The organism is Geodermatophilus sp. SYSU D00708 (assembly GCF_054050115.1).
The window spans coordinates 1-111,884 of sequence record NZ_JBJGYS010000005.1; the positions used below are offsets into that span (position 1 = coordinate 1).

Below are 111,884 nucleotides of genomic sequence, written 5' to 3' on the forward strand. Positions count from 1 at the left end.
GGAACCGGGACCGGCCGCTGCCGTGTGGCCCTCCTGCAGGGTCCCGCCGCGAGCCTGCGAGTGGCGGGACCCTGCAGGAGGGTCCTTCTTCAGTCGGAGAAGTCCGCCGAGCGGCTGGGCCGCCGGCCCTGCCCGCGGTAGCCGCTGGGACGACGGTCCCCGCCGCCGGAGCGCTCGCCGTACGGGCGCTCGCCGTGGGACCGCTCACCCGCCGGGCGCTCGCCGTCCCGGCGCGGCCGGTCCCCGTAGGGACGACGCGGCCGGTCGCCGTCGCGACGCGGGCGCTCGCCGTCCCGCCGCGGACGCCGGCCGCCGGGACCGCCGGAGGGACGCCGGGACTCGCGCACCGGGCGCTCGACCGGCTCGACGTGCACGCCGCTGGCGACCAGCTCGGCGATCGGGGTGTCACCCGGGCGGACCCGGCTGACCGTCGGCTCCACCTTGGCCTGGCGGAACCGGCGCTTGGCCTGGCCCACCTGGTCGGGCAGCAGCAGCGAGACGACCACACCGGCGGCACCGGCGCGGGCGGTGCGGCCCGAGCGGTGCAGGTAGGTCTTGTGGTCGGTCGGCGGGTCGTAGTGCAGGACCAGCGAGACGTCGTCGACGTGGATGCCGCGCGCGGCGACGTCGGTGGCGACGAGCACCGGGCTGCGGGCGTCGGTGAACGCCTCCAGCGCGCGGCGGCGGGCCGACTGCGGCAGCCCGCCGTGGATCGCCTCGGCCTTGATGCCCACGGCCTTGAGGTTCTCGGTGAGCCGGTCGACGCCGAGCTGGGTGCGGGCGAAGACGATGGTGCGGCCCGGACGCGCGGCCAGCTCCTGGGTCACCGGGACCTTGTCCCGGAACGCGACGCTGTAGGCCAGGTGCTCGGCCGGCGGGGCGTCGTCACCGGGGCGCTTGACCTCGTGCCGGGCCGGGTCCTTGAGGTAGCGGCGGACCAGGGTGTCGACCTCGCCGTCCAGCGTGGCCGAGAACAGCAGCCGCTGGGCGTCGGGACGGGTCTGGTCGAGCAGCTCCTGCACGACCGGCAGGAAGCCGAGGTCGGACATGAAGTCGGCCTCGTCGATGACGGTGACGGCGACCTCGTCGAGGGTGCACTCACCCTGGCCGATGAGGTCCTGCAGCCGGCCCGGGGTGGCGATGACGACGTCGACGCCGCGGCGCAGCTGCTGGATCTGGCGGTACATGGAGGCACCGCCGTAGACGGTGGCCAGCTGCACGCCGGTGGCCTGGCCCAGCGGGGCCAGGTTGTCGTGCACCTGCTGGGCGAGCTCACGCGTCGGCACGAGGATGAGCCCGCGCGGCGCGCGGCGGCCGCGCAGGACGTCCTCACCGAGCCGGGCGAGCAGGGGCAGGCCGAAGGCCAGCGTCTTGCCCGAGCCGGTGGCGGCCTTGCCGAGCACGTCGCGCCCGGCGAGGGCGTCGGGCAGGGCGGAGGCCTGGATGGCGAAGGGGTGCCGGATGCCGCGCCGCTCGAGCGCGGTGACCAGCGGCTGGGCCAGGCCCAGCTGGGCGAAGGTCGGGCCGACCGGTGCGGCGGCCTCGACCTCGGGGGTCTCAGGGGTGGTCTGGACGTCGACAGTGTCGAACGTGGTCATGCGGGTGTGGGACTCCGATACGACTCGGGCGCGTCCCGTGGTGGTGCGCGGACACCGGCCGACCGGCGTCCTCACTGGCGATCACGACGTCAGGAGACGCTGCTGATCTGCACGGATGCGCTCATGCCCGGACGGACCGTCCGGGAGGATGACCGGCGAGTGCCGGTCCACTCACGGTAGCAGCGCAGCGCGACCAGGGATTCCCGAGCGCGGGGTGGCCCCCGCCACCCTCAGCCGCGCAGGGCGGCGTACCCGGGGCGGACCACGTCGGCCAGCAGCCGGTCCCGCTCCCCGTCGGCGAGGAACGCGCCGGCCAGCGCCCGCTCGGTGACCGTCCGGACGTCGTCCCAGTCCCAGCCGAAGGTCGCGACGACGTCGGCGAACTCGCTGGTCACCGAGACGCCGCTCATCAGGCGGTTGTCGGTGTTGAGCGTGACCGCGAACCCGAGCCGGTGCAGCCGGTCGACCGGGTGCTCGGCCAGCGACGGGTAGGCGCCGGTCTGCACGTTGGACGACGGCGCCACCTCCAGCGTCACGCCGTGCGCGCGCACCCGCTCCGCCACCGGGCCCAGCGTCCCGTCGGGCCCCACCTCGTCGGCGATGCGCACCCCGTGGCCCAGCCGCTCGGCGCGGGCGCCGTCCAGGGCGGCGACGATGCTGCCCACGCCGGCGGCCTCGCCGGCGTGGATGGTGCGGTGCGCGCCGGCCCGGTCGAGCAGGGCGATCGCCGAGGGGTGGCGGTCCGGCGGGAAGCCGATCTCGGGGCCGGCCAGGTCGAACCCGACCACCCCGGCGTCCCGGTGGCGGACGACGAGGCCGGCCACCTCGTCCCACCGGTCGTTCTGCCGCATGGCGCACAGCAGCGTGCCGACGGTGATCGGCGTGCCCGCCGCGGCCGCCTCCGCGCTGCCCTTGGCGAACCCGTCGAGGATCGCCTCCACCGCCTCCTCGATCGGCGTGCCCTCCGCCGTGAGCAGCTCCGGCGCCATGCGCACCTCGGCGTACACGACGCCGTCCGCGGCCAGGTCGAGCGCGCACTCGCGGGCCACCCGCTGCACGGCCTCGGGGCGCTGCATCACCCCGACGGTGTGCGCGAACGTCTCCAGGTACTGCACCAGCGAGCCGGAGTCGGCGGCCTGCCGGAACCAGCGACCCAGCTCGTCGGCGTCGTCCGCGGGCAGCGCCCGGTACCCGGCGGCGTCGGCCAGCTCCAGCACCGTCTGCGGCCGCAGCCCGCCGTCCAGGTGGTCGTGCAGGAGGACCTTCGGGGCGCGGCGGAGGTTCTCGGCAGTCAGCGGTGCACTCACGGTGACATTGTCGTTCGGTCGCCGCGCGGACTTCAGCCGGGGACGGGACGGGGACGCCTTCCTCAGTCGGTCCCGCGGTCCTGCCAGCGGAAGGTCAGGGCGCACAGGACCAGGCCGGCGACGCACCAGAGGCCGAGCACCAGCGCGACCGTGCCGAGCTCCCACGACCCCGCCGGTTCGCGGGCGGCCAGCGCGTCCGGGAGGAAGACCGAGCGCAGCCCCTGCGCCAGCCACTTCACCGGGAAGACCGCGGCGACGTCCTGCAGCCAGCCCGGCACCTGGTCGAAGGGCATGAACACGCCGGAGACGAACTCGAGCACCAGCGCGATGGGGGTGACCGTCGCCGACGCCGAGCGGCCGTTGCGGGCCAGCGTCGACACGACGATGCCCAGCAGGGTGCACGCCGCGGCGCCGAGGACCGACACCCACGCGAAGGTCAGCCAGTCGGTGCCCGAGGGCAGGTCGATACCGAACACGAGGACGCCGACGAGCAGGAGCAGCGCGATCGTCGCGACCGCCACCGCGAGCACCTGCACGACCTTGCCGGCGAAGTACGCGCTGGCGGGCATCGGGGTCCCGGCGAGGCCCTTGAGCGTGCCGTCCGAGCGCTCCGCAGCGATGTGGATCGCCATGTTCTGCAGGCTGGCGCCGACGATGCCGGCGGTGATGACCCCGGCCATGAAGTACTGCGGGAAGTCGACGCCGGCACCGAGGTCGTAGTCGAGCACCGCGCCCAGGCCCAGCAACAGGATCACCGGGAAGGCGAGGGTGAAGACCACCGACTCGCGCTGGCGGAAGAACTCCTTGAGCTCGACGCCGGCGCGGGTCAGGTAGACCCGGCCGAACGAGGGCAGCGCGGCCCGCTCGGGCGCGGAGACGGTCACGAGTGGTCCCCGATCATCTTCAGGTAGACGTCCTCGAGCGTGGGCCGGTTGACCGACAGGTCGGGCACCTCGCCGGGGAAGCGGGCGGCCAGCTCGCGCACGAACGCGGTGGGCGTCGTGGTCTCGGCGGTGCGCCGGACGCCGTCCTCGGTCCAGCTGACCACGGCGGGTGCGGTGCCACGCCCGCCCAGCGCCGTCGGGACGGCGACCTCCGCGAGCTGGCCGCGGGCGAGGACGCCGACCCGGTCGGCCAGCGTCTCGGCCTCGTCGAGGTAGTGGGTGGTGAGCAGCATCGTGGTGCCCAGGTCGCGCAGCGAGCGGATCAGCGCCCAGAACTGCCGCCGCGCCTCGGGATCGAAGCCGGTGGTCGGCTCGTCGAGGAAGAGCAGGCGCGGGCGGCCGACGATGCCCAGCGCGACGTCCAGCCGCCGGCGCTGGCCCCCGGAGAGGGCGCGGCCGCGGGCCCCCGCCTTGTCGGTGAGGCCGACGAGCTCCAGCACCTCGTCGGGGTCGCGGGGCTCGGCGTAGTACGACGCCCGCGCCGTGACCAACTCGCGGACCGAGAGCTGGCTTTCCCCCGCGCCCGACTGCAGCACGATGCCCAGCTGGGCCTTCCACCGGCGTCCGCCCTTGGCCGGGTCGACGCCGAGCACGCGAACGTCGCCGCCGTCCCGCTTCCGGTAGCCCTCGAGCACCTCGACCGTGCTGGTCTTCCCGGCGCCGTTGGGCCCGAGCAGCGCGAAGATCTCGCCCCGCCGGATGTCGAGGTCCAGGCCGTCGACGGCGGTGCGGTCCCCGTAGCGCTTCACCAGGCCGCGGATGGAGATGGCGGCGTCCGGGTCGAGCGGGTCGCCGGGCCGCGGCCTGCTGTCGGCCACCACGGGCGCGGACGTACTCGTCACGAGGAGACAGTCTCCCCCCTGGGGCGCGGGAGCCGAGGCACCCCCTCGACCGATCGCCGGCGGCGCGATCCCCGCGATCATGAAGTTCCGGAAGCGACGCACCGGGATCCGACGGCGCGTGGCTTCCCGGACTTCATGATCGCGGAGGTGACGGGGTCAGGACGCGGTGATGCGGTCCAGGACCAGGGGCAGCGGCTGGTCGTCGGTGCCGATCCCGATCGCGCCGTCCAGCGCCTCCAGCGCCCGCTCGATGCGCGCGGGGTCATCGGTGTGCAGCTCGAGCAGCGGCTGCCCCTCGGTGACCGGCTCCCCCACCCCGGCGGTCCAGGTGACCCCGGCCGCGGCCGACACCGGGTCCTCCTTGCGGGCCCGCCCGGCGCCCAGCCGCCAGGCGGCGACCCCGAGCGCGTAGGCGTCCAGACGGGTCAGCGTGCCGGTCGCCGGCGCGGGCACCACGTGCTTCTCCGCAGGCTGCGGCAGGGGCGCGTCGGGGTCCCCGCCCTGGGCGGTGATCATCCGCCGCCACACGTCCATCGCCCGGCCGTCCCGCAGCGCGTCCGCGGGGTCGACGTCGGACCGCCCGACGCCGGCCAGCATCTCCCGGGCCAGCGCCAGGGTCAGCTCGACGACGTCGGCGGGCCCACCCCCGGCGAGCACCTCCACCGACTCGGCGACCTCGACGGCGTTGCCCGCGGCGCGGCCCAGCGGCCGGTCCATGGCGGTCACCAGCGCCACGGTGCGCACCCCGGCCGCCTGGCCGAGGCCGACCATCGTGCGGGCCAGCTCGCGGGAGGAGTCCGGGTCCTTCATGAACGCCCCGGACCCGGTCTTGACGTCGAGCACCAGCGCGTCGGCGCCCTCGGCGATCTTCTTGCTCATGATCGAGCTGGCGATCAGCGGGATCGACTCGACGGTGCCGGTGACGTCGCGCAGCGCGTAGAGCTTCTTGTCCGCCGGGGCGAGGTCGTTGCCGGCCGCGCAGATGACCGCGCCGACCTCCCGCAGCTGGCGGAGGTAGGCCTCCTCGTGGACGTCGGCCCGCCAACCCGGGATCGACTCCAGCTTGTCCAGCGTGCCGCCGGTGTGGCCCAGCCCCCGGCCGGACAGCTGCGGCACCGCCACCCCGCAGGCGGCGACCAGCGGCGCCAGCGGCAGCGTGGTCTTGTCGCCGACCCCGCCGGTGGAGTGCTTGTCGGCGGTCGGCCGGCCCAGCGGCGAGAGGTCCTTGCGCTCGCCGGAGTCGATCATCGCCTGGGTCCAGACGGCGAGCTCGTCGGCCGACATCCCGCGGAAGAACACCGCCATGAGCAGCGCGCTCACCTGCTCGTCGGGGATCGTCCCGTCGGTGTAGGACCGGATCACCCAGCGGATCTGCTCCGGGGTCAGCCGGGCGCCGTCCCGCTTGGCCCGGATGACGTCGATCGCGTCGAAGGCGCTCACGCCCGCCCATCCCTCTCCGCGGCCGCGACCAGGTCGTCCGGCCCGAACGCGTCCGGCAGCACCTCGCGCATCGGGACGATCCCCAGCGACACGGTCTCGATGAGCATGTCGGCGCCGCCGTGCTCCCACAGCAGCTGCCGGCAGCGGCCGCACGGCATGAGTGGCTGCCCGTCCCCGCCGACGCAGGCGACGGCCACGAGCCGGCCACCGCCGGTGCGGACCAGGTCGCTGACCAGGCCGCACTCGGCGCACAGGCCCAGCCCGTAGGAGGCGTTCTCCACGTTGCAGCCGGTCACCACCCGGCCGTCGTCCACCAGCCCCGCGACGCCCACCGGGAACCGCGAGTAGGGGGCGTAGGCGTGGGTCATGGCCTCCCGGGCCGCCGTCCGCAGGGCGTCCCAGTCGATCTGTGGCACGTCAGTGCTCTCCTCTTCGGTACACGAGGCCGTCGGCCGCGGGCATCCGCAGGCGCTGGGACGCCAGCGACAGCACCAGCAGCGTGGTCAGGTGGGGGGTGAACGAGACCAGGCCGGGGGCCAGCTCGTCGATGGTCAGGAAGGCGACCAGCGAGCCGGCGGCGACCACCGCGGCCACCACCGCCCGCACCGCGCGCCGGTGCACCGCCTGCCAGACGGCCACACCGGCGAGCAGCACGGCCAGCAGCAGGAACAGCGCCACCACCGCCGAGCGGCTGCGCAGCTGCAGCGCGTCGGCGAAGCCGAACAGGCCGGCGCCGGCCGCCAGGCCGCCGGGGCGCCAGTTGCCGAAGATCAGCGCGGCGAGGCCGATGAACCCGCGGCCGTTGGTCTGCCCCTCGCGGTAGATGCCGGCGATGAAGACCAGGAACACGCCGCCCATCCCGGCCAGCGCGCCGGAGATGACCACCGCGACGTACTTCAGCCGGTAGACCGGCACGCCGAGGGAGTCGGCGGCCGCGGGGTTCTCCCCGCACGAGCGCAGCCGCAGCCCGAAGGCGGTGCGCCACAGCAGCAGGTAGGACGCCGGGACCAGCAGCACCGCGAGCAGGGTCAGCAGACCGACGCCGCTGGTGAGGCCGCGCAGGATGCCGGCGACGTCGCTGACCAGGAACCACTGCTGGCGCTCGAGGTCGCCGAGCAGGTCGGGGCCCGAGGAGAGCACCGGCACCGAGAACTCCGGCGGGTCGCTGGACAGCGCCGGCGACTGGGTGACCCCGCCGCCCGCCGGGTTGTCGGTGTAGAGCAGCTCGGAGAGGAAGCGGACGACGCCCGCGGCGAGGATGTTGATCGCCACACCGGAGACCACGTGGTCGACCCCGAAGGTGACGGTGGCGACGGCGTGCAGCAGCCCGCCCAGCGCACCGAAGACGATGCCGCCGACCAGCGCGGCCGCCCAGCCCCACTGGTAGCCGGCGAACCCGGCTCCCCAGGTGCCCAGTGTCATCATCCCGTCGAGGCCGATGTTGACCACGCCGGCCCGCTCGGAGAACAGCCCACCCAGGGCGGCCAGCCCGATCGGCACGGCCAGCAGCAGCGCCGCGGAGATCGTCGAGGACGAGGTGAGCGCCTGCTCGCCGCTGATCACCCGCACGGCCGAGACCAGCACGAGCGCGCCGACCAGCAGCCAGGTGACCCGGCGGGCCCGCCCGCCGCCGAGCAAGAGCTCGCCGACCGGGCCGCGGGCGGGGCCGGTCCCGGAGGTCCGGGTCGTGGTCGTGGCGCTCATGCCCCGGTCTCCTGCCGCTCGTCGGTCTGCTGGCCCGCGCCGGTCCCGCGGCTGACGCCCGCGCCGGTGCCCGCGTCCACGCCGTCGGCGGTGCGTGCGAGACCGGCGCTGCCGTCCCCGGTGGCCGCGGCGGGCCCGGCCTGGGCCGCGCCCCGCTCCGCGGCGCGCAGGGCGACCCGCCGGGCCACCTCGTTGGAGATGACCACGGCGAGCACGATCACGCCCTGGATGATCGTGACGACCGAGGCCGGGTAGTCCGCGATCTGCAGCGGCACCAGGGCCCGGTCGAGGAAGGCGAACAGCAGCGCGGCGAACGCGATGCCGACCGGGTTGTTGCGCCCCAGCAGGGCCACCGCGATGCCCAGGAAGCCCAGGCCCGAGGTGAAGTCGGTCGTGTAGCCGTGCGTCGTCCCGAGCAGGTCGGGCATGCCGACCAGCCCGGCCACCGCCCCCGACAGCAGCATCGTCTTGACGACCATCGCGCGGGCGTCCACGCCGCTGGCCCGCGCCGCCGACGGCGACAGCCCGGTGGCCCGCAGGTCGTAGCCGAACCGGGTGCGGTTGAGCAGGACGGCGACCACGACGCCGAGCAGCGCGGCCACCACGAGGAACCCGTAGAGCTGCCGGGGCGGGTTGGCCAGGCCGAACAGGTCGAACAGCCCGTTGAGGCTGGGCATCCACCCGGACTCGGGGATCTCCTTGGTGCTGATGATCGACGCGCCCTCGGGGCTGCCCCGGAACGGCCCGGTGAGCAGGAACGACGCGATGCCCAGCGCGATGAAGTTGAGCATGATCGAGCTGATGACCTCGCTGACGCCGCGGGTCACCTTGAGGACGGCGACGATGCCCGCCCAGATCGCGGCGACCGCCATGGCGACCACCACGATCAGCAGCACGTGCAGCGGGCCCGGCAGGACGACGGCGGCGCCGACCGCGGCGGCCATGACCGTGGCCAGCCGGTACTGGCCCTCGACACCGATGTTGAACAGCCCCATCCGGAACGCGATCGCGACCGCCAGCCCGGAGATGAACAGCGGGATGGCCCGGTTGAGGATCACGACGATCGCGGTGACCTGCTGGGTGGGGGTGTCACCGAAGTTGACCATCACGGCGAACACCTGGAAGGGGTTGACCCCCAGGACGGCCATGACCAGGCCGGAGATGACGATCGCCGCGACGATGGCCAGCAGCGGCGCGACCAGGGCCGCGCCGAGACGGCGCAGCGCGCTCATGCCGCACCCGCCGTCGTCCGGGCGCCGGTCATGTGGCCACCGAGCTCCTCCGGGGTGACGTGCGCCGGGTCCAGGTTCGCGACCAGCCGGCCGCGGAGCATGACGTGCAGCGTGTCGGACAGGCCGATCAGCTCGTCGAGGTCGGCGGAGACCAGCAGGATCCCCAGACCGTTGGCGCGGGCGTCCTTGAGCAGCTCCCAGATGACCGCCTGGGCGCCGACGTCGACACCGCGGGTCGGGTGCGCGGCCAGCAGCAGGCGGGGCTGTGCGCTCATCTCCCGGCCGACGATGAGCTTCTGCTGGTTGCCGCCGGACAGGGCGACGGCCAGCGTGTCCGGCCCCGGGGCGCGGACGTCGTACTCGCGCATGATCCGCTCGGTGTCGGCGCGGGCGCCCCGGCGGTCGATGAACGGGCCCTTCACCGCCGGCGGGCGGGTCTGGTGGCCGAGGATGCGGTTCTCCCACAGCGTCGCGTCCAGCAGCATCCCCTGCCGGTGCCGGTCCTCGGGGATGAAGCCCAGCCCGGCCTCCCGGCGGGTGCGGGTGCTCCAGGAGGTGATGTCCTCCCCGCCCAGCGCCACGGTCCCGGCCGCGACCGCGCGCAGCCCCATGACGGCGTCCACGAGCTCGGCCTGCCCGTTGCCCTCGACGCCGGCGATGCCGACGACCTCCCCCTCGCGGACCACCAGGTCGACGTCGTCGACGAGCGGCCGGCCCGCGAGGCTGGCGACCGTGACGCCGCGCAGCTCGAGCACCGGTGTGGGCCGGACCGTGGAGGTGCGGGTCTCCGGGGAGGGCAGCTCGGAGCCGACCATCATCTCGGCCAGCTGGCGGCTGGTCGTCGTCCTCGGGTCGGCGGTGCCGACGGTGGTGCCGCGGCGGATGACGGTGATCGAGTCGGCGACCTTGCGGACCTCGTCGAGCTTGTGCGAGATGAAGATGACGGTGAGGCCCTCCCGCTTGAGCTCGGCGAGGTTGCCGAACAGCTCGTCGACCTCCTGCGGCACGAGGACGGCGGTGGGCTCGTCGAGGATCAGCGTGCGCGCGTCGCGGTAGAGCACCTTCGCGATCTCGACCCGCTGCCGGTCCCCGACGCCGAGGTCCTCGACCAGCGCGTCGGGGTCCAGCCCCAGGGAGTAGGCGTCGGAGATCTCCCGGATCCGGCGGCGAGCCGCGGCCCGGTCCAGCCGGCCGCCGCGGGTGGGCTCGCTGCCCAGGACGATGTTCTCCAGGACGGTGAAGTTGTCGGCCAGCATGAAGTGCTGGTGGACCATGCCGATGCCGGCGGCGATCGCGTCGGCGGGGCTGCGGAAGTGCACCTGCCGGCCGTCGACGAGGATCTGGCCCTCGTCCGGGCGGTGCTCGCCGTAGAGCGTCTTCATCAGCGTCGACTTGCCGGCGCCGTTCTCCCCCACGATGGCGTGCACCTCGCCGCGGCGGACCCGCAGCTCGATGTCCTTGTTCGCCACGACGCCGGGGAAGCGCTTGGTGATGCCGCGCAGCTCGACGGCCAGCGGCGCGGCGTCGCCGTCCCCCGCCGGCGTCCCCGTGGGGACACCTGCGGCCCCGTGTTCTGGAGGCATGGTGGGCCCTTCCCCTCGCTGCGCCCCTGCGGGTGTGCGGGGCACGTCCACTCTGCTGCATCGGTGACGCGGGATCGACCGCGGCCACCGCTCCCCCGGCCCGGGTTCCCCGGCCCGCCGCATGATCGCCCACGGCCGGCTGGGGGAGGGACGCAGGGGTCCTGCTCGCGACAGCGGGCCCGGGGGCGCGTCCTGCTCCCCCGGGCCCGCTGCCGGTCGTGCGTGTCAGCCGATCGTCGTCACGGGGTGGTCGGGACCGTGATCGTGCCGTCGATGATCTGCTGGCGGTAGGTGTCCAGGTCGCCCTGGATGTCGTCGATGAAGCCACCGGTGGTGGCCAGGCCGACGCCGTCGGACTCCAGGTCGTACCGCTCGTCGGTGCCCCCGGCGACGTTGCCGTCGACGAACTCGCCGATGAACGTGTCGACCGCGACGTCGACGCGCTTGAGCATCGAGGTCATGATCACCGCCTGGAGGGCCGGGTCGTCGACCGTCTGGTACTGGTCGGAGTCGACGCCGATCGCCCGGCCACCGGAGGCGGCGGCCGCCTGGAACACGCCGATGCCGGAGCCGCCCGCCGCCTGGTAGACGATGTCGGCGCCGCCGTCGTACATGCCCTGGGCGATGATCTGCGCGCGGGCCGGGTCGTTGAACCCGCTGAAGTCACCGGCCGGCGAGATGTACTGGCTGTTGATGGCGATGTCCGGCTTGACCGCCCGTGCCCCGGCCTCGTAGCCGGCCTGGAACTTCTGGATCAGCGGGGTCTCCACGCCGCCGACGAAGCCGATGCTGTTGGTCTCGGTCTTCAGCGCCGCCGCGACGCCGGCCAGGAAGGAGCCCTGCTCCTCGGAGAACAGCAGACCGGTCAGGTTCTCGGGGTTGCCGGCGTCGGCGACCGAGCCGTCCACCTGCGCGAAGGTCACGTCGGGGTACTGCGCGGCGACCTCGCCGATGACGTCGCTGTAGGCGAAGCCGACGGCGACGATCGGGTTGAAGCCCTGGTCGGCCAGCTGGGTCAGCAGGTCGGCGCGGTTGGACGCGTCGGCGTTCGGGCTGAGCTTGGTGACCTCGCCGCCGTGCTCCTCGATGGCCTGCTCGACGCCGGCCACGGCCGCATCGTTGAACGAGCGGTCGCCCTCGCCGCCGGTGTCGAACGCCAGGCCGATCTGCAGGTCGCCGGCGGCCTCGCCGCCACCCCCGCCGGTGCTGCCGCCGCCGGCCTCGTCGCTGGCACAGGCCGCCAGGGCCATGCTGCCGGCCAGCAGCAACGCCGCGGCCTTCATCCTCCGCGCTCGGCGCAAGACGCTCTCCTCTCTGGGGGAACGAGCCGCACTCGTGCACCGGCCCGTCCCGGTGGGATCCGGGTCGCGCGCCGCCGGACCGGCGCTGCCGGGGCGGTAGAACGCGCGACCTGGGCACGCTAACCGCGGCCGACGGCCGCGCCGCAGCCCGCGGAGGAGACCGAGATGCGATCGTTGCGAAGGCGACCCGGGCGCGTGGCATGCGCCACCAGGACGGTCCGGGGGGACGCCGGCAGCCGCCGGGTCTAGCGTGCCCTCGTGCGACGGCGGACGGCGGCAGCCCGGCTCGCGGCCGCCGTCCTGGCCGCCGGGATCGCCCTCGCACCCGGCGCCGCGCTCGCCGAGGACCCGCGGCCCACGGCCGACCCGCTGGCCCCCACCCCCACCGCGCCGCTGCCGGGCGGACCGCCCCAGGGCAGCGGCCCGGCCGGGGTCACCGTCGGCGGGGAGGGGCTGGACACCCGCGGCACGGTCGCCGTCGACGGCGCTCCCCCGCTGCCCGACGGCGTCGTCGCCCCCGGCTGGCTGGTGGCCGACGCCGACACCGGCGCGGTGCTGGCCGCCCGCGACCCGCACGGCCGCTACTACCCGGCGAGCACGCTCAAGACGCTGACGCTGCTCACCCTCGTCCCGCTGCTCGACCCCGACGAGGTCGTGGTGGGGACCGAGGAGGACGAGGCGATGGAGGGCAGCCGGGTCGGGCTGGTGGCCGGGGGGCGCTACCCGGTCTCGCTGCTGTTCCAGGCCCTGGTCATGCAGTCGGGCAACGACGCCGCCAACGCGCTGGCCCGGGCCGCCGGAGGGGTCGAGGTCACCGTCGAGGCGATGAACCAGACGGCGGTGGCGATCGGCGCGTACGACACGGTCGCAGGGTCGCCGTCCGGGCTGGACGTGGCCGGGCAGACCTCCTCCCCCTACGACCTGGCCCTGGTGTTCCGCCGGCTGGTCGACGACCCGCGCACCGAGGCGATCCTGACCACGCAGCTGGCCGCGATGCCCGCCGTGGAGGGCAGGTCCGAGGGCTACCAGATCCAGAACCAGAACCCGCTGCTCACCCGCTACCCCGGCAACCTCGGCGGCAAGACGGGGTTCACCGACGCCGCCCGGCACACCTTCGTCACCGCCGCCGAGCGGGACGGGCGCCGGCTCGTGGTCAGCGTCATGGGCACCGAGAACACCCCGCTGCGCGCCGCCGACCAGGCCGCCCTGCTGCTCGACTGGGGCTTCGGCGTCCCCGCGGGCGGCAACGGGGTCGGCGTGCTGGTGGAGTCCGGTGCCGACGTCGTGGCCACGCCCTCGGCCACTCGGCTCCCGGCCCCGGCCGCCGTCGCCGCCCCGGGCACCCCCGCGGCGCGCGGGACGACCGGCGACTCCCCGCTGCTCCCCGCGGCCCTGGGCGCCGCGGCGGTCGGGGTCGTCGTCGCGACGGTGGTCGGCGTGCGCCGCGCGGTGCACGTGGTCCCGCCGCGGGTCAGCGGTCGGCCGGCGGCACCACCGGATCCGCGCGCTCGCGGACCACGTGGACCGCGCCCTGGACCCGGCGCAGGGTCGCGGTCCACGCCGCGGTGAAGAAGGCGAAGCGGCAGACGAGGTTGATCCACACCAGGATGCCGACGGCGCCACCGAAGGCCGACGCGGTCACGCTGCCGGAGATCAGCGAGAGGTAGAGGCTGCCGAGCAGTTTCATCACCTCGAAGCCGGCCGCGCCGAACAGGGCCCCCGGCAGCAGCCGGCGCAGCGGGTGGGTTGTCGACGGCACCACCTTGAGCAGCCACAGGAAGACCAGGACGTCGGTGGTGACCGCCAGGGCCAGGCCGAGGACGAACGTGAGCACGCCCAGGCCGGGGGCGTCGTCCAGGCCCAGGAGGCCGAGCAGCCAGCCGGTGGCCTGCGTGACCACGCCGGTGAAGCCCAGGCTGAGCAGGCCGGTGGCGCCGAGCAGGACCAGGGCGAGCAGGTCCTGGAGGTTGTCGCGGAGGAACTCCGGCTCGTCGGCCCGTCCCCGCCAGATCCGTTCCATGCCGATCCGCAGCTTGTCCATGGCCCGCAGCCCGGCGTAGACGAAGCCGGCCAGCCCGATGACCCCGACGACGCCGGCCGACCCCACCGCCGCGCGCAGCTCCCGGACGATCTGGTCGCCGGTGGAGCCGGGGAAGGTGTCGCGGATGGCGGCGTAGAGCTCGTCCTGCAGCAGCTCGTCGCCCGCCAGCACCAGGCCGATGGCGGAGGCTGCCAGCAGCAGGACCGGGACCAGCCCGAGGAACACGAAGTAGGTGACGCCGGCGGCCATCAGGTCGCCCTGCGTGCGCCGGTAGCGCCCGCCGGCGCGGGCCAGGTGGTCGAACCAGGGCTGGCTGCGCCGCAGCCGGGCGACGAGCGCGTCCCAGCCCGCGGCCAGGCCGGCGATGCGGCTCCGGAGCGTCGGGCGGTGGTCGCCGGGTGGCGCGGACGGCTCGGCCCGGGGCGCAGTCATCGCGGCCCAGTCTGCGGCCCGGGCACACGGTGGGCGACCCGGTCACCCCCCACCCGACGTCGGCGGCCGCTCGACGGCCCTGCAGGAGGGTCCGCCTTCAGCGGGGCGGGCCGGTGAGGGGGTACTCGCGGGCGACCGCCCAGGCGCCGTCGGGGGTCTGCTCGAACTCGGTGAAGGAGGTGACGCGGAACTGCGCCGAGAGGTCGGCCAGTCCGCAGTAGGCGAGGTCCAGCATGTCCGGGGGGACGTCGTGGGCCACGGTCACGTGCGGGTGGTACGGGTAGGACAGGCCCCGGGACAGCGGGCCGCGGCGCACGTCGTTGGCGATCAGCTCGCAGTTGCCGATGCCGCGGGCCACCGCCACGAAGACGACCTGCGAGACCGGCGCGAAGGTGCCCGTACCCGACAGGTGCATGTCGAAGGGCGGGTGCACCCGCGCCACGTCGGCCAGGTGGGCGGTGATGGCCGGGCGGTCGGCGGTGGCCACCTCGGTGGGCGGCAGCAGCGTCACGTGCGGCGGGACGAGGCTGGCCTGCGGGTCCCCCACCTTGGTGCGCCAGTCGACGAACAGCTGCGACCACGGCTCGGGGATCGGGACGACGACGCCGAGGACGGAGGTCTCCGGCACCACGCTGCGACTGCGCGGGACGAAGGTGTCGTCGTTCACGCGCCCGCTCCCGCTGCTGGCAGGAAGCCGACCCGGTCGTACACCGCGGCGACGGTCTCCGCGGCGACCTCCCGCGCCCGTGCCGCGCCCGCGGCGAGGACCCTCTCCAACTCGGCCCGGTCGTCGAGCAGCTCCAGCGTCCGCTGGCGCACCGGCGTCACGAAGTCGACGACGACCTCGGCCAGCTCCTTCTTGAAGTCGCCGTAGCCGCGGCCGGCGAAGCGCTCCTCCAGCTCGGCGACCGAGGCGCCCGACAGCGCGCTGTGGATGGTCAGCAGGTTGGTGATGCCCGGCTTCTCCACCGGGTCGGCGACCACCTCGCGGCCGGTGTCGGTCACCGCCGAGCGGATCTTCTTCGCCGTCACCTTGGGGTCGTCGAGCAGGAAGACGCAGCCGGCCGGCGGCAGGCTCTTGCTCATCTTCTTGTCCGGCGACTGCAGGTCCATGACCCGCGCCGCGCCCTCGGGGATGATGCCCTCCGGCACCGGGAAGGTGTCGCCGAAGCGGCCGTTGAACCGGGAGGCCAGGTCGCGGGTCAGCTCGAGGTGCTGGCGCTGGTCCTCACCGACGGGCACCTGGTCGGCCCGGTAGACGAGGATGTCCGCGGCCATCAGCACCGGGTAGGTGAACAGGCCGACCGTCGTCCCGGCGGCGCCCTCCCGCTGGCTCTTGTCCTTGAACTGGGTCATCCGGCTGGCCTCGCCGAAGCCGGTGAGGCACTCCAGGACCCAGGACAGCTGCAGGTGCTCGGGCACGTGGCTCTGGGCGAACAGCGTGCTGCGCGCCGGGTCGACGCCGAGGGCCAGCAGCTGCGCCGCCGACACGAGGGTGTTGCGCCGCAGCTCCGCGGGGTCCTGCGGGACGGTGATCGCGTGCAGGTCGACCACGCAGTAGTAGGCCTCCGTGGTCTCCTGCAGCTGGACCCACTGCCGCAGCGCACCCAGGTGGTTGCCGAGGTGGAAGGAGCCCGCCGTCGGCTGGATGCCGGAGAGCACACGGGGAAGAGGCACGTCGGCCATCAAACCAGCCGATCCTGGGCCCGTGCGCTGCGCGTCCCGAACGTCCTCGTCACGGTCGGCGGGTCACGCGGCCGGTGTGGCCGAACGCACCTCGTCGAGCGCGGCCAGGAAGACGTCGTCCTCCTCGGGCGTGCCCACGGTGACCCGGATCCCCTCGCCGGCGAACGGCCGGGTGATGACCGCCCGCGACTCGAGGGCGGCAGCCAGCCCCGCGGCGTCCTCCCCCACCGGCAGCCACACGAAGTTGGCCTGACTGTCGGCGACGTCGAACCCGCGCTCGCGGAGGGCCTCGGTCAGCCGCTGCCGCTCCCCGGTGACCGCCGCGCAGCGCCGGCGCACCTCGTCCTCGCTGGCCAGGGCGGCGACCGCGGCGGCCTGGGCGAGCATGTTCACGCTGAAGGGGACGTGGGTCTTGCGCACCGACTCGGCCACCGCCGGGTCCTCGGCGACGAGGTAGCCCGCGCGCAGGCCGGCCAGCCCCCACGCCTTGGAGAAGGTCCGCAGCACCGCGACGTTGGGGCGGCCGCGCATCACCTCGAGCCCGTCGGGGACGTCGAGGTCGGTGACGAACTCGCGGTAGGCCTCGTCCAGGACGACGAGCGTGTCGGCCGGGACGGCGTCCAGGAACCGCTCGAGCTCAGGCCGGCGCACCGCCGTCCCGGTGGGGTTGTTCGGGTTGCAGACGAAGACCACCCGCGTGGTCTCGTCGACGGCCGCGGCCAGCGCCTCGAGGTCGTGGGTGTCGGCCGGCCCGCCGGGGCGGCCGGGCGCCAGCGGGACCTGGATGGACCGGGCCCCGGCCACCTGGGCCAGGAGCGGGTACATCTCGAACGACCGCCAGGCGAAGGCGATGCTCGTGCCGGGGTCGTTGAACGACTGCGCCAGCTGCTGGCAGAGCATGACCGCGCCGCAGCCGGTCACGACCTGCGCGGGGTCGACGTCGTACCGCTCGGCCAGCGCGGCGGTGAGGACGACGGCGCCGTTGTCGGGGTAGCGGTTGCTCTCAGCGGCGGTGGCGGCCAGCGCCTCGACGACGGCGGGCAGCGGCGGGAAGGCGACCTCGTTGCTGGCCAGCTTGACCGCCTGCGGCACCCCGATCTCCCGGGCCAGGTCGGCGGGGTTGCGCCCCGGCTTGTAGGCGGGCAGCTGCTGCACCGCCGGTCGTGCGCTGACCACTGGCTCTGCCTCCTGACCGCGCCGTCCGCGCGGGGCGCGGATCTCTAGGGTGGGCGCATGCGCGTACTCGTCGCCGGCGGGGCCGGCTACATCGGCAGCGTAGTCACGGCCGCCCTGCTCGCGGCGGGCCACGAGGTCACGGTGCTCGACGACCTGTCCACCGGGCACGCCGACGCCGTCCCGGAGGGCGCGCGGCTGGTGCGGGCCTCGCTGCACGAGTCGGGCCCGGTGCTGGCCGACGTCCGCCCCGAGGGGGTGCTGCACTTCGCCGCCAAGAGCCTCGTCGGTGAGTCGCAGGTCCGGCCGGAGATCTACTGGGACACCAACGTCGCGGGCACGCTGGCGCTGCTCGAGGCGATGCGCGCCGTCGACTGCCGGCGGATCGTCTTCTCCTCCACCGCGGCCACCTACGGCGAGCCCGAGCAGGTGCCCATCCGCGAGGACGCCCCCACCCGGCCGACCAACACCTACGGCGCCTCGAAGCTCGCCGTCGACACGATGCTCACCTCGTACGCGACCGCGTACGACTTCGCCGCGGTGAGCCTGCGCTACTTCAACGTGGCCGGCGCCGCCTACGGCCTCGGGGAGCGGCACACCACCGAGACCCACCTCATCCCCATCGCGCTGCAGGTCGCGGCCGGCACCCGGGAGAGCATGACCGTCTACGGCGAGGACTACCCGACGCCGGACGGCACCTGCATCCGCGACTACATCCACGTCGCCGACCTGGCCGACGCGCACCTGCTGGCGCTGACCGCCCCGCAGCCGGGCGAGCACCGCATCTACAACCTCGGCAACGGCACCGGCTTCTCGGTGCAGCAGGTCGTCGACGCCGTCCGCGAGGTCACCGGGCACCCGGTGCCGGTGGTCGTGGGCGAGCGACGTTCGGGCGATCCCGCCCAGCTGGTGGCCTCCAGCGACCGGATCCGCGCCGACCTCGGCTGGACGCCGCGCCACACCGACCTGGCCGGCATCGTCCGCGACGCCTGGGACACCGCCCGCAGCCGCGGCTGAGAGAGAGGACCCCGCTGCCCCCGCCACTCGCACGCTCGCGGCGGGCCCCTGCAGCGGGGCCACGAGCTAGGTCCCGATGGTGCCGGTGTGCACCGTCGCCGGGTCGATCTCCGGCTCGGGGGCCCGGCTCACCGAGATGCGGGCGATCCGCCGTCCGTCGAGCTCGAGCACGGTGAGCGTGCGGCCCTCGACCGTCACGGAGTCCCCGGGTTCGGGCAGTTTGCCGAGCACGGCCAGCACGTAGCCGGCGACCGTCTCGTAGGGCCCCTCGGGCAGCTGCAGGCCGGTCGCCTCGCGGAAGTCGTCGAGGTTGAGCAGGCCGTCGACCTCGTGCGGTCCGCCGGGGACCTCGCCGCCGTCGTCGGTGACGTCCTCGTCGTACTCGTCGTAGATCTCCCCGATGACCTCCTCGATGAGGTCCTCGAGGGTGACGATGCCGTCGGTGCCGCCGTACTCGTCGACGACGATGGCCAGGTGGTGGTTCTCCCGCCGCATCTCCGACAGCGCGGTGAGGACGCCGGCGGTGCCCGGCAGCCGCTTGACCTCGCGGACCAGGTCGCCGACGGTCGCCGCCCGGCCCGCGGGGTGGTTGGGCAGGAACAGGTCGCGCACGTGCACGAACCCGACGACGTCGTCCTCGTCCCGCCCGACGACGGGGTAGCGGGAGTGGCTGGAGTCGTGCACCTGCTTGGCCGCGCGGCTGGCGGTCATCGACGCCTCGAGGAAGTCCACCTCGGTGCGGGGCGTCATGACCTCGCGCACCTCGCGGTCCCCGGCCCGGAAGACCTCGTTGATGAGCCGCCGCTCGTCGGTGCTCAGCGACTCGTGCGCGCTGACCAGGTCGCGCAGCTCCTCCTGGCTGATCGCCTCACCGCTGGCCTTGGGGTCCCCGCCCAGCAGCCGCACCAGCACGTTGGTCGACTTCGACAGCAGCCAGATGACCGGGCGGAACAGCTTGGCGATGGCGTTCAGCGGCGCGGCAACGATCAGCGAGAAGCCCTCGGCCCGCTGCAGCGCCAGCCGCTTCGGGGTCAGCTCACCGACCACCAGGGAGAGGTAGCTGATCGCGATGGTGACCAGGACGAGGGCCAGGGTGCCGGCAAGACCCTCCCCCATCCCGAGCCTCACGAGCCAGTCGGCGAGCGGCTCGGAGAGGGTGCTGGCACCGAAGGCAGCCGAGAAGAACCCGGCGAGGGTCACCCCGACCTGCACCGCGGCCAGGAAGCGGTTGGGGTCGCTCAGGAGCCGAGCCACGGCCTTGCCGCGCCGTCCGCCGCTGTCGGCCATCGCCCGTACCTGGGACTCGCGCAGGCTCACCAGCGCGATCTCCGCCCCGGAGAAGGCCCCGCCGATCAGGACGAAGACGACGACCATGACGATGTTGAGCCAGACGTCGCTCACCGGCGGCGCGCTCCTCGATCTGCTGTGGGCATGACGGTCTCCATGCTGCCCGCCAGGGCCGCGGAGGACACCGCTCGGGAGGGGTGAAGTCGAACGCGATGTGATCTCACTCACAGTCTCCTGTCGACCACGTTCCGCGCCCGGCTACTCTCAATGAAGTTACGTTTCGTGATCTAGCAACTCGTGAGGGTTACCCCGTGCACCACGTACCAGCGGGTCCCCCGCTGTCTTCCCGCATCGCCGCGAGGATGGGCCGCCTGTTCCGCCGGGTGCTCCCGGTGCTGGCCGTCGTCGCCGTGGTGGCCGGTGTCGCCCTCGCCGTCCCGATGGTCTCCCGCGTGGTGACCACCGCCTCGGACCAGGTGGCGCTGGACGGGTCGTCCTCGTCCTACGGGACGACGACCTCCGGCGACCCGACCCCGTCCGGGGACGCCATCTCCGGCGGTGCCACGGTGCAGATGGGCGTCGACGGCGACCCCGCCGCGCCCGCACCGTCGACAGCGGCGGAGTCCCCGGCTGCGGCCTCGACCACCCCGGCGACGGAGGAGCCCGCGGCCGAGGCGGACACGCCGGACGCGACCGCCGACGAGCCGGCCGCGTCCTCCCCCGACGAGCCGGCCGAGGAGACCGCCGACGAGCCGACCGCCGCCGAGGAGGCCGCGGACGAGCCGGCCGCCGCCGAGCGCACGGCGGCACCCGCGGCCGCGGCCGCGGCCTCCGCCGACCCCGGCACCGAGGGCCAGGTGCTGGCGCTGGTGAACGAGGCCCGCGCCGGAGCCGGCTGCGCGCCCCTGGTGGCCGACACCGGCCTGGCCGCCGTCGCGCGGGGACACAGCGCCGACATGCGCGACCGCGACTACTTCTCGCACGACACCCCCGACGGGCTCTCGCCGTTCGACCGGGCCGAGCAGGCCGGGGTCGGCTACGCGCGGGCGGAGAACATCGCCTTCGGCCAGCCGGACGCCGCCGCGGTCATGGAGGCCTGGATGGACAGCGCCGGGCACCGGGCGAACATCCTCGACTGCGACCTGACCAAGCTGGGGGTCGGCGTGGCCGAGGGGCCCGGCGGCCCGTGGTGGACCCAGCTGTTCGGCGCCTGACTGCTCCCGGACGCACGTCGGCCCCCTCACCCGGTGGGTGAGGGGGCCGACGCGGATGAGCCGTCCTACGACGCCATGGCCTTCTTCAGGTTGCCGTCGATGGCCGCCAGGAAGTCCTGGGTGGTCAGCCACGGCTGGTCCTTGCTGATCAGCAGCGCGAGGTCCTTGGTCATCTGACCGCCCTCGACGGTGTCGATGCAGACCTTCTCCAGCGTCTCGGCGAAGCGGGTCACCTCGGGGGTGCCGTCGAGCTTGCCGCGGTGGGCCAGACCCCGGGTCCAGGCGAAGATCGACGCGATCGGGTTGGTCGAGGTCTCCTTGCCCTGCTGGTGCTGGCGGAAGTGCCGGGTCACCGTGCCGTGGGCAGCCTCGGCCTCGACGGTGCGGCCGTCGGGGCTCATCAGCACCGAGGTCATCAGGCCCAGCGAGCCGAAGCCCTGGGCCACGGTGTCGGACTGGACGTCACCGTCGTAGTTCTTGCAGGCCCAGACGTAGCCGCCCTCCCACTTCAGGGAGGCGGCGACCATGTCGTCGATGAGCCGGTGCTCGTAGGTGATCCCGGCCTGCTCGAACTGGTCCTTGAACTCGGACTCGAAGACCTCCTGGAACAGGTCCTTGAACCGGCCGTCGTAGGCCTTGAGGATCGTGTTCTTGGTCGACAGGTAGACCGGGTAGCCACGCTGCAGGCCGTAGTTCATCGAGGCCCGGGCGAAGTCGCGGATCGACTCGTCGAGGTTGTACATCGCCATGGCGACGCCGCCACCGGGCGACTGGAAGACCTCGTGCTCGATGGGCGCGGAGCCGTCCTTCGGCGTGAAGGTCAGCGTCAGCGTCCCCTCGCCGGGGAAGCGGAAGTCGGTTGCGCGGTACTGGTCACCGAAGGCGTGACGGCCGACGACGATCGGCTTGGTCCAGCCCGGCACCAGCCGCGGCACGTTCTGCATGATGATCGGCTCGCGGAAGATGACGCCGCCGAGGATGTTGCGGATGGTCCCGTTGGGCGAGCGGTACATCCGCTTGAGCCCGAACTCCTCGACCCGCGCCTCGTCGGGCGTGATCGTCGCGCACTTGACGCCGACACCGTGCTTCTTGATCGCGTTGGCCGCGTCGACGGTGATCTGGTCGTCGGTCTCGTCGCGCTTCTCGATGCCGAGGTCGTAGTACTCGAGGTCCACGTCGAGGTACGGGAGGATCAGCTGGTCCTTGATGAACTGCCAGATGATCCGGGTCATCTCGTCGCCGTCGAGCTCGACGATCGTCCCCTCGACCTTGATCTTCGCCACAGGTTCTCCTTGTGCTCGTGTGGCCCCGCTGCAGGGTCCCGCCGCGAGCGTGCGAGCGGTGGGGGCAGTGGGGTCCTTCTTCAGAGGTCGGCTACGTCGGCCTGCTTGGCGCGCACGGCCTCGGCCGCCTCACGCAGCCCGGCCAATTCGCTCTCGGTCAGGTCACCCTCGACCACGCGCCGGACGCCCTCGCGCCCGATCTCGGCCTCGACACCCAGGTACACCCCGGAGATGCCGTACTCGCCGTCCACCCAGGCGCAGACGGGCATGACCGCGCCGGAGTCCTCCATGACCGCGCGGGCCATGCGTGCCGCCGCGGCCGACGGCGCGTAGTACGCCGACCCTGTCTTCAGCAGGGCCACGACCTCCGCACCGCCGTTGCGGGTGCGGTCGACGAGGTGCTCGATGCGATCGGCCGGCAGGACGTCGGCCAGCGGCTTGCCGTCGACGGTGCAGCGCGAGGGCACCGGCACCATCGTGTCGCCGTGCGAGCCGAGGGTCAGGGTGCGCACCGAGGCCACCGGGACGCCGAGCTCCTCCGCGACGTTGTTGGTGAACCGGGCGGTGTCGAGCATGCCGGCCTGGCCCATCACCCGGTTCTTCGGGAAGCCGGTCGCCAGCTGCGCCAGGGCGGTCATCTCGTCCAGCGGGTTGGAGACGACGATGACCACGGCGTCCGGCGAGGTCTGCGCGATGTTCTCGGCGACCTGCCGCACGATCTTGGCGTTGGTCTCGATCAGGTCCATCCGGCTCATGCCGGGCTTGCGGGGCAGCCCCGCGGTGATGACGACGACGTCCGAGCCCTCGGTGCCCTCGTACGAACCGCCGCCGACACCGACGACCTTCGTCTCGAAGCCCTCGATCGGCCGGGACTGGTTCATGTCGAGGGCGATGCCCTCGGGCTTGCCCTCCACGATGTCGGTGAGCACGACCGTCTCGAAGAGGTCGTACTCCGCGAGGCGGAGGGCTGTGGTCGAGCCGTAGAACCCGGCACCGACGACGGTCACCTTGCCGTTCCTGGGCTGCTCTGCCATGGCGGCCAACCTATCGCTGAGAGCGGACCACCGCCTGAGCGGGTCGCGCGCCCCGCCAGGAGGGTCCTCCTTCAGCTACCGGGGATGGCGAGGGCGAAGGCGGTGAGGGTGACCCCGACCCCCACGAGCAGGACGACGTCCACCGGCCGGCTGCGGACGGCGAGGAAACCCACCCGGCGCAGCGGCAGCAGTAACCGGAGCACCCCGCCGCCGACGAGGACCAGGCCGACGACGACCAGGCCGCGCCGCCAGTGCTCGAAGGTCACCATGAGCAGGCCCACCGCCACCCCGACCAGCACCGCGAGCAGCGGCAGCTGCCGGAGCAGGCCGGCCAGGAAGGGCCGGCGGGTGTAGAGCGGCGGGCGGGACATCAGGAGGTCAGCATCTCCTCGGCCGCGGCCTGCTCGGCGGCGAGGACGACGTTCTGCAGCAGCATCGCGCGGGTCATCGGGCCGACCCCGCCGGGGTTGGGGGCGACGAACCCGGCGACGTCGACGACGTCCTTGGCGACGTCCCCGGCGATCTTGCCGTCCACCCGGCTGACGCCCACGTCGAGGACCGCGGCCCCGGGCTTGACGACGTCCGCGGTGACCAGCCCGGGTACGCCCGCGGCGGCGACGACGATGTCGGCCCGTCGCAGGTGGGCGGCCAGGTCCCGGGTCCCGGTGTGGCAGAGGGTGACCGTCGCGTTCTCCGTGCGCCGGGTCAGCAGCAGCCCCAGCGGCCGGCCGACGGTGATCCCGCGGCCGACGACCACGACCTCCGCGCCGGCGATCGGGACGCCGTACCGGCGCAACAGCTCGACGATGCCCACCGGGGTGCACGGCAGCGGGCCGGGCACGTTGAGGACCAGCCGGCCGAGGTTGACCGGGTGCAGGCCGTCGGCGTCCTTGGCCGGGTCCATGCGCTCGAGGACGACGCTCTCCTCGATCCCCTTCGGCAGCGGCAGCTGGACGATGTAGCCGGTGCACGCGGGGTCGGCGTTGAGCTCCTCGACGACGGCGAGGACGTCCTCGAGCGTGGCCGTGGCGGGCAGCTCGCGCTGGATGCTGGCGATGCCGACCTGGGCGCAGTCCGAGTGCTTGGCGTTGACGTACCAGCGGCTGCCGGGGTCGTCACCGACGAGCAGCGTGCCGAGGCCGGGCCGGTGGCCGGCGGCGGTGAGGGCGGCGACGCGTTCGGTCAGCTCCGCCCGGATGGCTGCTGCGGTGGCCTTGCCGTCGAGGATCGTCGCGGGCACGGCCGACAGTCTGCCCGAGAGCGCTCCACGCGACCGACCGCGGCCCTACCCTCGCAGGACAGCGGGCGCCTTCCCCGCCTGCCGATCCGCGAGGAGAGCAGATGACCGAGCGCGACCAGTCCCCGGCCGGCACGCAGCGCGGCAGCGGTGACTGGCGGGAGCAGACCAGTCCGGGGCTCGTGCCGATGGGCGGCCCGCAGACCGACGCCGGGCCGGCCGGGAACGCCGGGGCGACGTCCTACACCGCGCCGGAGTACTCGACCAGGCCGGTGACCGTCCGGCGTCCCGACACCTTCGCCAGCCTGCTGCTCATCCTGGCGGGCATCGCCGCCGCAGTGAGCCTGCTCCTGCGCTGGCTGCCCGGCAGCGACCTGACGGGGCTCGACCTGGTCCGCCGCGGCTTCGACGACGTGGGGCAGGGCTTCGGGCGGCTGTTCGAGACCGGGTTCTGGCAGCCCATGGCCGTGATCCTCGGCGGCGGGGTGCTGTTCGTCCTGGGCCTGCTCATGGTGGTGCCGGCCCGCACGCACCGGTTCCTCGGGGTCCTCGCGCTGCTGGTCAGCCTGGTGGCCGCGGCGGGCGTGGTGGTGCCGCTGGCGGGCATCGGCTGGGACGTCGCCGAGATCGACACGGGGTTCTGGTTCGCCGTCGCCGTCCCGGTGCTGGGCCTGCTCGGCGCCCTCAAGGCGATGTTCACCGGCCCGAAGTACGGGACCCACGGCCCCCGCGACTGAGGCCTGGCCACCCGTCAGTCCGCGACGAGGGCGCCGTGGGCGCGGGCGAACTGCACCGCCTGGACCAGGTCCACCCGCACGCCGGTGAGGTCGAGCGCCCGCCAGTGGACCGCGTCGGTCGACGCGCCGCGTAGATCGGCGCCGCGCAGCTTGGCGCCCTGCAGCCGGGCGCGGTCGAGGTCGGCGCCGGTCAGGTCGCTCTCGCGCAGGTCGGCGTCGGTCAGGTCGGCCTCCCGGAACCGCTGACCGGACAGGTCCAGGCCGGAGAGGTCGACCCCGCGCAGCGACGTCCACGACCAGTCGCAGTCGGTCGAGGTCATCGGCCGCAGCTGCGCACTGGGGAACTGCGAGCCGGTGAGCTTGCAGCCCTCCCAGACGACGTCGAACAGCCGCGCGCGGTCGAACCGGCAGGACAGGAACGCCGTCCCCTGGTGCCGGGAGCCGCCCATCCGGACGCCGGTCAGCACGCAGGAGTCGAACACACAGCGGCGGGTGACCAGCTCCTCCAGCCCGGCGTCGTCGAACCGGCAGCGGGTGAACGTCACGTTGTCGAGCTGCGCCCCCCACCAGTCGACCCGGGCGAGGTCGGCGCCCTCGACCTGCGCGCCCGGCTCGGGTGGACGGACGTGCGGCTTCGGCCCCGTGTGGGGACCCGCGCCGAGCTTGCGAGGTGTGGGGGGCACGGGGTCCTGTCTCAGTGGGCGAAGTGGCGGGTGCCCGTCAGGTACAGCGGCACGCCCGCGGCCGCCGCGGCCGCGATGACCTCCTCGTCGCGCACCGACCCGCCCGGCTGGACGACCGCGCGCACCCCGGCGTCGAGCAGCACCTGCAGCCCGTCGGCGAACGGGAAGAACGCGTCGGAGGCGGCGACCGAGCCCGCGGCCCGCTCCCCCGCCCGCGCGACGGCCAGCCGGGCGGCGTCCACCCGGTTCACCTGACCCATCCCCACGCCGACGGTCGCCTTGTCGTGGGCCAGCAGGATCGCATTGCTGCGCACCGCGCGCACGCTGCGCCAGGCGAACACCAGGTCGTCGAGGCCGGCGGCGTCCAGCGGCTCGCCGGTGGCCAGCGTCCAGGTCGTGGGGTCGTCGCCGGGGGCGTCGATGCGGTCGACGGTCTGCAGCAGCAGCCCGCCGCTGATCGGCCGCAGCTCGGTCGCGGAGACGCTGGCTTCGGGCAGCCGCAGCAGCCGGATGTTCTTCTTGGCGGTGAGCACCTGCAGGGCGTCGTCGGTGAACGACGGCGCGGCCACCACCTCGGTGAAGACGCCGGCGACCTGCTCGGCCATTGCCAGGTCGACCTCGCGGTTGGCCGCGATGACGCCACCGAAGGCGGACACCGGGTCGCAGGCGTGCGCCTTGCGGTGCGCCGAGGCGATGTCGGTGCCGACGGCGATGCCGCAGGGGTTGGCGTGCTTGATGATCGCCACGCAGGGGTCGGCGTGGTCGGAGGCGGCCCGCACCGCGGCGTCGGTGTCGACGTAGTTGTTGTAGGACATCTCCTTGCCGTGCAGCTGCTCGGCGTGCGCCAGCCCCGGCTGCCCCCCGCGGTAGAGCGCGGCCCGCTGGTGCGGGTTCTCGCCGTAGCGCAGCACGTCGGCGCGCTCCCAGCTCGCGCCGACCCACGCCGGGAAGCCGGACTCGTCGTCGGGCGCCACCACGTTGCCGAGCCAGGACGCGACGGCGATGTCGTAGGTGGCGGTGTGCCGGAACGCGGCCACGGCGAGGCGCTGCCGCTCCGGCAGGGTGAAGCCCCCGGACGCGACGGCGGCCAGGACGTCGCCGTAGCGGGCCGGGTCGACGACGACGGCGACCGACGGGTGGTTCTTGGCCGCCGCGCGCACCATCGCCGGGCCGCCGATGTCGATCTGCTCGACGCACTCGTCGGGGGTGGCGCCGGAGAGCACCGTCTCGGTGAACGGGTAGAGGTTGACCACGACGAGGTCGAACGGCGCCACGTCGAGGTCGTCGAGCTGCTGCACGTGCTCGGGCTTGCGGCGGTCGGCCAGGATGCCGGCGTGGACGGCGGGGTGCAGGGTCTTCACCCGCCCGTCGAGGCACTCGGGGAAGCCGGTGACCTGCTCGACGGGGGTGACCGGCACGCCGGCGTCGGCGATCCGCCGGGCGGTGGCGCCGGTGCTCACCAGCTCCACGCCGGCGTCGGCCAGACCGCGGGCCAGCTCCTCGATCCCGGCCTTGTCGTAGACGCCGAGCAGGGCGCGGCGGATCGGGGTGCGGTCGCTCATCGGGGGTCCTCCGTGTGCTGGGTGACGAGTCGCGCCACCGTCTCCACCAGGAGCTCGCGCTCCACGGCCTTGATCCGTTCGTGCAGCCGGGCCTCGTCGTCCCCGTCGAGCACGGGCACCTCGCGCTGGGCGAGCACGGGGCCGGTGTCGACGCCGGCGTCGACCAGGTGCACGGTGCTGCCGGTGACCTCCACCCCCGCGGCCAGCGCGTCCCGCACGGCGTGCGCCCCGGGGAAGGCGGGGAGCAGCGCGGGGTGGGTGTTGACGAGCCGGCCGCCGAAGGCGTCCAGCACCGCCGGGCCGACGATCTTCATGAACCCGGCGGAGACCACCAGGTCCGGCCGGTGCTCGGCGATGGCGCCGGCCAGGGCGCGGTCCCACGCGGCGCGGTCGGGGTGGTCGCGCAGGGCGCAGACGAAGGTCGGGATCCCGCGGCGGCGGGCGTGCTCGAGCCCGGCCGCGTCGCGGTCCCCGCCCACGGCGACGACGGTCGCGGGGTACCCGGGGTCGTCGGTGGCGTCCAGCAGGGCCGCGCACAGCGAGCCGGTCCCGGACAGCAGGACGACCACCCGCGCCCGCGGGAACGGCTCGGGAGCGGGCACGCCAGCGACCCTAGCCGGGGGCCGCCGACGGCCCGCTCGACGGGGGGCCGGAGGACTCAGCCGAGCGAGCGCCAGCGGGCGATCGCGGCGCCGACAGCGGCGGCGATCCCCGCCTGGGCGGCGACGGCGAGCCCCGTGGCGACACCGGGCGCGCCCACCTCGGCCAGCGCACCGTCGCCGAGCGACCCGCCGGCCACCCAGGCGAACAGGCCGCAGGCCAGGCCCAGGAGGACGCCGGTGAGCACGCCCCACAGCCCGGCGGTCACCGAGCCGCCGTCCTCGTCGTCCAGCCGGCGACCGAGGGCGACCCCGGCGACCAGCCCGGCCAGCGCGGGCACCGCCTGGGACACGAACGCGACGAGCGGGACGGCCTGGGTGTCGGGGAGCGCCGCGAGCAGCGGCAGCGCCGGCACCGCGCCCAGCGTGACGCCGTGCACCGACACGAGCGTGCCCGTGCCGACGACGAAGCCCGGCCCGGCGGCCAGCCCGATCGCGGCGGCGGCCGCGTTCGGCAGCAGGAGCACGCCGAGCGCCAGCAATCCGACCGTCCCGGCGCCGGCACCGCCCAGTGCCCCGGACAGCGCGGCGTACCCCCGGGTGTCCGACGCCAGCGCCACCGCCACCACCGCCAGGCCCAGGGCCAGCGCGGCCAGGAACCCGGCCAGCACCGCGCGCAGCACCGGCCGCACCGGTGTGGGCAGCCGGTCCAGCACCGGGTCGAGGACGCCGGACTCGCGCACCGTGCCCCAGCCGGCGGCCACTCCGGCCAGCACCGCGCTGCCGAGGAGGCAGCGCAGCAGGTCGACGTCGGCTCCCGGCCCGTCGACGGCGAGCCCCACGAGCAACGCCACCAGGACGTGCGTGGCGACCAGCGCGCCCAGGACGGCGCCGACGTCCCGGATCTCCCGGACGTCGCAGGCCCGGACGACGCCGCGGCCGGCGCGCGACAGCCCCCACGCGACGGCGAGGGTCAGCAGCAGCGGGGCCAGCACCAGCGGGCCGGACCCGAGGGTGAGGCCGCCCCCGTGGGCCAGCAGCCACAGCCGGCCGGCCAGCCGGGCGGACCCCGCGACCGGCAGGCCGCCGGCCGGGTCGAGGGTCTGCACGACCACGACCGCCAGCCCGAGTCCCAGGAGCCCGAGGACCGAGACCGCCGTGGCGGCCACCACCGCCAGCACGGGACCGGTCCGGGGCCCACGAGCGGCGGACTCCCGCTGCCCGGGGAGGGTCAGTCGTGCGAGCAGGGAGACCACCCCTCCACTGTCCCAAGGCCGGACCACGATCGCCGGGATCCGCGCCCAACGGTCCGCACAAAGCCGACGGGGGCCGGCGGCCCCGTGGCCGCCGACCCCCGTCGTCGGAGTCGGTTCGTGCTCGTCAGGCGCTGCCCGAGGGCTGCCCGGACCCGGAGGCGGTGGACCCGCCCTCGCCGGTCCCGGGGTCGTTGCCCGGAGCCGTTCCGGCACCCGGCGCGGACGGCGGCTGGGCCGGACCGGCCTGACCGGGAGCCTGCTGACCGGGAGCCTGGTGGCCGGGAGCCTGGTGGCCGGGAGCCTGGTGGCCGTAGGACTGCCCGGCGCCCGGCTGGCCGTACGGCTGCTGACCGTAGGCCTGCTGCTGACCGTAGGGCTGTTGGCCGTAGGACTGCTGCTGCCCGCCGGGAGCACCGAACTGCGGCCCCGGCTGGTTGGCCCACTGGCCGGCGTCGGCCGGCCCACCCGACAGTGCGGGGCGGTTCTTCAGCTCAGGCAGCAGGGCGAGGACGGCGAAGGCGAGGATCGCCAGGGCGACGAGGAAGCCGAGCAGAGCCCAAACGGAGAACGAGAAGCCCTCGCTGAACGAGTCCAGCCAGCCCAGGAGGGCGAACAGCACGCCCACGGCCGCGAGCCCCACGGTGACGAAGGACCGCGGGAAACCCAGCCGCAGCGGGACCAGCGCCGGCAGGACGGCCCAGACCCCCGCCAGCAGGAAGAAGAAGAAGGCCGTCTTCACCTGGCCCGACGCCCAGCCGCTGAAGCTGAAGTCGGTGCCGAAGAAGGCGTCGTCGAACTGGTACCAGGGGAAGAAGGAGAGCACGAGGAACAGCAGGGCGCCGCCCGCGACGACGTAGTCGCCCGTCTTCAGCCGCTTGAGGTCGAAGCCGGCACCGCCCGCGGTGCCGGCCGGGCGGCCGTAGGGACCCTGGCCGTACGGCTGCTGACCGTAGGGGCTCTGGCCGTAGGGCGGCTGGCCGTAGCCCGGCTGCCCGTACCCCGGCTGCCCGTACCCCGGCTGCCCGTACCCCGGCTGCCCGTATCCCGGCGGGTAGCCCGGCTGCCCGTAGGGCTGCTGAGGGGGCTGGCCGTAGGGCTGCCCCGGCTGGCCGCCGTACTGCGGCTGCTGCCCGTACCCCGGAGGCTGCTGCCCGGCGTAGCCGGGCTGCTGCCCGGCGTAGCCGGGCTGCTGCCCGTAGCCCGGCTGCCCGTGCTGCGGCTGCTGCCCGTACGGCGAGGACTGCCCGTACTGCGGAGGCTGCTGCCCGGGCTGAGGCTGACCGGCCTGCTGTCCGTACGAGGACTGCCCCGGCTGCTGGCCGTACTGCGGCTGCCCGGGCTGCTGGTCGTGGCCCGGCTCCCCGTGACCGCCCGGGGGTGGCGGCGGCTGGCTGGTCATCGCGGGGCGCTCCTCGGTAGTTGCGTGATCACTGACGCAATGCTGGTCAGCGGTCGAGACGGGCGGCGACGCGGCACGCCCGGGCGTCGCCGTCCGTGACGGTATCGAGTCCCCCTGCAGACACCGCTGCCCGGCGACCTCGGGTGAGGTCACCGGGCAGCGGTGTACCGGTCGTCACCGGCGTGGCGGGTCGCTCCGTCAGCCGACGATGGCACGGGCCGGCTTCCGCCCCTGCTCCGCTCCTCGGTCGCTGGCGCTCCCTGCGATGCTCACGGCAGCGTCAGCCGACGACGGCACGGGCCGGCTTCCGCCCCCGCTCCGCTCCTCGGTCGCTGGCGCTCCCCGCGATGCTCACGGCAGCGTCAGCCGACGATCTCCCGCATCAGGCGCGCGGTCTCCGACGGCGTCTTGCCCACGCGAACGCCGGCGGCCTCGAGGGCCTCCTTCTTGGCCTGCGCGGTGCCGGCCGAGCCGGACACGATCGCCCCGGCGTGGCCCATGGTCTTGCCCTCGGGCGCGGTGAAGCCGGCGACGTAGCCGACGACCGGCTTGGTGACGTTGGCCTTGATGAAGTCGGCGGCCCGCTCCTCGGCGTCCCCACCGATCTCACCGATCATCACGATGGCCTCGGTCTCCGAGTCGTCCTGGAAGGCCTGCAGGCAGTCGATGTGCGTGGTGCCGATGACCGGGTCGCCGCCGATGCCGACGCAGGTGGAGAACCCGATGTCGCGGAGCTCGTACATCATCTGGTAGGTCAGCGTGCCGGACTTGCTGACCAGCCCGATCTTGCCCTGCTTGGTGATGTTGGCCGGGATGATGCCGGCGTTCGACCGCCCGGGGCTGATCAGGCCGGGGCAGTTGGGCCCGATGATCCGGGTGGAACCGCCCTGGGCGTGCGCCCAGAAGTGGGTCGAGTCGTGCACCGGGATGCCCTCGGTGATGACGACGGCGAGCCCGATCTGGGCGTCGACGGCCTCGATGACGGCGGCCTTCGCACCGGCCGGCGGCACGAAGATGACGCTGACGTCGGCGCCGGTCTCCTTCATCGCCTCGGCGACCGAGCCGTACACCGGCACGCTGGCGCCGCCGTCGAAGTCGACGTTCTGGCCGGCCTTCTTGGGGTTCACCCCGCCGACGATCGACGTGCCCGAGGCCAGCATGCGCTGGGTGTGCTTGCGCCCCTCGGAGCCGGTCATGCCCTGGACGATGACCTTGCTGTTCTCGTTGAGGAAGATCGACATCTCTGTTGTGTCCTGTCGGAGTCGGGGCGGTCAGGCGGCGGCGAGCTCGGCGGCCCGGCGCGCAGCGCCGTCCATCGTGTCGACCAGGGTGACCAGCGGGTGGTTGGCCTCGGCGAGGATCCGCCGGCCCTCCTCGACGTTGTTCCCGTCCAGCCGGACGACCAGCGGCTTGGTCGCTTCGTCGCCGAGGAGCTTCAGCGCGGACACGATGCCGTTGGCCACCGCGTCGCAGGCAGTGATGCCTCCGAACACGTTGACGAACACGCTCTTCACGGCCGGGTCGGACAGGATGATGTGCAGGCCGTTGGCCATGACCTCGGCCGAGGCGCCGCCACCGATGTCGAGGAAGTTGGCCGGCTTGACCCCGCCGAACTCCTCACCGGCGTAGGCGACGACGTCCAGCGTGCTCATCACGAGCCCGGCGCCGTTGCCGATGATCCCGACCTCGCCGTCGAGCTTGACGTAGTTGAGGTCCTTCTCCTTGGCCGCGGCCTCGAGCGGGTCGGCCGAGGCGCTGTCCTCGAGCTCCTCGTGCTGCGGGTGCCGGAAGCGGGCGTTGTCGTCGAGGGTGACCTTCGCGTCCAGCGCGAGGACCGTGCCGTCGGGCGCCTTGGCCAGCGGGTTGACCTCGACCAGCGTGGCGTCCTCGGCGCTGAAGGTGTCCCACAGCTGGACGGCGATGGCGATGACCTGGTCGCGGACCTCGGCGGGGAAGCCGGCGGCGTCGACGATCTCGGCGGCCTTGGCGGTGTCGACACCGACGGTGGCGTCGACGGGGATGCGGGCCAGCGCCTCCGGGCGCTCGACGGCCAGCTGCTCGATCTCCATGCCGCCCTCGACGCTGGCCATCGCCAGGAAGGTGCGGTTGGCGCGGTCGAGCAGGTAGGAGAAGTAGTACTCCTCGGCGATGTCGCTGGCCTGGGCCACCATCACGCGGTGGGTGATGTGGCCCTTGATGTCCAGGCCGAGGATGTCCTGGGCGCGGGCGCGCGCGTCCTCGGCGTTGTCGGCGAGCTTGACGCCGCCGGCCTTGCCGCGGCCACCGGTCTTCACCTGCGCCTTGACGACGACGGTGGTCCCGATCTCGCGGGCGATCGCCTCGGCCTGCTCGGGGGTCTCGGCGACGCCGCCGGGGAGGACGGGTACGCCGTGGGAGGCCAGAAGGTCACGGGCCTGGTACTCGAAGAGATCCACGAACGAGCACGGTAACGCCCGGCGGACCGCGTCGTCCCACCGGCACCAGGAGGCGTGCTCGGCATCACACCGGCCGCCAGCGCGATTCTGCGGAGCGGAAGCCGCACCGCCGGCGGGACCGCCTCAGGCGGCCCGCGACGGACGGCGCAAGCGCCAGGCCAGCGCGGTCAGGACGGCGTACCCGAGCCCGGCCACGAGCAGCCCGGCACCGGGCAGCGTCCACTCCAGCTGGTCGGAGACGGCGGCGTCGCGCAGGCCGGACAGCGCCGCCGCGAGGACGACGGTGGCGATCGCCAGCAGGCCGCCGACCGCGGCGAGCCGGGGCCGCAGCGAGGGTGCCAGCACCGAGCACAGGACGACGGCCCCAGCCAGGAGCAGCCCGCCCAGCAGCGCCAGGCCGGGCCGCTCGAGCAGCCCCTGCGGGCCGTCCTGCTCGACGACCGTCTGCATCCCCGTCGCCGGGTCGGTGACGATCCGATCGGGGACGTCGGCCGCGGGCAGCACCAGGCACAGGACGGTGCCCACCCCGAGGAGCGTGGCGACGCCGGCCAGCGTCGGGCGGGCGGGGTCGAGCGAGCCGCCGTCCTCCATGACGGTCCGCCCCCAGGCGAGCGCGGCGACCAGGCCCGCCAGCACGGTCAGTCCGAGCGAGACCGCGCCCAGCACCCACCCCGCGCCGATCTGCACCGAGCTGGTCAGCACCTCCCGGCCGGCCAGCACCTCCACCGCCGGACGGACGGTCGAGGCCTGGGCCCGGTAGACCTCGATGAGCAGCAGGCCGAGGGCCAGCGCCCCGGCCACGCCGGCGTACGCCAGGCCCAGCCGGGGGACGCGCCCCGCCGCGAGGACGCCGCCGACGACCGCGCCGACGAGCGGCGTGAGCAGGACGACCAGTGCCCCGCCGAACCCCCCGGCCTGGGCGACGTCCTGGCCGCCCACGACCAGATAGGTCGGGAAGGCGCCGGCCACCCCGGCGAGGCCGGCGAGGACGAGCAGCACCCCGCACAGGCGCGCGACCGCCGGCACGTCGCCGACGACCAGGCCGTCGGCGGGACCCACCGGCGCGGGATCGGCAGCGGGCCGGCGGGGCCCGGCGCGACGGGCGGACGCCGCCCGGGCCGAGGAGGGCACCGCACTGTTCCGGTCGGCGCCCCGCTCGGGGCCGGCGGCCCGGACGCGGTCGCGGTTCCGGGTGGAGCCATCGCGGGCGGCCACGGTTCCCCCTTCGTCGGGTAGGTCACGAACCGGCGTCGATCCGGCCTCGGCGCGGCCAAGTCGTGTGACGGCTGTCACACGACAGCTTTACCGTCGGGTTAACCGGGCATTGGCAGAGGGCGGCACTCACCACCGGCCGACGTCGAACCCGGGCTCCACCGGTGGTCACGAACGGGGAGGGACACGATGATGCGCCCACTCGGCGACCCGGAGTCCGAACCAGCCTCGCACACGACGACCGCCGATCCGCGGACGCCCCGGGGCGGCCTGCGCTCCCTGGTGACCCGCACCGCCCTGACCGGCGGGATCACCGAACTGGCCCTCGTCGGGGCACACGTGCTCATGTACCCACTGGGCGCCCGCACCGACCCGCTGCGCGTCGACCCGCGGTGTCGCCCCGGTGACCAGCCGCCCGACGTACGGGCGCTGTTCGCCGCCGACCCGTTGGCCGCGCGCGTCCCCGTGGTCCTCGTGCACGGCCTGGTGGACAACCACTCGATCTTCGCGGTGATGCGCCGCAGCCTCCGGCGGCGCGGGTTCGCCCACGTCTGCTCCTGGAACTACAGCCCCCTGCTCTCCGACGTCGCCCGCGGCGCCCGGGACCTCGGCGCCCACCTGGAGCGGATCTGCGAGCAGACCGGACACGACCGAGTACACGTGGTCGGCCACAGCCTGGGCGGGCTCATCGCCCGCTACCACGTCCAGCGGCAGGGCGGCGACCGCCGGGTGGAGCAACTGGTGACCCTCGGGACGCCGCACCAGGGCTCGGTCCTGGCCCACCTGCTGCCGACGCCGCTGGTCCGCCAGCTGCGCCCGGGCTCGCCGGTGCTGCGGGAGCTGGCCGAGCCGGCGCGCGGCGTGCGCACCCCGGTGACCGCCATCTACAGCGACCTCGACCAGGTCGTCATCCCCACGGCTGCCGGGCGCTGCGACCACCCCGACCTGCAGGCGCGCAACGTGCTCGTCCGCGGGGTCGGCCACACCTCGTTGCCCTTCCACCGCGGCGTGCTCGACGAGGTCGCCGCCACCCTGGCCGGGGTGCGCACCCCGCAGGCGCTCCGGCCGGCACCGACCGCCGTCGCCTGAGCCGCTCCCCGCTCCTCCGCCCGCCGGATGCCGTCGGGCCCTCGGACGCCTCACGCAGATCACACGTTGCAGACAAGGCGACACGGAGTGTCGTTGACCCTCGGCGACCTGACAGAACGTTACGGTCCGATCACGGCGCCGACACCCGTCGGCGGGCGTCCTGCCGGACGCCTCAACCGCCGTCGCTCCCCCGACGGTGTGCCTCCTGGCACCGGTCGGGAGGGTCGCTGACGAAGAAGGTGCTCCGTGACCCCGCAGACCGGGCCTGCACTGTTGGAGCGACCCAGGACCGACCGGAAGCCGGGTCCGGTCGTCCCGGCCCCGCGCTCCTCCACCGAGCCCGTCGCCGACGTCCCGGCGCCCGTCCCGACCGCCGACGACACCGCCGAGGCGCCCACCCGGCGCCGCGCGGTGCCGCGTCCGCCGGGTCGGCGCGGTCCCCTGTGGCTGGCCGCGCTGGTCGCCGGCGCCGTGGTCGCCGCGCTGCCCAGCGCGCTCGGGTCCGACGCCGGCGACCTCAGCGTCAGCGCCGCCGAGTACGGCCTCGGCACCGCCTCCGACGTCGGCCTGATCAGCGACATGGAGGACGCCGGGGTGCGCCGCGGCATCACCGAGGCAGAGGCCCAGGCCCGCCTCGGCGAGCTGGCCGCCTCCCGTGCCGCGCGCGAGCCGAAGACCGTCCTGCCGACCCCGAGCCGGATGAGCACCTGCTTCTGCATGCGCTGGGGCACGATGCACTGGGGCATCGACCTGGCCGCGCCGCTGGGCACGCCGATCGTCGCCGCCGTGGACGGCGTCGTCATCCGCGCCGGCGCCGCCTCCGGCTACGGCAACGCGATCTACATCCAGGACGCCGACGGCAACGTCCACATCTACGGCCACATGCGCTACTACTCGGTGAAGGCCGGCGACATCGTGCACGCCGGTGACCAGATCGCCAAGGTCGGTAGCGAGGGCCAGTCGACCGGGCCGCACCTGCACTACGAGATCCACCGCGGCGGCATGACCGGCCGGCCCATCGACCCCCAGCAGTACCTGGCCGACCACGGCGTCGCTCTTTGATTGGTCGGCCTCCGGCCGACACCGCGGCCACGTGCCCGCCCGCTGTGCCGGTGTTCCTCGTGCTCTGCGGGCGCTGCAGGACCCGCAGAGCACGAGGAACACCCGCAAATCCCCGGGCCGGGCGACCTGGCCGCGCGACCCTTCGGGCCCCCTCGTCGACGCTAGAGCTTGACGAGCGGGGCGTAGCGCAGCACGAGGCGCTTGGTGCCGCCCGAGCCGAAGTCGACCGTCGCCTGGGCCTTGTCGCCGGCGCCGGTGACCTCGACGACGGTGCCCAGGCCGAACGCGTCGTGGCTGACGCGGTCCCCGACCTCCACCGAGATCACGGCGCGGTTGCCCGCCCCGCCGCGCAGCCCGCCGGTCGACAGCCCGGTGGCGGCCACCCGCTGCTGCGCCGACCGGTACCCGGTGCTCGGTGCCGGCACCGGCTCCTTCCCCGCCCAGTGCACGGTGTCCCCGGGCAGCTCGTCGAGGAAGCGGGACGGCGGGTTGTACGCCGGCTGGCCCCAGCTGGTGCGCACCGTCGCCCGGGAGAGGAACAACCGCTGCTGGGCGCGGGTGATCCCCACGTAGGCCAGCCGGCGCTCCTCCTCCAGCTCCTTGGGGTCCCCGAGGGCCCGCAGGTGCGGGAAGACGCCGTCCTCCATGCCGGTGAGGAAGACGACCGGGAACTCCAGGCCCTTGGCGGTGTGCAGGGTCATCAGCGTCACGACGCCGGCGTCGTCACCCGCGACAGGGATCTGGTCGGCGTCGGCGACGAGCGACACCTGCTCCAGGAAGTCGGTGACCGAGCCCCCCGGGTTGGCCGCCTCAAACTCGGCGGCCACCGAGATGAGCTCGTTGAGGTTGTCGACCCGTCCCTCGTCCTGCGGGTCGGTGCTGGCCTGCAGCTCGGTGAGGTAGCCGGTGCGGTCGAGGATGCTTTCCAGCAGCGCGGCCGGCCCGGAGCCGGTCTCCACCAGCCGCTCGAACTCCTCGAGCAGCGCCACGAACTCCTGGATCGCCTTGAGCGAGCGGGTGGCCAGGTCGCCGATCTCCGCGCACCGCCGCAGGGCCGTGGCGAAGGCGATCCGCTCCCGGTCGGCGAAGTTCTCGACGCAGGTCTCCGCCCGCTCGCCGATGCCGCGCTTGGGCGTGTTGATGACCCGGCGCAGGCTGACGACGTCGGCCGGGTTGGCGACCACCTTGAGGTAGGCCAGCGCGTCGCGGACCTCCTTGCGCTCGTAGAAGCGCACCCCGCCGACCACCTTGTAGGGCATGCCGACGCGGATGAACACCTCCTCGAAGACACGGGAGGCGTTGTTGGTCCGGTAGAAGACGGCGATGTCCTTGGGCCTGGCCTTGCCCTCGTCGACCAGCGCGTCGATCTGCTCGGCGACCCAGGCGGCCTCGTCGTGCTCGTTCTCCGCGACGTAGCCCTCGATGAGCTCGCCGTCCCCGGCGTCGGTCCAGAGGTTCTTCGGACGGCGGCCGGTGTTCTTCGCGATGACCTGGTTGGCCGCCTTGAGGATCCGCTGCGTGGAGCGGTAGTTCTGCTCCAGCAGGATCGTCGTCGCGTCCGGGTAGTCGCGCTCGAACTCGTCGATGTTGCGGATCGTCGCGCCGCGGAAGGCGTAGATCGACTGGTCGGCGTCACCCACGACGCACAGCTCGGCCGGCGGCACCGGCCCCTCCCCGGTCCCCACCAGCTCGCGGACCAGCACGTACTGCGCGTGGTTGGTGTCCTGGTACTCGTCGACCAGGACGTGCCGGAACCGGCGGCGGTAGTGCTCGGCGACGTCCGGGAAGGCCTGCAGCAGGTTGACCGTCGTCATGATCAGGTCGTCGAAGTCCATGGCGTGCGCCTCGCGCAGCCGCCGCTGGTAGAGGGTGTACGCCTCCTTGAGCACCTTCTCCGGCGCCGTGACCGGGGCGAAGGACTCCTCGTCGACCAGCTCGTTCTTCAGGTTCGACACCTGGGCGGCCAGGCTGCGGCCGGGGTAGCGCTTGGCGTCGAGGTCCAGGTCGCGGGCGACCATCGTCATCAGCCGGACCGAGTCGCCCTGGTCGTAGATCGTGAACGACGACTTCATGCCGAGCTTGGCCGCCTCGGCCCGCAGGATCCGCACGCACATCGAGTGGAACGTCGACACCCACATGGCGCGGGCGCGGGGACCGACGAGGGCGGCGACGCGCTCCTTCATCTCCCCGGCGGCCTTGTTGGTGAACGTGATGGCCAGGACCTCGCCGGGCTGCACCCCGCGGGCACCGAGCAGGTAGGCGACCCGATGGGTCAGGACCCGGGTCTTGCCCGAGCCGGCGCCGGCCACGATGAGCAATGGGCTGCCCTCGTGGACGACGGCCTGCCGCTGAGGGCCGTTGAGACCGGCGAGCATCCGGTCCAGCTCCCGCCCCACGGAGCCGGAGGCGGAGCGCTGGAGTGCGGCGGTACCGGGGAGGGCCTGCTGGACGCTGCTCATGACGACACCACTGTAGTTCGGACGGGTGACGCTCCCCGGGGCCGCGGAACGTCCGCCACACCCACCCCGGGACGTCGTGGCGATCACACCCGGAGATGTGGCAGACTCCCCGCCGTGCTCACCGCGCTCAGCTTTTTCTACGGCCACCGGGATCCGGTGTCCGTCACCGCTGGCTGAGCACACGCCGCAACAGACGCCCCGGGCCCGAGGAGCCCGGGGCGTTTCTCGTTCCCGGGGTCCGACGGCCACCCGCCCGCCCTGGAGGAACCCGATGACCGCCACGGTCCCCACCGCCGCCGCTGACGCCGACGAGCGCATCACCGAGCTCCGCGAGCAGATCGACGACTGCGACGCCGAGATCATCCGGCTCGTGCAGCGCCGGTTGGCCGTCTCCCAGCAGATCGGCGAGCTGCGCCGCGCCGCCGGCGGCACCCGGCTGTCGCTGTCCCGCGAGCAGCAGGTGCTGGCCCGCTTCCAGGACGCGCTCGGCCGCGACGGCGCAACCCTCGGCATGATGCTGCTGCGCCAGGGCCGCGGCCGCCTCTGAAGAAGGACCCCGTCCTCCTCACCGCTCGCAGGCTCGCGGCGAGCCTCTGGACGGGGCCGCCCCGGGACGCGGCCGGCTGGGCCGGCCCAGGACCGGGACTCAGCCGCGGCGCGGGTCCATGGGCGGGAAGTCCGCGTGGCGGTGCACCAGCCACCACTGGCCGTCCACCCGCCGGTAGACATGGGTGACCCGCAGCGTCATGGGCCGCCGCTCGCCGCCGTCGACACGGACCACGCCGTGCTCGGAGCCGACGGTGTAGGCGAGGTCCCCGTCCACGTGGACGACGTCGTCGGTCGGGGTGAGCGCCCCGTCGCTGAACCGGCTGCCCACCCACTCGAAGGTGCTCGTCACGTCGGCGTGGCCCTTCTCGATGGGCCCCCACGCACCGAACAGGGTGACGTCGTCCGACCGGGGCCACAGCGCCGCGTACGGGGCCGGGTCGCCCGACCCCATCGCCGCCAGCGCATCCGCCGTCCGCTGCAGGGCCTTGTCGAAGTCCGGGTCCATGTCCGCTCCTCCCCCGGCGGCGCCGCCGCGCCGGGCCACCGGAACCGCCCCGTGGGCTCGCCAGGGTCCTCGGGACCGCGTGGGCACGAAACCCCGGCGGGCGTGTCACGTCCTGGCCGGCCGTCCCGTCTCCATGTGCACCACCCGATGGAGAGGACGACCACCATGGCCCGCATCCCGCTCGACCCGCCCCGCACGCCGGTCACCCGGCTCGCCGAGTGGTACGCGCGCCGGACCTACGGCGCGCTGCCCGACCCGCTGGCCGCCATGGCGCACCACCCGGGGGTCCTGGTCACCGACGCCGGGTTCGAGATGTCCCTGGCCCGCTGGAACCGGCTCGACCGCACGCTCAAGGCGCTGGCCGTCATGGCGTCGGCCGTCGCGATCGGCTGCTCCTGGTGCGTGGACTTCGGCTACTGGATCAGCAGCCAGGAGGGCGTGGACCCCGCGAAGCTGCGGGCGGTCCCGACGTGGCGGGACAGCGACGTGTTCACCGACCTGGAGCGCCAGGTGATGGCCTACGCCGAGGCCGTGACGGCGACGCCACCGGACGTGACCGACGAGATGGTCGCCGCGTTGCGGCGCGAGCTCGACGACGCGCAACTGGTCGAGCTCACCATGATGGTCGCCGTGGAGAACGTCCGGTCGCGCTTCAACTCCGCGCTCGGCCTCACCAGTCAGGGCTTCCGGGACCGCTGCGACCTCCCGGCCGCACCGTGACCGAGCAGCCGTCCCCCTTCGACCGGCACCGGCGGCTGCTGTTCACCGTCGCCTACCAGATGCTGGGCAGCGTCGCCGACGCGGAGGACGTCGTCCAGGACGCGTGGCTGCGCTGGTCGGCGGCCGACCGGTCCGACGTCGCCGACCCGCGGGCCTACCTGGTGCGGATCACCTCCCGGCTGGCCCTGGACCGGCTGGCCGCGGCCCGCACTCGCCGGGAGAGCTACGTCGGACCCTGGCTGCCCGAGCCGCTGCTCACCGGTGCGGCGCCGGTCGCCGGGGCCGCACCGCCGCCGGACCCGGACGACGCCGCCGAGCTCGGCGAGCAGGTCTCGCTGGCGCTGCTGGTGGTCCTGGAGACGCTCTCCCCCGCGGAGCGGGCCGTGTTCGTGCTGCGGGAGGTGTTCGGGCTGCCGGCCGCGGAGGTGGCCGCCACCCTGGGCCGCAGCGAGGCCGCCGTCCGGCAGATGGCCCACCGCGCCCGCGAGCACGTGCAGGCCCGGCAGCCGCGCTTCGACGCCGATCGGGCGGCGCAGCGGACGGTGACCGAGCGCTTCCTGGCCGCCTGCGCCGGTGGGGACGTCGACGCGCTCCTGGCCGCGCTCGCCCCCGACGTGGTGCTGATCTCCGACGGCGGGGGCCGGGCGAAGGCGGCGCTGCGGCCGATCTCCGGAGCGGACAAGGTGGCCCGCTTCCTGCTGGCGACGGCCGCCCAGGGCCTGGCCGTCCCGGACCTGCGCATCGAGGTGGCCGACCTCAACGGCGCACCGGGCGTCGTCCTGTGGTCCGGGGCCGCGCCGTTCCTGACGCTGTCCCTCGTGCTCGTCGGCGGGCACGTCCAGCAGGTGCTGGTCGTCCGCAACCCCGACAAGCTGCGCGGGCTCGCGGCCGGTCAGCCGGCGAGGACCGCCCACCCGGCCAGCAGCCCGGGGACGGCGGAGGCCGGGACCGGCCGGCCGAGCAGGTAGCCCTGCGCCCGGGGGCAGCCGAGACCGCGCAGGGTGGCGAGCTGCCCGGGGCGCTCGACCCCCTCGGCGACCACCGGCAGGCCGATGTCGCGGGCCAGCCGGAGGACGGCGCCGAGCAGCGTCGCCGCCCGCGGGTCGCTGTCGCTGCGCTCGAGGAACGACCGGTCGATCTTCACCGAGTCCAGCGGCAGCGTGCGCAGCCGGGCCAGCGAGGACTGGCCGACGCCGAAGTCGTCGAGGCACACCCCGACGCCGAGGGCCCGGAGCCGGGTGAGCACCCGCTCGGCCGCTTCCGGATCGGGGAGCAGACCCCGCTCGGTCAGCTCGAGGACCAGCTGCCCGGGGGCCAGTCCGTGCCGGGCGACCAGCTCCCCGACGGTGGCGACGAAGGTGGGCGCGGCCAGGGACGACGGTGCCACGTTGACGTGCACCGCCACCGGCGCGCCGCGGTCCGCGGACCAGCCGGCCACCCGCGCGCAGGCCTCGCCGAGCAGCTGCACGGTGAGCTCGTCGATGAGCCCGGTGCGCTCGACGACCGGCACGAAGACGTCGGGACCGACCTCGACGCCGTCGGGCCGCCACCGGGCCAGCGCCTCGAGCGCCACGACACGGTGCGTCCCCAGCTCGACGATCGGCTGGTACTCCAGCGTGACCTCGCGCTCGGCGACGGCCACGCGCACCCGCTCGCGCAGCTCCCCCTCCTCCACCTCCAGGAGGTTGAGGCCGGACGTGTAGGCCACGACCTGGTCCTTGCCCGCGCGCTTGGCGGCGTACATGGCCAGGTCCGAGCGGACCAGGAGCTCGTCGACGTCCACGGTGGCGTCACTCGCCCCGAGCGTGCTGACGCCGACGCTGGCGCGGACCGACAGGGACCGTCCGCCGACGGACACCGGCCCGCGGAGCGCCTCCAGCAGCCGCGTCGTGGTGGCGGAGGTGTCGGCGCCGTCCTCGAGCAGGACGGCGAACTCGTCCCCGCCGAGCCGGGCCACCGTGTCGCCGATGCGCACCGCGTCCCGCAGCCGCTCGGCGACCCTGACCAGCAGCTGGTCCCCGGTGGCGTGGCCCAGCGTGTCGTTGACGACCTTGAAGTCGTCGAGGTCGAGGAACACCACGGACACCGGGCGGAGGTCGCGGCGGTGCAGCTGCAGCGCGTGCTGCAGGCGGTCGCGGAACAGGGCCCGGTTGGCCAGCCCGGTGAGGCCGTCGTGGAAGGCCTGGTGGCGCAGCATCGTCTCGCGCCCGGCCAGCTCGCCGGCCAAGCGGACGTTGTCCCGCAGCGCCACGAACTGGCGGCTGAGCAGCAGGGTGATGACGACGGTGGCCAGGAGCATCTCCGCCCGGCCGAGTGGGCGTCCGACCATGGTCACCGTCAGGCTGCTGGTCAGGGCCGCGGCCACCGGCAGGTACGGGAGGAAGGTGGTGCGCACGCCCCGGCCGCGCGCCGTGGCCGCCCCACCGGGCGCGCCGGCCCGGGAGAGGGCACCCGCCGCGGCGATGGCGAGGAAGGCCAGGACCCAGCCGCCGTCGACGACCCCGCCGTCGTAGGCGCTGGTCGACTGGAGGAACGCGAACGCGCTGTCGGAGACGCTGAGCGCGACCAGCCCGGCGCCCACCAGCAGCAGGTCGGCGTCGCGGCGCCGACTGCGCGCGAGGGTGAGCAGGGTCAGGACGACGAGCAGGACGTCGAGGACCGGGTAGGCCACCAGGAGCAGGGTCTCCAGCGGGTCGTTGGTCGTGCTGCCGTTGACCACGGCCTCGAGTGCGGTCTGCCAGCTGACCAGCCCCACGGCGGCCGACGTCATCACCGCGTCGGAGGTCCGCTGCCAGCGGCCGCGCACGCCGCCGTCGGCGGGGTGCAGCAGCAGCCCCACGGCGGCGAACAGCGGGAAGGCGAGGAAGCCGGCGTCGGCCGGTGACGGGAAGGGCGCGAGCCGGCCGGCGACCTCCTCCACGGTCCAGTACGCCTGGCCGGCGGTCCACCCGGCGCAGGCCAGCGCGAACGCTGCCCACGTCGCGCGCAGCCGGCCGGCCGACCGCACCGACCGCCAGGCCGTCGATCCGGTGGCCGCCCCGGCCGCGCCGAGCTGGAAGAGGTCGGAGGCCACCGGGGACGGGCCGTCGAGCGACCAGACCGCGACCGCGGCCCAGGCGAGCACCACCGCGGCGCAGGCGAGCACGACACCGCGCGCCGCCGCCTCCCGGTGTGCGGGAACCCGTCCCATGTCGCCCCTCGTCTCGCGGGCGCTGGTCGCCCTCCCTGCTGTGATCGGCACACGACGGCCGCGGCCGCATGACCCGGGAGGGGGAGATGCTGGTCGGCCCGGTCCGCTGCGCCGCCTCCGGGGGACACCTAGGCTCCGGCGGGTGACCTCGCCGCAGTCCCGCCGTCCCGCCGAGTCCGTCGACCGCGCGCTGTGCGTGCTGGCCCACCCCGACGACGTCGACTTCGGCAGCGCCGGGACGGTCGCGACCTGGACCGCGGCCGGCACCGAGGTCACCTACCTGATCGTCACCGACGGCGACGCGGGCGGCTTCGACGAGACCCCGCGCGAGGCGATGGGGCCGCTGCGGCGGGCCGAGCAGGAGGCGGCGGCCAAGGCCGTCGGGGTCACCGACGTCCGCTTCCTCGGGTACCCCGACGGCCGGCTGGAGCTGACCCTCGACCTGCGCCGCGACATCGCCCGGGTGATCCGGCAGGTGCGGCCGCAGCGGGTGCTGACCAGCTCGCCGGAGCGGTTCTACGAGCGGATCGGCGCCAGCCACCCCGACCACATGACCGTGGGCGAGTCGACGCTGCGGGCGGTCTACCCCGACGCGCGCAACCCGTTCGCCTTCCCCGAGCTGCTCGCCGAGGAGGGGCTCGAGGCGTGGACGGTGGGCGAGGTGTGGCTGACCGCCAGCCCGCGCGCCGACCACGCCGTCGACGTGACCGACGTCGTCGAGCTGAAGTTCGCGGCGTTGAAGAGCCACGTCACCCAGGTGAGCCACCGCGACGACCTCGAGGAGTTCGTCGGCGGCTGGATGCGGCAGACCGCGTCGCGCTTCGGCCTGCCGGCCGGACGGCTCGCCGAGGCCTTCCACGTCGTGTTCACGGCGTGACGCTGCGCGGCTGCCGCGCGCTCGGCAACCTGCCTCTAACACTGGACCCCGGACCGTAATCCACCGTCCGTTGGACTGCTCTCGTCCAGCACGAACCTCCGGACGGGAGACCCCACCCATGACGCTGACCCCGCCCGAGGGCGGCCGGCCGGACCCGGCACGTGCCGCGGAGCTCGTCGAACGCGGCATCGGCCGGCGTGCGTTCGTCCAGGCAGCGCTGGCCGCCGGGGCGGTGCTGGGCACCGGCATCGCCACCGCGGCCCCCGCGGCGGCGCAGGCGCGCACCCGACTGCCCGGTGAGGTCCTGCAGCCGGGGCAGGGGCCGATCGACGGCGAGGTCTACCTGAACTCCCTCCCGGAGCAGGTCCTCTGGGGCTACCTGCCCCGCGTCGGCGACGCGCCGGTGACCCGGCTCCGTTCGGGCGGCACGGTCACCGTCGACACCGTGAGCCACGAGGGGATCCTCGAGGACCAGGGCCGCGACCCGGTGGCCTGGTTCGGCGGCAACGGCGTCCCTCGCGAGCAGGTGCTCGACGACGCCGTCGCCATCGCCGCCGAGTACGCGAAGCACCCGCGCGACTTCGACGCCGACGGGCCGCACGTCGTGACCGGTCCGGTGTTCGTCGACGGCGCCCAGCCCGGCGACGTGTTGAAGATCGAGCCGCTCACCGCGCTGCCCCGGGTCCCCTACGGCGTCGTCTCCAGCCGGCACGGGAAGGGTGCCCTGGCCCGCCAGCTCGCCGGCCCCGAGGGCGGGATCAGCGAGGCCGAGGTCATGCCGCCGGTCTCGACGGACGGGCGCGCCACCGGGGACCCGACCCGCTACGGCAACGTCTCGGTGTTCACGCCGCTGGACTCCAGCCAGGACGGCGAGACCCGCGCCTGGCTGCCCGTCGGCGCCGCCGGCCGGCGGGTCTCCTGGCCGGTCGACTGCTTCCCCGGGCTCATGGCGGTCGCCACCGTCTCGGACGCTCCGGTGCTCAACGACCCGCTGGTGAACTCGATCCCGCCGACCATCGGGGGCGGCAACATCGACATCCGCCGGCTCAACGTCGGCTCTGCGTTCTACGTGCCGGTCGTCGCGGAGGGCGCGCTCTTCTCGGTGGGCGACCCGCACATGTCCATGGGCCACGGCGAGGTCGCCCTGACCGCACTGGAGGGATCCCTGCGGCTGACCTTCCGGCTGACCGTGTGCAGACCCGGGTCCGGCGACGCGCCGTCCGTCGCGTTCCGCTACCCGTTCGGTGAGTCGCCGGACGCGTGGCTGCCGATCGGGCTGTCCGACCCCGACGGGTTCCGCGACGGCCAGTTCGTCGACCTCGACGTCGCTGCGCGGCGAGCGGTGATCAACGCGCTGGACTTCCTGCAGACCGACCTCGGCATGGACCGCTCGGTGGCCTACGCCTACCTCTCGGCGGCCGCCGACTTCGAGGTCTCGCAGGTGGTCGACCGGACCGTCGGCGTGCACGGCGTCATCTACAAGAGCCACTTCGCCTGACCGGCACCTGCCCGCCGAGGAGGGGGGCCCGCAGGGTCCCCGACGAGGCGGCGGACGCGCTCAGCACGGCCCGGGGACGGCACCTGACCGCCGTGCGGTCCGGAGGACCGCCGTGTCAGAGCAGTCGGTTGGTCGCCGCCCAGCGGGTGAGCTCGTTGCGGTTGGACAGCTGCAGCTTGCGCAGCACGTTGGAGGCGTGGGACTCCACCGTCTTCACCGAGATGAACAGCCGGGAACCGATCTCCCGGTAGGTGTAGCCGCGGGCCAGCAGCTGCATGACCTCGCGCTCCCGGGCGCTGAGCAGGTCCAGCCCGGGGTCGGTGGCCGGGTCCTCCGAGGGCGCGGGCGCCGACGCCGTGGTCGCGGCGAAGGCGTCGAGCACGAAGCCGGCCAGCCGCGGGCTGAACACCACGTCGTCCTCGGCGACCCGGTGCACCGCGTCGAGCAGGTCCGGCCCGGAGATGGTCTTGGTGACGTAGCCGCGGGCCCCGGCGCGGATCACCGCGATGACGTCCTCGGCGGCGTCGGACACCGACAGCGCCAGCCAGCGCACCTCCGGCAGCTCCGCCCGCAGCTCCTGGAGCACCGCGTGCCCGCCGCCGCCGGGCAGGTGGACGTCGAGCAGCACGACGTCGGGCACCGTGGCGCGGATGCCCTCGACGGCACCGGCGACGTCGGCCGCCTCTCCCACGATCGCCACCGCGTCGCCCAGCTCGGTGCGCACGCCCGAGCGGACCATCGCGTGGTCGTCGACGAGGAAGACCCGCGGCCTCTCCGGCACCGCCACGGCGTCACTCACGCGGCCTCCTCCCTCGGCAGGTACATCTCGACCTCGGTCCCCTCCCCCGGCGCGGAGCGCACGGTCGCCGTCCCGCCGACCCGGACCAGCCGGCCGGTGACGGAGTCGCGCAGACCGCGCCGGTCCCCCGGGACCGTCGCCGGGTCGAACCCGGCGCCGCGGTCCCGGACGAAGACCGACACCTGGGCCGGCGTGACCTCGGTGTACAGGTCCGCCGACGTCGCGCCGGAGTGCTTGGCCGCGTTGACCAGGGCCTCCTTGGTCGCGGCGCCGAGCGCGGCGAGGGCGTCGTCCACCGGCGCGTCGCCGACGACGACCGACTCCACGGTCAGCGCGTGGTCGGCCTCGACGTCGGCGACCAGCCCGGACACCAGCGCCGCCCACGTCCCCTCGGCGGACTTCTCCGGCTCGTAGAGCCAGGTGCGCAGCTCGCGCTCCTGGCTGCGGGCCAGCCGGGCGACGGCCTTGGGGTCCTCGGCGTGCCGCTGGATCAGCGCGAGGGTCTGCAGCACCGAGTCGTGCAGGTGGGCGGCGACCGCGGCCCGCTCCTCCGAGCGCACGCGAGCGGTCCGCTCGGCCTCCCGGGAGGCCAGCAGCCGGCGCCACAGCGGTGCGGTGGCCAGCGCGACGCCGACGAGGATCACCAGGGTCGCGGCGAAGCCGTTGCGGGCGTTGGCCAGCTGGCCGGTCGTGGCCAGCAGCAGCACCACCCCGACGACGCCGAGCGCGATGCCCCCGGCCAGCACCCACGGGACGCCGGGGCGGGCCAGGGTGCGGTCGGTGTCCAGCTGCCGCCAGATGACCGCCAGCCCGGCACCGACCAGCAGCAGCGGGACGACGAGGTCGCTGTTGCCCCAGGTCGCCAGGTTGGTGACGAGGACCAGCGCGCCGAACCCGAGCAGGGTCAGCCCGAGCGCCTGCCTCCGGCTGGGCTCGGTGTCCGGCGCGGTGTCCTCGGGCAGCGCGTCGACGTCGGCGACCGGCATGAAGAACCACAGCAACGCGTAGGCGATGACTCCGACGCCGGTGACGGCCAGGACGACGAAGGCGATCCGCACGACGAGCGGGTCCAGCCGCAGGTGCACCGCCGTCCCCGCGGCGACGCCGGCCAGCAGCCGCCCCGAGCGCGGGCGCGCCAACTGCGGGCGCTGCGGCACCAGGGCGGTCGTCGTCACGCTGACGATCGTCGCACCGCGCGGTGCCGACTCACACCGGTGATCACCCTGGAGTACCGGACCAGGGTCGATTGGGGGCCTTCCCTGATGTCCGGGGAGGGCGGCGCGGCGCAGGCTCTGTGCCATGACCTCCGTACCGCCTCCTCCGCCCGCACCCCCCGCTCCCCCGCCGTCCGAGCCGCCGGCCGCGGAGTACCCCCCGCCCGGCCCGCCGGTCCGGCCGCCGCTGCGGCGCAGCCGCACGGACAAGGTCATCGGCGGCGTCTCCGGCGGCCTGGCCGAGTACACCGGCATCGACCCGCTGCTGTGGCGGGTCGGCTTCGTCGCCCTGGCACTGGCCGGCCCCGGCATCCCGGTCTACCTGTTGCTGTGGCTGTTCATGGCGGCGGGCCCCGGCGGCAGCGGGGTCGCCCGCAGCGCCCGTGACCGGGCGGCCGCAGGTCCGCGTTCCCCCGTGCCGGGGGTGACGCTGGCCGGCCTGCTCATCGTCGTCGGCACGCTGGTCCTCATCAGCCGGTTCACCGACTGGTCGATCGGCCCGCGGTGGATCCTCGGGTCGGGCCTGCTGGTCGTCGGGCTGGGCCTGGTGGCCGCCGCCTTCTCCGGGGGACGACGGGCCAAGGGCGGGCTGATCGCCCTCGGCGCGGTCCTCTCCCTGGCGCTGCTGGCCGTCGCGGCCGAGCCGTGGCGCAACGCGGAGGGCGGCATCGGCGACCGCACGTACACGCCGGTCACCGCCGCCGACGTCCGCAGCGAGTACCACCTCGGCGTCGGCGACACGACGCTCGACCTCACCGACCTCGACTTCGCCGGCCGGGACGTCCCGGTGACGACCCGCATCGACGCCGGGGTCGGGGACGTGGACGTCCTGGTCCCCCGCTCGGCCGACGTCCGGGTTCAGGTCGAGACCGGTATCGGCGACGTCGACGTCTTCGACGAGGGCGCCGCCGACGGCTACCACGCCGGGTCCGGATCGGCGTCCTGGAGCAACGACGGCGACCCCGAGATCGTGCTGACCATCAACGCCGGCATCGGCGACGTGGAGGTGTCCCGTGCCTGACTACAGCGAGTTCCCCACGACCCCCACCGCCTGGCAGGAGCACGCCTGGGGTGAGGTCACCCCGGTCGCCCCGCTCCCCGTCGAGGACCCGCCCGCGCCCCAGCGCCGCGGCGTGGACCTCACCGCCCTGGTCCCGGGCATCCTGTTCGTCGTCCTGGCGATCTCGGTGATGGCCGGCGCGGCCTTCCCGCTGGGCCTGTTCGCCGACGGCGGGCTGCTGTGGCTGCTGCTCATCGGGGGCGGGGTGGCCCTGCTGCTCAGCGAGGTCCGGAAGGCCCGCCGCAGGAGGGGCTGACCGGCACGGGGGCGGAGACGACGAGGCCCGGGGAGCGAACGCTCCCCGGGCCCTCGCCGTACTGGCGGATCCGCGGTGCTGTCCCCCTGGCAGCCTGACGCCGCGCGCCTGTGTCTGCCACGCAGCACGCCCCTTGTCGCCACTTCGGATGAAGACTGCGCGCTGCGGCGTGACCCGTCGGACGTGCTGCCGATACTCCCCTCTGACTGTTGACGGCCCAGTGGAGGAACCCCCGGATGCCCAGCGACTACGTGCGTGCGCTCAATCGGCAGACCGACGCCATCTCCGCCGGTTTGCACGCGCAGGCCACCGCGATCTCCTCCGGCATGCAGGCGCAGGCGCAGGCTCGGCTCGCTCAAGCTCAGGCCGAGATGATGGTCGGTTACGCGCAGATCCGCAGCCAGGAGTTCCAGCAGGCGCGGCAGCTCGCGCACCAGCGGGACATGGTCGCCGACCAGCGCCGGTACGAGAAGGCCGAACGGGAGCGGACCGAGAACGAGCGGTACCGGCGGCTGGCGTTCCGGCAGGCGTTGCTCGCGGCGAATCCGGGACAGCCGGTCGACGAGATGACCGTGGAGTTCCTGTGGCGGGAGTTCGAGGCCAAGCAGCGCGCGAACGGCGAGGCCCGTTTCTCCGCGCTGGTGCGCGACCTGCAGGGGCAGTTGCAGGCAGCGTGGACCCAGATCGGCCCGGAGGTCGAGCGGTTGAAGGCGGTTCGACCGCTGACCACTTCCCGGCGGTTCGTGCCGGTGGCAGTCATCCTCGGGATCGCCACGTTCCTCATGGCCGTCAAGGGCGTCCTGGCGTTCCTGTGCGCCGCGGGCCTGTTGGGCGGCCTCGGCTACGCCGCGATCAAGAGGTACCGTGCCGCGCTGCCGTCGGCGCCGAGCGGCAAGGGGGACGTGGCGCTGGTCGCGGCCGGGCGGGCGCTGCCGATCGCGGCGATCCCGACCGCGTTGCTCGGTGCGGTCGCCACCATGAGCGGTTTCCAGGGGGACGACGGCTCACTGCTCCTCTGGTTCGGCACCACGGTCCTGGCCGTCTGGGCGCTGGTGAAGCGGAAGAAGTTCTACGGTCTGGAGGCCGAACAGGCTGATCTCGACGCCCGGGTGGCCGCCTACCGGGCGGACGCGGCCTGGGTGAACAGCCTGTCGTTCGAGACGTGGTACGCGTCGGTGCTGCGCCAGCCGCTCAGCCTGCCGGGCGCGGCCCAGGGCTGACCGCCCGCGCGCCCCGGCAGCCGAGCTTGCGGGCGGCCAGCCAGGTCTGCAGCGGCGGGAGGTGCTGGAACGGCCCGGCTACAGGGGCCCGCGCCCAGCGTCAGCGAAGGGTCGGGGCAGCAGGGTCCTCATTCCCACTCGATGGTGCCGGGCGGCTTGCTCGTCACGTCGAGGACGACGCGGTTGACCTCGGGCACCTCGTTGGTGATCCGCGTCGAGATCCGCGCCAGGACGTCGTAGGGCAGCCGGGTCCAGTCGGCGGTCATCGCGTCCTCGCTGGACACCGGACGCAGCACGACCGGGTGGCCGTAGGTCCGCCCGTCGCCCTGGACGCCGACCGAGCGGACGTCGGCGAGCAGCACCACCGGGCACTGCCAGATCTCCCGGTCCAGGTTCGCCGCGGTGAGCTCCGCGCGGGCGATCGCGTCGGCCTTCCGCAGCACGTCGAGCCGCTCCTGGGTGACCTCGCCGACGATCCGGATGCCCAGGCCCGGGCCGGGGAACGGCTGCCGCCAGACCAGCGACTCGGGCAGGCCGAGCTGCAGGCCGACCTCGCGCACCTCGTCCTTGAACAGCGTGCGCAGCGGCTCGACGAGGGTGAAGGTGAGGTCCTCGGGCAGCCCGCCGACGTTGTGGTGGCTCTTGATGTTCGCCGTCCCGGTGCCGCCGCCGGACTCGACGACGTCGGGGTAGAGCGTCCCCTGCACGAGGAAGTCGACGGTCTCCCCGTGGGCCTGCGCGTCCGCGACGACGTCGGCCGCGGCCTGCTCGAAGACCCGGATGAACTCCCGGCCGATGATCTTGCGCTTCTGCTCCGGGTCGCTGACGCCGGCCAGCGCGGTGAGGAACTGCTCGCGGGCGTCGACCACCCGCAGGTCGGCGCCGGTGACGGCGACGAAGTCCCGCTCGATCTGCTCGGTCTCGCCCTCGCGCATCAGCCCGTGGTCGACGTAGACGCAGGTCAACCGGTCGCCGATGGCGCGCTGGACCAGCGCCGCGGCCACCGCGGAGTCGACCCCGCCGGAGAGCCCGCACAGCGCCCGCCGGTCCCCGATCTGGGCCCGGATCCGCTCCACCTGCTCCTCGACGACGTTGGCCATCGTCCAGGTCGGCTCGAGGCCGGCGATGTCGAACAGGAAGTGCTGGAGCACGGTCTGCCCGTGCGCGGTGTGCCGCACCTCGGGGTGGAACTGGACGCCGGCGAGCTTGCGGTCGACGTCCTCGAAGGCGGCGACCGGCGCCCCGGTGGACGTCGCGGTGACGGTGAACCCGGGCGGCGCGGCGCTGACGGCGTCCCCGTGGCTCATCCACACCGACTGCTCGACCGGGAGGTCCCCGAACAGCCGGGCCTGGGTGGTGACGGTCAGCGGCGTGCCGCCGTACTCCCGGTCGCCGGTTCGGGCGACGGTGCCGCCCAGGCTCTGCGCCATCGCCTGGAAGCCGTAGCAGATGCCGAACGCGGGCACCCCGGACTCGAACAGCGTCGGGTCGACCTGCGGCGCCTCGGGCGCGTAGACGCTCGACGGCCCGCCGGACAGGACGATCGCCGCGGGCTTGCGGGCGACGATCTCCTCGGCCGGCACGTCGGACGGGACGATCTCGGAGTAGACCCCGGCCTCCCGGATCCGCCGCGCGATCAGCTGGGCGTACTGGGCACCGAAGTCGACGACGAGGACGGTGGGGAACTCCATCAGGCGTCCTGCTGGGGCTGGTAGCCACCGATGACGAGGTCGACCCGCTGGAACTCCTTGAGGTCGCGGTAGCCGGTCTTGGCCATCGTCCGGCGCAGCGCGCCGAACAGGTTGGTCCGGCCGTCGGCAGTGCGCGCCTCGCCGAGCAGGACGTCGTGCAGCGACCCCGCTGGCGCGACCGGCGCCGAGGTGCCGCCGCGGGGCAGCCGCGGGTGTGCGGCCACCGAGTCCCACCAGATGCCGCCGCCCGGGGCCTCCGCCGCGGCCCGCAGCGGCTCACCGACCTGGACGGCGTCCGCGCCGCAGGCCAGCGCGCGGGCGATGGCGCCGCTGGTCTCGATGCGGCCGTTGGCGATCACGTGCACGTACCGGCCGCCGGTCTCGTCGAGGTAGTCCCGGCGGGCCGCGGCGGCGTCGGCGATCGCGCTGGCCAGCGGCACCCGGATGCCCATGACGGTGTCGGTGGTGGAGTAGCTGTCGGCGCCCACGCCGACGATCACCCCGGCCGCACCGGTGCGCATCAGGTGCAGCGCCGTCTGGTAGTTCGCCGCCCCGCCGACGATCACCGGGACGTCGAGGTCGGCGATGAAGTCCTTGAGGTTGAGCGCCTCACCGGAGCTGGTGACGTGCTCGGCCGAGACGATCGTGCCCTGGATGACCAGCAGGTCGACGCCGGCGGCGAGCACCGTCGGGGCGAGCTGGAGCGTGTGCTGCGGGGAGACGCGCACCGCCGTCGTCACCCCGGAGTCGCGGATCTCCTTGACCCGCGCGGTGACCAGGTCCGGCTTGACCGGCTCGGCGTAGACCTCCTGCAGCAGGCTGACCGGAGGAGCGCCGTCCCCCGCCGCGTCGCGCAGCCGCCGGTACACCGGCGTCGGGTCGTCGTAGCGGGTCCACAGGCCCTCGGCGTTGAGCACGCCCAGGCCGCCGGCCTGCCCGACCGCGATCGCCGTCGCCGGGCTGACCACGGCGTCGGACGGGCTGGCCACGAGCGGGATCTCGAACCGGAAGGCGTCGATCTGCCAGGCGGTCGAGACGTCGTCCATGTCCCGGGTGCGCCGGGACGGGACGATGGAGACCTCGTCGAGGTCGTAGCCGCGGCGGGCGAACCGGTTGAGGCCGATCTCCACGGTGTCGCGAACGTTCATGGTCAGCGCCCCCGGTAGTTCGGTGCTTCCACCGTCATCTGGATGTCGTGCGGGTGGCTCTCGACCAGCCCCGCCGAGGTGATCCGGGTGAGCTGACCGCGCTCCTGCAGGTCGGCGACGGTGGCCGCGCCCGCGTAGCCCATCGAGGCGCGCAGCCCACCGACGAGCTGGTGGGCCACACCGGCCAGCGGGCCGCGGTAGGGCACCTGGCCCTCGATGCCCTCGGGGACGAGCTTGTCGTCGGAGAGGACGTCGTCGGCGAAGTAGCGGTCACGGCTGTAGGACTGGTTGCCGCGCTTCTGCATCGCGCCCAGCGAGCCCATGCCGCGGTAGGTCTTGAACTGCTTGCCGTTGACGAAGACCAGGTCGCCCGGGGCCTCCTCGACACCGGCGAACAGCCCGCCGATCATCACGGTGTCGGCGCCGGCGACCAGCGCCTTGGCGATGTCGCCGGAGTACTGCAGCCCGCCGTCGGCGATGACCGGGACCCCGGCCGGCTTGGCGGCCAGCGCCGCCTCGTAGACGGCGGTGACCTGCGGGACGCCGACACCGGCGACCACCCGCGTGGTGCAGATCGACCCCGGGCCGACGCCGACCTTGACGGCGTCCACGCCGGCGTCGATCAGCGCCTGCGCGCCGGCGCGGGTGGCGACGTTGCCGCCGACGATCTGCACGCCGCGCTCGCCGGAGCCGAAGTCGGCCCGCACCCGCGCCACCATGTCCAGCACCGCCCGCTGGTGGCCGTGCGCGGTGTCGACGACGACCACGTCCACCCCGGCGTCGACCAGCAGGCCGGCCCGCTTGTAGGCGTCCTCGCCCACCCCGACGGCGGCGGCGACCACGAGCCGGCCGTCGGCGTCCTTGGTCGCGAGCGGGTACTGGTCGCGCTTGACGAAGTCCTTGACGGTGATCAGCCCGCGCAGCCGGCCCGTGTCGTCGACCAGCGGCAGCTTCTCGACCTTGTGCTGGGACAGCAGCCGGAGCGCGGTGTCGGCGTCCACCCCCACGGGGGCGGTGACCAGCGGCATCGGCGTCATGACGTCGCGGACGAGGCGGTTCTTGTCGGTCTCGAACCGCATGTCGCGGTTGGTGCAGATGCCGACCAGCACGCCGTCGGCGTCGACCACCGGCGCCCCGGAGATGCGGTAGCGGGCCGACAGGGCGTCGAGCTCGGCGAGGGTGTTGTCCGGGGAGGCGGTCACCGGGTTGGTGACCATGCCGGCCTCGGACCGCTTCACCAGGTCGACCTGGCCGGCCTGCTCCTCGGCGGCGAGGTTGCGGTGCAGGACGCCGACGCCGCCCACCCGCGCCATGGCGATCGCCATGCGGGCCTCGGTGACGGTGTCCATCGCGCTGGAGACCAGCGGCACCGCCAGCCGGATGCCGCGGGTCAAGCGGCTGCTGGTGTCCACCTCGGCCGGGACGACGTCGGACGCCCCAGGGATGAGCAGGACGTCGTCGTAGGTCAGGCCGAGCGGCGCGAACTTCGCCGGCAGCTCGGGGACGAACTCGTCGGGCTGCATGGATGCCGCCACCCCTCCGGATCGGCCGGCACCCTCTCCTGGGCGCGCGGGGAGCCTCTCCCGATCGTAGGCGGCGGCCTTCCGCCCTCGATGTGATCCCCGTCGGGCCACTACCGTGGGGGACGCGGGCGAGTTGGCGAGCCCGCGCAGAGAGCAGAGCAGGACGAGCGAACGCGGCGACGAGCGCCAGCGAGGAGCAAGCGTGAGTACGTGGGACGACGCTTCCGGGCCCGACTTCGGGCCCGCCGACCAGCCAGGTCCGCCGCCGCTGACCATGGAGGAGCGGGCCGGCGTCCTGGACGACCTCGCGGAGCTGGAGGTGTTCCGGACGCTCCTGGAGCCGACCGGCATCAAGGGCATCGTCGTCGACTGCCCCGACTGCGACGAGGAGCACCACGTCGACTGGGCCCTGATGCAGGCCAACCTGCGCCAGCTCCTCGAGGAGGGGCAGACCGGCCGGCACGAGCCGCCGTTCGACCCCGACCCCGACGACTACGTGAGCTGGGACTACGCCAGCGGCTACGCCGACGGGGTGGCCGCCATGGCCGAGCGCGAGGAGCCCGGCGAGGGCCGCGGCGGCCGGCACGCCCGCGAGGACTGAGTCACTGCGGTCCTCCGGACCGCACCGCTCCTCGCGATGAACGCGGTCACGTCCCGTCCTCGGCGTCGGCTGAGCCGACCCGGCCGCTCGTCGGGGACCCGCCTCTCGAACGACACCCACACCTCCCCTCCCGGCGGGATCAGCCGTCACACCGACGCGCCCCGGGTCCCCGCCGGGCCGTCGTCCCGTTGATACGAACGCCTCGGTTCCGCTCGGGACCGCACGGCTGAGCCCGGGGTCCCTCCCCGCCGCGACGTCGGCCACCGGACGACAGGCGAGGAGCGTGATCGGGGCATGGGTCTGCGACGGGCAGCGACGGTCGTGGTCGGCATCGCCATGGCGCTGGTCACCGCTGGACTCCCGGCGACCGCTCCGGCCGCGGCCGCGGCGACCACCTTCACCGACGTCCCGAAGGACGCCCCGTACGCGGCCGACGCACGGTGGGTGGTCGACCAGGGCATCACCACCGCCCCGAACGGCAGGTTCGCGCCCACGGCGACGGTCACCCGGCAGGACCTGGCCGTCTTCCTGTACCGGACGAGGTTCCCCGGGAAGACCGCCCCCGCCTGCACGACCAAGCCCTTCGGCGACGTGCCGACGTCCTCGTCGCGGTGCGGGGCGATCGCCTGGCTCAAGAGCGCCGGCATCGTGACCGCCAAGCCGACCTTCAGCCCCGGTGCGACGGCGACCCGGGAGTTCCTCGCCTTCGCCGTCGCCCGGCTGGGCGGCACCCCGCCCCGGACCTGCACGAGCGCGCCGTTCCGCGACGTCCCGGTGACGTCCGGCGCCTGCGCCGCCGTGGCGTGGCTGCGGGCGCAGGGCATCGCCGTCGGGATGCCGGACGGGACCTTCCGGCCGCGGGACGCGGCCACGCGCTCGGCGACGGCGACGTTCCTGCACGGCTGGTCCGACGTCCGCACGCCGGTCCTGGGCGCGGACGTGTCGCACCCCCAGTGCGGCGGGCCGCTGCCCACCGGACAGGCCTTCGGCGTCGTCGGGGTCAACGCGGGGACGGCCACGACGACCAACCCGTGCCTGGCCGAGCAGCTGGCGTGGGCCAAGCGCTCGGCCGGTGGCACCGGGCAGCCGCGAGTGCAGCTGTACGTCAACACCGCCAACCCCGGCGGCCTGAACACCGCGTCCTGGCCGAGGTCGGGGAAGAACCGCTACGGCACCTGCACCGGCACCAACTCGGCCGCCTGCGCCTACCAGTACGGACGGGACCGGGCCCGGGACGACGTCACCGTCCGCGGGGTGAGCCGGCCGCAGGACTTCGTCTGGTGGCTGGACGTCGAGCTGGAGAACACCTGGGACCTCACCGCGGCGGGTGCGGCGAGGAACGTCGCCGTCCTCGAGGGGATGGTCGACCAGCTGCGCAGCGCCGGCGTCGCCGGGGTCGGCCTGTACTCGACGGCCTACCAGTGGGGGACGATCGTCCGGTCCGCGGTGACGTCGACCAGCCCGCTCAACGGGCTGCCCAGCTGGCTCGCCGGTGCGCGCAACGTCGCCGGTGCCCGGGCCGCGTGCCAGCTGCCCCCGCTGACCCGTGGTGGGCGGGTCGTGATGGCGCAGTACATCGACGGCTTCGACCGCAACCACTCCTGCACCTGACCGGTCCCGGACACGGCGGAGGCCCCGGAGCAGCTGCTCCGGGGCCTCCGCCGTCCGTGGTCGGTCAGCTCATCATGCCGCGGCGGAAGCCGGTGGCGACCGCCTCGGCGCGGTCCTTGGCCCCCAGCTTGCGGAACAGCCGACGGGCGTGGGTCTTGATGGTGTCCTCGGACAGGTAGAGCTCGCGGCCGATCTGGGCGTTGCTCTTGCCCTGGCTCATGCCGGTGAGGACCTGCATCTCGCGCATGGACAGCTGGACCTGTGCCGGCTCGCGGACGGTGGAGCGCACCGTCGTCGGGCTGATCCCGGCCAGCGGGCTGGCCCCGTTCCACGACGGCGCGCTGCTGGAGGCGCCGACCGACGCGAGCGGCACCGGCTGCTGCGGCACCGCCGGCACCGGACCACGCCCGTCGACCCGCAGACCGACGCGGGACAGCCCCAGGCCCATCTCCAGGGCGGTGGCGTCCCAGCGCAGGTAGCCCCGGGCGCCGACCGCGACCGCGGCCCGCACCGTCTCGGCGTCGTCCGGCGCCCCGAGCACGAGGACCGGCAGCTTCGGGTAGGCGCGTAGCGCCTGGGTGGCGACCGTCAGCCCCGAGTCGACGGCCCGCTGGGTGCCGACCAGCAGGACGTCGGGCATCCGGGTGGCCAGCCGGGACATGAGGGCCGCGGCGTCGCCGACGACCTCCACCCGGCCGACGAACGGCAGAGCCACCAGCCGGCCCGCGATGTCGTCGCGGACCCGCCGTCGCTCGTCGTAGACCCACACGGTCGTCGTGCCGTGGCCCGGACCGCGCATCCTGTCGTCGATCACGCCTGCTCCTCGCTCCCCCGGGGTACTGCCGGGTCCCACCGCCCGGTTCCCCCGGCCGGGTGTCGCTCGGGCGGGAGCTCCCCGTCCGGGGACCCACCGCCGTCGCTCCGGTCGTGGCCGACGCTCCGGACGGGTGTCCCACGCCGGTGTTCGGCACGACCTGCAGTCACCTTGATCGACCGGCGGGCGGGACGACAGCGGCACTCACCCAGCGGGGGGAGACGACAGCCGTGAAAATGCGGGGTCACGGTGTGTTTGACCCACGGACACGTCGGGCACCGGCCCCCATGCAGCCGGACCGCCCCCTCCGGCTCGCGCTGAGCCGAGGAGGACCTGAGATGGCTGACATCCGCCGCCTGCCCACTCCCGTCGCCGAGGTCTGGGACTGGCAGTTGCACGGCGCCTGCCGAGGTGAGAGCACGGCCCTGTTCTTCCACCCCGACGGCGAGCGCGGCCCGGCCCGGGCCCGTCGCCAGGCCGCGGCCAAGGCGGTCTGCAGCCGCTGCCCGGTCATCGACGCCTGCCTCAAGCACGCGCTGGCCGTGCGCGAGCCGTACGGGGTCTGGGGGGGCATGAGCGAGGAGGAGCGGGCCCGGCTGATCGCCGCGGAGCCCGCCGCCGTCGCCGCGGGGGTCTGAAGAAGGACCTCCCTGCCCGCCACCGCTCGCAGGCTCGCGGCGGGAACCTGCAGGGAGGCCGTCACACGCTGAACGCCGAGAGGGCGGGTCCGGTCGATCCGGACCCGCCCTCTCGGCGTTCTGGCGCCTTCCTGAGCGGCGAGATCGGCGATCTCGCACGTCCCGACGACGGGAAGCGTGTGAGATCGCCGATCTCGTCAGGAGGCGGGGCTCACCTCAGTGGGCGTGCCCGTGGCCGTGCGAGTGACCGTGCGTGTGGTGCCCGCCGCCGGCGTGGTCGTGCTGCTCCTCGGGAGCATCGACGACGGCGGAGTCGGTGGTGAGCACCATCGCGGCGATCGAGACGGCGTTGTTCAGCGCGGCCTTGGTGACCTTGACCGGGTCGATGACGCCCTGCGCCGCCAGGTCGCCGAACTCGCCGGTGGCGGCGTTGAAGCCCGAGCCCTTGCCGGCCTCGCGCACCTTGGCGACGACGACCCGGCCCTCGAAGCCGGCGTTCTCGGCGATCCGCACCAGCGGGGCGTCCAGCGCGGTCCGCACGGCGCGCGCGCCGGTCAGCTCGTCACCGGAGAGGCCGAGGGAGTCGATCGCCGCAGCCGCGTGGACCAGCGCCGAGCCACCACCGGGGACGACGCCCTCCTCCACCGCGGCGCGGGTGGCGGCGATGGCGTCCTCGATGCGGTGCTTCTTCTCCTTCATCTCGACCTCGGTGGCCGCACCGACGCGGATGACGCCGATGCCGCCGGCGAGCTTGGCCAGCCGCTCCTGCAGCTTCTCGCGGTCCCAGTCGGAGTCGGTGGCCTCGATCTCGCGGCGGATCTGGGCCACGCGGTCGCCGATGGCCTCGCGGGTGCCGCCGCCGTCGACGATCGTGGTGTTGTCCTTGTCGACCACGACGCGCCGCGCGGTGCCGAGCACCTCCAGGCCGACCTGGTCGAGCTTGAGGCCGACGTCCTCGCTGACCACCTGACCGCCGGTGACGACGGCGAGGTCGGTCATGAACGCCTTGCGACGGTCGCCGAAGTAGGGCGACTTCACCGCGACGACCTTGATCGTCTTGCGGATCGAGTTGACGACGAGGGTGGACAGCGCCTCACCCTCGACGTCCTCGGCGACGATCAGCAGCGGGCGGCTGCCGGTCGACAGGACCTTCTCCAGCAGCGGCAGCAGGTCGGCCAGTGCGCTGATCTTGCCCTGGACGAGCAGAACCAGAGCGTCGTCCAGGACGGCCTCCATGGCCTCCTGGTCGGTGACGAAGTAGGGCGACAGGTAGCCCTTGTCGAACTGCACGCCCTCGGTGACGTCGAGCTCGGTGGAGAGGGTGTTGCTCTCCTCGACGGTGATGACGCCGTCCTTGCCGACCTTCTCCATGGCCTCGCTGATCAGCCGGCCGACCTCGGCGTCCTGCGCGGAGATCGTGGCGACGCCGGCGATGGCCTGCTGCTCGGAGACGGGGATGGCGACCTCGTCGAGGGCCTTCGACACCGCGTCGGCGGCCGCGCGCATGCCGGCACCCAGCGCCATCGGGCCCGCGCCCGCGGCGACGTTGCGCATGCCCTCCTTGACCAGGGCCTGGGCCAGCACGGTGGCGGTCGTGGTGCCGTCGCCGGCCACGTCGTTGGTCTTGGTGGCGACGTTCTTGGCCAGCTGGGCGCCGAGGTTCTCGTACGGGTCCTCGAGGTCGACCTCGCGGGCGATGGTCACGCCGTCGTTGGTGATGGTCGGCGCGCCGAACTTCTTGTCGAGGACGACGTTGCGCCCCCGCGGGCCGAGGGTCACCTTGACCGCGTCGGCGAGCTTGTCGACGCCCCGCTCGAGCGAACGGCGGGCGTCCTCGTTGAACTTGATGATCTTGGCCATGGGCCCTTCCGATCTCAGGGTGGTGCGGGACCGACGACGACCGCCCCGGGACCCGGTCAGATGCGGGTCGCCGGGGCGGTCTGGTGTCGTGCTGGAACGGCCTCGTCCAGAGGCTCGTCCCGAGCTCGCGAGGGATGAGGAGGACGAGGTCCTTCTACTTCTCGACGACGGCGAGCAGGTCCCGCGCGGAGAGGACCAGGTACTCCTCGCCGGCGTACTTGACCTCGGTGCCGCCGTACTTGGAGTAGATGACCACGTCGCCGACGCTGACGTCGAGCGGCACGCGGTTGCCGTTGTCGTCGATGCGACCGGGGCCCACGGCGATGACCGTGCCCTCCTGCGGCTTCTCCTTGGCGGTGTCGGGGATGACCAGACCGGAGGCGGTGGTGGTCTCGGCCTCGTTGGCCTGGACCACGACACGGTCCTCCAGCGGCTTGATGTTGACCTTGGTAGCGGTCGTCACGTCGGCGACGCCCCCTTCGGTGTCGGACGGCTGTGGGTGCTGATGCTGTGGCACGGTGCGGACGGCCTGCCGTCGCGGGGATCAGGCACCTGCCCGTGTCGATTGGCACTCTACCCATGAGAGTGCCAGCCGCTCAACCGGGTCCCCGGACCGGGCGACGGACCCGTGCGTCACGCTGGCACCGTGCCCGACGAGCCCGCTCCCGACGCGCTCGTCCAGCTCAGGTGGCTGCAGACACCGGAGGGCCGGTCGGCGGCGGCCCGCGCGGCCGGGTTGCTCGCCGAGGGCGCCGACCTGCTGACCGCGCTGGGACGACTGCGGGCGGAGGTGGGGCCCGCGCACGCCGGGCCCGCCTGGGAGCTGGCGCGGCTGCGTGCCCGCGCCCGCCCGGTGTTCGGCCCGGACGCCGACGCCCTGTTCCTGACCGCCGACACCCTGGAGCAGGCCGGTCGGCCGATCCTGGCCGCCCGCCGCGCGACGCGCCTGCTGTCCGGCGGCGGGTCCACGGCGGCCGACCTCGGGTGCGCCTCGGGCACGGACACCGTCGCGCTGGCCCGGGCGGGCGCCTCGGTGGTCGCCGTCGACCGGGACCCGCTCGCCCGGGAGCTCACCGGGGCCAACGCCGCGGCGCTGGGCGTCGCCGACCGGGTCACGGTGGTGGACGGCGACGTCGTCGACCTCGTGGCCGCGGCCGCCGGCGGAGGGGTGGCCGGGTGCGGCGCCGCCGTCCTGGACCCCGCGCGGCGGGCCGGCGGACGGCGGCAGCTGGACCCCGACCGGTGGTCCCCGCCGTGGTCGACCGTCGCCGCGCTGCTGGACCGCGTGCCGCGCGCCGTGGTGAAGGTGGCGCCCGGGCTGGACCACGAGCGGGTGCCCGCCGGCGTGGAGGCGGAGTGGGTGTCGGTGGGCGGCTCGATCGTCGAGGCACTGCTGTGGGGGCGGGCGCTCACCGAGACGTGGCGGCGGGCGTCGCTGGTCCGCGACGGCGCGGTGCTGGAGCTGACCGCCGACGCCGACCCGGGGCCGGCCTCGGTGGGCCCGGTGCGCGGCTGGCTGCACGAGCCCGACCCGGCGGTGATCCGGTCGGGCCTGGTCGCGCTGGTCGCCGACGAGCTGGGCGCCACCCTCGTCGACCCGACGATCGCCTACCTCACCTCCGACGCCCCGGCCGGCTCCCCGTGGGTCTCCTCGTACCGGGTCGCCGAGGTGCTGCCGTTCAACCTCAAGAAGCTCAAGGCGCTGCTGCGGGCGCGCGGCGTCGGCCGGGTGGTGGTGAAGAAGCGCGGGTCGGCGATCGAGCCGGAGCAGCTGGCCCGGCAGCTGCGCGGCCCGGGCGCGGGGTCGGCGGTCGTCGTCGTCACGCGGGTCGCCGGGGCCCCGACGGCGCTGCTCTGCGACGCCTCCTGAGGGCAGAGATGGCCATCTCTGCCCTCCCGCTCACCGCGTGACGACGTCGATCGGCAGGGAGCTGTCCGCGCCGAGGTCCGGGGCGGACGGCGCCACGCCCGCCGCGACCAGCCGCGAGCCGAGCGCGGCGACCATCGCGCCGTTGTCGGTGCACAGCCGGGGGCTGGGGACGCGCAGCACGATCCCGGCCTTCGCGCACCGCTCCTCGGCCAGCGCCCGCAGCCGCGAGTTGGCCGCCACACCGCCGCCGAGCACCAGGTGGTCGACGCCGTGGTCCTGGCAGGCGCGGACGGCCTTCCTCGTCAGCACGTCGGCCACCGCCTCCTGGAAGGACGCCGCGACGTCGGCGACCGGCACCGGCTCCCCGGCCCGCTGCCGTGCCTCGACCCAGCGGGCGACGGCGGTCTTCAGCCCGGAGAAGGAGAAGTCGTAGGGGGCGTCGCGGGGGCCGGTCAGCCCGCGCGGGAAGTCGATCGCGGCCGGGTCCCCCTCGCGGGCCGCCTTGTCGATCGGCGGCCCGCCGGGGAAGGGCAGGCCCAGCACGCGGGCCACCTTGTCGAAGGCCTCCCCCGCCGCGTCGTCGATGGTCCGGCCCAGCGACTGCACCTCGCGGGAGAGGTCGGGCACGAGCAGCAGCGAGCTGTGCCCGCCGGAGACCAGCAGCGCCAGCGAGGGCTCGGCGAGCTCGCCGTGCTGCAACTCGTCGACGGCGACGTGCGCGGCGAGGTGGTTGACCCCGTACAGCGGCTTGCCCAGCGCCAGCGCGTACGCCTTGGCCGCGGCGAGGCCGACCAGCAGCGCGCCGGTCAGCCCGGGACCGGCGGTCACCGCGATCGCGTCGACGTCGTCGGCCCGCACGCCCGCCTCGGCCAGGGCGCGGTGCACCGTGGGGACCATCGCCTCCAGGTGCGCCCGCGAGGCGATCTCCGGGACGACGCCGCCGAAGCGCTCGTGCTCGGCCATCGAGGTGGCCAGCGCGTCGGACAGCAGCGTCCGCCCGCGCACCAGCCCGACCCCGGTCTCGTCGCACGAGGTCTCGAAACCGAGGACCAGCGGCTCGCTCACGACTTCTCCCGCTTCATCACGACGGCGTCGGTGCCGCTCGGTTGGTAGTAGCCGCGGCGCCGGCCGATCTCGGTGAACCCGCGCCGCCGGTAGAGCCCCTGCGCCACCTCGTTGTCGGCGCGGACCTCCAGCAGCACCACCGGACTGCGCCGGTCGGCCTCCTCCAGCAGCGCGTCGAGCAACTGCGCGCCGATCCCCTCGCCCTGCCGGTCGGCGGCCACCCCGATGGTGGCCACGTGCGCCTCGTCGTCGTAGGCGATCAGCCCCGCGTACCCGACGAGCCGGTCGCCGTCCTCGGCCACCAGGTAGTACCGGGTGTCGGTGCGGGACAGCTCGTCGCGGTACATCGCCGCGGTCCAGGTGTCCGGGGCGAACAGCTCCTCCTCGAGCTCGAGGACGGCCGCGAGGTCGGCCAGCCGCATCGGCCGCAGCCGGACCCTCACGTCGTGGTCACCGGCTTGAACGACGTCGGCGGGACCGCGTCCGGGCGGCGCAGGTACAGCGGCACCAGCGGCCCGGCGGACGACGGGTCGGCCAGCTGCGCCGCCGCGGCCCGCAGCAGCCCCGACGTCGTCACCTCGGCCGGGGTGACCTCGACGCCCAGCCGCTCGGCGAACCGCGGGTCGCCGACCACCGGGCCCTCGACGGTCAGCTCCTCCGGCCGGACCACGCCGGGGCCGGCAGTGCGTGCCCCGTCGGCGCCGTAGGCGGCCCAGTAGACCTCCTTGCGGCGGGCGTCGGTGACCACGGTGCGGGCGCCGGAGCCGATCGCGTCCAGCGAGCACACGCCGACGGCGGGCAGCCCACGCGCGTCGGCGAGGGCCACGGCGGTGACCACGCCGACCCGCAGCCCGGTGAACGGACCCGGGCCCAGGCCGGTCACGACGGCGTCGACGTCGGCCGTCGACAGGCCACCCTCGCCCAGCACCTCGGTCACGGCGACGGTGAGCAGCTCGGCGTGCCGGTTGCCGGAGGGCACGGCCCGCTCGGCGAGGACCTCGACCGGGCCCTCCGGGGACCAGCGCGCCAGGCCGGCGACCAGCGTCGGGGTGGCGGTGTCGAGGGCGAGGACGAGCACGGACGCCCAGGTTACGCAGCGCCGTCCAGGCGCCGCTCCCAGCCGGGGCCGTGCGGCACGAGCAGCGCCGTCCGGACGTCGTCGTCGCGGCGGTCCAGCCGCACCTCCAGGTGCTCGTCGGCGAGCTGCTCGACCTTGCCCTGGCCCCACTCGACGACGGTGACCGACTCGTCGGCCGAGGCGTCGAGGTCCAGGTCGTCGACGTCGGCCACGCCGCCGAGACGGTAGGCGTCGACGTGCACCAGCGGCAGCCGGCCGCCCCGGTGCACCCGGGAGATGACGAACGTCGGGGAGGTGACCGGCTCGCGCACGCCGAGCGCGTCGCCGACGCCCTGGGTGAGCGCGGTCTTGCCCGCTCCCAGCGGGCCGACCAGCACGACGAGGTCCCCGGCGCGGAACAGCCCGGCCAGGGCCGCACCGAACGCGCGGGTGTCCTCCGGGGTGGGCAGCACGTGCTCGCGCTTCACGGCAGGCTCCTCGCGACCGCGGTCAGGTCGGCGAGCAGCCCGGCCCGCGGCGCGCCGTTGGGTCCGAACCGGATCGCCGCCGACGGGTGGTAGGTGGCCCACACCGCGCGGCCGTCCACCTCGTGCGCCCGCCCGCGGACCCCGGCCAGGACGGTCCGCGGTCCCAGGAACCACTTGGCCGACGACAGGCCGAGGGCGACGACGATCGGCGGGTCCAGCAGCTCCAGCTGCCGCCGAAGCCAGCCGCTGCAGCGCGCCACCTCCGGGGCCTTCGGCGTCCGGTTGCCCGGAGGGCGGCACTTGACCACGTTGAGCACGGCGGCCTCGCCGCGGTCGAGCCCGGCCTCGGCCAGCAGCTGGTCGAGCAGGGCGCCGGACCTCCCCACGAACGGCCGGCCGCTCGCGTCCTCCTGCGCGCCAGGGGCCTCGCCGACCAGCGCCAGCCGGGGACGGCCGGAAGCCGGGACGTCGCCGACCACCACGTGCTGCCTTGTGGCGGCCAGCTCCGGGCAGGCCACGCAGGGCCGGGCCGCGGCGGCCAGGGCGGCCCAGTCCGGCGCCGCGGCGGCGGTGCGGGCCACCTCCTCCGCGGCGGCGTCGAACCGGGGCGGACGGGGTGCGGCCACGACCAGCACCCTAACGGCGGCGCGACACCCTTCCGCTGCCCGGACCCGGGGTGCGAACGTGGGCCCGAGGTGGCACCACCCCCTACGTCGAAGGGCAGCCGGCCAATGGCGGTTCACGTCCGACTCCCCCGCCTGGACCTCTACGACGTCGCATTCCTCGCCGGCGGCACCCGCCGGGTCGTGGACACCGCGCTGGTCGTCCTCATCCGCGACGGGCGCGTGCGGGTCCGATCCGCCGGCCACCTGGTCACCGCCGGGCTGTCTCGCCGCCACCCGGTGGAGGCGGCCGTCCTCGACGCGGTCGGTCCGCTCGGACACCGGTCCGTCGACACCGTCTGCTGGCGCCTGGCCGAGGACGACCGAGTGCTCGACGTCGGCCGACGGCTTCGGGAGGCTGGACTGCTCGGCCGGGTCGGCGCACTGAGCCTCCTGCGCCGCGGCCACCGGTCCCCAACCCCGACCCGCCTCGGACGCAGGGTGCTGCGCGAGGTCGGCCGACAGCCGAGCACGGGGGATCCCGAGGCGACGCGCGTGGCACTGGGTGGACGGTCGGCGATGGACGACCAGCGGCTGCGGGCGGAGATCTTCGAACGGCCCGGCACGTCCCTCCGGCCGGCCCGGCCGGGCCGTCGCTCCCGGGATGTCGACCACAGCGATCCGCGGCTGGCCGCCTACCGGCGCGCGGGCCGCTCCTCCGTCGCCGGCGGGTACGTGTCGATCGACGGCGGCGCCCCCTGATCCTCAGTGCTCTGACGCGTCGTTGTGGTCGGCCACCGCCGGGCTCTGTGCGATCACCCGCCGCAGCAGCGCCGAGAGCGCGGCGGTCACCTCGTCGGGCTTCTCGAGCAGCACCATGTGGCCGGCGTCCTGCACCGTCACGTAGTCGCTGTCCGGCAGCCGCTCGACGATCGCGTCGCTGTGCTGGCTGGGGATGAGCGTGTCCTTGGCCCCCGTGAGCACCAGCGTCGGGATGCCGCGCATCGGCTCCAGCGCGGCGGTGTGGTCCATGCCGGCCAGCGCCGGGTAGAACTCCGCGATCACCTCGACCGGCGTGCCGGCGATCATCGAGTCGACATAGCGCCCGAGGGCCGGGTCCACGTCGGCCGACGCGAAGGACAGGGCCCACGTCACGTGCGAGATGAGGTCGGCGGCCAGCCGGCGGGTGCGCTCGGCGAAGGCCGGACGGCGGCGCATCGTGAACGCCGCCACCGGGAGGAAGGCAGCCCGCACCCGGGTGAGCAGCTCGGGCATCCCGAAGTCCAGGTCGGCCAGGTTCCCGCTGGAGGTGCTCATCAGCGCGGCGCCGACGACCTTGGTGCCGAACAGCTCGGGCCGCAGCGCGGCCAGCGCCATGATCGTCATGCCGCCCATCGAGTGGCCGACCAGGACCACCGGTCCCCGCGGCGCCCGGCTCTCGATGACCCGGGCGAGGTCGCGGCCCAGCTGCTCCATCGTCGAGTGCTCGGCCGGTCCGCGACCGGAGGAGCCGTGGCCGCGCTGGTCGTAGAAGACCAGCCGGGCCTTCGGGCGGGAGCCGTTGGCGGTGGCGAGCTCCGCGCCCAGTGCCCGCCGCTGGAAGGTCCACGACGCCATCGACAGCGTGTAGCCGTGCACGAAGACGACGGTCAGCGGCGCGTCCGCCGGGCCGACCTCCTCCACGTCGAGCAGGACGCCGTCGTCGGCCAGGACCAGCGCCGTCCGGTCGGCGCGCCGCGCGGCCGGGCCCAGCGGGTCGTCCTCCCGCAGCTGCGCGTCGGTGGCCCCGGCCGGCAGCCCCGCCGCCGACCCCAGCCGCTCGGCGCCCACCCGGCGCGCCGCGGCGCGGCTGAGCCCGATGCCGACCGCGGTGCCGGCGGCGGCCAGGCCCAGGACGGCGCCGACGATGCCGACGCGGTGGTGCGGGGAGCCCTTCCTCGGGGCCGGCTGCTTGCGGGCCGCCATCAGACCGCGCCCGCCGAGCCCACGTGGCGGCGGGTGAACCGGCCCCCGACCCGGGTGACCAGCTCGTAGTGGATGGTGTCGACGGCGTCGGCCCACTGCTGCGCGGTCGGCTCGCCGCGATCCCCCGGCCCCCAGAGCACGACCTCGTCGCCGGCCTGCACCTCGGCGTCGCCGACGTCCAGCACGAACTGGTCCATGCAGACCCGGCCGGCGATGGTCCGGTGCGCTCCGGCGGCCAGGACGGGAGCGTGGTTGCCGGCCGCCCGCGGCACGCCGTCGGCGTACCCGACCGGCACGAGGACGAGGGTGGTCTCGGCCTCCGGGAAGTAGGTGTGCCCGTAGGAGACGCCCACCCCGGCCGGGACCCGCTTGGTCAGCGCCACCGAAGCCCGGACCGTCATCGCCGGGCGCAGGCCGTGCACGGCGGGATCCCCGCCGAGCGGGTCCAGGCCGTAGATCGCGACACCGGGCCGGACCATGTCGTACCAGGTCTCGGGCAGGGCGACGGTCGCCGCGGAGTTGGCCATGTGCCGCCGGGCGTCGGTCAGCCCGGCCGTGCGGGCGATCGCGACGGCCTGCTCGAACACCCGGACCTGCGCGCCGATCGTCGGGTGCGTCGGGGCGTCGGCGTAGGCCATGTGGCTCCACAGCCCGACCACCTCGACCTCGCCGCCGGCCTGCGCCCGTGCCGCCGCGGCCACCAGACCGGGCCAGTCGGCCTCGGTGGCGCCCTCGCGGGAGAGCCCGGTGTCGGCGAACAGGTGCACCCGGGCGGTGCGGCCGGTGGCGCGGGCCGCCGCCACCACCTCGGCCAGGGCCCACTCGGCGCTGACGGAGAGCTCGACGTCGGCGGTGAGCGCGGCGGCGTAGTCGGTGCCGGGGGCGTGCAGCCAGGCGAGCACGGGGGCGGTGATGCCGGCCGCGCGCAGCGCCAGCGCCTCCTCCAGGACGGCGACCCCGAGCGCGTCGGCGCCACCGGCCAGGGCGGCGCGGGCCGCGGGGAGCATGCCGTGCCCGTAGCCGTCGGCCTTGACCACCGCCATCAGCGGCCGCCCGACCCGCTCGCGCAGCACCGCGGTGTTGGCGGCGATGGCGTCCAGGTCGACGAGGATCTCCGCGCGGGCTCGGTCGGTCACGTCCCCGAGTCTCCCAGGCGGCCGGCCGGGGCCCCGTGCAGGCGGGCCAGCGTCGCGGGCAACCGGCGGACCAGGTCCCCGGCGATCAGCGGGCCGTGCTCGGCGGCCGCCTGCCCCGCGCGGCCGTGCACGTGCGCGGCCACCGCCGCCGCCTCGACCGCCGGCAGCCCGGTGGCCAACAGCGCCCCGCCGATGCCGGAGAGCACGTCACCGGTACCGGCCGTGGCCAGCCACGGGGTGCCGGTGCCGTTGACGAACGCGGTGCCGTCGGGCGCGGCGACCACCGTGGCGTCGCCCTTGAGCAGCACGACGGCGCCCAGGTCGGCGGCCAGCCGGCGGGCCGAGCCGATCCGGTCCGCGGTGACGTCGGCGCCGAACCGGGCGAACTCCCGGTCGTGCGGGGTCAGCACGGTGGGAGCGCCGCGGTCGCGCACCAGCTCCGGCTGCTGCGCGGCCATCGTCAGCGCGTCGGCGTCCACCAATACCGGCAGGTCGGTGGCCAGCACCTCGGCCAGCACGCTGCGCGCGTCGTCGTCGGTGCCCATGCCGGGGCCCACCACCCAGGCCTGCACGCGGCCGGCGTCGCCGGGCCGGCCCTCGGTGACGATCACCTCCGGCCAGGCGGCGCGCACCCCCTCCGCCGCCGTCCCCGCGTAGCGGACCAGGCCCGGCCGGGTCCGCAGCGCCGCCCCGGTGCACAGGACGGCGGCCCCCGGGTAGGTCGACGAGCCGGCGACGATGCCCACCACGCCCTGCGTGTACTTGTCGTCGCCGGCGTGCGGCGGCCGGATCCGCGCCGCGACGTCGGCGTCGGCCAGCCGGCGGACCGACGCGGCCGGCAGGTCCAGCCCGATCTCGACGAGGTGGACCGTCCCCGCGTACCCGCGGCCCTCCCCCACCACCAGCCCGGGCTTGACCGCGCCGAAGGTCACCGTGTGCTGGGCGGGGAACGCCGCGCCTCGCACCGCGCCCGTGTCGGCGTCGACGCCGCTGGGCACGTCGACGGCGACCATCAGCCCGGGCCCGGTGGCCGCCTGCTCGACCAGCGCGGCGGCCGCCGGACGCAGCCCGCCGGCGCCGCCGATGCCGACGACCCCGTCCAGCACGAGGTCGGCGCGGTCGAGCCCGGTGGGCCCGTCGGGGCCGGCGACCCGCCCACCGGCGGCCCGCAGCGCGGCGAGGCCGGCCGGGTGGGCGCGCTCGGCGTCCAGGAGGACGGCGGTCACCCGCGCGCCGCGCCGGGCGAGGGCGGCGCCGGCGAACAGCGCGTCCCCGCCGTTGTTGCCGGCGCCCACCAAGGCGGTGACCCGGACGCCGACGGCCCGGCCCAGCAGCCGCAGGCACACCGTCGCCAGCCCCGTGGCGGCCCGCTGCATCAGCGTGCCCTCGGGCGTGGCGGCGAGCAGCGGCGCCTCCGCGGCGCGCACCTCCTCGGCGGTGTGGAGCCCGATCACGGCGCCTCGTCCTGAGCACCCGTTGCCGCCCGCCCGACCCCCTCGGCGACCACCACGGCCGACGCGATGCCGCCATCGTGGCTCAGGGACACGTGCCAGGAGCTGACGCCGAGCTGGGCGGCCCGGCCGGCGACGCTGCCCCGGACCTGCAGGTGCGGCCGACCGTGCTCGCCCACGGTGACCTCGGCGTCGTGCCAGCGCAGGTCTCCGGGGGCGCCGAGGGCCTTGGCGAGGGCCTCCTTGGCCGCGAAGCGGGCGGCCAGCGACTCCCCCGTGCGCGGTGTCCCCGAGGGTGTGCGCTGCTCGGCGGCGGTGAACAGGCGGTCGCGCAGCCCGGGCGTGCGGACCAGTGAGGCGGCGAAACGGTCCACCGGCACCACGTCGATGCCGACCCCGATGATCACCCGGTCAGTCTGCCCTGCCGCCGTCCGGCCTGCGTGCCGGTGCGGACACCGACCTCAGCACAGCGCCGCCGACCTGGCGGTGTGTGGCGAGGTCGGCGGCGACAGAGTGCGGTCGGCGATCAGCTCACTCGACGGTGACCGACTTGGCCAGGTTGCGGGGCTGGTCGACGTCGTAGCCGCGGGTGTCGGCGATCTCGCAGGCGAGCACCTGCAGCGGCACCGAGGTGACCAGCGGCGCCATGAGCGTCGGGGTCTGCGGCACGCGGATGATGTGGTCGGCGTAGGGGACGACGTCCTCGTCGCCCTCCTCGGCGATCACGATCGTGCGCGCACCGCGGGCCCGGACCTCCTGGATGTTGGAGACCACCTTGCCGTGCACCGACTCCCGCGCCCGCGGTGAAGGCACCACGACGACGACCGGGGTGCCCTCGTCGATGAGCGCGATCGGGCCGTGCTTGAGCTCGCCGGCCGCGAACCCCTCGGCGTGGATGTAGGCGAGCTCCTTGAGCTTGAGCGCGCCCTCCAGCGCCACCGGGAAGGCGACGTGCCGGCCGAGGAACAGGATCGTGTCGGCGTCGGCCAGGGAGCGGCCGAGCTCGCGCACCGGCTCCATCTGGGACAGCACCTCGCGCACCGCCTCCGGCGTGCGGCGCAGCTCCTCGACGATCGTGGCGACCTCGTCGGCGAACTTGATGCCCCGGACCTGGGCGAGGAACAGCCCGACCAGGTAGCAGGCCACGATCTGGGCCAGGAAGCTCTTGGTCGAGGCGACCGCGACCTCGGGCCCGGCGTGGGTGTAGAGAACCGCGTCGGACTCGCGCGGGATGGTCGACCCGTTGACGTTGCAGATCGCCAGCACGCGGGCCTTCTGCTCCTTGGCGTGCCGCAGCGCCATCAGCGTGTCCATGGTCTCGCCGGACTGGCTGATGACGACGACCAGCGTGGAGCGGTCGAGCACCGGGTCGCGGTAGCGGAACTCGCTGGCCACCTCGACCTCGACCGGGATGCGGGTCCAGTGCTCGATGGCGTACTTGGCGATCAGCCCGGCGTGGTAGGAGGTGCCGCAGGAGACGACGAAGACCTTGTCGATCTCGCGCAGCTCCTGGTCGGACAGGCGCACCTCGTCGAGCACCAGCTCGCCGTTGTCGCCGAGCCGGCCCAGCAGGGTGTCGGCGACGGCCTGCGGCTGCTCGGCGATCTCCTTGAGCATGAACCAGTCGTGGCCGCCCTTCTCGGCGGCCGCGGCGTCCCAGTCCACGGTGTAGGCGGTCGGCTCGACGACCGTGCCGGCGAAGTCGGTGACCGTGAGGCCCCGCTCGCGGTCGATCTCGACGACCTGGTCCTGGCCGAGCTCCCGGGCCTCCCGGGTGTGCGCGATGAACGCGGCGACGTCGGAGCCCAGGAAGTACTCGCCGTCGCCGACGCCCACCACCAGCGGGCTGTTGCGGCGGGAGGCGACGAGGGTGTCGGGCTCGTCGGCGTGGGAGGCCACGAGGGTGAACGCACCCTCGAGCCGCCGGCTCACCGCGCGCATCGCCTCGGCCAGCCGGCCCGGGCCCTCCGGCGTCTCCGCGTAGTGCGCCGCGAGCAGGTGCGCGGCGACCTCGGTGTCGGTCTCGGAGGTGAACTCGACGCCGGCGGCCTCGCACTCGGCGCGCAGGGCGGCGAAGTTCTCGATGATCCCGTTGTGCACCACCGCGACCTTGCCGTCGGCGGACACGTGCGGGTGCGCATTGCGGTCGGTCGGCCCGCCGTGGGTGGCCCACCGGGTGTGCCCGAGGCCGATGGTCGCCGAGGGCAGGGGACGGTCGGCGAGGACCTTCTCCAGGTTGGCCAGCTTGCCGGCCTTCTTCGCCGTCGCCATCTCCCCGTCAGCGAGGACGGCGACGCCCGCCGAGTCGTACCCCCGGTACTCCAGCCGGCGCAGGCCGTCCAGGACGACGTCCAGGGCGTTCTGCGGGCCGACGTATCCCACGATTCCGCACATTGTCCCGAGGGTACCGGCGGAAGCGGACGCCACCGTCCCTCGCGACGGTGATCCACCCCTTCGTGCGGCGTAACGCTCGCCTCACTCGAACGAGGCTCAGTCGACGGAGGCGACGACCTCCGCGAGCCGGGCGGCGATGCCGTCGGCCTGCTCCTGGGTGGGCGCCTCGACCATCACGCGGACCAGCTGCTCGGTGCCCGACGGGCGCAGCAGCACCCGGCCGTCGTCGCCCAGCTCGGCCTCGCAGGCGTTCACCGCGGCGGCGACGGCGTCGCTCTCCACGACGGCCAGCCGGTCGCGGACCGGCACGTTGACCAGCACCTGCGGCAGCCGCTGCACGACCGAGGCCAGCTCCGCCAGCGACGAGCCGGTGGCCGCCATCCGCGACAGCAGCGCCAGGCCGGTGAGCAGCCCGTCGCCGGTGGTGGCGTGGTCGAGGAACACCAGGTGCCCGCTCTGCTCCCCACCGAGGCTGAGCCCCCGATCGCGCAGGGCCTCGAGCACGTAGCGGTCGCCGACGGCGGTCGTGTGCACGGCGATGCCGGCGTCGCGCATGGTGTGGTGGAAGCCGAGGTTGCTCATCACCGTGGCGACGACGGTGTCCCCGGCGAGCTCGCCGCGCTCCTTGAGCCCCAGCGCGCAGACGGCCAGGATCGCGTCGCCGTCGACCGGCTCCCCGGTCGCGCTCACCGCGAGGCAGCGGTCGGCGTCCCCGTCGTGGGCGATGCCCAGGTCGGCGCCGTGCGCCCGGACGGCCTCGGTCAGCGGCTCCAGGTGGGTGGAGCCGATGCCGTCGTTGATGTTCCAGCCGTCGGGTTCACCGCCGATGACGTGCACCGTGGCACCCGCCCGGCGGTAGACCTCGGGGGCGACGGAGGCGGCGGCGCCGTGCGCGCAGTCGACGACGAGGGTGAGGCCGGTCAGCGGCTTGTCCACCGTGGTCAGCAGGTGCTCGACGTAGGTCGCGGCGGCATCGGGCAGGTCGCGGACGCGCCCGATGTCGGCACCGGTGGGCCGGTGGGCTCCCGAGTCACCGGCGGCGACGACCTGCTCGATCGCGGCCTCGACGGCGTCGGGCAGCTTGTGCCCACCGCGGCTGAACAGCTTGATGCCGTTGTCGGGCATCGGGTTGTGACTGGCGGAGATCATCACGCCGAGGTCGGCGCCGGTGTGCGCCGTGAGGTGCGCGATCGCCGGGGTGGGCAGCACCCCGGCGCGCAGCACCTCCGCACCGGCACTGGCGAGGCCCGCCACGACGGCGGCCTCGAGCATCTCCCCGCTGGCGCGGGGGTCACGGCCGACGACCGCGACGGGACGCGAGGTCCCGTCGCGGTCGGCGAGCACGCCGGCGGCAGCACGTGCCACCGAGAGGGCCAACTCCGGCGTGAGGTCGGCGTTGGCCCGACCCCGGACGCCGTCGGTCCCGAAGAGGCGACCCACGGGCGTACCGGTCAGCGCTTCGAGTACTGAGGCGCCTTGCGCGCCTTCTTCAGGCCGTACTTCTTCCGCTCGGTGACGCGGGCGTCACGCGTGAGGAAGCCGGCCTTCTTGAGCGCCGGACGGTCCTCGGCCTCGACCTCGACCAGGGCGCGGGCGATCGCCAGGCGCAGCGCACCGGCCTGGCCGCTGACACCGCCACCCCGCAGGATGCCGACGACGTCGTACTGCTCGGCCTTCTCGAGGATCACGAACGGCTCACGGATGAGCTGCTGGTGCACCTTGTTCGGGAAGTAGTCCTCGATGGTGCGGCCGTTGAGGCGGAACTGGCCGGTGCCGGGCAGCAGCCGCACGCGGACGATGGCCTCCTTGCGCCGGCCGACGGTCTGCACCGGACGCCCCTCGGCGTCGGTCACGGTCAGTGCGCTGGTCACTGGGCCACCTGCTTGATCTCGTAGGGCTGGGGCTGCTGCGCGGCGTGCGGGTGCTCGGGCCCGGCGTACACCTTCAGCTTCTTGAGCATCTGCCGGCCCAGGCTGTTGTGCGGCAGCATCCCCTTGATCGCGCGCTCGATGACGCGGTCGGGGTGGGTCTTCAGCTGGTCGCCGACGTTGATGGTCTTGAGACCACCGGGGTGACCGGAGTGGCGGTAGGCGTTCTTCGTCTCCCGCTTGGTGCCGGTCAGAGCGACCTTGCCCGCGTTGACGATGACGACGAAGTCGCCGACGTCCACGTGCGGGGCGTACTGGGGCTTGTGCTTGCCGCGCAGCAGCTGCGCGGTCTGGCTGGCGAGTCGACCGAGCACCACGTCAGTGGCGTCGATGACGTGCCAGGCCCGGCTGACCTCGCCGGGCTTGGGGGTGTACGTGCGCACGGCGCTCGTGTCCTCCGTCGTCGTCGGATCGGCTGGTGGGATCGCCTCACCGAGCACGGGAGACGGTGCAGCACGCGCGGGCACCAGCCGGCCCGCGCGCCAGCCGATCACGATACCAGCCGGCGGCTCCCCGGCATCGAGCCGGAGCGGACGGACCGCTCAGCGCACCTCGTGCAACTGGCCGGACTCGACGTCGTAGACGGTGCCCCGGACCTCGCGGGAGAGCAGGTACGGGCTCTCGTGGATGAGCCGCATCGACTCGCGCACGTCCTCGTCGGCGTCGCGGAAGGCGCGCACCGCCCACGGGGGCCGACGCCCGGTGGCCTGCTCCACGAGATCGGCGAACGAGTTGTCGTCCGTGGCCTGCAGCCCGCACTGCGTGTGGTGCACGAGCAGGATCTCGCGGGTCCCGAGCACGTGCTGGGAGACGGTGAGCGAACGGACGACGTCCTCGGTGATGACGCCGCCGGCGTTGCGGATGACGTGCGCGTCGCCGACCTCGAGGCCGAGCATCTGGAACAGCGGCATCCGGGAGTCCATGCAGGCCACCACGGCGACGCGCCGGGCCGGACGGACGTCCTTCGAGCCGGGGAACCGCCGCGCCCAGGCCGTGTTGGCCGCCAGCATCCGGTCGATCTCGCTCACGCACACCCCTCCTGCCTACGCCTCCGCCGACCCTAGCGGCGGCGCCGGGCGGCCTCACCCCGGGACGGCGACCGGACCCTCAGGAAGGCCGGTGCCGGCCGACGACCCCCGCAGCGCGCCGGCGACAGGTCGGGCGGCCACCGGCGTGCGCCACCGTGCGGCAGGCCGCCGCCGCGGCCGCCCCTGCCGGGTCCTCCGGGCCGGCGCCGCGCCCCCCGGCGATCCGCTGGTCTCCTCCGGGCTCCCGGGTGCGGTCGTGGGCGATCGGTCAGGATGTGCCCGTGCGCACGGTCGAGGAACACCAGGCGGTCGTCGCCGCCCTCCTGCCGGACATGCCCGAGGAGGAGGTGGCGCTCGCCGCGGCGCACAACCGCGTCCTCGCGCGGGACCTGCCCGCCGCCGTGCCGCTCCCCGGCTTCGACAACTCCGCGATGGACGGGTACGCCGCGCGCTCGGCGGAGGTCTCCTCCCTGCCGGTCCGGCTGCCCGTCGCCGACGACATCCCCGCCGGTCGCACCGACGTCCGGCCCCTGGCGCCGGGGACCGTGCAGCGGATCATGACCGGCGCGCCCCTGCCGGCCGGCGCCGACGTCGTCGTGCCGGTGGAACTCACCGACGGCGGCACCGACGTGGTGGAGATCCGGGACGCGCCGGCGGCCGGCACCCACCTGCGCCGGGCCGGGGAGGACATCGCCGCGGGCACGGTGGCGCTGACCGCCGGGACCCCGCTGGGCGCCGCACAGCTGGGCCTGGCCGCCGCCGTCGGGGCCCGGACGCTGACCGTTCGCCGCCGCCCACGGGTGCTGGTGCTCTCCACCGGCAGCGAGCTGGTCGCCCCCGGCGAGCCGTTGCTGCCCGGCCAGATCTACGAGTCCAACTCCGCCCTGCTGGTCGCCGCGGTCGAGGACGCAGGCGGGACGGCCCGGCGGCTGCACTTCGTCCCCGACGACGTCGACCAGTTCCTCGCCACCGTGCGCGCCGAGCTGGCCACCGCCGACCTGCTGGTCACCAGCGGCGGTGTGAGCGCGGGCGCCTACGAGGTGGTCAAGGACGTCTTCCGGGCGCTGGGCACCGTCGAGTTCGTGAAGGTGGCGATGCAGCCGGGCGGCCCGCAGGGCGCGGGGACGGTGGACGGCGTCCCGGTGGTCACCCTCCCCGGGAACCCGGTGAGCTCCTTCGTGTCCTTCGAGGTCTTCGTACGGCCCGCGCTGCGCCGCGCGCTGGGGCACGCCACCCCCGGCCGGCTGCGCGCCCCGGCGACGCTGACCGCCCCGCTGCGCTCCCCCGCCGGCCGCCGCCAGTTCCTGCGCGGGCGCTTCGACGGCGGGCGGGTCTCCCAGGTCGGCGGCCCCGGGTCGCACCTGGTCGCGCACCTGGCCCGCGCCAACTGCCTGGTCGTCGTCCCCGAGGACGTCACCGAACTGCCCGCCGGCGCCCAGGTGGACGTCGTGCTGATCGAAGGAGCGCTCCAGTGAGTCGACGGCGCTGTGAGCATCGCAGCGAGCGCCGGCGAGCGAGGAGCGGAGCAGTGCCGGAGACGAACAGGAGTGCACAGTGACCGGTGACCCCACGAGCATCGACCCGACGGCGGACAACCCCACCCGCGAGGAGAGCGTGCACTCGCCCCTGGCCCAGGCGCCGCGGCTGACCCACGTCGACGCGGCCGGCGCCGCCCGCATGGTCGACGTCTCGGCCAAGCCGGTGACGGCCCGGGAGGCGACCGCGGCCGGACGGGTGCTGGTCAGCTCCGAGGTCGTCGCGCTCCTGCGCGGTGAGGGGGTGCCCAAGGGCGACGCGGTCGCCGTCGCGCGCATCGCCGGCATCGCCGGGGCCAAGCGGACGCCGGACCTGGTGCCGTTGTGCCACCCGATCGCGCTGCACGGCGTCACGGTGGACGTGACCGTGGCCGACGACGCGGTCGAGATCACCGCGACCGCGCGCACCGCCGACCGCACCGGGGTGGAGATGGAGGCGCTCACCTCCGTCGCCGTGGCCGGGCTGACCGTCATCGACATGGTCAAGGCGGTGGACCCGCGGGCGACGATCACCGACGTCCGGCTGCTGGCCAAGTCCGGCGGGAAGAGCGGGGAGTGGCGGAGATGAGCGAGCTGCCGGCCGACGCGCGCGCCGTGGTCGTCACCGCCTCCAACCGCGCCGCCGCCGGGGTCTACGCCGACCGCAGCGGGCAGGCGCTCGCCGAGGGGCTGCGGGAGCTGGGCTTCACCGTCGAGGGCCCGCACGTGCGCCCCGACGACGTCGCCGAGCTCGAGGTGGTGCTGCGCGAGGCGGTCGCCTCCGGCACCGACGTCGTCCTCACCACCGGCGGCACCGGGCTCTCCCCCACCGACGTCACCCCCGAGGCGACCCGTGCGGTGCTCGAACGGGAGGCCCCGGGCCTCGCCGAGGCGGTCCGCCGGTACGGCGAGCCGAAGGTGCCGACGTCGGTGCTCTCCCGGGGGCTGGCCGGCACGGCCGGGCGGACGCTCATCGTCAACCTGCCCGGCTCCACCGGCGGGGTGCGCGACGGGCTCGCGGTGCTCGGACCGCTGCTGCCGCACGTGGTCTCGCAACTGCGCGGCGGCGACCACTGAGCGATGACACTGCGACGCTCCGCGTCGCACCGCGGCCACGTACCGTCCCCGACCGGCGCTGAGCCCACTCCGGACTTCGTCGCGGGGCGGCTCCCTACTCGGGGAGGACCAGGCGCTCGCGGCGGGTGTAGACGTTGCAGCCGTCGCCGCGGAGGAACCCGACCAGGGTGATGCCGGCGTCGGCGGCGAGCTCCACGGCCAGCGACGACGGCGCCGACACCGCGGCCAGCACCGGGATGCCGGCCATCGCCGCCTTCTGGGTGAGCTCGAAGCTGGCCCGGCCGCTGACCATGAGGACGTGCCCGGCCAGCGGCAGCCGGCCCCCGCGCACCGCGTCGCCGACCACCTTGTCGACGGCGTTGTGCCGGCCGACGTCCTCCCGCAGCGCGACCAGCTCGCCCGCGGCGGTGAACAGGCCGGCCGCGTGCAGGCCGCCGGTCTTGTCGAACACCTGCTGGGCCGCGCGCAGCCGGTCGGGCAGCGCGAGCAGCGTCGACAGCTCCAGCCGGACGGCGTCGCCCGCGACGTCGTAGCGGGTCCGCGTCCGGATCGCCTCGATGCTGGCCTTGCCGCAGACGCCACAGGAGCTGGACGTGTAGAAGTTCCGGTCCAGCGCGGTGTCGGGCGCCTCCACCCCGGGGGCGAGGTCGACGTCGACGACGTTGTAGGTGTTGCGGCCGTCGGGGTCGACCGAGTCGCAGTAGCGCAGCCCCAGGACGTCGTCCGCGCTGCCGATCACGCCCTCGGTGGCGAGGAAGCCGTGCACCAGGTCGAAGTCGTCCCCCGGGGTCCGCATGGTCACCGCCAGCGGCGTGCCGGACAGGCGGATCTCCAGCGGCTCCTCCGCCGCCACGGTGTCCGGTCGGGTGGTGCGCGCCGAGCCGCGGATCCGCAGCACCGGCGTCCGGCTCGTGACTCGTCCCACGGAGGGCGACGGTACCCACGCCCGGGCCCTACGGTGCTGGCTGTGTCCGCGTTGCCGCCCTACGCCGCCGTCGTCCTGGCCGGCGGCCGCGCCGCGCGGATGGGCGGGCAGGCCAAGCCGCAGCTCGACGTCGGCGGCCGGACCATGCTGGCCGCCGTCCTCGCCGCGGCGGCCGACGCCGAGCCGCGGGTGGTCGTGGGCCCGCCGCAGCCGGTGCCCCCGGGTGTGCTCGTGGTCCGCGAGGAGCCGCCCCGGGGTGGGCCGGTGGCCGCGATGCGGGCCGGGCTGGCCGCCGTCCACACCGAGGTCGTCGCCGTGCTCGCCGGCGACCTGCCGTTCCTCACGCCCGACCTGATCCGCGCCCTGCGCGAACGGCTGACCGGCGACGGCGTGCTGGTCGTCGACGACACCGACCGCGACCAGCTGCTGCTCGGCGTGTGGCGGACCGCGGCGCTCCGGGGCGCCGTCGACGGGGTCACCGGCCCCACCTCGGTGCGCAAGGTGCTCGCCCCCCTGGCGGTGCGGCGGCTGCACCCGACCCTCACCCCAGGCCTGCCACCGCCCTGGACCGACTGCGACACCCCCGCCGACCTCGCCCGGGCGCGCGCCGCGGCCGCCGAGGTGGCCCGGATGGGACGGCGGCGCCGCGGGTAGCCCACCGGCCATGCGCATCGTCGTCGCCGGCGCCCACGGGCAGGTCGCCCGCCGCCTCGGCCGCCTCCTGACCGGCCGCGGGGACACCGTGGCCGGCATCGTCCGCAACCCCGACCATCAGGCCGACCTGAGGGACGACGGCGTCGAGCCGGTCGTCCTGGACCTCGAGCAGGCCGCCGTCGACGAGGTCGCCGCGGTCGTGCGCGGGGCCGACGCGGTGGTCTTCGCCGCCGGGGCCGGTCCCGGCAGCGGCGCCGCCCGCAAGCACACGGTCGACCGCGGGGCGGCGGTGCTCCTGGCCGACGCCGCCGAGCGCGCCGGCGTCCGCCGGTACCTGCTGGTCTCCTCGATGGGGGTCCAGCAGGCGCGGCAGGGAACGCCGCAGGGCATGGACCCGGTGTTCGCCGCCTACCTGCAGGCCAAGTTGGCCGCCGAGGACGTCATCCTGCCGCGCGCCGGCCTGGACACGGTGGTGCTGCGGCCGGGACGGCTCACCGACGACCCCGGCACGGGACGGGTCACCCTGGCCCACGGTGTCGAGTACGGCGAGGTGCCCCGGGACGACGTCGCCGCCGTCCTGCTCGCCCTGCTCGACGCCGGGAAGACCGACGAGGTGGTGGAGCTCGTCAGCGGCCCCACCCCGATCCCCGAAGCGGTGGCGGCCCTGCCGTGACGGCTCAGTCGCGGCGGGCGCGGGTGACCAGCGCGCGGGCGGCGAGCTCCCCGGCGGGTGGGTAGTCCACCGCGACCAGCGTCAGGCCGCCGGCGGGGGCCACGACGACCTCACCGGCCCGTTCGGTCCGCGGCAGCAGGGAGGCCGGCCACTCGGGGGGACGGCGCCCCTCCCCCACCGCGAGCAGGGCCCCGACCAGGCTGCGCACCATCGAGTGGCAGAACGCGTCGGCCGAGGCGCGCACGAGCACCAGCGCGCCGTCCCGCTCGGCCGACAGCGCCAGGAGGGTGCGGACGGTGCTCGCACCCTCGCGGCGGCGGCAGAACGCGGCGAAGTCGTGCTCGCCGAGGAGCAGTCCGGCCGCCAGCGCCATCGCGTCGACGTCGAGGGCCCGCGGCCACCCGACGGTGTCGAACCGGCGCAGCGGGGGCGGACCCGCGTCGACGTCGGTGAGCCGGTAGACGTAGTGCCGGCGCAGGGCACCGAAGCGGGCGTCGAACTCCGGCGGCGCCTCGGTCACGGCGGTCACCGCGATGTCGGGTGCGAGGACCCCGCGGAGCCGGCGGACCAGCTTCAGGCGCTGCGCGTCCCAGACCCGGCGAGCGACGTCGACGTGCGCGACCTGGCCGGTGGCGTGCACCCCGGCGTCGGTGCGCCCGGCGACGGTCAGCTCGACCGGGGCGCGCAGTACCGTGCCCAGGGCCGCCTCGAGGTCGCCCTGCACGGTGCGCTGTCCCGGCTGGCGCGCCCAGCCGTGCAGCGCCGTGCCGTCGTAGGAGATCTCCAGCCGGAGACGGACGAGCCCGCCACCGGGGTCGGTGACGGGCTCGTCGGTGTGCTGAGGGTTCAGCGAGTGCTCACTTCGGGTCGGGCGCGGCGTCCCCACCCTCGGTGTGGGTGCCGGCCGTGGCGGCGTCCATCGTCTCGGCCGGGTTGACCTCGGCGGCCGCGGCCTTCTGCAGCTCTGGGGAGAGCGCCGGGTCGTCGACGAGCACCGTGTTCACCGGCTCTGGCTCGGGGGTGACGTTGCCGTCGTCCTGCCGCTCGCCGTCGGGGTTGTAGACGTCGGTGACGACCTGCTGCGCCTCGGCGTCGACCCCGCCACCGGTCACGGCCGGGGAGGTGTCGCCGCCGGGCCCGGTCGTCTCGCCCGCGAGGGTCGCGCCCTGGTCACCGCCGCTGGCGGGCACCCCGACGGCGCCGGCGTTGCCACCCTCGCCCGGGTTCGCCCGGTCGCTCATCGCGTGCCGTCCGTGTCCTCGGCGTCGGCGGTCGCGGCCTCGGGGGCCTCGGCCTCGGTGGTCGCGGCCTCGGTGGTCGCGGCCTCGGGGGCCTCGGCGTCGGGGGCCTCGGCGTCGGCGGCGTCGGCGTCGGCGGCGTCGCTGCCGACCTCGGCGTCCTCGCTGGCCTCGGCGGTCTCGTCGGCGTCGGCGGTCTCGAGCGCCTCGGCGGTGACCTCACCGGACGCCGCAGCCGCACCGGCGCCGGAGGCGAACTGGGTGCCGCGGGCGCGCTCGGCCTCGCCGACGGCCTCCTGGGCCACGGTCAGCCCCTCGACCAGCTCGATCACGGCCATGGGGGCGTTGTCGCCCTTGCGCGAACCGACCTTGGTGATGCGGGTGTAGCCGCCCGGCCGGTTCTCGTAGCGCGGACCGATCTCGGCGAACAGCTGGTGGACGACGTCCTTGTCCCGGATGACGGTCATCACCTGGCGACGGGCGTGCAGGTCACCGCGCTTGGCGAAGGTCACCAGCTTCTCGGCGAACGGGCGCAGCCGCTTCGCCTTCGCCTCGGTGGTGGTGATCCGCCCGTGCTCGAACAGCGACGTGGCCAGGTTGGCCAGCATCAGCCGCTCGTGCGCAGGGGACCCGCCGAGACGGGGGCCCTTGGTGGGGGTGGGCATGTCGGTCCTTCCTCAGGCGGCCGGGCCGCGGTGCCGGCTGCGTTCCGTGGTGGTGCTGTCGATCGGCGCGCTGGACGCGCGGTGGTGCGTCCGGACCCAGTGTGGCGGCCCGGTCGGCGGTGCCGGACGGCGGGTTCCCCCGCCGCCCCGCGCCGGCCTCAGAGCTGCTCGGTCTCCTGGTAGGAGCCGTCGTCGTACTGCGCCTGGTCGTACGCGGCGGCGTACTCGCCGTGCTGCTGGTAGGCGTCGGTCTCGTAGCCCTCGTCGTAGCTCTCGACCGACGTCGGGATGAACCCGGGCGGGCTGTCCTTGAGCGCGAGGCCCATCGCCGCCAGCTTCATCTTGACCTCGTCGATCGACTTGGCCCCGAAGTTGCGGATGTCGAGCAGGTCGGCCTCGGAGCGGGTGACGAGCTCACCGACGGTGTGCACGCCCTCGCGCTTGAGGCAGTTGTAGGACCGGACGGTGAGGTCCATGTCCTCGATCGGCATCGAGAAGTTGGCGATGTCGGCGGCCTCGGCCGGGCTCGGCCCGACCTCGATGCCCTCGGCGTCGATGTTCAGCTCGCGCAGCAGGCCGAACAGCTCGACCAGCGTGGACCCGGCGCTGGCGATGGCGTCGCGCGGGGCGATAGACGGCTTGGTCTCGACGTCGACGACCAGACGGTCGAAGTCGGTCCGCTGCTCGACGCGGGTGGCCTCGACGGCGTAGGTGACCTTGAGGACCGGCGAGTAGATGGAGTCGACGGGGATCCGGCCGATCTCCTGGCCGGGCTGCTTGTTCTGCGGTGCCGGCACGTAGCCGCGGCCCCGCTCGACGACCAGCTCGATCTCCAGCCGGCCCTTGCCGTTGAGGGTGGCGATGTGCAGCTCGGGGTTGTGCACCTCGACCCCGGCCGGCGGCGCGATGTCCGCGGCGGTGACCTCGCCCGGGCCCTGCTTGCGCAGGTACATGGTCACCGGCTCGTCGGAGTCGGAGCTGACGACCAGGCCCTTGAGGTTGAGGATGATCTCGGTGACGTCCTCCTTGACCCCGGGCACGGTGGTGAACTCGTGCAGGGTCCCCTCGATCCGGATGCTGGTGACAGCAGCGCCGGGGATGGAGGAGAGGAGGGTGCGGCGCAGGGAGTTGCCGAGGGTGTAGCCGAAGCCCGGCTCGAGCGGCTCGATGACGAACCGCGAGCGCTGCTCGGAGAGGGTCTCCTCGGTCAGCGTCGGTCGCTGTGCGATGAGCATTGCGGTGATCTCCTTGGGGTCCTCCGGCGCCCGCCATATGACGCCGTGAGGGGGTGGTGCGGGCTCCGGAGGGCATCTGTCCACCCGCCGGAGCCGGCTCCGGGGCCGGGCCGGTGCGGCCCAACCCCGGAGGCGAGCTCCTACTTGGAGTAGAGCTCGACGATCAGCTGCTCCTGCACCGGGGTGTCGATCACCTGGCGGGCCGGCACGCTGTGCACGAGCACGCGCAGCTGGCTGCTGATGACCTCCAGCCACGGCGGCACGGGGCGCTCGCCGGCGCGGGCCTGGGCGACCTCGAAGGGCAGCATCCGCCGCGACTTCTCGGCGACCTCGATGATGTCGTTCGCGCTCACGCGGAAGGACGGGATGTCCACCTTGCGGCCGTTGACGCGGATGTGGCCGTGGCGCACCAGCTGGCGGGCCATGTCGCGGGACTCGGCGAAGCCGGCCCGGTAGACCACGTTGTCGAGGCGGGACTCGAGGATCTGCAGCAGGACCTCACCGGTCTTGCCCGACTTCTTGTTCGCCTCTTCGTAGTAGCCGCGGAACTGCTTCTCCAGCACGCCGTAGATGCGGCGGGCCTTCTGCTTCTCGCGCAGCTGCAGCAGGTACTCGCTGTCCTTGCTGCGGCCCCGGCCGTGCTCGCCCGGCGGGTAGGGCCGGATCTCGATCGGGCACTTCGGGGACTCGCACTTGCTGCCCTTGAGGAACAGCTTCATCTTCTCGCGCCGGCACATGCGGCAGTCGGCTCCGGTGTAACGGGCCACGTTTGTCTACCTTCGCTCTCGTCGGTGGCCGGTCAGACCCGGCGGCGCTTCTTCGGGCGGCAGCCGTTGTGCGGCTGCGGCGTCACGTCCTGGATCTGACCCACCTCGAGGCCGGTGGCCTGGAGGGACCGGATGGCGGTCTCACGGCCGGAGCCGGGGCCCTTGACGAAGACGTCGACCTTGCGCATGCCGTGCTCCTGAGCCTTGCGCGCGGCGTTCTCGGCGGCCATCTGCGCGGCGAACGGCGTCGACTTGCGCGAGCCCTTGAAGCCGACGTGGCCGGCGGAGGCCCAGCTGATCACGTTCCCGTTGGGGTCGGTGATCGACACGATGGTGTTGTTGAAGGTGCTCTTGATGTGAGCGGCGCCGTGGGCGACGTTCTTCTTCTCCTTGCGGCGGACCTTCTTGGCACCAGCCGCGGCGCGAGCCCTGGGAGGCATGTCTCTCCGGTTTCCTTCTGATCAGTGGCCAGATGCAGCACGTGTGCGCGCCGTCGCTCCCGCCCTCACGGGTCGCCTGCGACGGCGCGCGGCACGGCTTACTTCTTGCCGGCCTTCTTCTTGCCGGCGATGGTCTTGCGCGGACCCTTGCTCGAGCGAGCGTTGGTCCGGGTGCGCTGACCGTGGACGGGCAGGCCGCGACGGTGACGCAGGCCCTGGTAGCAGCCGATCTCCACCTTGCGGCGGATGTCGGCGGCCACCTCGCGGCGCAGGTCACCCTCGACGCGGAAGTGCTCGTCGATGTAGTCACGCAGCTTCAGCAGGTCCTCGTCGCTGAGGTCCTTGGCGCGCAGGTCGGGGCTGACGCCCGTCGCGGCCAGGGTCTCCTTCGCGTGGGCCTTGCCGATGCCGTAGATGTAGGTGAGCGCGATCTCCATCCGCTTCTCGCGGGGCAGGTCGACGCCGGCCAGTCGTGCCATGTCCAGGTACTCCCTCAGCCCTGCCGCTGCTTGTGGCGGGCGTTGTCGCAGATGACCATGACCCGGCCGTGCCGGCGGATCACCTTGCACTTGTCGCAGATCTTCTTCACCGACGGCTGGACCTTCACCGGTGCCGCCCCTCATTCCTGTCGATCGTGAGCCGCGCACACCCACCCCGGGTCGGGGCGGCGCGCAACGGCGGTTACTTGTACCGGTAGACGATGCGACCGCGGGTCAGGTCGTAGGGCGAGAGCTCCACGACCACGCGGTCCTCGGGCAGGATGCGGATGTAGTGCTGGCGCATCTTGCCGCTGATGTGGGCGAGCACCCGGTGCCCGTTCTGCAGCTCGACCCGGAACATCGCGTTGGGCAGCGGCTCGACGACGCGACCCTCGACCTCGATGGCCCCGTCCTTCTTCGCCATACCCGACACGGCCTCCCGGCTCGACTGCGCCCACGCGGAGACCCGCCGGACGCGCTGGTTGATTGCAGAACAGGTGGTGCAGACACTCCCGCGAGGGCGCCCCGCGTCGTACGGCCACAGCACGACAACAGGGCGGCGCGAGCGCCATCGGCCACTGTACCCCGCTCCGGCGCGCCTCTCCAACCCGGCCCCGATCAGGACGGAGGGTGGAACGTCACACCGGAACGGTCCTCCTGCCGAGCCCCGCCACGAACCTGCGCGCGGCGGGGGCAGGGACCCTGCTCAGGTGCGGGGGGTGATCCCGAAGGGGGCCAGCCCCGCGACGCCGCCGTCCTCCGCCGTCAGGACCCAGGGGCCCTCCGGGGTGATGGCGACGGTGTGCTCGAAGTGGGCCGCGCGGGACCCGTCCTTGGTGACCACGGTCCAGCCGTCCTCGAGCTCGACGGTGGCCGGGTCCCCCACGGTGACCATCGGCTCGATGGCCAGCGCGAGCCCGGGGACCAGCCGCGGACCACGGCCGGCGCGCCCGTAGTTCAGCACGTGCGGGTCCTGGTGCATCTCGGTCCCGATGCCGTGGCCGCCGTAGTGGTCGACGATCCCGTAGGGGTGCTCCTCGGCGGTGATCGCCTCCTCGACGGCGTGGCTGATGTCGGTCAGCCGGCCCCCGGCGATCGCCCGGGCCAGGCCGGCCCACATCGACCGCTCGGTGACGGCGATCAGCGCGGCGTCCTCGGCCGACGGCGGGCCCACGGTGACCGTGACGGCGGAGTCGCCGTGCCAGCCCTCCAGGATGGCCCCGCAGTCGATGGAGATGTTGTCGCCCTCGGCCAGCGCGCGGCCCCTGTCCGGGATGCCGTGGACGATCTCGTCGTTGATCGACGCGCAGATGCTGCCGGTGAAGCCGTGGTAGCCCAGGAAGGACGGGACGGCGCCGGCACTGCGGATGTGGTCCTCGGCGATCGCGTCGAGCTCACCGGTGGTGACACCCGGCCGAACCGCGGCGCGCACCGCGGCGATCGCACCGGCCACGACCAGGCCTGCGGCCCGCATGAGCTCGATCTCGTGCGGCGTCTTGATCTGGATCATCCGTCCACTCCACTTCGCCAGCAGCGGGAGGCGTCCGAGGATCCCGGCGGCCGTCATCTGCGCCGCCGTTCCTCAGCCCGCGCTCGGCTGCCCGGTCGGTCCCTCGGGCTGCGCGGCCACCTCGGCCCCGGTCACCCCGAGGGCCGCCATCGCCCGCGCGGTGACCTCCTCGATCGCCCCGATCGCGTCGATGCGGGCCAGCAGCCCCTCAGCCTCGTAGAACCCCGACAGCGGCGCGGTCTGTTCCCGGTAGACCTGCAGCCGGTGCCGCACCGTCTCGGGGTCGTCGTCGTCCCGCTGGACCATCTGCCCGTCGACCAGCATGCGCCGGCCGGAGAGCCGGCGCACCAGCTCGTCCTCGTCCACGACGAGCTCGAGGACGCGGTCGAGGGCGTGCCCCAGGTCCTCCAGCGAGGTGCGCAGCTGCTCGGCCTGCGCGATGGTCCGCGGGAACCCGTCGAGGAGGAAGCCGCCCTTGGCGTCGGCCTCGGCCAGCCGGTCCTTGACCATCGCCACCGTGATCTCGTCGGGCACCAGGTCGCCGGCGTCCATGTACACCTTGGCCTCGACACCCAGCGGGGTCCCCCCGCTGACGTTGGCCCGGAAGATGTCGCCGGTCGAGATCGCCGGGACGCCGAGCTGGCCGGCGATGATCTGCGCCTGGGTCCCCTTGCCCGCCCCGGGGGGACCGAGCAGCACGACGCGCACTACTTCAGGAACCCTTCGTAGTTGCGCTGGTTGAGTTGCGTCTCGATCTGCTTCACCGTCTCCAACCCCACTCCGACCATGATCAGCACCGCGGTCCCGCCGAACGGGAAGTTCTGGTTCTGCCCCTGCTGCGTGATCGACAGGAACAGGTTGGGCAAGACTGCCACCAGCCCCAGGTAGATCGACCCGGGGAGGGTGATCCGGGAGAGCACGTACTGCAGGTACTCGGCGGTGGGCCGACCCGGCCGGATGCCCGGGATGAAGCCGCCGTAGCGCTTCATGTCCTCGGCCCGCTCCTCCGGGTTGAAGGTGATCGACACGTAGAAGTACGTGAAGAACACGATCAGCCCGAAGTAGATGGCGATGTGCGCGGGGCTGCTCTGGTTGATGACGTAGTTCTCGAAGAAGCGCCGCACCGGGCCGGTCTCGTTGCCCTGCAGCTGCGTGATCAGCTGCGGGAGGTACAGCAGCGACGACGCGAAGATGACCGGGATGACGCCGGCCTGGTTGACCTTGAGCGGCAGGTACGTCGACGTCCCGCCGTACATGCGGCGACCGACCATGCGCTTGGCGTACTGGACGGGGATCCGCCGCTGGGCCTGCTCGACCCAGACCACCGTGCCGATGATGACGACGGCGATGACGCAGACGACGGCGAAGACGAAGCCGCCGCGGGTCTGCAGGATCTGGCCGCCCTCGGCGGGGATGCGGGCTGCGATCGACGTGAAGATCAGCACGGACATGCCGTTGCCGATCCCCTTCTCCGTGAGCAGCTCGCCGAGCCACATGATCACCGCGGTGCCGGCGGTGAGCGCGATCACCAGGACCACCGTCGTCCAGATGGACGTGTCCGGGATGATGTCCTGCGAGCAGCCCGGGAACAGCTGACCGGAGCGGGCAAGGGCGATGATGCCGGTGCTCTGCAGGATGGCGAGCGCGATCGTCAGGTAGCGGGTGTACTGGGTCAGCTTCTGCTGGCCCGACTGCCCTTCCTTCTTCAGCTGCTCGAAGCGCGGGATGACCACGACCAGCAGCTGCACGATGATGCTCGCCGTGATGTACGGCATGATCCCGAGCGCGAACACCGACAGCCGCAGCAGCGCGCCACCGGAGAACAGGTTCACCAGCGAGTAGAGGTCCCGCTGGTCGGAGGCCTGCGCCTGCTCGAGACAGCTGTTGATGGCCTCGACGGACACGCCCGGCCCGGGGATGGAGGCACCCAGCCGGTACACGGCGATGATCGCCAGGGAGAACAGCAGCTTGCGCCGGAGGTCTGGCGTCCGGAACGCCGCGGCGAACGCCTGCAGCACGTGCCCTCCCCTGCTCGGTCGAATGAGGTTAGCAATGCGCGGCCCGGTGGCTGCGATAGCCACCGGGCCGCGTGCGGCCCCCTGCAGGCCCCCGGTGGGGGCAGGGGGTCCTTGTTCAGATGCGGGTGGTGCTGCCCCCGGCCGCGGAGATCTTCTCCGCGGCGGACGCCGAGAACGCGTGCGCGTGCACGTGCACCTCGACACCGCCCAGGTCGCCGGTACCGAGCACCTTCACCGGCTGGCCGCGGCGCACCGCGCCGGCCTCGGCGAGGGAGTCGGGGTTCACCGAGCCGCCCTGGGGGAACAGGGACGCGATCCGGTCGAGGTTGACGACCTGGAAGACGACCTTGTTGGGGTTCTTGAAGCCCGAGAGCTTGGGCAGCCGCATGTGCAGCGGCGTCTGCCCGCCCTCGAACCGCGCGGAGGTGTTGCCGCGCGCGCCGGTGCCCTTGGTGCCGCGACCGGCGGTCTTGCCCTTGGAGCCCTCACCGCGACCCACGCGGGTCTTCGCGGTGTGGGCGCCGGGGGCCGGACGCAGGTGGTGGACCTTGAGAGTCATGAGATGTCCCTACTCAGCCGCGGTTCAGCTGATCTCTTCGACGGTGACCAGGTGAGGCACCGTCGCGACCATCCCGCGGATCTCGGGACGGTCCTCCTGGACGACCGAGTCGTTGATCCGCTTGAGGCCCAGCGACCGCAGCGTCTGACGCTGGTTGGGCTTGGTCCCGATGGCGGACTTGACCTGGGTGACCTTCAGCTGCGCCATGTCAGACCCCCTGGCCCGCACGGGCACGCAGCATGGCCGCGGGGGCGACGTCCTCGAGCGGCAGACCACGGCGAGCCGCGATCTCCTCGGGGCGGACGAGGTCCTTCAGCGCCTGCATGGTCGCGTGCACGATGTTGATCGGGTTGGAGGACCCGAGGCTCTTCGACAGCACGTCGTGGATGCCCGCGCACTCGAGGACGGCGCGCACCGGACCACCGGCGATGACACCGGTACCGGGGCTGGCCGGCTTGAGCAGCACGACACCGGCAGCGGCCTCACCCTGCACCGGGTGCGGAATGGTGCTGGCGATCCGCGGCACCTTGTAGAAGTGCTTCTTGGCCTCCTCGACACCCTTGGCGATCGCCGCGGGCACCTCCTTGGCCTTGCCGTAGCCGACGCCCACGGTGCCGTCGCCGTCGCCCACGATCACCAGGGCGGTGAAGCTGAAGCGCCGACCGCCCTTGACGACCTTGGACACGCGGTTGATGGCCACCACGCGCTCGATGAAGTTGCTCTTCTCGGCAGGCGCGCCGCCGGGCCCCCGCCCGCCGTCACGACGGTCGCGGCGGTCGTTGCCGCCGCCGGCGCCGCCGCCGCGTCGCTGTGGTCCTGGCATCAGACGTCCCTCTCGATCTTGTTCGCGGTATAGCTCATCAGAAGTCCAGGCCACCCTCGCGGGCACCGTCGGCCAGCGCGGCGATCCGACCCTGGTAGCGGTTGCCACCCCGGTCGAACACCACCGCGGCGATGCCGGCGGCCTTGGCCCGCTCGGCGACCAGCGCGCCCACCTGGCGGGCCAGGGTGGACTTGTCGCCCTCGGCGCTGCGCAGGCTCGGGTCGAGCGTCGAGGCGCTGACCAGGGTACGGCCGACGGTGTCGTCGACGACCTGCACGTGGATGTGCCGCGAGCTGCGCTTGACCACCATGCGCGGACGCTCCGGCGTGCCCGAGACGCGCTTGCGCAGCCGGGTGTGCCGGCGCAGGCGGGAGGTCCGCCGCGCGGTGCTGACGTCGGTGCCGACGGGCTTGTGCACCCGAGCAGCAGCCTTCTCGGTCTGTGCCATCACTTACCCGTCTTCCCGACCTTGCGCTTGACGACCTCACCCTGGTAGCGCACGCCCTTGCCCTTGTACGGGTCCGGACGGCGCAGCTTGCGGATGTTGGCCGCGACCTGGCCCACCTGCTGCTTGTCGATGCCCTCGACCCGCAGGCGGGTCGGCGACTCGACGGTGAAGGAGATGCCCTCCGGGGCACGCACCGGCACCGGGTGGCTGTAGCCCAGGGCGAACTCGAGGTCCGAGCCACGCGCCTGGACGCGGTAACCGACACCGACGATCTCGAGGGTCTTGCTGTACCCCGTGGTGACCCCGGTGATCATGTTGGCGATGAGGGTGCGCGACAGCCCGTGCAGCGCCCGGCTCTCCCGCTCGTCGTTGGGGCGCTGCACGCTCAGCACGCCGTCCTCGCCGCGGGCCACGGTGATGGGCGCCGCGACCGTGTGGCTGAGCGCGCCCTTGGGGCCCTTGACGTTGACCGTCTGACCGTCGATGGCGACGTCCACGCCGCTGGGCACCGGAATCGGGAGTCGTCCGATCCGTGACATCTGCTCGTCCCCTTACCAGACGTAGGCGAGGACTTCCCCGCCCACGCCCTTCTTGTTCGCCTGCCGGTCGGTCAGCAGACCGGTCGAGGTGGAGATGATCGCCATCCCGAGGCCGCCGAGCACCTTGGGCAGCGCGTTGGACTTGGCGTACACCCGCAGACCGGGCTTGGAGACGCGCCGGACACCGGCGATGCTCCGCTCACGGTTCGGGCCGTACTTGAGGTCGACCACCAGCTGCTTGCGCGCGGTGCCGTCCTGCTCGACCTCGTCGACCCGCCAGCCGGCGATGTACCCCTCCTGCTGGAGGATCTCCGCGATGTGCGTCTTCAACTTGGAGGACGGCATCGTCGTGGAGTCGTGGTACGCCTGGTTGGCGTTCCGGATCCGCGTGAGCATGTCCGCGATCGGGTCGGTCATCGTCATGGGTGTGTTGCCTCTCTCGCCGCGGTTCCTCACGCGGTGTGGCGCGGGCCTCTCGGCGATCGGTGGTGCTTCAGTGGTGGTGAGCTGCTGGGGTCGGCCCCGCTACAGGGTCCCGCGCCGAGCTTGCGAGGCGTGGGGGGTAGCGGAGTCCTTCACCAGCTGGACTTGCTGACGCCCGGGAGCTCGCCGGCGTGGGCCATCTCCCGCAGGCAGATCCGGCACAGGCCGAACTTGCGGAAGACCGAGTGCGGACGGCCGCACCGCTGGCAGCGGGTGTAGCCGCGGACCGCGAACTTCGGCTTGCGGGCCGCCTTGTTGATCAGCGCCTTCTTTGCCATCTGTCTGTCTCCTCGCCCCGACTCAGCGGGTGGTGGTCACGACGGGCTGGCCGGCGAACGGGAAGCCCAGCAGGCGGAGGAGCTCGCGACCCTCCTCGTCGTTCGTGGCGGTGGTGACCAGCGTGATGTCCATGCCGCGGGGACGGTCGATCTTGTCGACGTCGATCTCGCGGAACATCGACTGCTCGGTCAGCCCGAACGTGTAGTTGCCGTGACCGTCGAACTGCTTCGCGTTGAGGCCGCGGAAGTCACGGATGCGGGGCAGGGCCAGCGACAGCAGCCGGTCCAGGAACTCCCACATGCGGTCGCCGCGCAGGGTCACCTTGGCGCCGATCGGCATGCCCTCACGCAGCTTGAACTGCGCGATGGACTTGCGGGCCCGGACGACGGCGGGCTTCTGCCCGGTGATGGCGGTGAGGTCGCGGACCGCGCCGTCCATCAGCTTCGCGTCGCGGGTCGCCTCGCCGACGCCCATGTTGACGACGATCTTCGTCAGCCGCGGGATCTGCATGACGTTGTCGTAGTTGAACTCCGACTGCAGCGCCGGCGCGATCTCCGCGCGGTAGCGCTCGAGCAGGCGGGGCAGCTCACGGGTGGGTGCACTCATGTCGGTCAGAGGTCCTTACCGGTGCGCCGCGAGACCCGGATGCTGCGGCCTTCCTCGTCCTTGCGGTAACCGACCCGGGTCGGCTTGTCCTCGGAGTCGACCACCATCACGTTGCTGACGTGGATGGGAGCCTCCTGCGTGACGATCCCGCCCGACTGGGCGCCACGCTGGTTGGAGCTGATCCGGGTGTGCTTCTTGACCCGGCCGACGCCTTCAACGAGGACCTTCTGCTGCTTGGGGTAGGCGGCGATGACGCGGCCCTTGGCGCCCTTGTCCTTGCCGGACAGCACCACGACGGTGTCGCCCTTCTTGACCTTCATCGAGGGGGTCTTCTCCGCCATGGTCACAGCACCTCCGGGGCGAGCGAGATGATCCGCATGAAGCGCTTGTCGCGGAGCTCCCGGCCGACGGGGCCGAAGATGCGCGTACCGCGTGGGTCGCCGCTGTCGCGGATGATGACCGCGGCGTTCTCGTCGAAGCGGATGTAGGAGCCGTCCGGACGACGACGCTCCTTCACCGTGCGCACGACGACGGCCTTGACCACGTCACCGCGCTTGACGCCGGCGCCGGGCAGGGCGTCCTTCACGGTGGCGACGATGACGTCGCCGATGCCCGCGTAGCGTCGCCCGGAACCGCCGAGCACCCGGATGCAGAGGATCTCCTTTGCCCCGGTGTTGTCGGCGACCCGCAGTCGCGACTCCTGCTGGATCACGTCCTACTCCCTGATCTTTCGTGGTGACAGCCGGGCCGGATCGGTGAACCGGCTGTCCGATACCCACGTGCGGACGCACCGGCAGCGTCAGCCGCCGGTGCGTCCGAGGCACGGGTACCGGGATGCGGCGCGCACCCGGAGGGCGCGCCAGTCGTCCAGCGTACCTGCTCCTGGACCTCCCCCGGAGGGGTGCTGGTCACTCGGCCCAGGTGCGGGCCGAGTGACCAACCATCACTTCGCCTTCTCGAGGACCTCGACCAGCCGCCACCGCTTGGTGGCCGACAGCGGCCGGGTCTCCATGATCTGCACGCGGTCACCGATGCCGGCGACCCCCTGCTCGTCGTGGGCCTTCAGCTTGCTCGTGCGACGGATGACCTTGCCGTAGAGGCCGTGCTTCACGCGGTCCTCGACCTCGACGACGATCGTCTTGTCCATCTTGTCGCTCACCACGAGGCCCTCGCGGACCTTGCGGTAGCCACGGCCGGCCAGGCCGGGGCCCGACGCTGCAGCAGTGTTCGGCTGCGCCGACTGGGGCTCGCTCATGCCACACCCTCGTTCGGGGCGACCGACAGGCCCAGCTCGCGCTCGCGCATGATCGTGTAGATCCGGGCGATGTCGCGGCGGACGGTCTGCAGCCGCCTGTTGTTGTCCAGCTGGCCGGTGGCCACCTGGAACCGCAGGTTGAACAGTTCTTCCTTCGACTCGCGCAACCGCGTGGCGAGCTCCTCGGCGGAGAGCTCACGCAGCTCGGGAGCGGTCAGACCGGCGGCCATCACACCTCTCCTTCGCGAGTGATGAAGCGGCACTTCATGGGGAGCTTGTGGATCGCGCGACGCATGGCCTCGCGGGCCACCGGCTCGGCGACACCGGAGAGCTCGAACATGATGCGGCCGGGCTTGACGTTGGCCACCCACCACTCGGGCGAACCCTTACCCGAACCCATGCGCGTCTCGGCCGGCTTCTTGGTGAGCGGGCGGTCCGGGTAGATCGAGATCCAGACCTTGCCGCCACGACGGATGTGCCGGGTCATGGCAATACGGGCCGACTCGATCTGCCGGTTGGTCACGTACGCCGGCTCGAGCGCCTGGATGGCGTACTCGCCGAAGTTGATGGCGGTGCCGCCCTTGGCACGACCCGAGCGGCTCGGGTGGTGCTGCTTGCGGTGCTTGACGCGCCGTGGGATCAGCACGTGTCAGCCCTCCGTGGTGTTCTGCGCGGCCGTGTTCTCGGCCGCAGCGGTCGCCTCGGCGCCCACGTTCTCGGCGACGGTCTGCTCGGGAGCGACCTCGCCGGACGTCGCGGCGACCGCGCTCTCGGTGGTGTCGACGGCGGGACCGGTCGAGGACTCGGCCGCAGCGCGACCGGCCTCGGTGCCGCCGGCGGTGGTGCCGGACGAACCGGACCGTCGCGGACGCTGGGCCCGCTCACGGCGCTGCTGACGGGCCGCGAGGGCCTCGAGGGCCTCCCGCTCGGCACGCGAGCCGCTGACGTCGCCCTTGTAGATCCAGACCTTCACGCCGATGCGGCCGAAGGTGGTGCGGGCCTCGTAGATGCCGTAGTCGATGTTCGCCCGCAGCGTGTGCAGCGGCACACGACCCTCGCGGTAGAACTCCGACCGGCTCATCTCCGTGCCGCCGAGGCGACCCGAGCACTGCACCCGGATGCCCTTCACCTGCGGGCTGCGCTGCGCCGACTGCATGGCCTTGCGCATGGCGCGGCGGAAGCTCACCCGGCTGGAGAGCTGCTCGGCGACGCCCTGGGCGACCAGCTGCGCGTCGGACTCGGGGTTCTTGACCTCGAGGATGTTCAGCTGCACCTGCTTGCCGGTGAGCTTCTCCAGCTCGCCGCGGATGCGGTCGGCCTCCGCGCCGCGGCGGCCGATGACGATGCCCGGCCGGGCGGTGTGGATGTCGACGCGGACGCGGTCGCGGGTGCGCTCGATCTCCACCTTGGAGATCCCGGCCCGCTCCATCCCCTTGCTCATAAGCTTGCGGATGGCCACGTCTTCCTTGACGTAGTCCTTGTACAGCTTGTCGGCGTACCACCGGGACTTGTAGTCCGTGGTGATGCCCAGTCGGAACCCGTGCGGGTTGACCTTCTGACCCACTAGCGGGTCCCTCCCCTCGTGTTGCTGCTCTGCTGCTGGGTGGCCGGCCCGGACTGACCGGTGCGACGGCGCGCGGTGCGCGACTTGCCGGCCAGCTCGGCGTTCGCCGAGACCTCGGCGACCTCGACCGTGATGTGGCAGGTCCGCTTGTTGATCCGGTACGCGCGGCCCTGGGCCCGCGGACGGATGCGCTTGAGCGTCGGGCCCTCGTCGACGTACGCGGCGCTCACGACCAGCGCGGCCGGGTCCAGCCGCAGGTTGTGCTCGGCGTTGGCGACGGCGCTGGCGACGACCTTGAGCACCGGCTCGCTGGCGGCCTGCGGCGCGAAGCGCAGCAGGGCCAGGGCCTCGTCGGTCGGCAGGTAGCGGATGAGGTCCACCACCCGGCGTGCCTTCATGGGGGTGACGCGGACGAACCGGGCCGTAGCCCGGGCGACCGGCGCCTCCTGTCCCACCTGGGAAGTCATGTGGATTCTCTCTCTACCTGGGTCAGCCGCGCCGGGACCGGCGGTCGTCCTTGACGTGCCCACGGAACGTGCGGGTGGGCGCGAACTCGCCCAGCTTGTGCCCGACCATGGCCTCGGTCACGAACACCGGGACGTGCTTGCGACCGTCGTGGACGGCGATGGTGTGCCCGAGCATGTCGGGGATGATCGTCGAGCGGCGGGACCAGGTCCGGATGACGGTCTTGGTGCCCTTCTCGTTCTGCGCGTCCACCTTCTTGAGCAGGTGGTCGTCGACGAACGGGCCCTTCTTCAGGCTGCGTGGCATGTCTGTCGGACTCCTCTACCCGCTCAGCGCTTCTTGTTGGTGCGCCGGCGGCGCACGATCAGGGCGTCACTGGCCTTGCGCTTGCGCGTGCGGCCCTCCGGCTTGCCCTTCGGGTTCACCGGGTGGCGACCACCGGAGGTCTTGCCCTCACCACCACCGTGCGGGTGGTCCACCGGGTTCATGGCGACACCGCGGACGGTCGGGCGCTTGCCCTTCCAGCGCATGCGGCCGGCCTTGCCCCAGTTGATGTTCGACTGCTCGGCGTTGCCCACCTCGCCGACGGTCGCGCGGCAGCGGACGTCGACGTTGCGGATCTCACCCGACGGCATGCGCAGCTGCGCGAAGCGACCCTCACGGGCCACCAGCTGGACGCTGGTGCCGGCCGAGCGGGCGATCTTCGCACCGCCACCGGGACGGAGCTCGATGGCGTGAACGACGGTGCCGACGGGGATGTTCCGCAGCGGCAGGTTGTTGCCCGGCTTGATGTCGGCCGAGGGGCCGCACTCCACCGTGTCGCCCTGCTTCAGGCGGGCCGGCGCGATGATGTAGCGCTTCTCGCCGTCCGCGAAGTGCAGCAGCGCGATGCGCGAGGTGCGGTTCGGGTCGTACTCGATGTGCGCGACCTTGGCCGGCACGCCGTCCTTGTCGGCCCGGCGGAAGTCGATCACCCGGTAGGCGCGCTTGTGCCCACCGCCCTGGTGCCGGGCGGTGACCTTCCCGTGGACGTTGCGCCCGCCGCGACCGTGCAGCGGCCGGACCAGCGACTTCTCGGGGTGGTCGCGGGTGACCTCGGCGAAGTCGGCGACGCTGGAGCCGCGGCGGCCCGGCGTCGTCGGCTTGTACTTGCGGATAGCCATTGCTGACTCAGTCCTCTATCTCTGGTCCGGCGGTACCGGGCTCAGGCGCCCGGGCCCCCGAAGATCTCGATGCGGTCGCCCGGCGCCAGCGAGACGATGGCGCGCTTGGTGTCCTTGCGCTTGCCGAGCTTGTTGCCCCGGCTGCGCTTGCGCTTGCCCTGGCGGTTGATGGTGTTCACGCCGAGGACCTTCACGTTGAAGATCTGCTCGACCGCGATCTTGATCTGCGTCTTGTTCGCCTCGGGCAGGACGACGAACGTGTACTGGTTCTCGTCGAGCAGCCCGTAGCTCTTCTCCGAGATGACCGGGGACAGCAGGACGTCCCGGGGGTCGCGGACGCTCACGCCTTCTCCTCGGTGGTCTCGGTGGCGATGTCGAGGTCGGTGGTGCCCTCGACCGGCTGGATCGACGGGATGGCACCCGGGACGTCCGGCGTGGTCAGGTCGGGCTTCTCCACTCCGCGGCGCTTGCCCGTGGCCGGCCCGGCCACGAACTCGGCCAGCGCGGCCTCGGTGAAGACGACCTCGTCGGACACCAGCACGTCGTAGGTGTTGAGCTGGCCGGCCTCGATCAGGTGCACCTGCGGCACGTTGCGCAGGCTGACCCAGTTGAGGACGTCCTCGCGGTCGAGCACGACCAGGACCCGCTTGGCGGTGGTGATCGCCTGGAGGGTGGCCAGCGCGGCCTTGGTCTTCGGGGCGTCGCCGTCCACGAAGGTGCTCACGACGTGCACGCGGTCCTCGCGGGCCCGGTCGGAGAGGGCGCCCCGCAGCGCGGCGGCCTTCATCTTCTTGGGGGTCTTCTGCGAGTAGTCGCGCGGCTGCGGGCCGTGGACGGTGCCACCGCCCTCGAACTGCGGCGCACGGGTCGAGCCCTGGCGGGCGCGGCCGGTGCCCTTCTGGCGGTACGGCTTGGCGCCACCACCGCTGACCTGGCCGCGCGTCTTGGTCGCGTGCGTGCCCTGGCGGGCGGCAGCCAGCTGGGCCACCACGACCTGGTGCATGAGCGCGACGTTGGCCGACGCGTCGAAGAGCTCACCGGGCAGCGTCACGCTGCCGGAGGTCTCCCCCGCCGGGGTCCGGACGTCGACCTGGCGGTCGGACCGGGTCTGGGTCGACTGGGTCACTGGTTGTCACTCCCCACGGGGCCGCCCTTGACGGCCGAGCGGACGAGCACGAGGCCGCCCTTCGGGCCCGGGATCGCGCCCTTGATCAACAGCAGCCCACGCTCGGCGTCCACCTTGTGCACGTTGAGCGAGAGGGTCGTCGTCTTCACCGCGCCCATGCGGCCGGCCATGCGCAGGCCCTTGAAGACGCGGCCGGGGGTCGACGCCCCGCCGATGGAACCGGGCGACCGGTGCTTGCGCTGGGTGCCGTGCGCGGCGCCCAGGCCGCGGAAGCCGTGCCGCTTCATGACACCGGCCGTGCCCTTGCCCTTGCTGGTGCCGATGACGTCGACCTTCGCGACGCCGTCGAAGACCTCGGCGGTCAGCTCCTGGCCGACCGTGTAGTTCGAGGCGTCCGAGGTGCGCAGCTCGACCAGGTGACGACGCGGCGTGACGCCCGCCTTGGCGAAGTGCCCACCCTCGGGCTTGTTCACCTTGCGCGGGTCGATCTCACCGAACCCGAGCTGGACGGCGGAGTAGCCGTCCACCTCGGGGGTGCGCACCTGGGTCACCACACACGGGCCCGCCTTGACGACGGTCACCGGCACGATGCGGTTGTTCTCGTCGAAGACCTGGGTCATGCCCAGCTTCTCGCCGAGGAGACCACGGAATGTGCTCGCCATGTCTGCTGACTGCCCTTACTGGATGTTCACGTCGACCGAGGCCGGCAGGTCGATGCGCATGAGCGCGTCGACCGTCTTCGGCGTCGGGTCGAGGATGTCGATGAGCCGCTTGTGCGTGCGCATCTCGAAGTGCTCCCGCGAGTCCTTGTACTTGTGCGGCGAGCGGATGACGCAGTACACGTTCTTCTCCGTCGGCAGCGGCACCGGGCCGACGACGCGCGCACCGGTCTTGGTCACCGTGTCGACGATGCGCCGCGCCGAGGCGTCGATCGCCTCGTGGTCGTAGGCCTTCAGCCGGATGCGGATCTTCTGTCCCGCCATCGCTGTCTTCTGCTCCTGCCGATCGGTGTCTGTTCGTAGCTGGGGAACGCCGGGTGGTCCTGACCGCATCCGGTCTGGCCCCAGCGGGATGGGTGGCGCTGCACACAGGCGGCCACCCGGGGACGGGCGGCGGCGCACACGTGCGCACCGCCGCCCGTCGGGGTCTTACTTGAGGATCTTGGTGACGCGACCGGCGCCGACGGTGCGGCCACCCTCACGGATGGCGAACCGCAGGCCCTCCTCCATGGCGATCGGCTGGATGAGCTCGACCGTCATCTCGGTGTTGTCGCCCGGCATGACCATCTCGGTGCCGGCCGGCAGGGTCACGACGCCCGTGACGTCCGTGGTCCGGAAGTAGAACTGCGGACGGTAGTTGTTGAAGAACGGCGTGTGACGGCCACCCTCGTCCTTCGAGAGGATGTAGACCGAACCCTCGAAGTTGGTGTGCGGGGTGATCGAGCCGGGCTTCACGACGACCTGGCCGCGCTCCACGTCCTCGCGCTTGATGCCGCGCAGCAGCAGACCGACGTTGTCGCCGGCCTGGCCCTGGTCGAGCAGCTTGCGGAACATCTCGACGCCGGTGACGGTGGTCTTGGTCGACGAGGAGCGGATCCCGACGATCTCGACCTCCTCGTTCACCTTGACGATGCCGCGCTCCACGCGACCGGTGACGACGGTGCCGCGACCGGTGATGGTGAAGACGTCCTCGACCGGCATGAGGAACGGCTTGTCGATCTCACGCTGCGGCTCGGGGATGGCGGTGTCGACGGCGGCCATCAGCTCCATGAGGGCGTCGCCCCACTTCTGGTCGCCCTCGAGGGCCTTCAGCGCGGAGACGCGCACCACGGGGACGTCGTCGCCCGGGAACTCGTACTCGCTGAGCAGCTCGCGGACCTCCAGCTCGACGAGCTCGAGGATCTCCTCGTCGTCGACCATGTCGGCCTTGTTGAGCGCCACGACGATGTAGGGGACGCCGACCTGGCGGGCCAGGAGGACGTGCTCCTTGGTCTGCGGCATCGGGCCGTCGGTCGCCGCGACCACCAGGATGGCGCCGTCCATCTGCGCCGCACCGGTGATCATGTTCTTGATGTAGTCGGCGTGACCCGGGCAGTCGACGTGCGCGTAGTGCCGGTTCTCGGTCTGGTACTCGACGTGGGCGATCGAGATCGTGATCCCGCGGGCCTTCTCCTCGGGCGCCTTGTCGATCTGGTCGAAGGCCGACGCCTCGTTGAGGTCCGGGTACTTGTCGTGCAGCACCTTGGTGATCGCCGCGGTAAGGGTGGTCTTCCCGTGGTCGATGTGCCCGATGGTGCCGATGTTGACGTGCGGCTTGGTCCGCTCGAACTTGGCCTTGGCCACTGGGTTCCTCTCCTCGTGGTCTCGCGTCGTGCGCGAACTCTGGGGTGGGCTTGCTGGGGGCCCGGGCGGGGGGCTACCCCGCCCGGCAGGTCACTCGCCGGTCGCCTTGGCGATGATCTCCTTGGCGACGTTGGCCGGGACCTCGGCGTACGAGTCGAACACCATGGTGTAGCTCGCCCGCCCCTGGGTGCGGCTGCGCAGGTCGCCCACGTAGCCGAACATCTCCGAGAGCGGGACCAGGGCCCGGACGACGCGGGCGCCGGAGCGCTCCTCCATCGCCTGGATCATCCCGCGCCGGGAGTTCAGGTCGCCGATGACGTCGCCCATGTAGTCCTCGGGCGTGACGACCTCGACGGCCATCATCGGCTCGAGCAGGGCCGGGCTGGCCTTGCGCGCGGCCTCCTTGAAGACCATCGAGCCGGCGATCTTGAACGCCATCTCCGACGAGTCGACCTCGTGGTACTGACCGTCGATCAGGGTCGCCTTGACGCCCACGACCGGGTAGCCGGCGAGGATGCCGTACTGCATGGCGTCCTGCATGCCCTGGTCGACCGACGGGATGTACTCCTTCGGGATGCGACCACCGGTGACGGCGTTGACGAACTCGTAGGTGGCGGAGTCGCCGCTGATCTCCAGCGGCTCCAGGGTCACCTGGACCTTCGCGAACTGGCCGGACCCACCCGTCTGCTTCTTGTGGGTGTAGTCGACCTTCTCGACGGCCTTGCGGATCGTCTCGCGGTAGGCCACCTGGGGCTTGCCCACGTTGGCCTCGACCTTGAACTCGCGCCGCATGCGGTCGACGAGGATCTCCAGGTGCAGCTCGCCCATACCGGAGATGACCGTCTGGCCGGTCTCCTCGTCGAGGCGGACCTGGAAGGTCGGGTCCTCCTCGGCCAGCTTCTGGATGGCGGTGCCGAGCTTCTCCTGGTCGCTCTTGGTCTTCGGCTCGATGGCGACCGAGATGACCGGAGCCGGGAAGGTCATCGACTCCAGGATCACCGGCTTCTGCGGGTCGCAGAGCGTGTCACCGGTGGTGGTCTGCTTGAGGCCCACCACGGCGACGATCTGGCCGGCGCCCACGCCCTCGCGCTCCTCGCGCTTGTTGGCGTGCATCTGGTAGATCTTGCCGATCCGCTCCTTGCGGTCCTTGGTGCTGTTGAGCACCGGGGACCCGGAGGAGACCTTGCCCGAGTAGACCCGGACGTAGGTCAGCTTGCCGAGGTGCTGGTCGGTCTGGATCTTGAAGGCCAGCGCGGAGAAGGGCTCGTCCTCGTCGGCGTGCCGGATGACCTCGGTCTCGCCGTCCAGCGCGGTGCCGACGATCGCCTCGATGTCCAGCGGGCTGGGCAGGTAGTCGACGACGGCGTCGAGCAGGGGCTGCACGCCCTTGTTCTTGAACGCCGTGCCGGTGAGGACCGGGTTGACCTGGGCCGAGATGGTGGCCTTGCGGATGGCCGCCTTCAGCCGCTCGACGGAGATCTCCTCGCCGCCGAGGTAGGCCTCCATGAGGTCGTCGTCGGTCTCGGCGATGGTCTCGAGCAGCTTCTCGCGGTACTCGGCGGCCTGGTCGGCGAGCTCGGCCGGGATCTCCTCGACCGAGTAGTCCTCGCCCATCTGGGTCTCGCCACGCCAGGTAAGCGCCCGCATCCCGACCAGGTCGACGACACCGATGAAGTCGGCCTCGGCACCGATCGGGAGCTGCAGCACCGCCGGGTTGGCGCCCAGGCGCTCGACCATCATGTCCACGCAGCGGAAGAAGTTCGCGCCGGTGCGGTCCAGCTTGTTGACGAAGCACATGCGCGGGACGCCGTACTTCTCCGCCTGTCGCCAGACCTGCTCGGTCTGCGGCTCCACGCCGGCGACACCGTCGTAGACCGCGACGGCACCGTCGAGCACCCGCAGCGACCGCTCCACCTCGACGGTGAAGTCGACGTGCCCGGGGGTGTCGATGATGTTGATGTCGTGGCCGTTCCAGGAGCACTTCGTCGCGGCGGACGTGATGGTGATGCCGCGCTCCTGCTCCTGCTCCATCCAGTCCATCGTGGCCGCGCCGTCGTGGACCTCACCGATCTTGTAGTTGATACCGGTGTAGAAGAGGATGCGCTCGGTCGTCGTGGTCTTGCCGGCGTCGATGTGCGCCATGATCCCGATGTTGCGGGTCTTGGCGAGGGTGGCCTTGGTGTCGGCCATTCGTCTCTCCTCTTTGGTTCGCTGTGCGCGTGCGGGTGGTCCAGGGGTTGGCCCGGACCACCCGCGGGCCGCGGGGGCTGGCGGAGCCAGCCGGGATGGCGCTTACCAGCGGTAGTGCGCGAAGGCCTTGTTCGACTCGGCCATCTTGTGGGTGTCCTCGCGGCGCTTGACCGCGGCACCGAGGCCGTTGCTGGCGTCGAGCAGCTCGTTCATCAGCCGCTCGGTCATCGTCTTCTCACGGCGCGCCCGGCTGTACTGGATCAGCCAGCGCAGGCCCAGCGTCGTGCTGCGCGAGGCGCGGACCTCGACCGGGACCTGGTAGGTCGCACCACCGACGCGGCGGCTGCGGACCTCGAGGGCCGGCTTGACGTTGTCCAGCGCGCGCTTGAGGGTGACCACCGGGTCGGTGTCGGTCTTGGTGCGGCAGCCCTCGAGGGCGCCGTAGACGATCGACTCGGCGACCGAGCGCTTGCCGTCGACGAGCACCTTGTTGATCAGCTGGGTCACCAGAGGCGACTGGTACACCGGGTCGGCGACCAGCGGCCGGCGCGGCGCGGGGCCCTTGCGCGGCATGTCAGCTCTTCTCCTTCTTCGCGCCGTACCGGCTGCGAGCCTGCTTGCGGTTGCGGACACCCTGGGTGTCGAGCGAGCCGCGGATGATCTTGTAACGCACGCCGGGCAGGTCCTTCACGCGACCGCCGCGCACGAGCACCATCGAGTGCTCCTGCAGGTTGTGACCGACACCCGGGATGTAGGCGGTCACCTCGATGCCACTGGTGAGGCGGACACGAGCGACCTTGCGCAGCGCCGAGTTCGGCTTCTTCGGCGTCGTCGTGTACACGCGGGTGCACACGCCACGACGCTGAGGGGAGCCCTTCAGCGCCGGGGTCTTGGTCTTCTCGACCTTGTCCTCGCGGCCCTTGCGGACCAGCTGGTTGATCGTGGGCATGGGTGGCCTGGATCTCCTACCTGCGCTGGGTCGTGCTGTGGATGGTGCTCTGCTCTGGCGTACTCGGGGTGCCGGTCCTGCTGGGGTCGTACCCGGGCCGGCCCGCCAACCACCACCGGTCCCCGCGGTCGGGCGTGTCGCCGTCCCCAGGACCGGCCGGCGAGGTCTACCGGATCGGTCGCCCCCCGCGACTCGGCGCCACCACCTTGTCGGCAGGCGCACCGCGAACGGGAGCAGGCCCAGGGCACCCTGGGCACGGCTGACCACGATACCCGTGTGCCGGAGACCGGTCAAAGCCGGGTCCGCCACATGTCGACACGCGAGGGTCAACCCACCCGCCGGGTCCGTACGCCCTGGTCAACACCTCTGCCGGCCGAGGTGTTCCCTCGGGGGTGGGTGGACCGGACGGCGCGCCCGGCGGTGCGGCGACTGTACCGGCTGCCTGCCTACCGCCGGCCGCTGCGACGCGCGACACCCCGCGACGCCGACGGCCCCGGGGGGCGGCGCGGCGGCTGTCGTACCCCGGCCCTACGGTCGGTGTCAGGACGCCCACCGACCGCCACCGGAGGATGCCGTGCACGTCGACCTGGCCCGCGAGCTGAAGACCCACCTGGCCGCGCGCCTGGCCGAGACCGGGGGGCGGGTCACCGCCAGCGACGTCGCCGGGCCCCGCGGCTGGGCGCGGCCGGCCCTCGGCCTGGCACCCATCGGCCCGGAGCAGGCCCACCTGGCCATCCGGCTGGCGGTCAAGGACGACGCCGACGTCCTGCTGGCCGGCCTGGACGACGCCGTGCTCGACGAGATCGACGTCCGCGTGATCGGACCGGTGCGGGCGCTGTCCTCCCCCACGCCCGACCAGTTGCAGCGCCGGACGCGCCCGCTGTACCCGGGCCTGTCCGTGGCCCACGCCGCGGTGACGGCCGGGACGCTGGGCGGCTTCGTGCGGGTGGACGGGCGGCTGGCGCTGCTGTCCAACAACCACGTCCTGGCCGCCGGCGGGGCCGCCTCGCTCGGCGACCCGGTGCTGCAGCCGGGTCCGGCCGACGGTGGCGCGCTCCCCACCGACCGGGTGGGCTCCCTGGCGGCCTTCGTGCGGTTCCGGGGCGACGGCGGGACCAACCTGGTCGACGCCGCCGCCGCGGTCCTCGACCCCGAGGTGCCGGCCGAGCCCGGCCGGCTCCCGGGTGGCCCGCTCGCCGACGAGGCACCGGACACCGACGACGTCGACCCCGACGAGCGGGTGGAGAAGGTCGGCCGCACGACCGGACACACGCTGGGCCGGATCACCGCCGTCGAGGTCGACGGGGTGACCGTGCAGTACGACGACGGGGTGCACACCTTCGACGACCAGGTCGAGGTCGAGGGGCTCAGCGGGGGGTTCAGCGCGGGCGGTGACAGCGGGTCGGTGATCTGGCGGAGCTCGGACCGGGCGCCGATGGGGCTGCTGTTCGCCGGCAGTGAGACCGGCGGCCGCAACGGGGGCGGCGTCACCTACGCCAACCCCATGGCCACGGTGCTGGAGCTGCTCGACCTGGAGTGGGTCCCCGCCTGAGTTGCCGGCCCTGGCCCCATGCAGGAGTCGTCCTCCTACTGTCGCGCCGGGCTGATCGGGGGCACCATGGGGCCATGACCGACCGCGCCTCCGCCCGAGCCGCCAAGAGCGCCCTCAGCGCGCGGCTGGCCGCCGACCCCGAGGTCGTGGGCGTGGGCCTGGCCCGGGGCGAGAGCGGCTACGTGGTGAAGGTGAACCTGGCCGACGCGCGCGCGGCCAGCCGGGTCCCCGGCGACGTGGACGGCGTCCGCGTCGTCACCGAGGTCGTCGGGGTGGTCCGCGCCGTCTGACGGAGGTCCCTGTCTCCTGCCCGCCCCCGCGAGCTCGGGGCGGGGCCCCGGACGTGGCCACCACTGCTCCCCCCTGCCGATACGGTCGGCCGCGGGCGCCGACGACGGCGCCGCCGACCTGAGGAGTGGACGTGCGCATCGGCATCCAGGCCAGCTACAGCGGCGGGTTCCGCGAGACCGCCGCGGAGATCCGCGACCTCGAGTCCGCCGGGCTCGACCTCGCGATGGTGGCGGAGGTCTACACCTTCGACGCGGTGAGCCAACTGGGCTACCTGGCCGCGGTCACCGAGCGCGTCGAGCTGATGAGCGGCATCTTCCCCATCTACAGCCGCACCCCGGCCCTTACCGCGATGACCGCGGCCGGGCTGGACTTCGTGTCCGGCGGCCGGTTCACCCTCGGCTTGGGCGCCTCCGGCCCGCAGGTGATCGAGGGCTGGCACGGCGTCCCCTACGACGCCCCGCTGCAGCGCACCCGCGAGATCGTGGAGATCTGCCGGCAGGTGTGGCGCCGCGACCGGCTCGTCCACGACGGGCCGAAGTACACCGTCCCGCTCCCCGCCGAGCAGGGCACCGGCCTGGGCAAGCCGCTCAAGCTGATCAACACCCCGGTGCGCGAGCGGATCCCGGTCCTGCTGGCCGCTCTGGGCCCGAAGAACGTCCAGCTGGCCGCGGAGATCGCCGAGGCCTGGGAGCCGATCTTCTTCGTGCCGGAGAAGGCGGCCTCGGTGTGGGGCGAGTCCCTGGCCGCGGGGCGGGCCAAGCGCGACCCTGCGCTCGGGGACCTGCAGGTGGTGACCGGCGTCCCGGTCGCCGTCGGGGAGGACGTCGAGGGGCTGCTCGACGCCGTGCGGCCGCAGCTGGCCCTCTACATCGGCGGCATGGGCGCCCGCGGCAAGAACTTCTACAACGACCTGGCCCGTCGCTACGGGTACGAGGAGGAGGCCCGCGCCGTCCAGGACCTCTACCTCGACGGCAAGAAGGACGAGGCGGCCGCGGCGGTGCCCGACGAACTGGTGCGAGCAACGTCGCTCATCGGGCCGGAGTCCCACGTCGCCGAGCGGGTCGCCGCCTTCCGCGAGGCCGGCGTGACGACGCTGATGCTGCAGCCGCTCGACGCCAGTCCTGAGGGCCGGCTCCGGACCGTCGAGACGATGCGCCGGATCGCGGACCGGTAGAGGGCCCGAGTTCCGTCACGTGACGGCAGCTCGTCGGCTGGACGGGGACGGCAACGAGAAGGGCCCCGCAGATCTCGCGATCTGCGGGGCCCTTCTCACGTGCTCGATCGGACGGCCCCCTGCAGGGTCCCGCTACGAGCCTGCGAGTAGCGGGGGGCAGGGGGTGTTCTTCAGCCTCGCCAGTCGTACTCCTCGAGGCGGACGGCCTCGCCGGAGCCCTGACCGAAGACGTCCGGGCTGTAGTACTGCCCGTCGTCGTACCCGGCCATCGTGTAGACGGCGGCGCGGGCCTCCTCGGTCGGCTCGACCGTGATGTTCCGGTAGCGGCTGATGCCGGTACCGGCCGGGATCAGCTTCCCGATGATCACGTTCTCCTTGAGGCCGAGCAGGCTGTCGCTCTTGCCCTGGATCGCGGCGTCGGTGAGCACCTTGGTCGTCTCCTGGAAGGAGGCGGCCGACAGCCACGACTCGGTCGCGAGCGAGGCCTTGGTGATGCCCATGAGCACCGGGCGGGCCGAGGCCGGCTCGCCGCCCTCGGCGACGACCCGACGGTTCTCGGTCTCGAACAGCGTCCGCTCGACCAGCGCACCCGGCAGGAACTCCGTCGCGCCCGAGTCGATGATGGTCACCCGCTTGAGCATCTGCCGGATGATCACCTCGATGTGCTTGTCGTGGATCGACACGCCCTGGCTGCGGTAGACCTCCTGGACCTCGCGGACCAGGTGTAGCTGCACCTCGCGCGGGCCCATGATCCGCAGCACCTCGTGCGGGTCGACCGCACCCTCGGTGAGCTGCTCGCCGACCTCGACGTGGCCGCCGTCCTCGACCCGCAGCCGCGCGCGGCGCGACAGCTTGTCGTAGACGACCTCGTCGGAGCCGTCGTCCGGCGTGATCGTGAGCTTGCGGAACTGCTCGCCGTCCTCGATGCGGACGGCGCCGGCCAGCTCGGCGATCGGCGCCTTGCCCTTGGGGACGCGGGCCTCGAAGAGCTCCACCACACGCGGCAGACCGTGGGTGATGTCCTCACCCGCGACACCACCGGTGTGGAAGGTGCGCATCGTCAGCTGGGTGCCGGGCTCACCGATCGACTGGGCGGCGATGATGCCGACCGCCTCGCCGACGTCCACCAGCTTGCCGGTCGCCAGCGAGCGGCCGTAGCAGGTGGCGCAGGTGCCGAGCAGCGACTCACAGGTCAGGACGCAGCGGACCTTGACCTCCGCGACGTTGGCGTCGACCAGCTGGCCGATCAGCACGTCGCCGAGGTCCTGGCCGGCCTGCGCGATCAGCGTGCCGTCCTCGGCCACCACGTCGGCGGCCAGGGAGCGCGCGTACACGCTGGTCTCGACGTGGGCGTCCCGGGTCAGCTGACCGTCGATCACGGTCGCGATCGGCATGATCACGCCGCGCTCGGTGCCGCAGTCCTCCTCGCGGATGATGACGTCCTGGGAGACGTCGACCAGCCGGCGGGTGAGGTACCCGGAGTCCGCCGTCCGCAGCGCGGTGTCGGCCAGACCCTTGCGCGCACCGTGCGTGGAGATGAAGTACTCCAGCACGGACAGACCCTCCCGGAAGTTGGCCTTGATCGGCCGCGGGATGATCTCGCCCTTCGGGTTGGCGACCAGACCACGCATACCGGCGATCTGGCTGATCTGCATCATGTTGCCTCGGGCGCCCGAGTTGACCATGACCCAGACCGGGTTGGTGGTCGGGAAGTTGTCCACCATCGCCTGGGAGACCTCGGCCCGCGCGCGGGTCCAGATCTCGATCAGCTCGCCACGACGCTCGGCGTCGGTGATGACACCGCGCTCGTACTGGCGCTCGATCTGCCGGGCCTCGGCCTCGTGCCGGTCGAGGATCTCCTGCTTGGCCGGCGGGGTGACGACGTCGTCGATGGCGATCGTGACGCCGGACCGGGTGGCCCAGCGGAAACCGGCCGACTTGAGGGCGTCCAGCGTCGCCGCGACCTGCACCTTGGGGTAGCGCTCGGCGAGGTCGTTGACGATCGCCCCGAGCTCCTTCTTCGGCACCTGGTAGTTGACGAAGCGGTAGTCCTCGGGCAGGGCCTCGTTGAACAGCACGCGGCCCAGGCTGGTCGAGACCAGCGCCGGCGCACCCGGGGTCCAGTCCTCCGGCTGCTCCCACGGCTCGTTGACCTTGCCGTTGTCGACGCCGAACACCTCGTCGAGGCGGATCAGCGCCCGCTCCTGCAGACCCAGCGCACCCTGGTCGAAGGCCATGATCGCCTCGGCCGTCGACCCGAACGCCGCCGGCTGGCCGCCGTCGGCCTCGTGCCGGCTGGGCACCAGGGTGGTCAGGTGGTACAGGCCCAGCACCATGTCCTGGGTCGGCGCGGTGATCGGGCGACCGTCGGCCGGGGACAGGATGTTGTTCGACGACAGCATGAGGATCCGGGCCTCGGCCTGGGCCTCCGCCGACAGCGGCAGGTGCACCGCCATCTGGTCACCGTCGAAGTCCGCGTTGAACGCGGTGCAGACCAGCGGGTGGATCTGGATGGCCTTGCCCTCGACCAGCTGCGGCTCGAAGGCCTGGATGCCCAGACGGTGCAGGGTCGGCGCCCGGTTGAGCAGCACCGGGTGCTCGGTGATGACCTCCTCGAGCACGTCCCACACGACCGGCCGCGCGCGCTCCACCATCCGCTTGGCGGACTTGATGTTCTGCGCGTGGTTGAGGTCGACCAGCCGCTTCATGACGAAGGGCTTGAACAGCTCCAGGGCCATCTGCTTGGGCAGACCGCACTGGTGCAGCTTCAGCTGCGGGCCGACCACGATGACCGACCGGCCGGAGTAGTCGACGCGCTTGCCGAGCAGGTTCTGGCGGAACCGGCCCTGCTTGCCCTTGAGCAGGTCCGACAGCGACTTGAGCGGGCGGTTCCCCGGGCCGGTGACCGGCCGGCCGCGACGGCCGTTGTCGAACAGCGCGTCGACCGACTCCTGCAGCATCCGCTTCTCGTTGTTCACGATGATCTCGGGCGCGCCGAGGTCGAGCAGACGCTTGAGCCGGTTGTTCCGGTTGATCACGCGGCGGTACAGGTCGTTCATGTCGCTGGTGGCGAAGCGGCCACCGTCGAGCTGCACCATCGGGCGCAGGTCCGGCGGGATGACCGGGACGCAGTCCAGCACCATGCCCATGGGCGAGTTGCGGGTCTGCTGGAAGGCCGCGACGACCTTGAGCCGCTTGAGGGCCCGCAGCTTGCGCTGGCCCTTGCCGCTGCGGATGGTCTCGCGCAGCGAGGCGGCCTCGGCGTCGAGGTCGAAGTCGGCGAGCAGCTTCTGCAGCGCCGCGGCACCCATGCCGCCCTCGAAGTACTCGCCGAACCGGTCGCGCAGCTCGCGGTAGAGGCCCTCGTCGGCGATGAGCTGCTTGACCTCGAGCTTGCGGAAGGTGTCGAGCACCTCCTCGAGGCGGTCGATCTCCCGCTGGGCGCGGTCGCGCAGCTGGCGCATCTCGCGCTCGCCACCCTCACGCACCTTGCGGCGGACGTCGGACTTGGCGCCCTCGGCCTCGAGCTCGGCGAGGTCGGCCTCCAGCTTCTGCTGGCGGGCCTCCACGTCGGCGTCCCGGCGGCTCTCGAGGTTGTGCTTCTCCGCGCTGATCTCGGCCTCGATGGTCGGGAGGTCGCGGTGGCGCGCCTCCTCGTCGACCGAGGTGATCAGGTAGGCCGCGAAGTAGATGATCTTCTCGAGGTCCTTGGGCGCCAGGTCGAGCAGGTAGCCCAGGCGCGAGGGGACGCCCTTGAAGAACCAGATGTGGGTCACCGGCGCGGCCAGCTCGATGTGGCCCATCCGCTCGCGGCGGACCTTGGCCCGGGTCACCTCGACGCCGCAGCGCTCACAGATGATGCCCTTGAACCGGACCCGCTTGTACTTGCCGCAGTAGCACTCCCAGTCCCGCGTGGGACCGAAGATCTTCTCGCAGAAGAGACCGTCCTTCTCCGGACGCAGCGTCCGGTAGTTGATGGTCTCGGGCTTCTTCACCTCACCGTGGCTCCACTGGCGGATGTCGTCGCCGGTGGCCAGACCGATGCGGAGCTCGTCGAAGAAGTTGACGTCGAGCACTGAGTGGACCCCTTTCCCGGGGCTCGGTTACTGCACTTCTTGCTGATGGTCTTGGGGTGGGCGCCGGCCGGCCCCGGGTGCCCGGGGCCGGCCGGCGGCCGATCACACGTCCTCGACGCTGGAGGGCTCGCGGCGGGACAGGTCGATGCCCAGCTCCTCCGCGGCCCGGAACACCTCGTCGTCGGTGTCACGCAATTCGATTGCCTGCCCGTCGCCGGAGAGCACCTCGACGTTGAGGCAGAGCGACTGCAGCTCCTTGAGCAACACCTTGAACGACTCCGGGATGCCCGGCTCGGGGATGTTCTCGCCCTTGACGATTGCCTCGTAGACCTTGACGCGGCCCAGGATGTCGTCGGACTTGATGGTGAGCAGCTCCTGCAGCGCGTAGGCCGCGCCGTAGGCCTGCATCGCCCAGCACTCCATCTCGCCGAACCGCTGGCCACCGAACTGCGCCTTACCACCCAGCGGCTGCTGCGTGATCATCGAGTAGGGGCCGGTCGAGCGGGCGTGGATCTTGTCGTCGACCAGGTGCAGCAGCTTGAGGATGTAGACGTAGCCCACCGAGATCGGCTCGGGGAACGGCTCACCGGAGCGGCCGTCGAACAGCCGCGCCTTGCCGGTCGGGGCCACCATCCGGTTGCCGTCGCGGTTGGGGACGGTCGAGCTCAGCAGCCCGACGATCTCCTCCTCGCGCGCACCGTCGAACACCGGGGTCGCCGTCCGGGTGCCCGGCGCGGCCGCCTTCGCCGCCTCCGGCAGGTTCTGCGCCCACTCGGGGTCACCCTCGACCTGCCAGCCGGACTTGGCGACCCACCCGAGGTGGGTCTCCAGGACCTGGCCGACGTTCATCCGGCCGGGCACGCCCAGCGGGTTGAGGACGATGTCCACCGGGGTGCCGTCCTCGAGGAACGGCATGTCTTCCTGCGGCAGGATCTTGGCGATGACGCCCTTGTTGCCGTGGCGGCCGGCGAGCTTGTCACCGTCGGAGATCTTGCGCATCTGGGCGACGTAGACCCGGATCAGCTCGTTGACGCCGGCGGGCAGTTCGTCGCCGTCCTCGCGCGAGAACACGCGGACGCCGATGACCTTGCCGGACTCACCGTGCTTGACCTTCAGCGACGTGTCGCGGACCTCGCGGGCCTTCTCACCGAAGATCGCGCGGAGCAGCCGCTCCTCGGGGGTCAGCTCGGTCTCGCCCT

Annotated in this window: 119 protein-coding genes (1 of these 119 running past the window's edge); 27 read left to right on the forward strand and 92 right to left on the reverse strand. The window is 73.4% G+C overall.

Translation table 11 applies throughout. From position 1 onward, the window contains the following. Positions 1–89: 89 nt before the first annotated feature. The 10 genes from ACI79D_RS06010 to ACI79D_RS06055 all read right to left on the reverse strand — a co-directional run bounded on the left by ACI79D_RS06010 (position 90) and on the right by ACI79D_RS06055 (position 11,951). A complete protein-coding gene (locus ACI79D_RS06010) occupies positions 90–1,598 on the reverse strand; it encodes a DEAD/DEAH box helicase (RefSeq protein ID WP_456917435.1) in 1,509 nt (502 codons plus the stop codon). Positions 1,599–1,828: 230 nt separating this feature from the next. Further along, positions 1,829–2,905: an adenosine deaminase gene (locus tag ACI79D_RS06015; RefSeq protein ID WP_456917436.1), complete on the reverse strand. Its 1,077-nt coding sequence runs from the start codon at positions 2,903–2,905 to the stop codon at positions 1,829–1,831. Between the two features lie 62 nt (positions 2,906–2,967). After that, complete coding sequence (locus ACI79D_RS06020) at positions 2,968–3,789, reverse strand: ABC transporter permease (protein ID WP_456917437.1); 822 nt, start codon at positions 3,787–3,789, stop codon at positions 2,968–2,970. Next, the gene (locus ACI79D_RS06025; protein ID WP_456917438.1) at positions 3,786–4,691 is read right to left on the reverse strand and encodes an ABC transporter ATP-binding protein; all 906 of its coding nucleotides are present in this window, start codon (positions 4,689–4,691) and stop codon (positions 3,786–3,788) included. The genes ACI79D_RS06020 and ACI79D_RS06025 overlap by 4 nt, the downstream gene beginning before the upstream one ends. A gap of 156 nt (positions 4,692–4,847) precedes the next feature. Next, entirely contained in the window at positions 4,848–6,131 is a 1,284-nt protein-coding gene (locus tag ACI79D_RS06030; RefSeq protein WP_456917439.1) for a thymidine phosphorylase, read from the reverse strand. Then, positions 6,128–6,547, reverse strand: a complete 420-nt coding sequence (locus ACI79D_RS06035) for a cytidine deaminase (RefSeq protein ID WP_456917440.1) — start codon at positions 6,545–6,547, stop codon at positions 6,128–6,130. The genes ACI79D_RS06030 and ACI79D_RS06035 overlap by 4 nt, the downstream gene beginning before the upstream one ends. Position 6,548: 1 nt before the next feature. Beyond that, entirely contained in the window at positions 6,549–7,835 is a 1,287-nt protein-coding gene (locus ACI79D_RS06040) for an ABC transporter permease (protein ID WP_456917441.1), read from the reverse strand. Next, positions 7,832–9,067 (reverse strand): ABC transporter permease, encoded by a 1,236-nt coding sequence (locus ACI79D_RS06045; protein ID WP_456917442.1) that lies wholly within the window; start codon positions 9,065–9,067, stop codon positions 7,832–7,834. The genes ACI79D_RS06040 and ACI79D_RS06045 overlap by 4 nt, the downstream gene beginning before the upstream one ends. Beyond that, positions 9,064–10,650 carry an ABC transporter ATP-binding protein gene (locus ACI79D_RS06050; RefSeq protein WP_456917443.1) on the reverse strand — a complete coding sequence of 529 codons (1,587 nt, stop codon included), beginning with the start codon at positions 10,648–10,650 and terminating at the stop codon, positions 9,064–9,066. Before ACI79D_RS06050 ends, ACI79D_RS06045 begins: the two co-directional genes overlap by 4 nt. 239 nt (positions 10,651–10,889) lie before the next feature. Next, positions 10,890–11,951: a BMP family lipoprotein gene (locus ACI79D_RS06055; protein WP_456917444.1), complete on the reverse strand. Its 1,062-nt coding sequence runs from the start codon at positions 11,949–11,951 to the stop codon at positions 10,890–10,892. Positions 11,952–12,209: 258 nt separating this feature from the next. On the opposite strand from ACI79D_RS06055, the gene ACI79D_RS06060 reads away from it, so the two are divergent. Beyond that, complete coding sequence (locus ACI79D_RS06060) at positions 12,210–13,520, forward strand: D-alanyl-D-alanine carboxypeptidase family protein (protein ID WP_456917445.1); 1,311 nt, start codon at positions 12,210–12,212, stop codon at positions 13,518–13,520. Here ACI79D_RS06060 and ACI79D_RS06065 read toward each other — a convergent pair. The 4 genes from ACI79D_RS06065 to hisC all read right to left on the reverse strand — a co-directional run bounded on the left by ACI79D_RS06065 (position 13,423) and on the right by hisC (position 17,286). Next, positions 13,423–14,424: a YihY/virulence factor BrkB family protein gene (locus ACI79D_RS06065; RefSeq protein ID WP_456917446.1), complete on the reverse strand. Its 1,002-nt coding sequence runs from the start codon at positions 14,422–14,424 to the stop codon at positions 13,423–13,425. The two genes, ACI79D_RS06060 and ACI79D_RS06065, sit on opposite strands and share 98 nt — an antisense overlap. A 97-nt stretch (positions 14,425–14,521) precedes the next feature. Continuing rightward, positions 14,522–15,091: a 2'-5' RNA ligase family protein gene (locus ACI79D_RS06070; protein WP_456917447.1), complete on the reverse strand. Its 570-nt coding sequence runs from the start codon at positions 15,089–15,091 to the stop codon at positions 14,522–14,524. Further along, positions 15,088–16,110, reverse strand: a complete 1,023-nt coding sequence (trpS, locus tag ACI79D_RS06075) for a tryptophan--tRNA ligase (RefSeq protein WP_456917448.1) — start codon at positions 16,108–16,110, stop codon at positions 15,088–15,090. Before trpS ends, ACI79D_RS06070 begins: the two co-directional genes overlap by 4 nt. A 63-nt stretch (positions 16,111–16,173) precedes the next feature. Next, entirely contained in the window at positions 16,174–17,286 is a 1,113-nt protein-coding gene (gene hisC, locus ACI79D_RS06080; protein WP_456917449.1) for a histidinol-phosphate transaminase, read from the reverse strand. A gap of 57 nt (positions 17,287–17,343) precedes the next feature. On the opposite strand from hisC, the gene galE reads away from it, so the two are divergent. Beyond that, positions 17,344–18,300 carry a UDP-glucose 4-epimerase GalE gene (gene galE / locus ACI79D_RS06085; protein WP_456917450.1) on the forward strand — a complete coding sequence of 319 codons (957 nt, stop codon included), beginning with the start codon at positions 17,344–17,346 and terminating at the stop codon, positions 18,298–18,300. A 66-nt stretch (positions 18,301–18,366) separates the two neighbouring features. On the opposite strand, the gene ACI79D_RS06090 is transcribed toward galE, so the two are convergent. Next, entirely contained in the window at positions 18,367–19,701 is a 1,335-nt protein-coding gene (locus ACI79D_RS06090; RefSeq protein WP_456917451.1) for a hemolysin family protein, read from the reverse strand. 248 nt (positions 19,702–19,949) lie between these two features. On the opposite strand from ACI79D_RS06090, the gene ACI79D_RS06095 reads away from it, so the two are divergent. Then, positions 19,950–20,801, forward strand: a complete 852-nt coding sequence (locus ACI79D_RS06095) for a CAP domain-containing protein (protein WP_456917452.1) — start codon at positions 19,950–19,952, stop codon at positions 20,799–20,801. 65 nt (positions 20,802–20,866) lie between these two features. Here ACI79D_RS06095 and ACI79D_RS06100 read toward each other — a convergent pair whose 3' ends face one another. The 4 genes from ACI79D_RS06100 to ACI79D_RS06115 all read right to left on the reverse strand — a co-directional run bounded on the left by ACI79D_RS06100 (position 20,867) and on the right by ACI79D_RS06115 (position 24,358). Beyond that, on the reverse strand, positions 20,867–22,084 hold the full coding sequence (locus tag ACI79D_RS06100) for an NADP-dependent isocitrate dehydrogenase (protein ID WP_456917453.1): 1,218 nt from the start codon (positions 22,082–22,084) through the stop codon (positions 20,867–20,869). Between the two features lie 80 nt (positions 22,085–22,164). Further along, positions 22,165–23,118, reverse strand: a complete 954-nt coding sequence (gene mdh / locus ACI79D_RS06105) for a malate dehydrogenase (protein WP_456917454.1) — start codon at positions 23,116–23,118, stop codon at positions 22,165–22,167. 71 nt (positions 23,119–23,189) lie between these two features. Beyond that, on the reverse strand, positions 23,190–23,489 hold the full coding sequence (locus ACI79D_RS06110) for a DUF3017 domain-containing protein (protein ID WP_456917455.1): 300 nt from the start codon (positions 23,487–23,489) through the stop codon (positions 23,190–23,192). Further along, a complete protein-coding gene (locus ACI79D_RS06115) occupies positions 23,489–24,358 on the reverse strand; it encodes a bifunctional methylenetetrahydrofolate dehydrogenase/methenyltetrahydrofolate cyclohydrolase (protein WP_456917456.1) in 870 nt (289 codons plus the stop codon). Before ACI79D_RS06115 ends, ACI79D_RS06110 begins: the two co-directional genes overlap by 1 nt. A gap of 101 nt (positions 24,359–24,459) precedes the next feature. On the opposite strand from ACI79D_RS06115, the gene ACI79D_RS06120 reads away from it, so the two are divergent. Continuing rightward, the gene (locus ACI79D_RS06120; RefSeq protein ID WP_456917457.1) at positions 24,460–25,092 is read left to right on the forward strand and encodes a hypothetical protein; all 633 of its coding nucleotides are present in this window, start codon (positions 24,460–24,462) and stop codon (positions 25,090–25,092) included. Positions 25,093–25,106: 14 nt separating this feature from the next. Here the strand turns inward: ACI79D_RS06120 and ACI79D_RS06125 are convergent, their stop codons facing one another. The 8 genes from ACI79D_RS06125 to ACI79D_RS06160 form a co-directional block, all read right to left on the reverse strand. Continuing rightward, positions 25,107–25,775 carry a pentapeptide repeat-containing protein gene (locus tag ACI79D_RS06125; RefSeq protein ID WP_456917458.1) on the reverse strand — a complete coding sequence of 223 codons (669 nt, stop codon included), beginning with the start codon at positions 25,773–25,775 and terminating at the stop codon, positions 25,107–25,109. 11 nt (positions 25,776–25,786) lie between these two features. Continuing rightward, positions 25,787–27,337, reverse strand: coding sequence for a bifunctional phosphoribosylaminoimidazolecarboxamide formyltransferase/IMP cyclohydrolase (gene purH, locus ACI79D_RS06130; protein ID WP_456917459.1), 1,551 nt, complete (start codon positions 27,335–27,337; stop codon positions 25,787–25,789). Continuing rightward, on the reverse strand, positions 27,334–27,939 hold the full coding sequence (gene purN, locus ACI79D_RS06135; protein WP_456917460.1) for a phosphoribosylglycinamide formyltransferase: 606 nt from the start codon (positions 27,937–27,939) through the stop codon (positions 27,334–27,336). The genes purH and purN overlap by 4 nt, the downstream gene beginning before the upstream one ends. Before the next feature lie 56 nt (positions 27,940–27,995). Continuing rightward, positions 27,996–29,192, reverse strand: a complete 1,197-nt coding sequence (locus tag ACI79D_RS06140; RefSeq protein ID WP_456917461.1) for a cell division protein PerM — start codon at positions 29,190–29,192, stop codon at positions 27,996–27,998. A 124-nt stretch (positions 29,193–29,316) separates the two neighbouring features. After that, entirely contained in the window at positions 29,317–30,591 is a 1,275-nt protein-coding gene (locus ACI79D_RS06145) for a hypothetical protein (protein ID WP_456917462.1), read from the reverse strand. Positions 30,592–30,953: 362 nt separating this feature from the next. After that, the gene (gene sucD, locus ACI79D_RS06150; protein ID WP_456917463.1) at positions 30,954–31,832 is read right to left on the reverse strand and encodes a succinate--CoA ligase subunit alpha; all 879 of its coding nucleotides are present in this window, start codon (positions 31,830–31,832) and stop codon (positions 30,954–30,956) included. A 30-nt stretch (positions 31,833–31,862) separates the two neighbouring features. Beyond that, positions 31,863–33,026: an ADP-forming succinate--CoA ligase subunit beta gene (gene sucC, locus ACI79D_RS06155; protein WP_456917464.1), complete on the reverse strand. Its 1,164-nt coding sequence runs from the start codon at positions 33,024–33,026 to the stop codon at positions 31,863–31,865. Between the two features lie 123 nt (positions 33,027–33,149). Further along, entirely contained in the window at positions 33,150–34,085 is a 936-nt protein-coding gene (locus ACI79D_RS06160; protein WP_456917465.1) for a hypothetical protein, read from the reverse strand. A gap of 435 nt (positions 34,086–34,520) precedes the next feature. Here ACI79D_RS06160 and ACI79D_RS06165 point away from each other — a divergent pair, with 435 nt between their 5' ends. Together ACI79D_RS06165 and ACI79D_RS06170 are read left to right on the forward strand one after the other, a co-directional pair. Further along, complete coding sequence (locus ACI79D_RS06165) at positions 34,521–35,327, forward strand: esterase/lipase family protein (protein ID WP_456917466.1); 807 nt, start codon at positions 34,521–34,523, stop codon at positions 35,325–35,327. A 246-nt stretch (positions 35,328–35,573) separates the two neighbouring features. Continuing rightward, positions 35,574–36,389 carry a M23 family metallopeptidase gene (locus ACI79D_RS06170; protein ID WP_456917467.1) on the forward strand — a complete coding sequence of 272 codons (816 nt, stop codon included), beginning with the start codon at positions 35,574–35,576 and terminating at the stop codon, positions 36,387–36,389. A 161-nt stretch (positions 36,390–36,550) separates the two neighbouring features. Here the strand turns inward: ACI79D_RS06170 and pcrA are convergent, their stop codons facing one another. Beyond that, positions 36,551–38,848: a DNA helicase PcrA gene (pcrA, locus tag ACI79D_RS06175; RefSeq protein WP_456917468.1), complete on the reverse strand. Its 2,298-nt coding sequence runs from the start codon at positions 38,846–38,848 to the stop codon at positions 36,551–36,553. A gap of 271 nt (positions 38,849–39,119) precedes the next feature. Between pcrA and ACI79D_RS06180 the strand changes: the two genes are divergently transcribed. Continuing rightward, positions 39,120–39,395: a chorismate mutase gene (locus tag ACI79D_RS06180; protein ID WP_456917469.1), complete on the forward strand. Its 276-nt coding sequence runs from the start codon at positions 39,120–39,122 to the stop codon at positions 39,393–39,395. A 99-nt stretch (positions 39,396–39,494) separates the two neighbouring features. Here ACI79D_RS06180 and ACI79D_RS06185 read toward each other — a convergent pair whose 3' ends face one another. Next, entirely contained in the window at positions 39,495–39,902 is a 408-nt protein-coding gene (locus tag ACI79D_RS06185) for a YybH family protein (RefSeq protein ID WP_456917470.1), read from the reverse strand. 165 nt (positions 39,903–40,067) lie between these two features. Here ACI79D_RS06185 and ACI79D_RS06190 point away from each other — a divergent pair, with 165 nt between their 5' ends. After that, on the forward strand, positions 40,068–40,622 hold the full coding sequence (locus ACI79D_RS06190; protein ID WP_456917471.1) for a carboxymuconolactone decarboxylase family protein: 555 nt from the start codon (positions 40,068–40,070) through the stop codon (positions 40,620–40,622). Continuing rightward, positions 40,619–41,590 carry an RNA polymerase sigma factor SigJ gene (gene sigJ, locus ACI79D_RS06195; RefSeq protein WP_456917472.1) on the forward strand — a complete coding sequence of 324 codons (972 nt, stop codon included), beginning with the start codon at positions 40,619–40,621 and terminating at the stop codon, positions 41,588–41,590. Before ACI79D_RS06190 ends, sigJ begins: the two co-directional genes overlap by 4 nt. Here sigJ and ACI79D_RS06200 read toward each other — a convergent pair. Next, positions 41,515–43,812: a putative bifunctional diguanylate cyclase/phosphodiesterase gene (locus ACI79D_RS06200; RefSeq protein ID WP_456917473.1), complete on the reverse strand. Its 2,298-nt coding sequence runs from the start codon at positions 43,810–43,812 to the stop codon at positions 41,515–41,517. The two genes, sigJ and ACI79D_RS06200, sit on opposite strands and share 76 nt — an antisense overlap. Before the next feature lie 142 nt (positions 43,813–43,954). On the opposite strand from ACI79D_RS06200, the gene ACI79D_RS06205 reads away from it, so the two are divergent. Further along, positions 43,955–44,689 (forward strand): PIG-L deacetylase family protein, encoded by a 735-nt coding sequence (locus ACI79D_RS06205; RefSeq protein ID WP_456917474.1) that lies wholly within the window; start codon positions 43,955–43,957, stop codon positions 44,687–44,689. Positions 44,690–44,807: 118 nt separating this feature from the next. Then, positions 44,808–46,187: an acetamidase/formamidase family protein gene (locus ACI79D_RS06210; protein ID WP_456917475.1), complete on the forward strand. Its 1,380-nt coding sequence runs from the start codon at positions 44,808–44,810 to the stop codon at positions 46,185–46,187. Between the two features lie 115 nt (positions 46,188–46,302). Here the strand turns inward: ACI79D_RS06210 and ACI79D_RS06215 are convergent, their stop codons facing one another. Both ACI79D_RS06215 and ACI79D_RS06220 read right to left on the reverse strand, forming a co-directional pair. Continuing rightward, a complete protein-coding gene (locus ACI79D_RS06215) occupies positions 46,303–46,986 on the reverse strand; it encodes a response regulator (RefSeq protein ID WP_456917476.1) in 684 nt (227 codons plus the stop codon). Continuing rightward, on the reverse strand, positions 46,983–48,161 hold the full coding sequence (locus tag ACI79D_RS06220) for an ATP-binding protein (protein ID WP_456917477.1): 1,179 nt from the start codon (positions 48,159–48,161) through the stop codon (positions 46,983–46,985). Before ACI79D_RS06220 ends, ACI79D_RS06215 begins: the two co-directional genes overlap by 4 nt. 124 nt (positions 48,162–48,285) lie before the next feature. Between ACI79D_RS06220 and ACI79D_RS06225 the strand changes: the two genes are divergently transcribed. The 3 genes from ACI79D_RS06225 (at position 48,286) to ACI79D_RS06235 (ending at position 50,736) form a co-directional block, all read left to right on the forward strand. Beyond that, the gene (locus ACI79D_RS06225) at positions 48,286–49,221 is read left to right on the forward strand and encodes a PspC domain-containing protein (RefSeq protein WP_456917478.1); all 936 of its coding nucleotides are present in this window, start codon (positions 48,286–48,288) and stop codon (positions 49,219–49,221) included. Beyond that, positions 49,214–49,516, forward strand: coding sequence for a hypothetical protein (locus tag ACI79D_RS06230; protein ID WP_456917479.1), 303 nt, complete (start codon positions 49,214–49,216; stop codon positions 49,514–49,516). The genes ACI79D_RS06225 and ACI79D_RS06230 overlap by 8 nt, the downstream gene beginning before the upstream one ends. A gap of 236 nt (positions 49,517–49,752) precedes the next feature. Further along, positions 49,753–50,736, forward strand: a complete 984-nt coding sequence (locus ACI79D_RS06235) for a hypothetical protein (protein WP_456917480.1) — start codon at positions 49,753–49,755, stop codon at positions 50,734–50,736. A 128-nt stretch (positions 50,737–50,864) separates the two neighbouring features. On the opposite strand, the gene guaA is transcribed toward ACI79D_RS06235, so the two are convergent. The 3 genes from guaA to guaB are packed head-to-tail and all read right to left on the reverse strand — an operon-like array spanning position 50,865 to position 55,098. Next, the gene (gene guaA, locus ACI79D_RS06240; RefSeq protein ID WP_456917481.1) at positions 50,865–52,427 is read right to left on the reverse strand and encodes a glutamine-hydrolyzing GMP synthase; all 1,563 of its coding nucleotides are present in this window, start codon (positions 52,425–52,427) and stop codon (positions 50,865–50,867) included. After that, positions 52,427–53,575, reverse strand: coding sequence for a GuaB3 family IMP dehydrogenase-related protein (locus ACI79D_RS06245; protein ID WP_456917482.1), 1,149 nt, complete (start codon positions 53,573–53,575; stop codon positions 52,427–52,429). Before ACI79D_RS06245 ends, guaA begins: the two co-directional genes overlap by 1 nt. Positions 53,576–53,577: 2 nt before the next feature. Further along, positions 53,578–55,098, reverse strand: a complete 1,521-nt coding sequence (guaB, locus tag ACI79D_RS06250; protein ID WP_456917483.1) for an IMP dehydrogenase — start codon at positions 55,096–55,098, stop codon at positions 53,578–53,580. 202 nt (positions 55,099–55,300) lie between these two features. On the opposite strand from guaB, the gene ACI79D_RS06255 reads away from it, so the two are divergent. Further along, positions 55,301–55,699: a DUF5319 family protein gene (locus ACI79D_RS06255; RefSeq protein WP_456917484.1), complete on the forward strand. Its 399-nt coding sequence runs from the start codon at positions 55,301–55,303 to the stop codon at positions 55,697–55,699. A 294-nt stretch (positions 55,700–55,993) separates the two neighbouring features. Beyond that, the gene (locus tag ACI79D_RS06260) at positions 55,994–57,310 is read left to right on the forward strand and encodes an S-layer homology domain-containing protein (RefSeq protein WP_456917485.1); all 1,317 of its coding nucleotides are present in this window, start codon (positions 55,994–55,996) and stop codon (positions 57,308–57,310) included. A 64-nt stretch (positions 57,311–57,374) separates the two neighbouring features. Here the strand turns inward: ACI79D_RS06260 and ACI79D_RS06265 are convergent, their stop codons facing one another. Next, complete coding sequence (locus ACI79D_RS06265; protein WP_456917486.1) at positions 57,375–58,124, reverse strand: response regulator transcription factor; 750 nt, start codon at positions 58,122–58,124, stop codon at positions 57,375–57,377. Positions 58,125–58,462: 338 nt separating this feature from the next. On the opposite strand from ACI79D_RS06265, the gene ACI79D_RS06270 reads away from it, so the two are divergent. Continuing rightward, positions 58,463–58,762 (forward strand): WhiB family transcriptional regulator, encoded by a 300-nt coding sequence (locus ACI79D_RS06270; RefSeq protein WP_456909005.1) that lies wholly within the window; start codon positions 58,463–58,465, stop codon positions 58,760–58,762. A gap of 216 nt (positions 58,763–58,978) precedes the next feature. Here ACI79D_RS06270 and groL read toward each other — a convergent pair whose 3' ends face one another. Next, positions 58,979–60,622: a chaperonin GroEL gene (groL, locus tag ACI79D_RS06275; RefSeq protein WP_456917487.1), complete on the reverse strand. Its 1,644-nt coding sequence runs from the start codon at positions 60,620–60,622 to the stop codon at positions 58,979–58,981. A 154-nt stretch (positions 60,623–60,776) separates the two neighbouring features. Then, a complete protein-coding gene (gene groES / locus ACI79D_RS06280) occupies positions 60,777–61,085 on the reverse strand; it encodes a co-chaperone GroES (protein WP_456917488.1) in 309 nt (102 codons plus the stop codon). 183 nt (positions 61,086–61,268) lie between these two features. Between groES and ACI79D_RS06285 the strand changes: the two genes are divergently transcribed. Next, positions 61,269–62,492, forward strand: coding sequence for a THUMP-like domain-containing protein (locus tag ACI79D_RS06285; RefSeq protein WP_456917489.1), 1,224 nt, complete (start codon positions 61,269–61,271; stop codon positions 62,490–62,492). Positions 62,493–62,522: 30 nt separating this feature from the next. On the opposite strand, the gene tsaD is transcribed toward ACI79D_RS06285, so the two are convergent. Genes tsaD through ACI79D_RS06310 form a run of 5 tightly spaced genes read right to left on the reverse strand, consistent with a single transcriptional unit; the run spans position 62,523 to position 65,728 of the window. Continuing rightward, the gene (gene tsaD, locus ACI79D_RS06290) at positions 62,523–63,557 is read right to left on the reverse strand and encodes a tRNA (adenosine(37)-N6)-threonylcarbamoyltransferase complex transferase subunit TsaD (protein WP_456917490.1); all 1,035 of its coding nucleotides are present in this window, start codon (positions 63,555–63,557) and stop codon (positions 62,523–62,525) included. Further along, positions 63,554–64,000 carry a ribosomal protein S18-alanine N-acetyltransferase gene (gene rimI, locus ACI79D_RS06295; RefSeq protein ID WP_456917491.1) on the reverse strand — a complete coding sequence of 149 codons (447 nt, stop codon included), beginning with the start codon at positions 63,998–64,000 and terminating at the stop codon, positions 63,554–63,556. The genes tsaD and rimI overlap by 4 nt, the downstream gene beginning before the upstream one ends. Then, a complete protein-coding gene (gene tsaB / locus ACI79D_RS06300) occupies positions 63,997–64,635 on the reverse strand; it encodes a tRNA (adenosine(37)-N6)-threonylcarbamoyltransferase complex dimerization subunit type 1 TsaB (RefSeq protein WP_456917492.1) in 639 nt (212 codons plus the stop codon). The genes rimI and tsaB overlap by 4 nt, the downstream gene beginning before the upstream one ends. Before the next feature lie 11 nt (positions 64,636–64,646). After that, the gene (gene tsaE, locus ACI79D_RS06305; RefSeq protein ID WP_456917493.1) at positions 64,647–65,102 is read right to left on the reverse strand and encodes a tRNA (adenosine(37)-N6)-threonylcarbamoyltransferase complex ATPase subunit type 1 TsaE; all 456 of its coding nucleotides are present in this window, start codon (positions 65,100–65,102) and stop codon (positions 64,647–64,649) included. Beyond that, entirely contained in the window at positions 65,099–65,728 is a 630-nt protein-coding gene (locus ACI79D_RS06310) for a uracil-DNA glycosylase (RefSeq protein WP_456917494.1), read from the reverse strand. The genes tsaE and ACI79D_RS06310 overlap by 4 nt, the downstream gene beginning before the upstream one ends. A gap of 105 nt (positions 65,729–65,833) precedes the next feature. Between ACI79D_RS06310 and ACI79D_RS06315 the strand changes: the two genes are divergently transcribed. Continuing rightward, positions 65,834–66,466: a TIGR04222 domain-containing membrane protein gene (locus ACI79D_RS06315; RefSeq protein WP_456917495.1), complete on the forward strand. Its 633-nt coding sequence runs from the start codon at positions 65,834–65,836 to the stop codon at positions 66,464–66,466. Positions 66,467–66,469: 3 nt separating this feature from the next. On the opposite strand, the gene ACI79D_RS06320 is transcribed toward ACI79D_RS06315, so the two are convergent. From ACI79D_RS06320 to ACI79D_RS06360, 9 genes are all read right to left on the reverse strand, one after another. Then, a complete protein-coding gene (locus ACI79D_RS06320) occupies positions 66,470–67,669 on the reverse strand; it encodes an alpha/beta fold hydrolase (RefSeq protein ID WP_456917496.1) in 1,200 nt (399 codons plus the stop codon). Continuing rightward, positions 67,669–68,805 (reverse strand): alanine racemase, encoded by a 1,137-nt coding sequence (gene alr / locus ACI79D_RS06325; RefSeq protein ID WP_456917497.1) that lies wholly within the window; start codon positions 68,803–68,805, stop codon positions 67,669–67,671. Before alr ends, ACI79D_RS06320 begins: the two co-directional genes overlap by 1 nt. Beyond that, positions 68,802–70,259 (reverse strand): NAD(P)H-hydrate dehydratase, encoded by a 1,458-nt coding sequence (locus ACI79D_RS06330; RefSeq protein WP_456917498.1) that lies wholly within the window; start codon positions 70,257–70,259, stop codon positions 68,802–68,804. The genes alr and ACI79D_RS06330 overlap by 4 nt, the downstream gene beginning before the upstream one ends. Then, positions 70,256–70,663: a holo-ACP synthase gene (locus ACI79D_RS06335; RefSeq protein ID WP_456917499.1), complete on the reverse strand. Its 408-nt coding sequence runs from the start codon at positions 70,661–70,663 to the stop codon at positions 70,256–70,258. The genes ACI79D_RS06330 and ACI79D_RS06335 overlap by 4 nt, the downstream gene beginning before the upstream one ends. 124 nt (positions 70,664–70,787) lie before the next feature. Continuing rightward, entirely contained in the window at positions 70,788–72,650 is a 1,863-nt protein-coding gene (glmS, locus tag ACI79D_RS06340) for a glutamine--fructose-6-phosphate transaminase (isomerizing) (RefSeq protein WP_456917500.1), read from the reverse strand. A gap of 96 nt (positions 72,651–72,746) precedes the next feature. After that, positions 72,747–74,090, reverse strand: a complete 1,344-nt coding sequence (glmM, locus tag ACI79D_RS06345; RefSeq protein WP_456917501.1) for a phosphoglucosamine mutase — start codon at positions 74,088–74,090, stop codon at positions 72,747–72,749. Between the two features lie 11 nt (positions 74,091–74,101). Continuing rightward, the gene (gene rpsI, locus ACI79D_RS06350) at positions 74,102–74,521 is read right to left on the reverse strand and encodes a 30S ribosomal protein S9 (protein ID WP_456917502.1); all 420 of its coding nucleotides are present in this window, start codon (positions 74,519–74,521) and stop codon (positions 74,102–74,104) included. Next, positions 74,518–74,961: a 50S ribosomal protein L13 gene (rplM, locus tag ACI79D_RS06355; protein WP_456909039.1), complete on the reverse strand. Its 444-nt coding sequence runs from the start codon at positions 74,959–74,961 to the stop codon at positions 74,518–74,520. The genes rpsI and rplM overlap by 4 nt, the downstream gene beginning before the upstream one ends. A gap of 159 nt (positions 74,962–75,120) precedes the next feature. Continuing rightward, positions 75,121–75,606, reverse strand: a complete 486-nt coding sequence (locus ACI79D_RS06360; protein WP_456917503.1) for a beta-class carbonic anhydrase — start codon at positions 75,604–75,606, stop codon at positions 75,121–75,123. Positions 75,607–75,887: 281 nt separating this feature from the next. Between ACI79D_RS06360 and moeA the strand changes: the two genes are divergently transcribed. The 3 genes from moeA to ACI79D_RS06375 all read left to right on the forward strand — a co-directional run bounded on the left by moeA (position 75,888) and on the right by ACI79D_RS06375 (position 78,197). After that, positions 75,888–77,081: a molybdopterin molybdotransferase MoeA gene (gene moeA / locus ACI79D_RS06365; protein ID WP_456917504.1), complete on the forward strand. Its 1,194-nt coding sequence runs from the start codon at positions 75,888–75,890 to the stop codon at positions 77,079–77,081. Between the two features lie 79 nt (positions 77,082–77,160). Beyond that, positions 77,161–77,709 (forward strand): cyclic pyranopterin monophosphate synthase MoaC, encoded by a 549-nt coding sequence (gene moaC / locus ACI79D_RS06370; RefSeq protein ID WP_456917505.1) that lies wholly within the window; start codon positions 77,161–77,163, stop codon positions 77,707–77,709. Continuing rightward, entirely contained in the window at positions 77,706–78,197 is a 492-nt protein-coding gene (locus tag ACI79D_RS06375) for a MogA/MoaB family molybdenum cofactor biosynthesis protein (RefSeq protein WP_456917506.1), read from the forward strand. The genes moaC and ACI79D_RS06375 overlap by 4 nt, the downstream gene beginning before the upstream one ends. A gap of 94 nt (positions 78,198–78,291) precedes the next feature. On the opposite strand, the gene fdhD is transcribed toward ACI79D_RS06375, so the two are convergent. Continuing rightward, entirely contained in the window at positions 78,292–79,122 is an 831-nt protein-coding gene (gene fdhD / locus ACI79D_RS06380) for a formate dehydrogenase accessory sulfurtransferase FdhD (protein ID WP_456917507.1), read from the reverse strand. A 42-nt stretch (positions 79,123–79,164) separates the two neighbouring features. Here fdhD and mobA point away from each other — a divergent pair, with 42 nt between their 5' ends. Beyond that, positions 79,165–79,776: a molybdenum cofactor guanylyltransferase gene (mobA, locus tag ACI79D_RS06385; RefSeq protein ID WP_456917508.1), complete on the forward strand. Its 612-nt coding sequence runs from the start codon at positions 79,165–79,167 to the stop codon at positions 79,774–79,776. A gap of 10 nt (positions 79,777–79,786) precedes the next feature. Further along, the gene (locus ACI79D_RS06390; RefSeq protein WP_456917509.1) at positions 79,787–80,449 is read left to right on the forward strand and encodes an NAD(P)H-binding protein; all 663 of its coding nucleotides are present in this window, start codon (positions 79,787–79,789) and stop codon (positions 80,447–80,449) included. A gap of 4 nt (positions 80,450–80,453) precedes the next feature. Here the strand turns inward: ACI79D_RS06390 and truA are convergent, their stop codons facing one another. The 37 genes from truA to rpsL all read right to left on the reverse strand — a co-directional run bounded on the left by truA (position 80,454) and on the right by rpsL (position 103,592). Next, complete coding sequence (gene truA, locus ACI79D_RS06395; RefSeq protein ID WP_456917510.1) at positions 80,454–81,335, reverse strand: tRNA pseudouridine(38-40) synthase TruA; 882 nt, start codon at positions 81,333–81,335, stop codon at positions 80,454–80,456. Continuing rightward, positions 81,307–81,690, reverse strand: a complete 384-nt coding sequence (locus ACI79D_RS06400; RefSeq protein WP_456917511.1) for a hypothetical protein — start codon at positions 81,688–81,690, stop codon at positions 81,307–81,309. Before ACI79D_RS06400 ends, truA begins: the two co-directional genes overlap by 29 nt. Then, on the reverse strand, positions 81,687–82,352 hold the full coding sequence (gene rplQ / locus ACI79D_RS06405) for a 50S ribosomal protein L17 (RefSeq protein WP_456917512.1): 666 nt from the start codon (positions 82,350–82,352) through the stop codon (positions 81,687–81,689). Before rplQ ends, ACI79D_RS06400 begins: the two co-directional genes overlap by 4 nt. Positions 82,353–82,510: 158 nt before the next feature. Further along, positions 82,511–83,587: a DNA-directed RNA polymerase subunit alpha gene (locus ACI79D_RS06410; RefSeq protein ID WP_456917513.1), complete on the reverse strand. Its 1,077-nt coding sequence runs from the start codon at positions 83,585–83,587 to the stop codon at positions 82,511–82,513. A gap of 140 nt (positions 83,588–83,727) precedes the next feature. After that, positions 83,728–84,354: a 30S ribosomal protein S4 gene (rpsD, locus tag ACI79D_RS06415; protein ID WP_456917514.1), complete on the reverse strand. Its 627-nt coding sequence runs from the start codon at positions 84,352–84,354 to the stop codon at positions 83,728–83,730. A gap of 32 nt (positions 84,355–84,386) precedes the next feature. Next, a complete protein-coding gene (rpsK, locus tag ACI79D_RS06420) occupies positions 84,387–84,794 on the reverse strand; it encodes a 30S ribosomal protein S11 (RefSeq protein WP_014377968.1) in 408 nt (135 codons plus the stop codon). Positions 84,795–84,892: 98 nt separating this feature from the next. Continuing rightward, entirely contained in the window at positions 84,893–85,273 is a 381-nt protein-coding gene (gene rpsM, locus ACI79D_RS06425; protein ID WP_456546202.1) for a 30S ribosomal protein S13, read from the reverse strand. A 14-nt stretch (positions 85,274–85,287) separates the two neighbouring features. Beyond that, positions 85,288–85,401 (reverse strand): 50S ribosomal protein L36, encoded by a 114-nt coding sequence (rpmJ, locus tag ACI79D_RS06430; RefSeq protein ID WP_012950458.1) that lies wholly within the window; start codon positions 85,399–85,401, stop codon positions 85,288–85,290. Between the two features lie 74 nt (positions 85,402–85,475). Next, positions 85,476–85,697 carry a translation initiation factor IF-1 gene (infA, locus tag ACI79D_RS06435; protein WP_012950459.1) on the reverse strand — a complete coding sequence of 74 codons (222 nt, stop codon included), beginning with the start codon at positions 85,695–85,697 and terminating at the stop codon, positions 85,476–85,478. Between the two features lie 282 nt (positions 85,698–85,979). Then, positions 85,980–86,783, reverse strand: a complete 804-nt coding sequence (gene map, locus ACI79D_RS06440; protein WP_456917515.1) for a type I methionyl aminopeptidase — start codon at positions 86,781–86,783, stop codon at positions 85,980–85,982. A gap of 72 nt (positions 86,784–86,855) precedes the next feature. Further along, on the reverse strand, positions 86,856–87,482 hold the full coding sequence (locus ACI79D_RS06445; protein WP_456917516.1) for an adenylate kinase: 627 nt from the start codon (positions 87,480–87,482) through the stop codon (positions 86,856–86,858). Between the two features lie 8 nt (positions 87,483–87,490). After that, complete coding sequence (secY, locus tag ACI79D_RS06450; RefSeq protein WP_456917517.1) at positions 87,491–88,801, reverse strand: preprotein translocase subunit SecY; 1,311 nt, start codon at positions 88,799–88,801, stop codon at positions 87,491–87,493. A gap of 115 nt (positions 88,802–88,916) precedes the next feature. Further along, entirely contained in the window at positions 88,917–89,360 is a 444-nt protein-coding gene (gene rplO / locus ACI79D_RS06455; protein WP_456917518.1) for a 50S ribosomal protein L15, read from the reverse strand. Positions 89,361–89,384: 24 nt separating this feature from the next. Beyond that, positions 89,385–89,567, reverse strand: coding sequence for a 50S ribosomal protein L30 (rpmD, locus tag ACI79D_RS06460; protein ID WP_222173664.1), 183 nt, complete (start codon positions 89,565–89,567; stop codon positions 89,385–89,387). Position 89,568: 1 nt separating this feature from the next. Continuing rightward, complete coding sequence (gene rpsE / locus ACI79D_RS06465; protein WP_072919083.1) at positions 89,569–90,183, reverse strand: 30S ribosomal protein S5; 615 nt, start codon at positions 90,181–90,183, stop codon at positions 89,569–89,571. A gap of 37 nt (positions 90,184–90,220) precedes the next feature. Beyond that, a complete protein-coding gene (gene rplR, locus ACI79D_RS06470; protein ID WP_456917519.1) occupies positions 90,221–90,631 on the reverse strand; it encodes a 50S ribosomal protein L18 in 411 nt (136 codons plus the stop codon). Next, complete coding sequence (gene rplF / locus ACI79D_RS06475; protein WP_456917520.1) at positions 90,631–91,170, reverse strand: 50S ribosomal protein L6; 540 nt, start codon at positions 91,168–91,170, stop codon at positions 90,631–90,633. The genes rplR and rplF overlap by 1 nt, the downstream gene beginning before the upstream one ends. A gap of 12 nt (positions 91,171–91,182) precedes the next feature. Then, positions 91,183–91,587 carry a 30S ribosomal protein S8 gene (rpsH, locus tag ACI79D_RS06480; RefSeq protein ID WP_456917521.1) on the reverse strand — a complete coding sequence of 135 codons (405 nt, stop codon included), beginning with the start codon at positions 91,585–91,587 and terminating at the stop codon, positions 91,183–91,185. Positions 91,588–91,745: 158 nt separating this feature from the next. Next, positions 91,746–91,931: a type Z 30S ribosomal protein S14 gene (locus tag ACI79D_RS06485; protein ID WP_012950469.1), complete on the reverse strand. Its 186-nt coding sequence runs from the start codon at positions 91,929–91,931 to the stop codon at positions 91,746–91,748. A gap of 22 nt (positions 91,932–91,953) precedes the next feature. After that, positions 91,954–92,538 carry a 50S ribosomal protein L5 gene (gene rplE, locus ACI79D_RS06490; RefSeq protein ID WP_456917522.1) on the reverse strand — a complete coding sequence of 195 codons (585 nt, stop codon included), beginning with the start codon at positions 92,536–92,538 and terminating at the stop codon, positions 91,954–91,956. 5 nt (positions 92,539–92,543) lie between these two features. After that, on the reverse strand, positions 92,544–92,879 hold the full coding sequence (rplX, locus tag ACI79D_RS06495) for a 50S ribosomal protein L24 (RefSeq protein WP_456917523.1): 336 nt from the start codon (positions 92,877–92,879) through the stop codon (positions 92,544–92,546). 2 nt (positions 92,880–92,881) lie between these two features. Further along, the gene (gene rplN, locus ACI79D_RS06500; RefSeq protein WP_012950472.1) at positions 92,882–93,250 is read right to left on the reverse strand and encodes a 50S ribosomal protein L14; all 369 of its coding nucleotides are present in this window, start codon (positions 93,248–93,250) and stop codon (positions 92,882–92,884) included. A 231-nt stretch (positions 93,251–93,481) separates the two neighbouring features. Then, positions 93,482–93,793 (reverse strand): 30S ribosomal protein S17, encoded by a 312-nt coding sequence (gene rpsQ, locus ACI79D_RS06505; protein WP_456917524.1) that lies wholly within the window; start codon positions 93,791–93,793, stop codon positions 93,482–93,484. Beyond that, positions 93,790–94,023 carry a 50S ribosomal protein L29 gene (rpmC, locus tag ACI79D_RS06510; protein WP_072919070.1) on the reverse strand — a complete coding sequence of 78 codons (234 nt, stop codon included), beginning with the start codon at positions 94,021–94,023 and terminating at the stop codon, positions 93,790–93,792. Before rpmC ends, rpsQ begins: the two co-directional genes overlap by 4 nt. Further along, positions 94,023–94,439: a 50S ribosomal protein L16 gene (gene rplP, locus ACI79D_RS06515; protein WP_091362954.1), complete on the reverse strand. Its 417-nt coding sequence runs from the start codon at positions 94,437–94,439 to the stop codon at positions 94,023–94,025. The genes rpmC and rplP overlap by 1 nt, the downstream gene beginning before the upstream one ends. A gap of 3 nt (positions 94,440–94,442) precedes the next feature. Continuing rightward, the gene (rpsC, locus tag ACI79D_RS06520) at positions 94,443–95,357 is read right to left on the reverse strand and encodes a 30S ribosomal protein S3 (RefSeq protein WP_456917525.1); all 915 of its coding nucleotides are present in this window, start codon (positions 95,355–95,357) and stop codon (positions 94,443–94,445) included. Beyond that, entirely contained in the window at positions 95,357–95,824 is a 468-nt protein-coding gene (gene rplV, locus ACI79D_RS06525; RefSeq protein WP_456917526.1) for a 50S ribosomal protein L22, read from the reverse strand. The genes rpsC and rplV overlap by 1 nt, the downstream gene beginning before the upstream one ends. A 22-nt stretch (positions 95,825–95,846) precedes the next feature. Further along, positions 95,847–96,128, reverse strand: coding sequence for a 30S ribosomal protein S19 (gene rpsS / locus ACI79D_RS06530; RefSeq protein ID WP_089402109.1), 282 nt, complete (start codon positions 96,126–96,128; stop codon positions 95,847–95,849). A gap of 23 nt (positions 96,129–96,151) precedes the next feature. Continuing rightward, the gene (rplB, locus tag ACI79D_RS06535) at positions 96,152–96,985 is read right to left on the reverse strand and encodes a 50S ribosomal protein L2 (protein WP_387987748.1); all 834 of its coding nucleotides are present in this window, start codon (positions 96,983–96,985) and stop codon (positions 96,152–96,154) included. A gap of 41 nt (positions 96,986–97,026) precedes the next feature. Then, positions 97,027–97,329 (reverse strand): 50S ribosomal protein L23, encoded by a 303-nt coding sequence (gene rplW, locus ACI79D_RS06540; protein WP_448610260.1) that lies wholly within the window; start codon positions 97,327–97,329, stop codon positions 97,027–97,029. Beyond that, positions 97,326–98,111 carry a 50S ribosomal protein L4 gene (rplD, locus tag ACI79D_RS06545; protein ID WP_456917527.1) on the reverse strand — a complete coding sequence of 262 codons (786 nt, stop codon included), beginning with the start codon at positions 98,109–98,111 and terminating at the stop codon, positions 97,326–97,328. Before rplD ends, rplW begins: the two co-directional genes overlap by 4 nt. Beyond that, a complete protein-coding gene (gene rplC, locus ACI79D_RS06550; protein WP_456917528.1) occupies positions 98,108–98,773 on the reverse strand; it encodes a 50S ribosomal protein L3 in 666 nt (221 codons plus the stop codon). The genes rplD and rplC overlap by 4 nt, the downstream gene beginning before the upstream one ends. A 15-nt stretch (positions 98,774–98,788) precedes the next feature. After that, on the reverse strand, positions 98,789–99,094 hold the full coding sequence (gene rpsJ / locus ACI79D_RS06555; RefSeq protein WP_014742859.1) for a 30S ribosomal protein S10: 306 nt from the start codon (positions 99,092–99,094) through the stop codon (positions 98,789–98,791). A gap of 165 nt (positions 99,095–99,259) precedes the next feature. Then, positions 99,260–100,453, reverse strand: coding sequence for an elongation factor Tu (tuf, locus tag ACI79D_RS06560; protein ID WP_456917529.1), 1,194 nt, complete (start codon positions 100,451–100,453; stop codon positions 99,260–99,262). A 90-nt stretch (positions 100,454–100,543) separates the two neighbouring features. After that, positions 100,544–102,643 (reverse strand): elongation factor G, encoded by a 2,100-nt coding sequence (gene fusA / locus ACI79D_RS06565; protein WP_456917530.1) that lies wholly within the window; start codon positions 102,641–102,643, stop codon positions 100,544–100,546. A 102-nt stretch (positions 102,644–102,745) separates the two neighbouring features. Further along, positions 102,746–103,216: a 30S ribosomal protein S7 gene (rpsG, locus tag ACI79D_RS06570; RefSeq protein ID WP_456909101.1), complete on the reverse strand. Its 471-nt coding sequence runs from the start codon at positions 103,214–103,216 to the stop codon at positions 102,746–102,748. A gap of 1 nt (position 103,217) precedes the next feature. After that, positions 103,218–103,592, reverse strand: a complete 375-nt coding sequence (gene rpsL / locus ACI79D_RS06575) for a 30S ribosomal protein S12 (protein ID WP_012950487.1) — start codon at positions 103,590–103,592, stop codon at positions 103,218–103,220. A gap of 574 nt (positions 103,593–104,166) precedes the next feature. On the opposite strand from rpsL, the gene ACI79D_RS06580 reads away from it, so the two are divergent. The 3 genes from ACI79D_RS06580 to ACI79D_RS06590 all read left to right on the forward strand — a co-directional run bounded on the left by ACI79D_RS06580 (position 104,167) and on the right by ACI79D_RS06590 (position 106,609). After that, on the forward strand, positions 104,167–105,144 hold the full coding sequence (locus tag ACI79D_RS06580) for a hypothetical protein (RefSeq protein WP_456917531.1): 978 nt from the start codon (positions 104,167–104,169) through the stop codon (positions 105,142–105,144). A gap of 74 nt (positions 105,145–105,218) precedes the next feature. After that, positions 105,219–105,434, forward strand: coding sequence for a hypothetical protein (locus ACI79D_RS06585; RefSeq protein ID WP_456917532.1), 216 nt, complete (start codon positions 105,219–105,221; stop codon positions 105,432–105,434). 131 nt (positions 105,435–105,565) lie between these two features. Then, positions 105,566–106,609: an LLM class F420-dependent oxidoreductase gene (locus tag ACI79D_RS06590; RefSeq protein WP_456917533.1), complete on the forward strand. Its 1,044-nt coding sequence runs from the start codon at positions 105,566–105,568 to the stop codon at positions 106,607–106,609. Between the two features lie 170 nt (positions 106,610–106,779). Here ACI79D_RS06590 and ACI79D_RS06595 read toward each other — a convergent pair whose 3' ends face one another. Then, positions 106,780–110,685 carry a DNA-directed RNA polymerase subunit beta' gene (locus ACI79D_RS06595; RefSeq protein WP_456917534.1) on the reverse strand — a complete coding sequence of 1,302 codons (3,906 nt, stop codon included), beginning with the start codon at positions 110,683–110,685 and terminating at the stop codon, positions 106,780–106,782. Between the two features lie 102 nt (positions 110,686–110,787). Continuing rightward, positions 110,788–111,884, reverse strand: partial view of a DNA-directed RNA polymerase subunit beta gene (gene rpoB / locus ACI79D_RS06600; RefSeq protein ID WP_456917535.1) — the 3' end only. It continues 2,413 nt past the right edge of the window; only the last 1,097 of its 3,510 coding nucleotides appear in the window; its start codon lies off the right edge, out of view; its stop codon occupies positions 110,788–110,790.

Coding starts and splice junctions, on each gene's coding strand:
- ACI79D_RS06010 (WP_456917435.1), bottom strand. CDS start 1,598: ATGACCACGTTCGACACTGTCGACGTCCAGACCACCCCTGAGACCCCC.
- ACI79D_RS06040 (WP_456917441.1), bottom strand. CDS start 7,835: ATGAGCGCCACGACCACGACCCGGACCTCCGGGACCGGCCCCGCCCGC.
- ACI79D_RS06045 (WP_456917442.1), bottom strand. CDS start 9,067: ATGAGCGCGCTGCGCCGTCTCGGCGCGGCCCTGGTCGCGCCGCTGCTG.
- ACI79D_RS06050 (WP_456917443.1), bottom strand. CDS start 10,650: ATGCCTCCAGAACACGGGGCCGCAGGTGTCCCCACGGGGACGCCGGCG.
- ACI79D_RS06065 (WP_456917446.1), bottom strand. CDS start 14,424: ATGACTGCGCCCCGGGCCGAGCCGTCCGCGCCACCCGGCGACCACCGC.
- trpS (WP_456917448.1), bottom strand. CDS start 16,110: ATGGCCGACGTGCCTCTTCCCCGTGTGCTCTCCGGCATCCAGCCGACG.
- galE (WP_456917450.1), top strand. CDS start 17,344: ATGCGCGTACTCGTCGCCGGCGGGGCCGGCTACATCGGCAGCGTAGTC.
- ACI79D_RS06095 (WP_456917452.1), top strand. CDS start 19,950: ATGGGCCGCCTGTTCCGCCGGGTGCTCCCGGTGCTGGCCGTCGTCGCC.
- mdh (WP_456917454.1), bottom strand. CDS start 23,118: ATGGCAGAGCAGCCCAGGAACGGCAAGGTGACCGTCGTCGGTGCCGGG.
- ACI79D_RS06110 (WP_456917455.1), bottom strand. CDS start 23,489: ATGTCCCGCCCGCCGCTCTACACCCGCCGGCCCTTCCTGGCCGGCCTG.
- ACI79D_RS06120 (WP_456917457.1), top strand. CDS start 24,460: ATGACCGAGCGCGACCAGTCCCCGGCCGGCACGCAGCGCGGCAGCGGT.
- purH (WP_456917459.1), bottom strand. CDS start 27,337: ATGAGCGACCGCACCCCGATCCGCCGCGCCCTGCTCGGCGTCTACGAC.
- ACI79D_RS06145 (WP_456917462.1), bottom strand. CDS start 30,591: ATGACCAGCCAGCCGCCGCCACCCCCGGGCGGTCACGGGGAGCCGGGC.
- sucD (WP_456917463.1), bottom strand. CDS start 31,832: ATGTCGATCTTCCTCAACGAGAACAGCAAGGTCATCGTCCAGGGCATG.
- pcrA (WP_456917468.1), bottom strand. CDS start 38,848: ATGAGCAGCGTCCAGCAGGCCCTCCCCGGTACCGCCGCACTCCAGCGC.
- ACI79D_RS06180 (WP_456917469.1), top strand. CDS start 39,120: ATGACCGCCACGGTCCCCACCGCCGCCGCTGACGCCGACGAGCGCATC.
- ACI79D_RS06185 (WP_456917470.1), bottom strand. CDS start 39,902: ATGGACCCGGACTTCGACAAGGCCCTGCAGCGGACGGCGGATGCGCTG.
- ACI79D_RS06190 (WP_456917471.1), top strand. CDS start 40,068: ATGGCCCGCATCCCGCTCGACCCGCCCCGCACGCCGGTCACCCGGCTC.
- ACI79D_RS06200 (WP_456917473.1), bottom strand. CDS start 43,812: ATGGGACGGGTTCCCGCACACCGGGAGGCGGCGGCGCGCGGTGTCGTG.
- ACI79D_RS06210 (WP_456917475.1), top strand. CDS start 44,808: ATGACGCTGACCCCGCCCGAGGGCGGCCGGCCGGACCCGGCACGTGCC.
- ACI79D_RS06225 (WP_456917478.1), top strand. CDS start 48,286: ATGACCTCCGTACCGCCTCCTCCGCCCGCACCCCCCGCTCCCCCGCCG.
- ACI79D_RS06235 (WP_456917480.1), top strand. CDS start 49,753: ATGCCCAGCGACTACGTGCGTGCGCTCAATCGGCAGACCGACGCCATC.
- guaA (WP_456917481.1), bottom strand. CDS start 52,427: ATGGAGTTCCCCACCGTCCTCGTCGTCGACTTCGGTGCCCAGTACGCC.
- ACI79D_RS06245 (WP_456917482.1), bottom strand. CDS start 53,575: ATGAACGTTCGCGACACCGTGGAGATCGGCCTCAACCGGTTCGCCCGC.
- guaB (WP_456917483.1), bottom strand. CDS start 55,098: ATGCAGCCCGACGAGTTCGTCCCCGAGCTGCCGGCGAAGTTCGCGCCG.
- ACI79D_RS06260 (WP_456917485.1), top strand. CDS start 55,994: ATGGGTCTGCGACGGGCAGCGACGGTCGTGGTCGGCATCGCCATGGCG.
- ACI79D_RS06270 (WP_456909005.1), top strand. CDS start 58,463: ATGGCTGACATCCGCCGCCTGCCCACTCCCGTCGCCGAGGTCTGGGAC.
- groL (WP_456917487.1), bottom strand. CDS start 60,622: ATGGCCAAGATCATCAAGTTCAACGAGGACGCCCGCCGTTCGCTCGAG.
- ACI79D_RS06315 (WP_456917495.1), top strand. CDS start 65,834: ATGGCGGTTCACGTCCGACTCCCCCGCCTGGACCTCTACGACGTCGCA.
- ACI79D_RS06320 (WP_456917496.1), bottom strand. CDS start 67,669: ATGGCGGCCCGCAAGCAGCCGGCCCCGAGGAAGGGCTCCCCGCACCAC.
- glmS (WP_456917500.1), bottom strand. CDS start 72,650: ATGTGCGGAATCGTGGGATACGTCGGCCCGCAGAACGCCCTGGACGTC.
- ACI79D_RS06375 (WP_456917506.1), top strand. CDS start 77,706: ATGAGCGAGCTGCCGGCCGACGCGCGCGCCGTGGTCGTCACCGCCTCC.
- ACI79D_RS06390 (WP_456917509.1), top strand. CDS start 79,787: ATGCGCATCGTCGTCGCCGGCGCCCACGGGCAGGTCGCCCGCCGCCTC.
- ACI79D_RS06400 (WP_456917511.1), bottom strand. CDS start 81,690: ATGAGCGACCGGGCGAACCCGGGCGAGGGTGGCAACGCCGGCGCCGTC.
- rplQ (WP_456917512.1), bottom strand. CDS start 82,352: ATGCCCACCCCCACCAAGGGCCCCCGTCTCGGCGGGTCCCCTGCGCAC.
- ACI79D_RS06410 (WP_456917513.1), bottom strand. CDS start 83,587: ATGCTCATCGCACAGCGACCGACGCTGACCGAGGAGACCCTCTCCGAG.
- rpsK (WP_014377968.1), bottom strand. CDS start 84,794: ATGCCTCCCAGGGCTCGCGCCGCGGCTGGTGCCAAGAAGGTCCGCCGC.
- rpsM (WP_456546202.1), bottom strand. CDS start 85,273: ATGGCACGACTGGCCGGCGTCGACCTGCCCCGCGAGAAGCGGATGGAG.
- infA (WP_012950459.1), bottom strand. CDS start 85,697: ATGGCGAAGAAGGACGGGGCCATCGAGGTCGAGGGTCGCGTCGTCGAG.
- map (WP_456917515.1), bottom strand. CDS start 86,783: ATGATCCAGATCAAGACGCCGCACGAGATCGAGCTCATGCGGGCCGCA.
- rplO (WP_456917518.1), bottom strand. CDS start 89,360: ATGACTCTCAAGGTCCACCACCTGCGTCCGGCCCCCGGCGCCCACACC.
- rpmD (WP_222173664.1), bottom strand. CDS start 89,567: ATGGCGCAGCTGAAGGTCACCCAGGTCAAGTCCGCCATCGGGACCAAG.
- rpsE (WP_072919083.1), bottom strand. CDS start 90,183: ATGCCAGGACCACAGCGACGCGGCGGCGGCGCCGGCGGCGGCAACGAC.
- rplR (WP_456917519.1), bottom strand. CDS start 90,631: ATGGCACAGACCGAGAAGGCTGCTGCTCGGGTGCACAAGCCCGTCGGC.
- rplF (WP_456917520.1), bottom strand. CDS start 91,170: ATGTCACGGATCGGACGACTCCCGATTCCGGTGCCCAGCGGCGTGGAC.
- rpsH (WP_456917521.1), bottom strand. CDS start 91,587: ATGACCGACCCGATCGCGGACATGCTCACGCGGATCCGGAACGCCAAC.
- ACI79D_RS06485 (WP_012950469.1), bottom strand. CDS start 91,931: ATGGCAAAGAAGGCGCTGATCAACAAGGCGGCCCGCAAGCCGAAGTTC.
- rplE (WP_456917522.1), bottom strand. CDS start 92,538: ATGAGTGCACCCACCCGTGAGCTGCCCCGCCTGCTCGAGCGCTACCGC.
- rplX (WP_456917523.1), bottom strand. CDS start 92,879: ATGGCGGAGAAGACCCCCTCGATGAAGGTCAAGAAGGGCGACACCGTC.
- rpsQ (WP_456917524.1), bottom strand. CDS start 93,793: ATGAGCGAGCCCCAGTCGGCGCAGCCGAACACTGCTGCAGCGTCGGGC.
- rpmC (WP_072919070.1), bottom strand. CDS start 94,023: ATGGCCGCCGGTCTGACCGCTCCCGAGCTGCGTGAGCTCTCCGCCGAG.
- rplV (WP_456917526.1), bottom strand. CDS start 95,824: ATGACTTCCCAGGTGGGACAGGAGGCGCCGGTCGCCCGGGCTACGGCC.
- rpsS (WP_089402109.1), bottom strand. CDS start 96,128: ATGCCACGCAGCCTGAAGAAGGGCCCGTTCGTCGACGACCACCTGCTC.
- rplB (WP_387987748.1), bottom strand. CDS start 96,985: ATGGCTATCCGCAAGTACAAGCCGACGACGCCGGGCCGCCGCGGCTCC.
- rplC (WP_456917528.1), bottom strand. CDS start 98,773: ATGGCGAGCACATTCCGTGGTCTCCTCGGCGAGAAGCTGGGCATGACC.
- rpsJ (WP_014742859.1), bottom strand. CDS start 99,094: ATGGCGGGACAGAAGATCCGCATCCGGCTGAAGGCCTACGACCACGAG.
- fusA (WP_456917530.1), bottom strand. CDS start 102,643: ATGGCCGACACCAAGGCCACCCTCGCCAAGACCCGCAACATCGGGATC.
- rpsG (WP_456909101.1), bottom strand. CDS start 103,216: ATGCCGCGCAAGGGCCCCGCGCCGCGCCGGCCGCTGGTCGCCGACCCG.
- rpsL (WP_012950487.1), bottom strand. CDS start 103,592: ATGCCCACGATCAACCAGCTGGTCCGCAAGGGCCGCGAGGACAAGGTC.
- ACI79D_RS06585 (WP_456917532.1), top strand. CDS start 105,219: ATGACCGACCGCGCCTCCGCCCGAGCCGCCAAGAGCGCCCTCAGCGCG.